Origin of the sequence: Borreliella americana (assembly GCF_032595795.2) — a bacterium.
Classification (GTDB): domain Bacteria; phylum Spirochaetota; class Spirochaetia; order Borreliales; family Borreliaceae; genus Borreliella; species Borreliella americana.
The window spans coordinates 807399-903926 of sequence record NZ_CP132449.1; the positions used below are offsets into that span (position 1 = coordinate 807399).

Sequence of the window (96528 nt, forward strand, 5' to 3'; positions counted from 1 at the left end):
TTTCTAATGTTAATTAGAAGCTCGTTTAAAAATATTTTAAAGCTTGCATCATCTTTTATAAAGTCGATTTCTTCAAGATTAAATATAGATTTTTTTTCTTTTATTATATTTAAAATTTTTGTCAATTCTTTTTTTATTTTTTTACTTTCTTCTTTGTAAAATGAGGCGAAATACTCCTCAATTGTTATATCTTTATTTATTAGAAAGCTTTCTTTAAATATTTGAATTTCTAAGCTTCTTTCTGGTTTTGTGAAATTGTAAATTCTAAGTCTTGAAAGTATTGTTTTTGGTATTTTGTTTTTATTTCTTGCTGCTAAGATAAAGTAAATATTTAAAGGAGGTTCTTCTAGTATTTTTAAAAGTGAGTTGTGCACGTTAAATGATAAATTTTCGATTTCGTTTATGTAGATTACCTTTGGTTTTTCTTTTTCAGAAAAAATCCAAGTCTGAATTTTTTTTACATCATAAACAGTAATAATATGATTTAATTCTTTGTTTATATTTTCTATATTTTTTATAAGTTCATTTTTTATGTTTTCATTGTATTCTTTTTTATAATAAACAGAATTAATGTAGTTGATATTTTTCTCTATTTTTTTTAAATTTTTTTCATTACTGAAATAACATTTGGTAAAAATTACAGTTTTAATATATTCTAGGTATTGATTTGCTATCTTTTGTGAATTTGTAAAAAGATGTGCTCTTGCTTCTACTGTGTCAAGATTTGCAAAAATAAGGAAATTAGGGTTTGTTAAGTTTTTTACGTTTAATATTTTTTTTGCAAGTTCAATTGCGCTAGTCTTTTTTGATGAAAATTTTTCTCCTAGTAAAAGAATCGCATTTGGCAATGTTTTTTGATCATATTCGTTTATTATATCTTTAGCAATCTTTGGAAGCATTGTCATTTTTGGTCCTTTATTTTGTTTTTGAAATTTTAAAGAGATAGTTTATTCCAGGATTTAAATAATCAAGTAGTTTGCTTTCTTTTAGGAAATATTCAGGTTTAAATATTTGTTGTGAATGTATTATGTAAACCACGATTGCAATTATTCCAAAAGCTTCAAGTAGACCAAGCACCAAGCCCAGCATTCTATTAAAGAATAATAATTTAAGTTGACTTATTATTGATTCTATTAATGATTGTAGGATTAAAAATCCTATATGTATTAGCAGAAAAAATACAAGTAGTGCTTGAATATAGGATAGTTCAATAATAGGTTCAACCAGTTTTCTAAACTCTTCAGTTTTTTTATAAAGCAGTAGTATTAAAACAAAAACCTCAGCAAATCCACTAATTTCTTTAATAAATCCTCTTAAAAATCCTCTAAATCCTAAAGATGTAAAAACTATGATTATTAGTATGTCTACTATTCCTGTTATTTTTACAGGATCATTTGTTATCATTTAGATTTTGTCTCCTTAATATCTTTTATTAGTAATTTGGCTATTAAAGTTGAAGAATTATTATTGTTGAATTTTTTGATATTTTCTTTGAGTGATTCAATTTTTTTTCTATCTTTTAAAGTTTCTTTTATAATTTTTAAAATATTTATATTTACAATTTCATCTTCATCTATATAAATGCAAGCATTTTGATTTTTTAGTAATTTTGCATTTTTAATTTGATCTCCTCTAGAGCCTTTTTTAAATGGAATCAAAATTACACATGTTTTAGCATTTGCAAATTCTTTTATTGCTCCAGCTCCAGCTCTGCTTATTATTATATTGGAAAATTTAACTATGCTTGCCATTTCTTCTGCGTTAAAAAATTGTCTTCTTAGGTAATTGTCTTCTCTAATATCATTTAAGTTTTTTCCCGATTGATGGATGAAGTAGATTTCAACATCCTTTTTAATACAGAGTGCAAGATTGTTTAAAGTATTAGCCCCAAGAGATCCTCCAAGTATACTAACAATTGGTTTGTTAGTGTTGTGAGTTAGTTGTTTGATGATTTTGGGATTTGGATTTAAAAATTCTTTTCTTATGGGAGATCCTGTGTAGACAATGTTTTTATGGTTTTTGAAGTATTTTTCACTTTCTTTAAAGCTTATGTGTATTTTGTTTGCAAATTTAGAGTTAATTTTTGTTGCAAGTCCGGGGTCTAAATCCATTTCATGGGTTATTCTTTTGATTTTTAGCAGGCTAGATGCAATAATTGTAGGAGTTGAAACAAATCCTCCAGTTGAATAGATAATACGAGGTTTATATTTGTGTAAAATGTAGAAGCTTTTTATTATTCCAAGTATTACTTTAAAAAAGTCAGTAAAGTTTTGAAAAGAAAAATAGCGTCTAAGTTTTCCACATGGAACCGAAATAAATTTAATATTATTTTCTTCTTTTATTAATTTTTCTTCTATGGAATTTTTTTTGCCTATCCAAAAAAATTCAATTTCATTGTCAAATTCTTTTAATGCCTGTATTATAGATATTCCTGGAAATACGTGCCCCCCAGTCCCCCCTCCTGTAAAAAATATTATTTTTTTATTTGACATATGCTTGTTTACTCATAAAAATAATAAAGCGCTCGCTTTTTAATAGATTTTTTCTACATTTTATTCTAGTAATATATTGCAATTCAAATATTTTCTTTTTACTAAAAATCGATTCAATTTTTAAAATTGAATTTAATTTTAAAAATTAAAATGTATTTTTTAAAAAATTTTCAATCCGAACTCCTTCTTTTTTTAAAGCATTTTCTTTAATTGAATCTTTTATTATTAAGTGAATAGCTTTTGTTGTTTTTTCTAAGGCCTGCTCTATTTCGAATTTTTCCAAATATCCTATAAGTAAGCTAGTAAATAAGTCCCCTGTTCCACTGAAATTTTGTTCTAATTTTTCTAAAAAAAATTCTGAGTATTCTTTGTTTTTAGGGTTGTAACAAATGTTTCCCAAAAGATCTCCTTTTTTAACGCTTGTAACAACTACTATTCCTTTTATATCAAGATTTAATATTGCTTTTATGATATCATCTTTGTTGTTAAGTTGTGAGCTTTTGCTTAGCATTTTAAGTTCTGTGATATTGGGTGTTATTATGTTTGCGTACTTTATGATTTTTTTAAATCCATCAATTATTTTATTATCAAATATAGGGTAAATTATTCCATCGTCAGCAAACACAGGGTCAATTACGGTTTTTTCAAATTTTATTAATTTAATTATTTTTTCTATTGTTATTTGTTGTTTTTCACTTCCCAAAAATCCGGTATATAGTATGTCAAAGTGTTCATTTTGCTCTTTCCATATATTGATAAATTTTTCCAGATAATCGGTTAAATCCACTATTTCAAATTTTTTATAAGCTGTGGAAGCAGAAAGTACGGCTGTCACAAAAGGACAAACTTGCATATTAAACGAAGATATTACTGGTATGCACATTGTAAGAGATGTTCTTCCCATGCTTGAAATATCATGCATTGCTAAAATTCTTTTCATTATTTTTCCCCTCATGCTGGTTTTTATAATTTTCTATTCTTGAATTTGCATCAATTTCAATTGGACTTGCTCCATATTTTAAATACATATTAAATCCAAGTCCCGCAATCATTGCTCCATTATCTGTGCAAAGGTCAAGAGGAGGGTAGTAGGTTTGTATTTTAAGCTTATTTATTTTTTCTCTTAAATATAAATTGCTTGCAACACCGCCAGCTATTACCAATTTGTTGATTTGAGTATCTTTTATTGCTCTTTTGAGTGGGATGATTAGATTTTCAAAGGCAGCTTTTTGGAAGCTTGCAGCTATATTATTTTTTGTTGTTGGATTATCTTTGCTTTTGAATTTTTCGAGTTGGTGTATGCAAGCTGTTTTTAGTCCAGAGTATGAAAAATCATACCAGTTTTCTTTTTTTTTAAAGGTGGTAACTGGAAATTGAAATGTATTTTCATCACCATTTTTAGATATTTGTTCGATGTTTGGACCTCCCGGAAATCCCATGTCATAATGTTTTGCTACTTTATCAAAAGCCTCTCCACAGGCATCATCTAGAGTTCTTCCAAGTATTTCAACATCATCGAAATTTTTTTGTTTAGCAATTAATGTATGTCCGCCGCTTAATAATAATGATATAAATGGATATTCTATTTTTGAGTGCATTAAAGGGGCATAAAGATGACCTAAGATGTGATCAATGCAAATAATAGGTTTTTTTAATGCAATTGCTAGACCTTTGGCAAAGTTTAATCCAACTATTAAAGACCCAATAAGCCCTGGTCTAGATGTTACAGCTATTAAGTCAATTTCAGATATTTTAGTATTTGCCTTTTTGAGTGCTTTTATACAAACAGACATAATAGTTTCGGCATGAAGTCTTGAAGCAATCTCAGGCACTATTCCGTAATATTTTTTGTGTTCGGTTTGATTTAATTTTATATTGCTTAAAATATGAATTCCATTTTCTACTACAGCTATGCAACAGTCGTCACAAGAAGTTTCTATTCCAAGCACTTTCATCTGATTGTTTCCTCGTAAAGATTTAATAAGTTGTCAAATTCGAATTCCTGGTTTAAATTAGGCCCTTCTTTTTTAAGGACTTTTAGAGTATTTTTAGACCAAATGTGTCCGATTACTTTTACCACTCCGTTTTTTCTGGCGATATTTTTTGCTTTTTCAAGCTCCTTGATTACGGACCCTTCTGTATCTTTGCTATCAAGAAATACGTCTCTTTTTTCTACTTTAACCCCAATTTCTTTACCTATTATTTCCGGTATGCCTCCTGCAATAGTTACGCTATCGAAAAAATACCTGTCAATCTCTTTAAGCTTTTCTAAAATAATTTTCATCAAATCTTTATTTGAAGTGATTAAACTTCCCATATGGTTATTCATTATTTTTGCATCAGGATACTTTTTAAATGCTTTTTCGATTTTTTTCTGTATTTCTTCTTTTTTATCTTTTATGCTTATATGAAATTTTTCTATTGAATTTCTATGTTTTGATTGCATTGGGAAATGTATTATTACTGTTTTGTTAGCATTTTTTAGTTTTTTGTATAAACTCATTGATTTTGGTAAAAATGGAATAATAGCATAATTTATTTTAAGATTAAGTTTTATAAATTGTTCTAACATAAATTCATCATAACCCACGTCGTCGATGATTAAGTAAAACTTGGGTTTGCTTTTGGCTTTTTGATCTTCTTTGTTGTTTGTTATTATTAAGCTTTCTTTTTGCATTTCTTCAAACCTATTTTTAAGTGAGACATTCGCAACTTTTGAATTGTTGTTAAAATGGAAAAAACTTGCAAATGCCTGCGCTATTGCAATAGCAATAGAAATTATAATAAAAATTACAATAATAAACTTGTTTTTTTTAATATAAAATATAAACATTCATGACCACTGACTTAAAAGTAGACCAGAACACGTCATGAATGTCAATGTTAATTTATCTCTTCTTTTAGTTTTTTAAGAACCCTTTTTTCAATCTGTCTTACAGTTTCTGATGATATTCCAAGTTCTGTTGAAATGTCTTTTAAGGTGCTTTTTTTTGGACTATTGTCTAGGTTATATCTTTTTTTGATTATATATCTTTCCTTTTCATTTAATTTTGTTTCAAGTATATAATTCAAATGTTTTAAAGTTGAATCTTGTTCAAGGGTAATTTCAGGATTAAAAGAATTATCCTCGTATAGATTCAATAGTGTTGAATTCTCAGACCCCTCTATTTCTTTGTCCAGGGAATATTCTTTTTCAAGATAGGGAATGATTTTTATATACTGGGCAGGAGATAGGTTAAATCTTTTCATTATTTCTTCTTTTTTGGGCGATTTTTCTTCTTCTGTTAAATATTTATTTATTTGTAGTATTAGATTTTCTTTTCTGTATGGGACTTTTACCAACCTAGTTTTAGTGTTTAGTGCTCTTTGTAGTGATTGCTTAATCCAAAATGATGCATAAGTTGAGAATTTGGTATTTTTATTTGGGTCATATTTTTCAGCAGCCCTTATTAATCCTAAGTTACCTTCTTGAATTAAGTCTTCAATTTTTAGCCCTTTGCCCGCATATCTTTTTATTATTTTTAAAACAAGTCGCAAATTTGCATTTATCATCTTGTTTTTGGCTTTTGCATTGCCTCTTTGTATTTGTCCCGCAAGTTTAATCTCTTCTTCGTGAGTAATTAGCTTATGTTCTCTTACCGATTTTAAATATATGTTTAAATCCTCATTACTAAATATATTCATAGTATTATATTTTCTCCCCTTTCTTGAATATTGTGATTAAATTTTTACTACTTAACTTTCATGCAAAAATTGTGCCAATTTAGTTTAAAGTTATTTTTAAATTAAATTGGATATAATTTTGATGATGGGAGGTGTTTTTAGAATTATTTACTTTTTTGTAATTGATTGTAAATTAAATCTGCAAGTCCAAAACTTTGAGTTTGTGCTATTTGTTTGGCTCTTTGTTCGCAAAGCATGTCTTCAAAAATTTCTTCTACCTGCCCTCCGTTTAGTAAATTTTGATCTTTGTTAAGAGTTTTTTTCATGCTTTCAAACATTTGCTTGATAAACATAGCTTCAAATTCTAAAGAAGCTTTTCGAAGTTCTTCATTCTCTTGAAAGGATTTTTTTATTTCCAAAGAATTTTTTAAATTATTTATTTTATGTATTTGATTTTTAAATTTTAGATTTTGTGAATTAATTTTAGTTTCCATCAATTTCCTCCAAAATAATTTCTCCATTTAATTTATTTATTTTTTTAGCAGCTTGAATTATTTGAATTAATTCTTTATTGCTAAGATTGTTCGAATTTTTTAATATAAATTCATTTACTTTCATTGAGTTTACTTGAATTGTTGTTTTATTATTTTTATTTAAAATGTTTTGGTCGTCTTTTTCAATGGAAAATGTAAACGTTCCTATTTTTGCATTTTCACTTGCCAGGATAATACCATTTTTTTTGTCTATTAATATTTTAGGGTTTGTTTCTATTTTAATATTTTCAATCTCTTCTAATAAGCTTATGTTTTTTGCTTCTATTTCTATTGTGCTGTCTGATTTAATTTTATTGTTGATTTTTTTAGAGGTCAATATTTTATGAATTCTATTTATTAATGTATAATTTCCTTTTTTAAGAGTTATATTATAACTGTGGTTAATATTTTGATTCTCATTTATTATTACACTATCTAGAGTATATCCGGATCCTTTTAATTTACTATTGGTTTTGATAATTCCTGATGCAATTGCTATTATTTCTCCCTCTTTATTTTTAAGATTTGTTTGTAAAAGTATTCCATTTGTTAAATCTTTTGAGTCTAGTATTGGTGCAATGTAAGCTTTGTGTTTTGAACCTTTGATTGTATTGCCTGTTACCCGGAGGCTAACATTTGCCAGTGCAATATTTTTACTTTCTATATTATTAGAGTCTATTTCATTTATTGTATTGCTTTCTTCTAAAATTTTAATTATAAGGTCTTTTTGTTTTGTAGAGTCCCCTTTTCCAGCGAGCCCTACTACTATTCCAATACCTGTTAAAAAATTTGTATTTGTGGGATAAATATCCGCAATTTCTTTTAATTTTACTCTTTCAGACAGGCTATTGTTAAATAATTGCTCTGTTTTTAGTCCTGTTGAATCTTTGTTTGTTTGGGCCAATAGACTTGTTGCAAATGTAATTAACATCAACATTAGTTTGTTCATTTTTTACCTTATTTATTTTATTTCTTTAATACCTATTATTTTATATCAATTATTGCAATTAATTAAGCTTTTTTCGTCAAATTGCTAATTAATCCTTAATTTGTTGAATATTGTCTGTATTAAGGCAAATTAAAATTAATAATAATAATTTTTAGATTGCGTGAGATGAAATGAGATATTATTCTTTTTGCACTTTATTTAATCTTATCTCTTCATTTTTTATTGTGTTGCGTATAACTTTATATTTACTGTTGTTTAATTCATTTAGACTTAAAACATCGTTTATTCCTATTGTGTTAATTTTATACTTAAAGTATATGTTGTGTTCATTAAGGATTTCATTTTTTTTTAGATTTTCTTTTGCGAATACAATTGGCTCGATTATATCAATGTACATATTAATGTAATTATGTCTTTTGTAGCTTTCAAAATTTTTTGCATAATAAACCAGAGTTTTTTGAATTGGAATATTTTTGTACGAGTTGTTGCTTTTTACTTTAAATTTTATTTTTTTGAAAAATTTATCTTCTATGTTTATTTCAGATTCATCAAAGTTAAATTGAAGTATATAGATATTTTCATTTGATAAATTTTTTGTAATATAATAGATCATTTCAAAAATTATTGATTTTTTTGTTAAGTGTGGAGGGATATATATTTTCGATAAACTTTGATTGTTGCATATTTTTGAATACTTTTTTGAAAAGAAATATGCTTTACTAGGAGTAATATTGAAGCACAAATCATGAGTAGCACTTATAATTGGGCTTGTTGCTAAAAATAAAATAAAAATTAATAATCTTTTTTTTATTTTATTGCCTTTTTAAGTTATTTGCAATTCCTAACATATTGTCAGAAGTTTGAATTGCCTTTGAGTTTATTTCATAAGCTCTTTGAGCTACTATCATTGTTACCATTTCTTCAGCAATAGATACATTTGACATTTCAAGTATGCCTTGTCTTAATCTTCCCATGCCCTCACTTCCTGGTATTCCTGCTATTTCTTGACCTGATCCAGCTGTTTCTTTAAATAAATTACTTCCAATAGCACTTAGTCCTGCAGGATTAACAAATCTTGATATTTCAATTTGTCCAAGCTCTATTGGTTCGTTGTTGTTATCAATTTTTACGGACACTATTCCTTGCTCAGATATTGTAATTGAGTTTTGGATATATTCTTCTGGGAAAAATATATTAGGTAATACCTTGTATCCCTGGCTTGTTACAAGCTCTCGATTAGAATCTATTTTAAATGATCCGTCTCTAGTATATGCATAAGTTCCATCGGGTAGAAGAATTTTATAAAATCCATCTCCTTCAATAGCAACATCAGTGAGTAAATTAGTTGATTGCATTTTTCCTTGTTCAAATATTCTCTGAGTTGCAGCAATTTTTGTTCCGTGACCAACTTGATTCCCAAGCGGTCTTAAAGTATTTTCAGTTGCGGGGGTTCCTGCTCTGTATTGGGTCTGATAAATCAAATCTTCAAATTCTGCTCTTATTTTTTTGAATCCTGTAGTATTTACATTTGAAAGATTGTTGGCAATTGTATCTACATTGTATTGTTGGGCAGTCATTCCGCTTGCTGCTGTCCATAACGCTCTCATCATAAAATATGCTCCTTAATATTTTCCAATTTCATTTATTAATTTTCCCAAGAGGCTGTCTTCAGTTTGTATTGTTTTTTGATTAGCTTCATAAGCTCTGTTAATTTCAATCATTAAAACCATTTCTTTAACAGCATTAACATTGGAAGCCTCAAGTGTTTCTGTTTCTATTTTAGGCCTTAATGATACATCAATTTCTTGCGCTTTACCAGATGTTTTTGTATCTATCCATAAAGAATTTCCCTGTTTTTTGAGGAATCTGGGATTTTCAAAATTTACAATTCTAATGGTATCAAGCAGCTCATAATTTTCCCAAGAATTTTCATATTCACTAATAAGTCTTTTGGGGTCTGATTCAAAGCTTGAATTGTGAAAAATTTGTCCCTGAGGCGTTATTTTAAAATTATTTTTTTTAAGATATATATATCCCTTTTCTCCTAGAACAGGAAATCCGCTTTTTGTAACAAGGATTCCTTCTTTTCCAATAGTAAAAGAACCGTTTCTTGTGTATCTTTCTCCATCTGAAGTTTGTATTACGAAAAATCCTTGATCTGTGAGCGCTAAATCTAATGGATTGCCAGTAGTTTTTAATGGACCTTGTTCAAATACTGTGTATATTTCATTTTCTTCAACCCCTGTTCCTAGTTTGCCTACAACTGGAGCTGTTTCAAGATGCCCTTTGGGAAATTTATAAAGCCCATCATCATTTAGTCTTCTTATTAACATTTCTGGAAATGCTTTTTGAATGGACAAATCTTTTTTGTATCCAATAAGATCTATGTTTGCCAAATTATTTGATACTGTGTCAAGCTTTCGCCTTTCTGCCATCATTCCACTGGCAGCTGTATAAATTCCTTTTACCACGGTTAAATCCTTCAAGACAATTAACTTTATTAATATTAGCATTAATTGTCCCATATAACAATTAATTTACCCATTGTGTTTTTGTTTAATTTTATATTTTTTTGTCCGGGTTTTTATCTTAATAATTAAAATTATAAAATAAGTTGTATAATGATCTTTGTGGCTAATTTTTAAATTAGCCACCTTAAATTAGTATTAGTAATTTAAAAAAGAGCCATAATTTAGGATTATTTAGTTTTAAGGAGGATTGATGATTAGAGTTTTTTTAAAGTTTTTTCTTTTTTTTTGTTTTTCAATACTTTTATTTGCAAATTCAGAAGATTCAAATGAAAAAGAAATTGTGAATAAGGGTGAAAGCCCTGGTTTTGAAAATGAAGTTTTAGGGTATTGGGTTGGCTATAATGATGTGAGTAACATAAAAAATTCTATTATTTATGTTTATAAATATAATGGAGAAGTTTATGGCCGAATTTTAACTATAATAAAAGATGGCAAAAAGTATGATGCTAAAAATCCTTCAGGAGACACTGTAGTTGGGTTTGAAAATCTTGCAATAGAGGGGCTTGATTTTATGTGGGGCCTTAAGTATTCTTCTTCTTCTAAAAAGTGGGATAGAGGCAAAATAATAGATCCTAAAAACGGTAAAATTTATAATTCTGAGATGAGCGTTGATAGTAAAACCGGGAATCTTATTACCAAGGGAAAAGTTTGGATTTTTGGCAGAAGCAAAATTTGGACAAGAGCTAAAGATGATGAAATACCAAAAGTAGACTTACATAATCTTGTTCCAGAGCCCCCTGTAAAAAAATAAATTGGGCTTTTGGTTTTGCTATTTTGAAAAAATTTATAAACATATAGATGGGATAAGTAGGTTATGAAAAATAAGACAGAGTATTTTGATCAATTTATTTCAAAAATACCCAATTTTCCTAAAAAGGGTGTTCTTTTTTATGATATTACTAGTGTGTTGCTAAAACCCGAGGTTTATAGTTCATTAATAAATGAGATATATTCTTTTTATAATTTAAAAAAGATTGATTGCATTGCGGTTGTTGAGTCCAGGGGGTATTTGATAGGTGCTCCTTTATCTTTAAAAATGCAACTTCCTCTTGTTTTAATTCGAAAAGAGGGCAAATTACCCAGAGAGGTTTTTAGTGAAGAGTATGAGCTTGAATATGGTTTTGGAAGAATAGAGGTGCATAAAGATGATGTTAGGGCATATTCCAATATTCTTTTAATAGATGATATATTAGCTACCGGCGGAACTTTAAAGTCGTCTGCGGTTTTGCTAGAGAGAGCCGGGGGAAAGGTTAAGGATATTTTTTGTTTTATTGAGCTTTGTGGTATTAATGGTAGACAAAGTCTTGAAAGTTATGAAGTTAATTCCCTTGTAAGGTATAATTAATTTAATGCTTGACTTTTCTTTTTTATTAAATTTACAATGTTTAGTTGAGGTAATATATGTATGCACTGGTAGAAATAAATGGCAAGCAATATAAGGCTATTGAGGGTGAATTTTTAAAAATAGATAAAATTTCTCCTATTGAAAAAGATAAGTTGGAATTTAATAGTGTTTTGCTTATTAATAAAGGTGGAGAGATTAAAATAGGAAAGCCGTATGTTGTAAATTCTTTTATTAGATGTACCTATAAAGAAGATAAAAAGGATAAAAAGGTTGTTTCTTACAGATACAGAAGAAGAAAATCAAGTGAGAGAAAAGTTGGACACAGGCAAACCTATTCTTATATTTTGGTTGATGAAATAGTTTTTTAAGTAATTGATTAATGTTTTAATAAAAGTAAAAGACGATGTAATCATTTATCTTTCAGCCAATGGTCATGCTATAAGTAAAAATAATGTTAACGTTGTCTGTTCTTCTTTTTCTTTTATTTTGAGAACCTTTTTTAGCGTTCTTGATCTTGAGGGTGAGATTTTTGTTGTGAAAAATTCAAAAAGAGGTTATTTAGAATTTAAGTCCCTTTTTAAGGATTTGAGCAAAGAAAGTCTTTTTTATTATAGTAGGTTTTTAATTAGAGGAATAAATGATTTATGTTTTGAGTATCCTGATGATATTAAATTAGTTTTGGAGGAAAATTAATGGCAACAAGTAAAAGTGGTGGTAGTTCAAAAAATGGACGAGATTCTATATCTAAGCGACTTGGAGTTAAAAGAAGTGGCGGTCAGTTTGTTAAAGCCGGAGAAATAATTGTTAGACAAAGAGGTACAAAATTCCATAAGGGTAAAAACGTTGGTCTTGGAAGAGATTATACAATATTTGCGCTTTCATCTGGTAAGGTGGAGTTTAAAACTTTAAGGGGACGAAAATATGTAAGTATTGTTTAGCTTTAATTGAAAAATTGGAGAAAGTTTGTACAACTTTAAAGACTCTGTAAATATAACGATAGTTTCGGGCAATGGTGGTTCTGGGTGTGTTTCTTTTTTAAGAGAAAAGTTTAATGCAAAAGGCGGTCCAGATGGCGGAAACGGTGGGAGTGGCGGGAGTGTAATTTTCAAAGTGAGAGAAAATCTTAGCACTTTATCTTTTTATAAAAATGGTCATGTTCTTTGTGCCGAAAATGGTAAAGCTGGAATGGGTTTTAAAAAAAGTGGTGCTAATGGTAAAGATTTAATTCTTTTTGTTCCCCCAAATACAGAAGTTTATAATGAAAATGATGGAACTCTTTTGTATAGGCTTAAAAATTTAAATGACGAATTTGTTGTTTTAAAAGGTGGCAGAGGAGGTCTTGGCAATTGGAATTTTAAAACTTCAGTTAGAAGGGTTCCAAGGTTTGCTCAACCTGGAGAAGCGGGTAATAGTTTAAACGTGCGCCTTGAACTTTTTTTGGTGGCGGATATTGGACTTGTTGGTTTACCTAATGCTGGTAAGTCTTCTCTTCTTAATAGAATAACTTCGGCAAAATCTAGGGTAGCAAATTATCCTTTTACAACAAAGATTCCTCATCTTGGCATGCTGAGGTGCTCTTATTCTGATTTAATTATTGCAGATATCCCGGGAATAATTAAAGGTGCTAGCTTTGGAGTAGGACTTGGGACTAAATTTTTAAAACATATTGCTAAAACTAAAATTTTAGCGTTGATTATTGATGTTTCTGAAGCAAATTTTTTGGAATCATACAGTATTCTTTTAAATGAATTGAAATCTTATAGCCACAAGCTTTTTAATAAAAAAAAAATTATTATTGCCAACAAACTTGATTTGGATGGTTCTGAGAAAAATTTTGATTGCTTGCAAAAAACCTTAGAAAAAGAAAAGGTTATTGGCATCTCTATTTATGAGAATAGAGGAATTGATGAACTTATTAAAGAATTTTTTATTTTGGCTAAAACTTTTTAATAAAATTAATTTTTATTGTGATATTTTTTATTTTTAAGGCTTGGTTTTTGAATATCAGATTTGATTTAGGAAAGAAATCGTGAGAATTGCAATATTAGGAGGCACTTATAATCCAGTGCATATTGGACATATTTTTTTGGCTAAAGAAATAGAGTATTTATTAAATATTGACAAGGTAATATTTATTCCTACTTGCAATCCAGTTCATAAATTGATTGATGAGGATGTTAGTATTAACAATAGAATAGATATGCTCAAGCTTGCATTAGAGAATGAAGATAAAATGTTCATAGATGATTGTGACATAATAAATGGCGGTATAACTTATACTGTTGATACTATTTCTTGTGTTAAAAAAAAATACAAAAACGCTAAACTTTTTTTAGTTATTGGTGATGATCTTTTTCAAAATTTTGATTCATGGAAAGATCCCCAAAGCATTGTAAGCTCTGTTGATCTTGTTGTTGCTCACAGAATCTACAAAGAGAGACTTAAAAGTTTTTTTAAGCATATTTATATAGATAATAAAATAATACCGATTTCCTCATCAGAGATTAGAAATAGAATTGCAAATGGATTTCCAGTTAGCTATTTATTGCCTTTTGGTGTGTTAAAATACATTAAAGACAATAATTTGTATGTTAAAAAGGTAAATGTTTGAGAAAGGATTTATTTTTTTTATTTTTAATTGTTCTAATAATATCAAGTGTAGTAATTTTTTTTATTAGAAGCTCAAAAAAAGAGTTGGTTTACTTCGAGCTTAATACAAAGAGCAATATTAGTTTTTTGTTCCTAATAGAAGATCTTAACAAAAACCTTGTAAGTATGCAAGAAATTTTTATTAATATGAAAACAGGAAATATTGGATTTTTAGATATTCCGATTCATACTGGATATGAAGATTTAAAAGGGAATATATCTTGGTTTAAAGATCTTTATAAAAAAAATTCTTTTAATAAATTTTTATCTAAAATTTATACACAATTATCTCATGAATCAGATTATTATATTCGTTTTCAAAAAGAAAATTTTGTTAAACTTATTGATTATTTAGGGGGAGTTAGACTTCTTGTTAAAAACCCAGTAAAAGTTTACAGTTTTGAGGATTCTATTTTAATACCCTCTGGTACTTCTAATTTTGATGGTGATAAAGCGTATGATTATTTGAGATATTTTAATGATGTTAATCAGTTTGAAGAGAGAATTGAATTTTTTAAAGAGTTTTTTAAAAGACTTCTTTTTCAAATTTCAGATTTTGGCATTGAAAATGATAATTTTTTTAAAATATATTCCATGTTAGATACTAACCTTTCAGAGGTTGTTTTTAAATATATTGTTAAAAATTATAAAATAAATAATGATAAAATTATTTCTATTAATATTAAAGGACAAGAAGAGATTTTTAAGGATAATGATAATAATTTGATAAAGGTAGTTTTTCCTTATTATGGGGGCGCTATTTTAAAAGAATCGGTGGATAAATTAAACAAAGAACTTGTTAATGAAGGCGCAGAAGAGATAGTAAAGATTGTTGTTTTAAATGGAACAAAAGTTGTTGGGCTTGCAAAAAAAACAGCAAATATTTTTAATTCTTTAAAATTTAAAGTTTTAAAATTTGGTAATGCAGATAAAAATTCTTATAAAAATACCCTGATTATAAATAATTCGGATAATTTAGAAATGGCTGTTAGGGTTGGAGAAGCAATTAAAACCTCAAATATTAAGCCAATTTCTGAAGTTCAAACTAAAAGATTGTTAGAGCTTGATAATCTTGATATTAATCCTGATGTAATAGTTATTTTAGGAGATGATTTTGATGGAAGATATGTTAAAAGTAAATGATATTAATGATTTATGTAAAATAATAAGTGATTTTAATGGAATTGATGTTATAGGTATTAATGTTAGCGATGTTTGCAATTGGACTGATTTTTTTATAATAGCTACTTTTGTATCATTTAAGCAAATGGAAGCTTTATATGTTGATAAAATAATTAAATTTTTTAAAGAAAAAAAAATTAATCTTAATGTTCAAGGAAAAGGTTTGGTTTATGACTGGACTGTTGTTTCTGGTTCAAATTTGGTAATTCATTTAATGAGTGAAAAATCTAGGGAATACTATGAGCTTGAAAAAATATGGTCCAAAGGAATCATTATTTATCCTTAATTGCTTAGTTTAATTAAAATTAATTAAAAAAACTAAAAATATCATAAAAATATGTTTACAAAAAATAGAAAATATTTTAGATTTAAGTTATGTACTTTTTGCGGGCTTATAAGTGGATATTACAGACATAAGGATTAAGAAAGTTGATAGTAAAAATTCGGGTTCTAAATTATTAGCATATGTTGCAGTTACTTTTGATAACTGTTTGGTTCTTCACAATATTAGAGTTATTAAAGGTCAAAAGGGAGTATTTATTGCTATGCCCAACAGAAGAACTAGAGTCGGCGAATATAAAGACATTGTACATCCTATTAGTCAAGATTTTAGAAAAGCTTTGCAAACTTCTATTTTTAAGGAATATATAAGAGAAAATCCAGCCGATTTTGAACTTGAATTAGATTTTTAGATAATTGTTGACAAAGCTCGTTGTATCTTGTATGCTTGTCAATTGTAAGTATTAATAAGGTATTTGGGACGTCGACAAGTGGTAAGTCAACTGGTTTTGGTCCAGTCATTCGAGGGTTCGAATCCTTCCGTCCCAGTATTTTACATTAGGAGTTTTTTGGTGGAAAATAGCAGGATTTTAAGTTGCCAATATAGATCAAGTTTTGGATCTTCTAATGCTCGCAGGATAAGAGCTAAGTGTGAAATACCGGCGGTTGTTTACGGTCAAGGCAATGATGTTTCACACTTAAGAATTAAGAGTAGTGAGTTTAATAAGAAATTTGCAAAATTTACGGATAATACTGTCTTAATATTAGATGATGGCAAGCTTGAAAGATGCGTTTTTGTTAAAGATGTTGCAGAAAATATTGCCAGCAAGCTTATTTATCATATTGATTTTTACGAAGTAGATAGGAATGTTGAGCTTGAAAAATATGTTCCTATTAAGCTTATTGGAGCTTCTATTGGGGTTAAAGAGGGTGGAATTTTGACTGTTTTAAAAGAGCGGGTTAGGGTAAGGTCTTTGCCCTTGGATTTGCCAGAATTTATAGAGCTTGATTTAACTCCTGTTAATAAAGGGGATAGCGTTCTTCTTAAAGATCTTGTGTTGCCTTATAATGTTGGGCTTGCAGAAAATGACGAGAATTTGGAAGTTGTTATTATAAAGTGATTTTATGGGGTTATTGATACTTGGATTAGGAAACCCTGGATTGGAATTTTCTTTAACCAGGCATAATGTTGGTTTTTCTCTTTTAGATAAAATTGTTTCTAAAAATGGCCTTTTTTTAAAAAGAAAAAAAAAATATGAATATTCAGAATTAAAAATGATTTCTGGAAGAGTAATTTTGGTTAAGCCATTGACCTATATGAATCTAAGTGGGTCTTTATTTCCTTCAATATTTTCAGATTTTTATATGTGTATAAATAATTTATTAGTGGTTCTTGATAATGTTGATCTTCCTTTGGGAAAATGTAGGCTTAAAGAGCGAGGTGGTGTGTCTACTCATAATGGTCTTAGGTCAATTTCAAGTGTTCTTGGAAGCTCTAATTATAGTAGACTTTATATTGGGGTTGGAAGCAACGTTATATGCGATATAAAGAGGTTTGTTCTTTCTAGATTTTGTAAGGATGAAATAGATAGGCTTGAAAAATTGTATGATTTTTTAAGCGATGAGCTTATTGATATTAGCAAATCAAATTTTAAAAATAAGGTTCAAAAAATCAATTCTAGTAATTTTTAATGCATTTTTTAGACGATAATATACAAATTAAAATAGATAAGTTTTATAAAAAAAATTCTTTAAATAAAAATCGGGTTATTGTTGCTTTTTCCGGTGGGGCTGATTCTACAGCTTTACTATTGAATTTAAAATATTACTTAAGCAATAATGTTGTTGCATTTTATTTTGCTCATTTTATTAGATCTGATAATGAACAAAATCAAGAGATAGAACATGTAAAGGGGTTTTGCGATCTTTACAATGTTGCTTTACAAATTAAAAAATGTGATATAGATATAAAAAGTGAATCAGCTAGGTTGGGAGTATCTATTGAAGAGCTTGCAAGGGAATACAGATATACTGCCTTAGAAAATGCTCTTAAAGAAAATAGTGCAGATTATATTGCGCTTGCTCATAATGAAAACGATCAAATTGAAACAATAATTATGAGATTTTTTCAAGGATCTTTTTTGGATGGTCTTTCAGGCATTCCTAGTGTCAATAGAAACATTATTAGACCCTTACTTGAGGTTTCAAGACTAGAAATTGAAAATTTTTTATCTTTGAATAATATTGGATTTTTCGTTGATAGTACAAATGCTCAAAATTTATATCTAAGAAATAGAGTTAGAAATAATTTACTACCCGCTATAAAAGAGGTTTTTAAAGGATATGAAAAATGTATTAAAAGAATATCTGAATTTTCAAAGGAATTTGTGGATTATTTTGAAAAAGATGAGTTTTTCCCTGTTGAGAAAGGCAAATATTATTATTCTTTTAACTTGAAAACTTTTTTAGATTTTCCTAAGTATTTGGTGTTTAGATTGATTTTTAAAATTTTAAATTCAGAAGGAATTGCAGCTAAAATTTCCTATAAAGCTCTTAATGAAGCGTTTAAAGTAGAAATTAATAGAAAGAAAAATAATGTTTTGCTAAAAACCAATGATTTTTTTTTAGAAAAAAGGCATAATAAAATTAATTTGATTTTTAAAAGAGATGAAAAATTTTACAAACCTTTTGATTTTATTTTGGAAGTTGGCAAATGGCATAGTTTATCTTTAGGTAAGATTTTGTTAAAATATTTAGAGTGTAATGTAGATTCTGTATCAAGATTAAAATGTTGTTCTTATGAGTTTAGGTATAAATTTTTTAAGGATAGATTGAAAGCAAAAAAATTTTTTTCTAAGTTTATAAGGTGTAATCCAATTTATTTAGTGTTGTTAGCATTAGATAACAGATTAATTGGAATTATTGATTTAAATACTTTAAACTTAGTATGGAGTGAAAAAAGCATTCTTAAAAAAATTAGTATATCTTTGATTGGAGGGCTTTTAAAGGAATGAATGGCAATAATAATATGAATAATAATGGAAAATCTAATAACAAAAAGAAGAATAAAAATTGGATTTTAGGGCTTGTTGTTGTTTTTCTAATTTCAGCAATATTTATGTCATATTTTATAAGGGGGGGAGAAAGCTATAAAAATGTTCCTTACAGCACTTTTCAGAGTTATTTAGACAATGGTCTAGTTGAGTCTGTAGTAATAATTGATAAAAATTTGATTCAATTTGTTGTCAAGGGTTCTAACTTTGCAAAGTCTTATTTTTCTACCAGTATTCCCTATCTTGATATAAATCTACTTTCAGAACTAAAAAGTAAAAAAGTTGAGCTTAGCTCAGGGAAAAGTCAAGCTTCTCTGATTGGTGTGTTATTACAAACTTTGCCATGGATTTTATTTTTTATTTTCTTTTTCTTTATATTTCGTCAAACTCAAGGTGGTGGTGGAAAGGTTTTTACATTTGGAAAAAGTAATGCTCAAAAGTATGAAGCTGGAAAGAATAAAATCACCTTTAAAGATGTAGCTGGTCAAGAAGAGGTTAAGCAGGAGCTTCGCGAAGTTGTTGAATTTCTTAAAAATCCAAAAAAATTTGAAAAAATAGGTGCAAAAATTCCCAAAGGAGTGCTTTTAGTTGGCTCTCCGGGTACTGGCAAAACTTTGCTTGCCAAAGCCGTTGCCGGTGAAGCTGGAGTTAGTTTTTTTCATATGTCAGGCTCAGATTTTGTTGAAATGTTTGTTGGGGTTGGAGCAAGTCGTGTTAGAGATTTATTTGATAATGCTAGAAAAAATTCTCCATGTATTATTTTTATTGATGAGCTTGATGCTGTTGGTCGAAGTCGTGGCGCAGGGCTTGGCGGTGGTCATGATGAAAGAGAACAAACTCTTAATCAGCTGTTGGTTGAAATGGATGGATTTGGAACACATACCAATGTAATTGTTATGGCTGCTACAAATCGTCCAGATGTTCTTGACTCTGCTTTGCTTAGGCCCGGACGATTTGACAGACAAGTAACAGTTTCTTTGCCTGATATTAAGGAAAGAGAGGCAATATTAAATATTCATTCTGCAAAAACAAAGCTTTCAAAAGATATTAATTTACAAGTAATAGCAAGAGCTACTCCTGGAGCTAGTGGTGCTGATCTTGCAAATTTAATTAATGAAGGAGCCTTAATAGCCGCAAGGAATAATCAGGATGAAATTTTAATGAAGGATATGGAAGAAGCCAGAGATAAAATATTGATGGGGGTTGCAAAAAAATCCATGACTATTACTGATAGGCAAAAGCTTGAGACGGCTTATCATGAGGCAGGCCATGCCTTGCTTCACTACTATCTTGAACATGCTGATCCACTTCACAAGGTTACCATTATTCCAAGGGGCAGGGCACTTGGTGTTGCATTTTCTCTTCCAAGGGAAGATAGGCTTTCAATAAATAAGCACCAAATTCTTGATAAAATAAAGATATGTTATGGTGGTTATGCTAGTGAGCAAATAAATTTAGGTGTTACAACAGCGGGTGTTCAAAATGATTTAATGCAAGCTACTAGTTTGGCTAAAAAAATGGTTACAGAGTGGGGAATGGGTGAAGAAGTTGGTCCAATATTTTTAGTAGATGATGAAGCACCCATTTTTCTTCCAAAAGAGTTTTCAAAGGCTAAGGCTTATTCTGAGAACACTGCCGATAAAGTTGACAGAGAGGTGAAAAGAATACTTGAAGAATGCTTAAAAGAGGCATCAGATATCCTTGTAAAGCATAAGGATCAACTTGTTAAGCTTGCAAAAGAACTTGTTTTAAAAGAAACTTTGACAGACAAAGAAGTAAGAGAGCTTTTAGGTTTTGAAGCTAATAAAGATGAATACAATTTATTTTTATCAGATTCTTCAGACTCTAATGCAAAAGGAGTAAAGGAGGAAGATATAAAAGGTTAGGTAAGTGTTTATGTTTTATTTAAAGATGGGTTTCATTCTTTTTATTTCTATAAACCTATATGCAATTTCAGTCAAAGAAGATGAAGATATTTCAAGTATTCTTTTCAATGAGTCTAAAAATTTTTCCAATTTACAAAAAGGAAATGATTTAATTTATGGATCTCTTGATTTCAATTTGCTAGCTTCAGATGCTCTTTATGAGCTTTCATTAAAAGAGGATGTTGCTTTAACGGATAAAATTTATTTATTAAAAGAAGCAATTAATATTAATAAATTTAAAGTAACAACTCTTAAAGAAGTATACGCTTATTATTTTTCGTTGCTTTTAAGACAAAATGAAAATAAGAGTATGTATGAAGAAATTATTACTTTGTATGGAAACTTGAATGAAGAATTGCAAATAGATAAAGATTTGATCTGTATGAGGCTTGAAGCTTCTGGAAGACTTGAAAGCTTTGGAGATGATTTTAAAAAAATTTTATTTAAAGCTTTTTCTTTATATGGTAATGATTTTTTATTTTTTAAGTGGTTTTTAAAAGAAGATAGATTTTTTTTTAGCATTTTTAATACTATTAGATCAAAAGAAAGTTTTTTCTTTACAACTGAAAACATTAATTATATATTTAGAAATTCAAATTTTAATTATGACAATTCTGTTTCTTTGTTTTCTTTTCTTAAGAGCAAAATTAAAGAATATAATGGAATTCACGGCATTTATTTTTTAAAATACAAACTTTTAGAACCCGCCGAAGCTTATAAGGTTTTTAAAAAATTTCCACCTGAGACAATAAATGAATATAAAATGTTTTATGATCTTTTAGAGGATCCCGACATGAAGAGGAAATTTTTAGAAGATTATAAAAGTTTGTCAGGAATTTATTGCATTGATAATAAAAATAATGTTGCCATACTTAAAGATGGAGTTTTAGTAGGTATTTTTTCAGGAATAGTAGATTTTGACAACAAATTTAGTTTAAATAGCAAATATTTTAATAAAATTTATTTTAAAGATAAGTCCCTAGTTTATTATGAGAATAGTTTGCTTGGTTATAAAATAAATTATTCTGTTTACCCGTATGTTGATATGATTGAGGTTCAATATCCTGACAAAAGAGATGTTTATACGTTTGCTTTGCATACTTTTAAGTGTAATCTTTTTAATAATTTGGGCTACAATTTTAATAGTCTTGGGATAAGGGAGTTGTTCTTGATTGATATTAAAGATTTTTTCATGCCAAATGCTTTAAATTTATTTTTTGAAAAAACTTCTGTTTTAGATATTAGATCAAGCTTGATAAGTAAAAAAAAATATTTTGGATCTAATTTGGTAGAAATTAAAAATTATGTGATTGGAAGTTTGGTTTCAATTTATAGAAAAGTTAATGGTTCTAAAAAATTTAATTATATTGAAATTTATGAGAAGAATAAACTAAAAATAAAGAAAGCTTTGTTAGATGATGATGGTTTTGAAAATTATTGTTCTTTTGAATAATAACTTGAATAAAAATTTAATAAAATATTAAATTATCAATTTTTAGGCTTTTTAATTTTAATGGTTTTTGTTATTTTTATTTATGTAATTGAATTTTAATTTACTTTGGGGAGGATTTTTGGGTTTTTGTTTAGACTTTGCTAATAAAGAAGATACTAAATTATCAAATGGCATTGTTTCTATTAGTCATTTTGATTTTAAAGTAAAAATAAACTTAATTCTTGTAGTTGGACCTATGGGAAGTGGAAAAACAGAATATGCTGCAAAAATTTATAAAGATTCGCTTGTTGTAAGAAAAAAATCTTTCAAGGTATTGGGTAATATTATTAAAGGAAATAGAAGCAGGGTTAATGTATTTTTTATTAGAAATTTTCTCGACAAGAGGAGATTTCAAGATTATCCAGAAAACGTAATACCATATAGAGGTGGCGGAAAAGATAAAATTGATGAGATTGGTTTTGCTAGCAACTCTTTTGATATTGAAAATTTAATAGCTTCTAATCCTAGTTGTGGTACTTTTATTATTGATGAAGCATGTTTTTATGATGAACGTTTAATTTTTGTTTTAAATAAAATTTCATTAAATGAGAATATTTTATTTATATTGCCTACGCTGCTTTATAATTTTAGAAAAGAATCTTTTAATGATACTGCTAAACTTTTGGTAGAATATTCAGACAAGATTTATAAGCTTGGTGCTTATTGTGGGCACATTGATTGCATGGAAGAATCTTTTTTTTCGTATAGGTATTATTTTTACAACAATAAAGAAATTCCAGCCCCTTATTTTGATCCTTTGCTTATTGTTGGTGGCGATGAAGAGATTGAATCTGCTATTTACCCAAATTATTCTACAAGATGTTCAATGCACCATTATCTTGTAGGCAAGGAATATTTTTTTTCGTTTTTAAAGCCATTTGCTTTGCTATATTCACAAGGAGATAAAAAATTTCTTGAAAATGAAATTGTAGCGTTAAACACCAATGTTGAAAATTCTAATTTTGCAAATTCTTTAGATAGTGAAAAAGCATGTGAATTTAGAGCTGAAATTTTAAGAAATATTTTAGAACTGCCTTTTTTAGCAGAAAGAGCCCTAATAACTCTTTTCTCAGAATATAGTATTTTGAGTAAGGATAATTTTAAAGACCTTGTTTTTAAGTTTTCTTTAAATAGGGATTATATAAATAAAATTTTTTTTTCCAAAGAGGGCAAAGAGTTTTTTTAATAATAGTTTGGCCTTTGTTCAAAAAATTCTTTAGTTTCTTCAATTCTTAGTAGTTCTTTTTTAATAATATCATAGTAATTAAGCTCTTTAAGAGAAATTTTATGATATTCATCTTCCCAGCTTGTTATTCCATCGTTTTCTAGTTTAACAAATTTGTAATTTTCAAGTTTTTTGTGATACTTTAGTGCTTCATTATAGTAATTAATAGCCAATTTATATAATTTTTTTGATTTTTCTAGATTGGAAATAATTCCATTTTTTTCTGGAGTTTTGAAAAAATATAAATTTCTTGTGTCGAATAAATCTCCTAAATGTAAGTTTTGCTTAACTAAAAGCAAGTTTACATGCATTTTGAAAAGCAGTTTATATTTTTCCCACTGCTTTTTAGTTTCTATTTTAGTTAGTGAGTATTTTGGATTTCCAAATGGGTATTTTAAGGCTTTTTGAAGAAAAAATATATTTTTTTTATAGTTTTCAGAGTTTTTTTTTATTTGAGTGCTAAAGATGACATACCATTGTTCTGCATAATAAAATTTGGACGATGCATTTATCTTTGCAACTGATGCTAAAAGAAATAAAATAATTAAATTTATTTGAAAGGTGACATTTTTAAAAATATAATTAATCATATGATAATTATATTAGAATTTTATTAGATTAAAAATTTTTTTTGCGTTTTTGTCCAAATTATCTTTTATTGAATTGTCAATATAAATTACATTAATTTTTTTTTCCAGTTTTTTGAATATTTTCAAATATTTTAGAGCAATTTGTTCAAAAGTTTGATATTTTTCAAGTTCAAAAAGATCACTTTGTGTTCTATTGTTTTGTATTCTTTCATAGGCTATGTTTGGAGCTGTTTCAATAAAGAATACTTTTTCAGGTAATGGAAAATTTTTATTTAATTCATATCCTAGTTTTCCTTGATAGGCAATTGATGAGAATAAGTAGCGATCAGTTATTATTTTTGTCGATTTTGTTTTTAAAATTTCTAGTATTCCATCTTTTTTATATAAATGATCATGTCGATCTGCAGCATAAAGATATGCAAATGTTGATTCTTTTAAAGGATTTTCAAAATTCATTAATTGTTTTCTTATCATTTCTCCAATTATTCCGCTTGATGGTTCTTTTGTAAAATAATACTTTGATTCATCGTTGCAAAGAGCTTTCAATTTATTGGCGATGCTTGTTTTCCCGCTTCCATCAATTCCTTCTATGCAATAAAAATTTTTTAATATTTTAATCACAAATATTTTTCTCTTCCTTTCTTTTGATGTCAATAATTAGGTTATCGATAATTATTATATAATAATAATTATCGATAGAGTGTATGAATTTATTGTTTTTGAGAAATAAGACTTTTTTATTATGGATTTTACCATTTTTTATTTTTGTTTTAATAATTTTTTCCATTAATACATTTGTTCAAGTTCAAATTTATTCTGCAAAGTTTTTTGCTATAAAATATCTTGAATCAAAATTTGGCTTTAGGATTAAATATGATAAAATTTCACCGTATTTCTTATCATCAATCAAGATAGACGGTTTAGAGTTAAGCTTAGATGGAAAAGATAAAATATTAATAGATATCGTTAGGGTAGATTTGAATCTGTTTAAATTAATTTTAGGTGATGAAAATATTATTTTAAATGTTTATGTTAAAGGGAGTAATTTTAATTTTGATATAAACAACTTTAGTTTATTATCTGGCAATTTAAATCCTAGCAATGTTTATCCTGACAATGAAAATGTAATTTTAAATAAAATTTTAAACTATCTTTATAGATTAAATATTAATTTAGAAAATATTAATATTAATATTAGGCTTAATAATGATAGTTGGTTAAATTTTAAAGTTAAAAATTTTTCTTTAAGTACCGTAGATGAAGATTTTTTATTTAGCTCTGTAGTTGATTTTAGTGCTGTTAAGAATTTAGAAATTAATTTAACGCCTGAAATAGTTGATGATGGAATTTTGGATTCAACTTTCTATTTTGAGGGGAAATTCAAAAAAGGCTTTGAGGATGGTTATATTAATTTTAGTTTTTTTGAATTTAAAACAAGTTATTTTTCTTTACTTGAGCAAGGGTTTCAAATAAATTATTCAAAAGGAAATTTAAAAATTTTTAATTTACGAAGAGAGAATTTTGATTTTAATTTAAGTTATGACAAGGCCAATGGTTTTGTTCGATTAGATGCTTTATTTTTCAATATTAATCTTTTAGATTGGATTAAGCTGAACAAAGGCTTTGAAATTTATAAAGATTATTTTGATATCACTTTAAATGGGCAATTGGCATTTTCTTATGATTTTAAGGACAAAGATTTAAGATATGCAGGAATAATAGATTCATCTTTAAATGTAGATACCATAGGTAAAGAAATTCAAGGCTTGCAGCTTGAAATTAAGGGAGATGATAGAATTGTAAGCGTTAAGAATGCTTTTTTAAAGCTTAAAAGGGGGGTTGTAAATTATAAAGGTTATTATTCTTTAAAAGATTTGCTTCCAATAGGACGTCTTAATTTTAAGTCTGCAAAAATTTTAAACTTTAACGACCTAAATGGATATTTGGATTTTAATAAAGATAAAGATAAAGATAAAGATATTTTTTCGGTTAAGTCTAATAATTTTAGCCTTGGAAATCTTGGTTTTCAAAATTTAAGTTTAAAAACTTATTTTTTAAAGGATAAAGTTTTTGTTGACTATTTGATTTATTTAGAAAATAAAAACTCTCAAATTTCTTTAAAAGGAGATCTTAATGATGAAGAATTTTCTTTAAGTTTAGGCATTAAAGAATTTCCTTTACTTTTTTTAAAGGAAGTTATTCCTAGTTCTCACTTGATAAATTTTTTTCCTAAGACTTTATTTTCAGGTAAATATTTAAATTTGGTTTCTGATTTTAATTTTAATAAATTTGATTATCATAAAAATAAATTAAAAAAATTCAATTTCATGGTATTTTCGAAGTTAAACAATTTCAAATTTGTGCTTGATGCTAGTGGAGAAAAAAATTTTTACAAATCAAACAATTTTGATTTGCATTATAATGATCACAATTTGAATTCCAATTTATTTGTTAAACTATTTGAAGGTGGATTTAATATTAGCACGAATTTTTCTTATTTGAACAAAGTTTATCCTTTGCATTTTAATATTAATCTTAAAGATAGGTTTATTGTTGCCGAATCTCCTCTTGGTATTAAATTAAATTTTAATTATTTTGATTCCAAAACAGTTTATACCCTTAACGTTAATGATTTTAGAGTTTATAATAAAACTTCTGATCTTTTAATAAATATAAATTTTAATGGGAGCTATTTAGGCTTTAATGAAGATTTGAAATTTAAAATAGACGAGTTTAATATAATAAAAGCTTCTAAAATACCTGCCTATAATTTCAATTTTGGCTTTAAGGGCTTATATGAATATGATAAATTGTACATTTCTGATGTTAAACTTGTAAACAAACTTTCAAATTTGCAAGGATATGGACAATTTAATTTAAAAGATAATTTTAATGGAAGTTTAAATCTATTTTCTAGCTTAAATTCAGAACGATATTTTTTAGGGATTAATTCCGATGAATATGGAAGTTATTTTTTGCTTAAATTTCAAGACTTAGATTTTAATAATTTTAATTTTTTATCCCTTTTAGAAGGAAAGATTAATGGTAATTTTTTGCTAAATTTTAAAAAGAATGATTTTAAAAATTATTCTTTGAGTGGATATCTTGAGGCAGATAAATTAACGTTATTGGGCGTTCCCGTTCAGTTTTCTATGAATTTGGGATTATTGGACAATAAGCTTAACATATATGACATAAAAGCCAAGCGCAATAAAAAAGAATTTCTTACTGGAAGCCTAAGATATGATCTAATCAGTTCTATAGGTGTATCTAATATGGTTTTCAATAGTGACTTGCTTTCTTATAAGTTTAATGCAAATTTTAGAAATTTCCAAAGTGGAGTTGAAGAGCAATTTGGAGTTTTGAAAAACAAAACAGAGGGCGAATTTTTATTTAGAGATATTAAATATAAAGATGAATTTTTATCCAATCTTACTATTGAATTTAGTAATGATTTTGAAAAATTTAATATGACTTCAATTGATTATGACCTTATTAATGTTTTATACCATTATGGAAGTGGAGAATATAGCTTTATATTAAAAGATTATTTGCCTCTTAGTTTTAATTCGTCAGGCAAAATAATTAAAAATAAAATTCTTGGGAATGTTAGAGATATTAAATTTGATTCAAAAATAATCACCAAAGATTTTTTGGATTCACATTCTTTATTTAATGTTGACAATCATTTTATTCTTTACGATGTTGTTTTAAATGGTGAATTTGATATTGATGGGGATTTGTATAATCCCAATATTAGTGGAAGTTTAAATATTCAAAAAGGATCAATTAGTACCGAGTATTTAAGAGCTTCTAGAAAATTTGGTGGTGATAGGGCTTTGGAAATATTTGATATGCCAGTTGAAATTCAGGATAATAAAATCATTTTTAGCAATGAGTTTAACCTAGATCGATATTCTAAGATTTTTGTTTTTACTAGTTTAAATTTAAATTTTTTAAGTGATACTATTATTGATTATTACAAAATAGATATTAATGTAACTGGTAGAACGGGAGCTCCTATTAAATTTGACAAAATTGCCTTAAGCTTTACAGGCTATGCTTTAGGCGATTTTTCAATTGAAGGAAATGCTGATGAAATTATGTTTAAAGGCGTTTTAAATATTTCAAATGCTTGGGTTTATTCTCTTGAAAGTTCTGTGGTTGATTTATTAATAAATCCTTTCAAGCGAGCAAAAAGATTGCAAATCGTTGATATTAATCTTCTAGATTTTGATATTTTAACTGATCTTGAGATAAATTTTGACAGCGGCGTTACTTTTCATTGGCCAGATAGTAATATTTCTTTTTTACAAGCTACTATTTCAAGAGGGGATAAACTTGTAATAAAATCTGACACAAAAACAGACGATTTTATTATTAAGGGGGATTTAAATATTGCAAGTGGTTTTGTTAATTATAATAATAAAAAATTTGTCTTTAAAAGTGGTTCTTATATATCCTTTAATGAGAGTAGAGCTAAATTTGATCCATGGATAAAAGCGGAGGCTACAAATACTATTAAGGATAGAAATGATAAACTGCTTGTTACAATAAGTATTGATAGTCCTTTAAGTTTATGGAAAATTGAGTTTATGTCTTATCCTTCTAGAAATGAGCAGGAAATTAAATATTTGCTTTCAGGCTCAACAATAGAGGGGACTGAGGGAGGATTGCGATCGGCAGGAACTAATGCTGCTGAAATGGCAATTGGAATAGTGAGTGACATTGCTCTTGATTTTTTAATTCAACCCATTGAAGATTATATGCGTTCTGTATTAAACTTAGACTTGTTGAGTATAAAGACAGATATATTGAAGAATTCTATTAATAATAATTTTTTCAAAATCGGGAATCCTACTTTTGTTGATGTTCTTGACAATACAAGTGTTAAGGTAGGTAAATATCTTGTTGAAGGCGTTTTTATTAGTGGGGGTTTTGGTTTTTTGAAAGAACAAATGTCTCCTTTTTCAAAAGATTTAAATTTTGTTGTCAATTTGGGTATTGAGTTTGATTCTCCATTTTTTTTGGTTAATTATGAGTTTGATTACAATTTTATGAAAAAAGGTTTAGATGGAATAGGAAATAATATAGGCATTTCTTGGAAATTTAAATATTAAATTGTTAAGAGGTTAAGATGGGTTCAATTAGAGGTTTGTTTTTTGTAAGTTTTTTAATATTTTTTGTTGTTTTTAGTTTTGGTCAAGTTGAAAATTACAAAGGAAAGATAATAAAGGGTGTTAATTTTGAAGGACTTAAGAATAAGAAGGAGAGAGATTTTATTAATATTTTAAAACCTTACATTGGCATGGCATATTCTAATGAAATTTTTGATAAATTGCAAATTGATCTTTATTCTCTTGATTATTTTTCTGGGCTTATTAAGCCTATATTTAAAATGGATGGTGATGATCTTTTTATTACATTTATTGTAAAAGAAAAATCTTTAGTTAATTCTGTTGTTTTTTTTGATAGCAGTAGAGTTTTTTGGAATAGTGAACTTATTGAAAAGGTGAATATTAAAACCAATGAGCCTTTAAATCTTGCGAGTGTTAATAAAGGCATTGACAAGCTTGAAGAGATGTATAAAGACATGGGATATCTTGAGGTTTCTGCAAATTTTGAAATCAAAGAAGAAGGAAATTTAGTTGATATTATTTTTAATATAGTAGCTGGACCTAAATATGTTGTTAAAGGAATTGACTTTGAAGGAAATTTAAGCTTTAAAAGTAGCACTTTGAGAAAATCTTTAGCATCAAGAGTAGTGTCTCTTTTCTCGGATGGCAAATATTTAAAAAGTAATGTTGATAAGGATAAGCGTCAACTGGAGTCTTTTTATAAAAATAATGGATATATTGATGTTAAGATTATCAATAGTACTGTTGATATTAAAGATTCTCCTAAAGATTCTAAAAGGCCAGAAAAGGAAGTTTTTTTGAAATATTTTCTTTCAGAAGGCAATGTTTTTAGATTTGGAAAGCTTGAAATTTCTGGTAATTCAGTTTTTACTTTGGAAGAATTAAAAAGTTTTATTACCTTTAGTGAAGGTGATATTTTTAATGATTCTAAATTTGAGCAGGATTTTGGAAAAATTAAGGAAAGTTATTTTAAGGAAGGATATATTTTTACAGAAATTATTTCTTCACAAAAGATAAGAGGAAAATTTGTTGATTTGTTAATTAAAATTACAGAAAAGGATAAAGCTCATATTGAGTCTATTAATGTTTTTAAAAATAAAAATACAGCTTCACATGTAATACTTAGAGAGATTCCTCTTCAAGAGGGAGATGTTTTTAGTTTGGACAAGTTTAAGATGGGTATGGCAAACTTACAGCAGCTTGGCTATTTTTCAAATGTAATTCCTGATATTGTTCCAGGCAATACAGAAGGGCTTATGAAAATAAATTTAAACATTGAGGAGCGAGCAACAAGTAATTTTGGATTTGGTATGAATTTTGGAGGCAATTCAAATTCTTCGTTTCCATTCTCAGTATTTGGGCAGTGGGAGCTTTCTAATTTTTTAGGCGAAGGCTACTATTTTGCCGCAAGACTAAATTTATCTTTTTTAGAGCAAAGTCTTAGTTTGACATTTAGAGATAATTGGTTTTTTCAGAAAAGATGGACCGTTGGTGGATTTATAGATTTTTCACACTCTGTTAATACTGCTTATCAGGATATTAATGGGCCTATTTTTTCTGGCAAAAGGGAAGTTCCCGATCCATTTACAAGCTGGGAAGAATATCGAGATGCTAAAAGCTTTTCTGATTTTAATTCTATGAATTATTCTTTGCTTAAACTTGGTTTTGGAGCGTTTACCGGGTATACTTTTTCTAATTATCTTGGCAAGCAAACCCTTCTTGGTACTTTGCAAACTGCTTTAAAATATGTTTTTTATGATAATGAGGTCAACAGACCTTCAAATTATTATTTAAGAGATAATTACAAAACTTTTAGATTTGAAAATTCTCTTAGTTTGAGTGCGGCTTGGGATACAAGAAATTCTACCTCTTTATCTAATAATGGATTTTTACTTAAGCAACAGTTTGATTTTTTTGGTGGATTTTTATTTGGTCAGAGCCATTTTATTAAATCTTCTACAACCTTTGAGAGATATTTTTCTCTTTTAGGATATGAGGATGTGTTTACTCCTTATTTTGATATTATTTTAACCTTAAGAAGTGTCTATTCTAATATATTGCCTCCTCTTGGTAATGGTTTTGAAATTGAAATTCAACCCCATCACCATATAATTCTTAGTGAAAATTTTATGCAGGCTAGAGGTTGGGGGATTTTGAAAAATATTTACAGTTCTTTTGTAAATACTGTTCAGATATCAATTCCTTTGTTAAAAAATATTTTAGTTTGGGATGCTTTTTTTATAGATTTTGCTTCCTATTCTTTAGAAGGGCAAGAAAATTCTTTGTTTAGACCTTTTAGTAGTTTTGCTTTTAGCTGGGGAACTGGAATTAGAAGTCTTTTGCCTCAATTGCCGCTGTCTTTTGTAATAGCTTATCCTTTTTATTTTGACAATGATAAAGCCAAAAGTTATTACAAATATTATTCTGGATTTAAATTTTTCTTAGGGATTGAGATGAGATATTGATTAATGCTATGAAGAAATTTGTGTTTTTTTTGATTTTACCATTGTTTTTTTTATTTTCTTTTAATGTTTTTGCGATAGATGTTATTAAAATAGGAATTGTTGATTTTGATAGAATTGTGATTGAAGTTTTAAATCCTCAATTGAAAGCTAATCTTGATCAAATAAAAAATCGATATCAAGAGCAAATAAATGCGTTAAATTTAGAGCTTAAGAATTTAAGGGATATGTATGATAAATCTATTGCTGATAATGATTTAGATAATGCAAGATCTTTTGGAAATCAATATAATTTGAAAGTTGATGAGCTAAAGAGAGTGTCTAGTTTGGCAAAGAATAATTTAGAACAGCAGAGATTGGCCAATATTAATAGTTTGAATAATAATAGTGAATCTCTAAGCAAAATACTTCGTGCTATTCAATATGTTGCAGAAATTAATGGATTTTCTTTGATTATGAAGAAAAATAATCCATATATCCTTTACCACAACAGCACTGTTGATATAACAGACGATGTTGTTAAGCACCTTTTAGAAAAAAATAATAAAAATCCTTAAGGGCTTTTCCTTTCAAAATATTACGTTCTTTTTTAAAATCTTCAATTTTGCTTCAAAATAAGTTTAAATCTAGCTTAAGCAAAAAATATTGTTTATTGTGAAAAGTTTTTTGCAAATTTTTTAAAATTAATTAAATTTAAAACAGTAGCTTTTTAATATTAGATAGCTTTTGATTGTATAAAATATTGCTTTTACGGTCTTTTAATCATTTTATATTCTTCCTTTTTAATTGAATTATATTTATTTTATAATATCAATTGTAATTCAATATTATTTAGGAAGCATATGGAAAAAAATGTTACCCCAATGATGAGGCAGTATTTAGATATCAAAAAAAAATATAAAGATGCTATTCTTTTTTTCAGAGTAGGAAGTTTTTATGAAATGTTTTTTGATGATGCAATTGAGGCAAGTAAGCTTCTTAATTTAACATTGACAAAAAGAGAAAATGTTCCAATGTGTGGGGTGCCTTATCACACCAGTAAAGAATATATAAGGAAATTAATTTTATTTGACAAAAAGGTTGCAATTTGTGAACAAGCGTCTAATTCTACTTCTGGAGGGCCTTTAGAAAGAGAGGTTGTTGAAGTAATAACCCCAGGCGTTATTATTGATGAAGATTTTTTAAATGATGATGTTAATAACTATTTAGTTGCTATTAGTGATTATAAAAATTATTATTCATTTTCTTATATAGATTTATCTACTTCTAGTCTTGGGATAATGTTTTATGAGAATGGGTTTTTTGAAAAACTTAAAAGGGATCTTGAGAAATACTCTCCTAAAGAGATAATAGTTTCTGAAAATTTTTATTATGAATACTCAGAGAAGCTTAACCTTAGTAGGTTTTTAATCAACAGAGTTCCCACTTGGCATCTTGATAAGGATATTGCAATAAAAACAATAAAGGAGCATTTTAACATACTTGGATTGAGTTCTCTTGGATTTGATGAGGAAAAGCCCTATTACATTTCAATTTTTCTTATTATAAATCATATAAAAAATAATTTAAAAAATTTATTAAGTAATATTGATAAAATAGATATTAATAATGATTCTTCGTACATGTTTCTTGATGACGTAACTCAAGTTAATCTTGAACTTGTAAAAAATAACAATGATTTTTCTTCTCAATATTCATTATATTCTGTGTTAAATGATTGCAAAACTGCAATGGGGAAGAGACTTTTAAGAGAATTTATTTTAAATCCAATTTTAAATATTTCTGAGATTAATACCAGACTAGATCATGTCGAGTTTTTTTGCAAAAATATTAGCTTAACTGTGACTTTAAGAGAAATTTTTATTAATATATGGGATATTGAAAGAATAATATCTAGGATTCAAATGAAAAGGTATATTAAAAAAGATTTTTTATTTATTGAAAAAGCCCTTTCTGTATTTTTTACGGTAAAAAAGTTATTTAACAAGCATAATTTTGATTATTGGAATTTTGATAAGTTTGAAGAAGATAGTATTTCTAAAGTTTATTTTTTAATAAATAGTGCAATTTCAAGCGCACCTGATGAGCTTATTAAAAGAGGTTATGATTTAAAGCTTGATGGCTTAAAAGATTTAAAGATTAATGCAAATAAATATATTGATCAATATCTTGAATCAGAGAGATTGCTTAGCAAGATCAATAACCTAAAGATTAGAAAAACTAATAATAGGGGATTATTTTTTGAAGTTACAAAAAGTAATTATGCCCAAGTTCCATCACATTTTATGGAAAGCCAAGCTTTAAATTCTTCAAAAAGATATAAAACAGAAAAACTTATTTCTCTTGAAGCAGATATTAATAATGCTGAAGACAATGTGGTTGCTTTTGAACAGGAAATTTTTGATGAAATAGCATCAAATGTTGTTAAACATAATAAAGTTCTTAAAAAGGTTGCAGAATTTTTTGCATATATTGATTTAATTGTTAACTTTGGTTATTTGGCAAAAAAAAATGAATACAAAAGGCCTTTATTGACGTCCAGTAAAGAAATTTTTCTTGACAAATCTCGGCATCCTGTTGTTGAGCACTACATTAAAAACACTGAAATCTTTACTGAAAATTTTGTAAGGATTAATAAAGAAAAGTATTTTTGTTTAATTACTGGACCTAATATGGCAGGTAAATCAACTTATTTGCGCCAGGTAGCTTTAATTACTTTAATGGCACACATAGGTTCTTTTGTGCCAGCCTCTAAAGCTGTAATAGGAATTACAGATAAAATTTTTTGCAGAATTGGAGCAAGTGATAACATTGCCAAAGGCGAATCTACTTTTTTAGTTGAAATGAATGAAACAGCTAATATTTTAAGGAATGCAACAGAAAAGAGTTTAATAATTATGGATGAGGTTGGAAGAGGTACTAGTACTAATGATGGGCTTGCTATTGCTTATTCTATTATAGAATATATTTTAGAGTATATTAAAGCTAGAAGTTTGTTTGCCACACATTTTCATGAATTGTCGTCTATTAATCATAAAGCTTTTATTAATCTTTCAATGAAAATTGAAAAGCAAGGCAACGATCTTGTTTTCTTAAGAGAAGTTGAAGAAAAACCATCACTTAATTCTTATGGAATTTATGTTGCTCGTATAGCAGGACTTCCTTTAAGAGTGATAGATAGAGCTAATGTTATTCTAGAAACTTTGCTGGGCCGAGAGGGTAGTTCTTGTTTAGAGTTTCTTCCCCATGTTTCTTCTGATGGTAATAATAAAGAGATCTTGAAAAATGATGCTGAGATTCATATTAAATTGAATGAGTATTTGGAATTAAAAAATTTTATTTCTAACATAGATATTAATAATATTACCCCTTTTCAATCAATTGAGCTTTTAAATCAAATTGTTTTAAAGGTTGTTTCTCAGTCTAGTTAGCATGAGTTATTTAAATGCTCTAAAGAGTATATTTTTACCTTTTTGTATTTTTTGTGAAAAAAGATATGTATCTTCTAATGCTCTTTGTGACCAATGTAAGCCACTTTTTAATTTTAAAATTAAATTTGATGAAAATTTGATTTATTTTTTTGAATATAAAGAACATTACAAATCTTTAATTTTGTCTTATAAGAGGGATGCTCAAAAGTCAATTGGCAGATTTTTAGCAAGTGGAATTGCTGAATGTTTAAATAATATTGATTTTGATCAAATAGTAACCGTTCCTTGTAGTTTTAAAAGAAAATTATTTTATGGTTTTGATCATATGGAATATATTGGTATTTTATTAAGCCGTTTTGGTTTTAATTATATAAATATTTTTTCAAGAAAGTATGGAAAAAGTCAGAAGTTAATGAAAGGCAATCTCAGATTTAAAAATCTTGAAAATAAAATTAAATTAAGATCAAAATATAAAAATTTTCAGTTTAAAAAGATTGTTTTGCTTGATGATATTGTTACTACAGGAGCATCTATGTGTATTTGTGAGGATCTTATTATGCAATTGGGAGCTTATAAGGTTATAAAGCTTTCTTTGGCTAGATCTTATAATTTGGTTTAATGTTGACATTATTTTTGCTAAGTGTTAATCTTGACATAAGGTTTAGTTTATGTATTTAATAAGGTTCTTTTAAAGAACCTTATTATTTTTAGGAATACAGTTGATTAAATATTTTGATAAAAATAATGAAGTTTTTAATTTGATAAAAGATTTAACAGGGCGGTTAAATGTTGAGATATTGGAAATTAATATCTTTAGAAATAAAAATAATGGAAAAATTCAAATAGTTCTTTATAGTAAAGATTTTTCCTTAGGTGTTGATTTGTTGACCGATTTGCATAAAATGATTTTATTAATTTTAGAAGCAAATCTTAAATATGGTTTTACTTTAGAACTTTCTACTCCAGGAATAGATAGAAAAATAAAAAGTGACAGAGAGTTTAAAATTTTTGAAGGTAAAAAGATTAAGTTGATGCTAGATAATGAATTTGAAGAAGGTTTTATATTAAAGTCAAAGCCAAAAAGTTTTATTTTTAAAACAGATAGCAAAGAAGTAAATGTTTTTTATAGTGATATTAAGAAGGCCAGATTAGTTTAAGGAGGAATTTTGGATGATAAAGGGCACGGGGCATATGATTGTAAATATTGCAAATGATCGTGGCATGAGTATAGATTCTATTAGAAAAACAATTAAAGAATCGGTATTAATAGCTTATAAGAAGTATTTTGGAAGCAATGAGAATGCTTTTATCAAGTTTGATGATGATACTGGAGATTTGTCTGTTTATGCAAAAAAGAAAATTGTAAAAGAGGTAAAAGATTCTTTGCTTGAAATATTAGAAAAAGATATCTCAAAGGAAAATATTGTAGAAGGTGGTTATGCTTACATTGAAATTAATCCTAAAGTTTTTGATAGGCTTTCTATTCAGGTTGCCAAACAAAGAACCAAAAATGACTTGCAAGGAATTGAGGATAATGAGATTTTATCAGAATTTAAAAGCAAGTTGAATAAGGTTGTTATTGGATACGTTCAACAAAATAGAAATGGTGATCTTTATGTTAATCTTGGCAATACGGATGGTATCATTCCCAAAAAGTATCAGTCGCCAAGAGAAGTTTATAACCTTAATGATAAGATTAGAGTTTTAGTTTATAGTGTCAAAAAGGGAAAAAATGGTATTGAAGTTATTCTTTCTAGAACCCATCCAAAGTTTATTGAAGAGCTTTTGGCGCTTGAGATTCCAGAAATCGAAGAGGGTATTATTAAGATTCATAAAATAGTTCGTGATCCTGGTTATAGAATCAAAGTTGCAGTTTATTCTGAAAAAGAAGAGATTGATCCTGTTGGTCCTTGTATAGGGCAAAAAGGGGTCAGAATTCAATCTATAATTAAGGAGCTTGAAGGAGAAAAAATCGATATTATCCCTTATAGTAAAGATATTAAAGAATTTATAAAGGATTCTTTGACTCCTTCTAAGATAGAACATGTTTATATTCTTGACGAGGATTTACATAAAGCTTTAGTAGTTGTTAGCGATGACCAACTTTCTCTTGCTATAGGTAAAATGGGTCAAAATGTTAGACTTGCCAATAGACTTCTTGACTGGGCTATTGATGTTAAAACTAGTAGTCAATTTGCAGAAATGAAAGCTAATTCAGAGTTTAAGCAAGAAACGCTTGAAATGTTTGATAAAGTTATGCAGGATGTTGTTGAAGAGGAGCAATTTGAAGAGATCAGTAAAATAAGTGATCTTAAATTACTCGATTCTTCTGTGATTTCTAATTTATCAAAAGAGGGACTTGATGATATTAATAATTTTTTACAAGCAGATGAGGGGGTGCTTTTTAATCTTGGTGTAAGTTATGAAAAACAAGAAGAAATTAACAAAATATTAAAAGAGGGGATGATAATAATTTCTAATGACAATGATGAGTCTATGGAAAAGGTAGAAGAAGAGCTTCTTTGTCCTGAATGTGGTGTTGTTATTAATGAAAATATGACCTCCTGTCCGGGTTGTAAAATAGGGCTTAGTTTTGAGTTTGAGGAGGAGTAGGTTTGTCGAAAAATATTGATGATATTAAAAATGAAGATGGCAAAAAAATTAAGATTATTAAGTTAAAAAAGAAGGTGGTAAAAATTGTAACACACAATGATTTAAACGGTAAAAATGATTCAAATGGTTCTGTTGATTTGCATAAACACAGCAGCAAAGCTGAATATTCTCAAAACAGAGACAGCAGAACTGGTGGATATTCACAAAGCAGAGACAACAGAACTGGTGGATATTCACAAAACAGAGACAGCAGAACTGGTGGATATTCACAAAGCAGAGACAACAGAACTGGTGGATATTCACAAAACAGAGACAGCAGAACTGGTGGATATTCACAAAGCAGAGACAACAGAACTGGTGGATATTCACAAAACAGAGACAACAGAACTGGTGGATATTCACAAAACAGAGACAACAGGGGGGCTGGTGGATATTCACAAAACAGAGACAACTCAGCTTCTCAATATCAAGGTTTGGCAAAGAGAACATATGTTGCCAAAAATAATCCTCAAAATAAATATACTACTACTTCTATGTCTTTTAGAAGAGTTATAAAAACCAAAATTCCTGTTGTTGGCAGCACACCTTCAGCAGATTCTGAGAATAGTAAAGAGTTAAATCGTAAACTTGGTGAGAAAAAAAAACAGCAACAAGAGAGTCAAAAAAGCTATAAGAGAAAAAAAGCAGAAACTGAGAGCAAAACAATTGAGCAAAAAGTTTTTGAACAACTTCAAAAAAAGAAAAGAGAAAATTTAGCTAACCCTATTCCAAAGTCAATTGACATTATGGGTAGCATTACTGTTTCTGATCTTGCAAGAAAGATGAATTTAAAATCCTCTGATTTGATTGCTAAATTAATGGCTTTGGGTGTAATGGTGACTATTAATGAAAAAATAGATTCTGATACGGCAACTATTTTAGTTGAAGAGTATGGTTCAAAAGTTAATGTTGTCTCTATTTATGATGAAACGGTTATAGAAGAAGAAGTGGAGGATCAAAGTAAAAGAGTTGAAAAGCCCCCTGTTATTACAATAATGGGTCATGTTGATCATGGCAAGACTAAACTACTTTCTGTACTTCAAAATATAGATATAAATCAAACAGAGTCTGGTGGCATTACTCAACATATTGGAGCTTATACTATTGTTTATAATGATCGAGAAATAACATTTTTAGATACTCCTGGCCATGAAGCTTTTACTATGATGAGAAGTCGTGGGGCTCAGGTTACAGACATTGTTGTTCTTGTTGTGTCAGCAATTGATGGTGTTATGCCTCAAACTATTGAGGCCATCAATCATGCAAAAGAAGCAAATGTTCCAATTATTGTTGCCATAAATAAGATTGATTTGCCAGATTCAAATCCCGATAAGATTAAACATCAGCTTTCAGAATACGGTTTAGTATCTGAGGATTGGGGGGGAGACACTATTTTTGTGCTGATTTCTGCTCTTAAAAAGATAGGAATTTCTGAACTTCTTGATATGATTCTTTTACAGTCAGATATGATGTTGCTAAAGGCAAATCCATCTAAAAGAGCTATTGGAAAAGTACTTGATGCCAAGATTGATTTGGGGCGAGGAATAGTTTGTTCTGTTATTATTGAGGATGGAACTCTTTATGTGGGAGATTCTTTTGTGGGCGGAGCGTGTTATGGTAAAGTTAAGGCATTAATTAGCGACAAGGGTATTTCTGTTAAGAGCGTTGGGCCTGCTAAAGCCATTAGTGTTTTGGGATTTTCTTCAATGCCTCAGGCTGGGGACCCTTTTCAAGTAACCAAAACTGAAAAAGAAGCAAAATTGATCAGCTCCAAAAGACAAGATCTTAAAAAATATGAATCTTCCAAAAATGTAAAAAAAGTTACCATGTTAAACCTTTATGATTCAATCAAAGAAGGAACGCTTAAAGAGCTTAAAATAATTTTAAAAGCAGATGTTCAAGGATCAGTCGAAGCGTTAAAGAATTCTCTTGAAAAATTAACAAACGATGAAGTTCGAGTAAGAGTTGTGCATTCATCAGCAGGAGTAATAACTGAAACAGATATTAGTTTTGCTTCAGCAAGCGATGCTATTGTTATTGGATTTCATGTAAGGCCTACTGCAAAAGCTCAGGTGCTAGCAGATCAGGAAAAAGTTGAGATTAGAAAGTATAATGTTATTTATGATGCTATAAATGATGTTAAGTCAGTTCTTGAGGGAATGCTTGAACCAGATGTTGAGCAGCAGTTTATTGGTTTTGCTGAAGTAAGAGCTGTAATAAATGTTCCTAAAATTGGGGTAATAGCCGGTTGTTATGTTTCTCGAGGACTAATAAAGCGAGATGCGATTACTAATGTAATGAGAGATGGTTTGCAGATTCATTCCGGCAAAATTTCATCTTTAAAGCGATTTAAAGATGATGTTAAAGAAGTTGCTGAACAATATGAGTGTGGTGTTGTGATTGATAATTATGCTAATATTAAAGAAGGAGATATAATTGAAGCATTTGAGATAAAAAAGGTGAAAAAGTCTTTTAAAACTTAGTATTGTTTTATTTATATGTGTTTATGTATAAGAATATTAAAAAGTTTAAGCTTGAAAGTTTTATTGCTCAAGAAATTGGCAATTTAATAGTAAGCGGGGGGATTAAAGATCCCAGAATTCATTCATTTTTAACCGTGGTTAAAGTAGAATTTTCAAAAGATTTAATAAATGCTAGGGTGTTTGTGGGCTCTATCAAGGAGGGCGCTTCTTTGGATAATGCAGTTAAAGCTTTAAATAATGCTAAGGGATTCATCCAAAGTCAAATTATTAAGCGAATTAAAGTTAGAAGTACTCCTAAATTATTATTTGTTAAGGATGATTCTCTTTCTAAGTCATTTTATGTTAATAAGTTAATTGAAGGATTAAATACTACAAGAGAGAATTAAATTTGGAAAATGGATTCCTTTTAATTAATAAAGAACAAGGTAAAACCTCTTTTGAAACTCTTTTTCCTGTAAAAAAATATTTTAATACAAATCGTGTTGGGCATGCTGGTACACTTGATAAATTTGCAAGTGGAATTTTGATTGGTCTTGTAGGAAAATATACAAAGCTTTCAAGTTATTTTACTTCTTTAGATAAAGAGTATGTAGCAGAATTTAGATTTGGATTAGAAACAGATACCCTTGATCCAAATGGAAGAATAGTGAATAAAACCGATCATATTCCTAATTTAGAGGATATAGATTTAAAGCTTAAAGATTTTGTAGGAGATATTTATCAAAGTCCTCCCAAATTTTCTTCTGTTCATATTGATGGCAGCAGAGCCTATAAACTTGCTTTGAATGGAAAGTTTTTTGAAATTAAAAAACGAAGAGTAACTGTTTATAATATTCAAAGATTAAGTTATGATTTTACTTCTTCTTTACTTGGTTTGAAAATTAGCTGCTCAAAGGGTACTTATATTAGGAGTATTGCAAGAGATTTAGCCTATTCTCTAAACTCTTGTGCGTATGTTAGCAGTTTAAAAAGAACCAAAGTAGGTATGTTTAGATTAAAAGATTCAACATTGTGTGAAAATTTAAGTAAAGCCCCCTTAATTAGTCTAGAATCTTTAAAAAATTTTGAAAAGGTTTACATTGATTCTAATAAGATAAATTTTGTTAAAAATGGCGTTTATTTTGAAATTAAAATCAATATTAATGAATTTAAGATTTTAAAATCCAGAGAAGAAAAAGTATTAGCAGTAATTCAAGGGGTGGGTTTGAATAAATATAAGTATGTTATTATATTTTAATTATAAATATGTTATGACATTTTAATTTTATATTTGTTTTTTTAAACAATTTAATAATTTATTATTAAAAATAACCTGAAAAGGGTAAATTGCTTTTGTTATTTTTAAGAAAAAATATTATAATCTATCGTAGTAGTTATTTTAAATTATAGCAAGAGGTTTGTTAGAGCTTTGCTATAATGGTATAGGAGTTGCTTTATGATAGATAAAAAGCAAAAGCAAAAAATAGTTTCTGAATTTGGAAAAAATGAAAGCGATACTGGTTCTGTTGGGGTTCAGATTGCACTTATTACAGGTAGAATAAAGTATTTAACTGAACATTTAAAGATAAATAAAAAAGATCATAGTTCAAAAAGAGGCTTGTTGAAGTTGGTAGGGCAAAGACGAAGTTTGTTGCGGTATTACCAGAAAAAAGATTTAGAAGCTTATAGGATGTTGATATCTAAACTTGGTCTTAGAAAATAAAAAGAGGTTGTGAATTTTGAGGAAAATATTAAAGTTGAAAATAGGCAGAGACGAGTTGGTGTTTGAGACCGGATTTATGGCTAAACAGGCTAATGGATCAGTTCTTGCAACTTATGGGGGATCTTCGGTTCTTGCAACTGTTTGTTGTTCGAGTAATGTGAGAGAAGATTTAGATTTTGTTCCGCTTTCTGTTGAATATAATGAGAAATACTATGCAGCTGGTAAAATTCCAGGAGGATTTATCAAAAGAGAAGGAAAGCCAAAGGATAAGGAAATACTTGTTTCCAGGTTAATAGATAGGCCAATGAGGCCTCTTTTTGATAAAAGATTTGGTCGAGAAATTCAAGTAATTCCTACGACCTTAGCTACAGATCAGCTCAATCCGCCTGATATTGTTGGAATGAATGCTGCTTTTACGGCGGTTTTTTTGTCAGACATTCCGTTTAACGGTCCAATTGCAGCTGTTAGAATGGTTTATTTGAATGGTAAGTTTATAGTAAACCCTTCATTTGAAGAGATTCATGATTCTGATCTTGATATTGTTGTTGCCGGAAGTTTAAATGGAATTACTATGGTAGAAGGTGGTGCTAATGAGGTTAGTGAGGATATTTTGCTCTCAGCAATAGACGGTGCGCATGAATATATTAAACAAATTTGCAATGCTCAAAAAGAATTTTTAGATATTGTAGGTAAAAAAGAAAAACTTCCTTTAGCTTTTGAAGAAAAAATATTTGAATTTAAAGATGAGCTTAGAGATTTTGTTTATGATGATCTTAAAGAAGCTTGCTTTGTTAAGGGAAAGCTTAATAGAGATAAAGCGATAACTTTTCTGCGAAATAAATCTTATGAGCATTTTTCTTCTCTTGAGAAGTTAACTGATAGTAATGAGTCTCTTTTTCATAAAGCTTTTGATGATTTTGAGAAGGAAATTGTTAGAAGTTCTATTCTTAACGACAATATTAGAACAGATGGCAGAACTCCCAGTGAGATAAGAGATATTATTTCAGAAGTTGATATTTTAAGTAGGACGCATGGATCTGCACTTTTTACAAGGGGAGAAACGCAAGCTTTAGCGGTAACTACTCTTGGTACAAGCATTGATGAGCAAATAATGGATGATATTGATGGCGATAAGCGCCTTAATTTTATGCTCCATTATAATTTTCCTCCATTTTCAGTTGGTGAAACCGGTAGACTTATGACCGGCAGGCGCGAGATTGGGCATGGTCATTTAGCTCAAAGAGCTTTAGAATCAATGGTTCCTGGAAAAAATGATTTTCCTTATACTATTAGAGTAGTTTCTGAAGTTTTAGAGTCTAACGGATCTTCTTCAATGGCTACTGTTTGTGCTGGTAGCATGTCTTTAATGTCAGCGGGGGTTCCTGTTAAAGGGCAAGTTGCAGGAATAGCCATGGGGCTTATTAGCGAAGGGGATAAATATGTGGTTTTAAGTGATATTCTTGGAGAAGAGGATCATTTAGGTGATATGGACTTCAAAGTGGCTGGTACAAAAAATGGAATTACTGGATTTCAAATGGATATTAAGATTGAAAATGTTACCAAAGATTTAATGAGGGATGCTCTTGAGCAGGCAAGAATAGGTAGAATACATATATTATCTATTATGAATACTGTAATTTCTAATTCAAGAGTTGGCATATCTAAGTATGCTCCCAAAATTGTTCAACTTCAAATTGACATTGATAAGATATCTCTTGTGATAGGATCTACTGGAAAAACCGTTAAGGCTATAACAGATGAGTTTGAAGTTAAGGTTCAAATTGAACAGAATGGGAAAATCATTCTTTTCGGGGATGATGATTTTAAGATGCAAAAGGCCAAAGAAAGAATAGAGAGTATTGTAAGAGAACCAAAGGTAGGCGAAATTTATGAAGGAATTGTTAAAAAGATTAATAGCTTTGGGGCCTTTATTGAACTTACTCCTGCAAAGGAAGGATTTTTAAGTACTCGTTTAAAACCTAGAGACAGTAAGTATGGTTCTGGAAGATTTGGGAATAGTAATAGATATTCTAGATTTGGTAGTGGTGGAGATAATATAAGAGGTAATGCGGGGTTAGCTCGTCCTCCAAAATTAGAAGAAGGTCAGCGAATTAAGGTTAAAATAATTGATATAGACAAATTTGGAAAAATTGATCTTGAAATTGTTAGAGATAAAGATTATTAAGATAATAATGAAATTTGTTTTGAATAATTTATTTAAAGGTTGTCTTATATATTTTGTCTTGTTTTTTTCCTGCCTTACTACAAATAAATCTATTCAAGATTCTCATATTAGTGATATTGTAGAGAATAAAAAAGAATCAGTTATTATTGATGATAATAACGATGCTTTTGAGAGTGAATTTAAAAGAGACTATTTGATAGGATTAAAAGATAATGAATCTTTTTTTCTTAGTGATGCTTTTTTAAAAGAAAATAATTTTTATTTTAAAAAAGCCAGAGTAAGTTATGCTAAAAAAAATATTGGCTTGACAAATTATTATTTGAATAAAATAGTAGCCAATGGGGATAAGCACAGCAGGGAATTGCTAGCTAAGGCAAATTTGTTTTTTGGATATGTAAATTATGAGAATGGTTTTTATGATCTTTCCGAATATAATTTTGATTTATTTTTAAAAGACTATAAGTATTCTCATGCTAGTTTAAGATCAGCTGAATTGAAATATCTTGCTAGAGAAAAATTGGATGCAATTTCTGTATTTAAAGAGATTAATGAATTTTCTATCTCAGGTTATGATAAAGAGATTTATGATTTTTTGAGTAATAAACTTGGGGTAAGCCATTTAAACTTAGAGTCTTTAGGATTTCTTGACAATAGTGTTTTTGATACATTTGTCTTTAATGATGATATATTTGTAACTAATATATTGGGAGGGCTTTTAAGATATAATATTAAAAAAAATGATTGTAGAGTTTATCTTAAGGATAAAAAAAGCATTTTTTTAAATGGCATTAGGGGTTTTGCGGATTATAATGGAACAATTTATATTGGTGGTAAAAATGTTGTTTATTATATAGATGATGTTGATGGGGACTTGAAGCAAATAAGTGTTCCCAGTAATGCTGATTTTAGTAATGTACAAGTTTTGCTCGGTGTTAAAAATGGAATATTTGTTGGTACTCTAAATTCTGGGCTATGGTTTTATGACTTAAAAAATTGGAAAAATGTACCTCTTGGATCCAGTAAAATTTCTTCACTCTGCTTTGATAGTTTAAAAAATTTATTGATGGTTGGAACAGTTGACAAGGCTATTTATAGTATTAATGTAGATAATTTGAAAAAGATCGAACATTTAGATTTTTTTAGCAAGAGTGATAATGAAAAAAATATTAATTTTATAAAAAAATATAAAGATAGTTATTTTGTCGGAACATATGGCGGGGGTCTTTTTGAATTAGATTTAAATAAAAATAGTTATAAAAAGCATATTATTGCCAATAATATTGATGTTAATTATTTTATGGATATGGAGATTAAAGATAAAAAGTTATTGTTTGCAACCTTTGATCATGGATTATTGATTTATGATTCTGAAAATGACAATTGGGATTATTTTGGACCCAATAATGGACTTCTTAATTTGAATTTAATAAAAGTTTCTAGATTTGAAAATTATGTCATATTGGGCACTCTTAATAACGGTTTGGTTTTTGTAGATGAAAATATTAAAAAACAGTTATGAGTCTTACATAATTACTGAATTTTTTAAATATTTTTTAATTACTTTTTTATTTTTCTTTTTCGTATTCTTTATAAATCAAATTTTATTCTTTATGAGAATACTTCTTCAAAATTATGTTCCCTTTTTGAAGGCTTTTATTTTTATTATATATTCTCTTCCTATGGTTATTGCGCTTTCTCCCCCTTTTGCTTCTTTGATTTCAGTAATTCTTACTATTCATAAATTCAAGCTTCACAATGAAATTTTAGCTTTTCGTTCAATTGGCATATCAATTTTTGATTTACTTGTCCCATTTTTTAAATTGGGAATAGTTATTGTTTTTATATCTTTTATATCTAATGATATTTTACTTCCACTTGGATCTATTGGTAGGTTAAAAATTTTTAATGAAATAAAAGAAGAAGTTCCCCATTTGGTATTAAAGCCTTATTCAAGCAAGCAATATGGAGATTTGATTTTTGTTTCTGGTGAGAAATCGGAAAATGGTTATAAAAATGTAACTTTTTTTGATAACACTGGGCTTAAGGGTTTTGATAGAATATTTATGGCAAAAAATCTTGATATTAGAAAAGAAAATTTTCAAGTATATTTTATTTTAAATGATGTTATATCTATTGCTTTAACAGACAGTGAGAGTGGATTTTATGATTATTTTTATGCAGATAAGATGAAATATTCAATCGATCAGGTTACATTTAGTGATAGTTTTTTATTAAATTATGTAACTCCTTCTCAAATGAGCATGAGGGATGTTATACAATTAATTAAAAAGCAAAATAATTTAATTGCAGATTCAAATATAAAAAATAATCTAGAAGGAGACTTTTTAAGTTTAAATTTTTCAAATCTTTATTTAAATTATTTATACAATCAAAACTATTATATGGATGAATCTTATGTTTTTGAAAATTTAAACTATATGTATAATTTAAATTTAAATTTCAAACCCTATCAAGATAGAAGCATGAAGCAAAATTTGGCTCTGTTTAATCTTGAATTTTATCAAAAAATTAGTTTACCACTTTCAGTTTTATTTTTTATTTTTTTAGCTTTTTCAATGGGAATGTATTCTAATAGAAAATATTCCATTATTCTTGAACTTGTAATTTCAATTATTGTTTGTGTTTTTTATTGGGTAATGTTTATTGGTGGAAAAGTTTATACTGTGCAGTATGCACCAAATCCTATTATTGTTACTATTTTGCCCAATTTAATTTTAATTATTGCAGGAGCAATTCTCTTTTTGAGATTGTTAAAAAAATGAAAATAGATAAGCTTTTTGTAAAAAGCATCATTCTTACTTTTTTGTCCATGAACTTACTTTTCATGATTTTAATTATGCTTGGTGATTTGTTTGTTAATCTTCTTAATTATCTTGAAAAGAATATTGGCCTTAAAGATATTCTTTATATTTATTATTTATATTTGCCAAAGGCATTCTCAGATGGGGTGGCTTTATCTTTTCTTTTTGCTATTTCGAATCTTATTGGCAATCTTTCTATGAGAAATGAAATAATAGGTCTTTTTAGTTGTGGAGTTCCACTTACCAGGATATTAAAACCAATCATTTTAATTAGTATATTTATTTCAGTTAGTCTTTTCTTTTTTGATAATTATTTAGTAATAGACACTATAGCAAAAAGAGATCTTCTTATTAAGAATAGCATTGGCAATAGTGGATCTGGTGATAAAACCATAATAATAAGAGATCTTGCTAGAGAAATTTATAATATTAAATCTTATGATATTGATGAGAATACTTTTTCTAATTTGATGATTATAATTAAAGACAGCAAAGATGAATTTCAAACAAGGTATGATATAAATAAAGCCGAATGGAAAGATAATAAATGGAAGCTTTATGGTATTAGAGAGTTTGTTAGGGTTGATAAAAAAATTAAAGAGAATGCCTACGATGTTCTTGATGGGACAGGAATTATTAAGCTGGCGCCCGATTACATAAGAACCGTAATGCTCTCATCAAAGGCATTAAATTTTACTAAACTTATAAATTGGATAAGTTTTCTCAAAGCCGAACGTTTAAATTATTCTGATGCATTGTTTGATTTGTTAAATAGGATATTCTTTTCATTTAGATTGATTCTTCTCAGCTTTACTGTTGGGTTTATTGCTCTTGCTCTTAAAAAAAATATTTTTATACTCAGCTTATTAAATAGCATTGCTTTTGCTGTTGTTTATGTTATTTCCATTGTGATTTTTAATTTTTTAGCGGATCTTGGTTATTTACACATATATATAGCAAGCTCTTTTACAACTATATTTTTTTTGATTATCAATTTTTTTGTTTATAGGATTGTTAGGAAATAATATATATAATAATTATTTGAGATATTTATATGTTTAGTGTAATTAAGAATGACAAATATTCTAATGCGAGGGTTGGATTTCTAAATCTTCCTCATGGTCGAGTAGATACTCCTTGTTTTATGCCGGTTGGTACTTTGGGAGCAATGAAAGGATTGAAACATACTGTCCTTGAGAAGTTGGAATGTAATTTGATGCTTGCAAATACTTATCATTTATATTTAAGACCGGGGATTAAAACTATTGAAAAATATGGTGGTCTTCATAATTTTACAACTTGGAATAAAAATTTTTTAACTGATTCGGGTGGATTTCAGGTATTTTCTCTTTCTGATCTGAGAAAAATTGATCTAAAAGGTGTACATTTTAAATCTCATCTAGATGGATCATATCATTACTTTACTCCTGAGGGAGTATTTGCTATGCAAGAAATTTTTGGCAGTGATATTGTTATGCCACTTGACATTTGCAGTTCTTACGGGATTGATTATAATGAAGCCAATTTATATACAAATATTACAACTAATTGGGCTAGCAGAACATTCAAATCTTATAAAAACAGAAAAGAGGGATATAACGGTCTTTTATTTTTAATAACTCAAGGAAATTTTTTTAAAGATTTAAGGAAAAGAAGCATCAATGATATATTAGAATTAGACAGTCCAGGTATTGCCATCGGAGGCATTTCTGTTGGAGAACCGAGAGAGAAATATTTAGAAATTCTTGAATATAGTTCTTTGTTGATACCAAAAGAAAAACCAAGGTATGTAATGGGTATTGGTACTCCCCATTACATACTTGATGCCATATATTACGGTATTGATATTTTTGATTGCGTTAATCCCGCAAGAATTGCTAGGCATGGGTCTCTTTTGACAGATAATGGGGTAATGCGTATTGGTAGAAAGGAGTATAAGGATGATACTTCTAGTGTAGAGAAAAATTGCGGTTGTACTTTATGTACAAGGTATTCAAGAGGATATTTAAGACATTTGATGAAATCAAAAGAGCTTTTTGGAATAGTTTTGGCAAGTGAGCATAATATTTACTATATGTTTCGATTGATTTCCAAGATCAGAACCGCAATTCTAAATGATAATTTTTTAAACTTTAGAACTTCATATTTAAAAAAGTATGAAGAGGGAAATTTCGATGAATAAATATGTTGTTTCTACAATTTTGGTCATGATTTCCACTTTTTTTTCAAGAATAATGGGCTTTGCAAAGATAAAGATTTTCTCTTATTATTTTGGTGCAAATCTTGATGCCGATATTTTTAACTATGTTTTCAATATTCCTAATAATTTGCGCAAAATTCTTTCAGAGGGTGCAATGACTTCGGCTTTTTTACCTGAATTTACACATGAAAAAAACAAATCGCACGAAAAAGCCGTTTCTTTTTTCAGAACTGTCATAACCTTTAACATTATTTCCATTGGGTTAATTGTGTTAGTTATGATTATTTTTGCAAAGCCTATTATGTATTTTATATCTTATTATAGGGGCGAAAACTTAATTTTTGCAAGTTCTGTATTTAGTTATTTGGTATTATATATTTTGCTAATAAGCCTATCATCAATCTTCGTATCTGTTCTAAATTCGTATAGAATTTTTTTCATTCCTTCATTTTCGCCTATTATGCTTTCTTTTGGAATAATATTGAGTATATTCTTATTTTATGGCCGTTTTGGAATATATAGTGCTGTTATTGGCGTAATTTTTGGGGGGTTTTTACAATTTTTGATTCCTTTTGCAAATTGCCTTATGATTGGTTTTACCTTGAAACCAATATTTTATTTTAGAGAAAAAGTATTTTTAAATTTTTTAACCAGGTGGTTTCGCATGATTTTTGGATTTTCCATTTCAATTGTTACTCAGCAGATTTCATTTGCATTAGCATCTACTCTTGAGATAGGAAGTGTTTCTATTCTTAGTAATGCTGTAGTTTATTATCAGCTTCCTGTAGGAATTTTTTATATTTCTATTGCAACAGTAATTTTCCCTAAAATGGCAGAGCATGCTGCTTTGGATAATAATATAAAATTAAATGCCCTTTTAGTAGATGGAATTAAAATTTTATTGTTAATTTTTATTCCAGTATCTTTTTTAATGTTTATTTGGTCTGATTATATTTTGAATTTATTTCTTATGGGGGGCAAGTTTTCTATTTATGATACTCAAAAAACAGCGGGTGTTTTGAAATGTTTTCTTTTAGGTTTACTTTTTTATTCAATGTTTAGTTTCTTTCAAAAATATTATTTTTCTATTCGTGATGCAAAAACACCATTTTATTTGAGTGTTTTATTTTCTATTCTTGATGTTGCACTTTCTGTTTTTGGTATTAATTATTATGGTTTGAATGCTTTAGCATTAGCCCAATCTATTTCTTTTATGATTTGTGTAATTGTTTTCTATTTTATAATATTAAAAAGCGGGGTTAAAATTGATTTAATTGAAATTTTATTTGTTCTTTTAAAGTCAATTATTACACTTTTTCCTTTATATGCAATTTATTTCTTTTTTGAAAAGTTTAAGTGGGATGTGGGGTTTAGTCTTAAAAATCTTTATTTTTTAATTGCGGCTGGAATTGTTAGCATTTTTATTTTGTTTATTTGTTATTCTGTTTTAGGAATAAATAAGCTTTTTAGGTATATTAGGAGGGATGCTTTATGAAATACTTTTATTTTTTATTTTTTTTACTTATTTTTAATGTATATGCTCAAAATGTTAATCCTCCAACTCTTCCCAGTCCTCCTTTGTTGCCCAAAATTACAGAAAATAAACTTGTTGAGAAGAAAAATTTTTCTAAGGGAGAGAATTTTTCTAATGTTGGTTTAGATGGTAAGTATGTTAACGATACAATTCTTTATGGGCTTGATAGTCAAGTTACAAGCATTATAAAAGCTCTTAAAAAATCAAGCGATAGTCAATATAATTTTTCTCTTAAAAAAAGACTTGAGAAAACTTTTAATGCTGAGATTAAAAAGGAAATACTTGAATTGTTTATTTCTCTTAAGTATTCAGGGGGCATTGATACAGCAAATTATATTCTTGAAAATTATGAGAGCAAAAGATATTCAACTGCTTTATTTGGCTTGGCGATTTCATATCTTAAGGAGTTTGACGATAAAGAAAAATTAAAAAAAACTCTTATTGACATTCTTGAAAATAAAGAAGGTAATGTGGTATCTATTGCAGCTTATTATTTAGGAGAGCTTAATTCTCTTGAGTATTCTAAAAATATGATGGAAGTTTTTGAAAAATATTCTGGAAATGATGGAGCTAGAAGAGAAATACTTATTGCTCTTGGAAAAATCGCTGCTATTGATTATAAGGATAGAATTTATGAAATTTCGCTAGATAATTACGAGGGTCCATCAATTAAGGCTGCCGCAATCGAAGCGTTATCATATCTTGCTCCAGATAAAGTAACTTCAAATGCTGATTTATATCTTCAGAGTAATAACAATAATTTAAATGTTAAATTAGCTATTATTGCTTCTTTATCTAAAGATCCTTCTTTAAAGTCCAAAGAGATTTTACAAGGATTTTTAAGAGATTTTGATGATAATATTAGATTTAAAGCTATTAATGCAATCAAAGGACACAAGGACTCTTCAGCAAAGGATATTTTGATTTACAAACTTAAAAGCGATCCATCTCTTAAAGTTAGAGAGGCTTCTGCTAAGGCTTTAATTGATATGGATCTTGGGGATATTGAGATAAAAAACATTATGTTTGATTTTAAGATTGAAAATAATTTTAAAATTTCAATGTTTAGTTACCTTTTGGATAAAGATTCTTTAAAAGCATTGTCAATTGCTTTAGAAATTGTTAATAAAGAAAATGTTAATAAACCCTCAAATGTTTTAAGAGGCATTGCTTCAATGCTGGCTGGTAAAAAGGGTAATTTTGATAATTTTTATTCTAAAATCATTGACAGCAAAAATGTAGATTTAAGACATTTTGCATTAAAAGGAGCCGTTTATAATAAATCTTCATCGCTTTCTGATAAGCTTAAAACAATTAAAAGTGAAACGAACTCCGAATATATTAAAATGCTTTTAAAAGATTATTGATTATTAATAAACCATTAGCATATTAGTATAAAATTTTTAAAATTTCTTTAGCTATTTCTGATTTTTCCATTTCTGGCAATTCTTTTGTCCTTTGTTTATTTATTATATAAACCTTGTTTAAGTTTGAACCAAAATATTTAAGTTCATTTGCAATGATAAAGTTTAAGTTTTTCTTTTTTAATTTTTCTTTAGCTTTTTGAATTAAATTTTTAGAATTCTCAGCGCAAAATCCAATAACAATTTGGTTTTTAAGCTTATTGTGTCCTATGTGTTTGATTATGTCGGGATTTTTTACCAATTTTATATATAATCTGTTGGTTTTGTTTTTTTTAATTTTACTATTGAAAATGCGTTTGGGTTTAAAATCGGCAACAGCTGCAGCTCCAATTATTATTTCAAATTTATTATATATTTTGAGAGCTTCCTTGTACATTTCCATTGCGGTTTTTATTTTTATAATATTGACCCCTTCAGGCTCATTTTCATTGGTTGGTCCTGTAATAATTGTAACATGAGCTCCTAGTTTGACAGCCTCTTTTGCTAAGCAAAACCCCATTTTTCCCGTCGATGTATTTGAAAAATAGCGGATTGGGTCTATTAATTCTTCAGTTCTGGATGCTGTTATAAGTATTTTTTTGTTTTTTAGGTAATCTTTTTGATTAAATTCATTCAATATTATTTTTATAATTTCATCTTCATTTTTAAGGCGCCCCAAAGCATTTGATGAGCAAGCCAAAAATCCTTTATCAGGCTCAATGAATTTATAATTATAAGCTTTAAGCTTTTTTATATTTTCTTTTAAAATAGGGTTTGAATACATTATATTATTCATTGCTATTGCAAAATAAGTAGGGGCTGTGCTTGCAGCTATTATTGTAGTTAATGCATCATCGGCAATTCCTGATGCAATTTTAGATATTGTGTTGTAAGTAGCAGGAATAATAAGAATTAGATGTGCCCATTTTGCAATTTTTATATGCTCAACCTCATTGTGATCTAAATCCCATAAATTAGTAATTATTTTGTTCTTAGAAATGGTTTCTAGAGTTAATGGAGCAATAAATTTGGTTGCATTTTGTGTCATTACAACTTTAACTTTGTATCCTAATTTAACTAAACTAGAAACTATGTAAACTGACTTGTAAGAGGCTATTCCTCCACATATACCAATTAATATATGTTTGTTTTTATTCATATGATATATATTATATAATATACGTTATATTTGGATTTATAAATTTTAATGTTCTTTTGTTAAGGTTGCTTTAAATGAGAAATAGGATTTTATACTCGGTATTATTGTATGTTTTTATGTTTGTATTGTGGTTTTGTTTTGCCTATTTTATTGACACATCGGCTACTATATTTAATATTCCTTTGTGGTTTTTTTGCTCAGGAATTTTATTCCCCAGTATAAATTTTTTTTTGGTTTGTTTTCTTGTTTTAGTGATTAGTAAAACTTGATACATTATTGATAATTTTTTTATTTTAAATTTCTTTAAAAAAAAGAAATATAGGTAGGTTTTTGTTATTAAATAAATATTTTCTTGCAAATCGAAATATTAATTTTATTGTTATGGCCTTGTTATTTGCTTCTAGTTATATTAGCGCTAGTAGTTTTATTTCTGGTCCTTCTGCTGTTTATAAGTATGGGTTATCTTTTATATTATTAGCTACCATACAAATTCCTACAACTTTAATTGTTTTTATTATTGTTGGTCAGAAATTAAATTGCGAATCAAAAAAAATTAATGCAATTAATGTTATTGATTATATTAGGTATAGATATGAAAGTGATTTTTTGGCGTTAATGAGCGGATTTGTATTGATTTTTTTTTCAATGTTTTTGATTTCTGCCCAATTAATAGGTGGTGCTAAGCTTATAGAAGTTTTTTGGGGTATTGATTATGTAGTTGGTCTTTTGTTTTTTGCCTTATTGGTTTTTATTTATGTATTTTTTGGTGGTTTTAAGGCAGTAGCTTATACGGATTTGATTCAAGGATTTTTAATGCTAGTTTCATCCGTTATTTTGTTTTCCAAGATGCTAGATTTGGGGGGAGGTATTAATAATTTATTCAAAACAGCAACGTCTAGCTTAGATAAAAGCCTTTTACTTCCTTCAAATGTTGATCTAAAGCCACAATATATAATTTCTTTTTGGATATTAATAGGAATAGGAATATTGGGGCAACCTCAGATTATTAATAATTTTATAGCATTTAAAGACGAGAATGCTATAAAATTTTCTCTTCCCATTTCTACTTTTATTATCAGCTTTTTAATTGTTTTAATGCATTTAATAGGGTTTTTTGCCATTATTCTTTTTCCAGATTTAAATCAAAATGATAAAGTTGTTTTAAATGTGGCTTTAAAAGTATTAAGTCCTTTTTATTGTTTTATGTTTTTTATGGGTCTTTTATCTGCAATAATGTCTACAGTAGATTCAAATTTACTCCTAATGACGTCTGTTTTAATAAAGTCAATATTTATTTATAAAAAGGATTTGAAAGAAGATGTAAAGGTTGGCAGAGTAATAATGATTTCTAATATTTTTTTTATTTTAATAATACTTATATTTTCTCTATTTCCTCCCAATTTTTTATTCTTCGTTAATATTTTTGCTTTTGGAGCTTTGGAAGTTTCATTTTTCCCTATTATTGTTTTTGGGCTTTATTTAAATTTTGTAAGCAAAATAGCTGCTTTTGCTTCTATGTTTTTGGGCTTAATATTTTATTTGTCCATTTTATTTTTTAGTGTAAATATTTGGTTTTTTCACCCCGTTTTTCCATCATTTTTTGTTTCTATATTTACATTTTTAATAGTTAATTTTTTTTGTAAAAAAAATAGTAAAGTTTGTTAGGGATATTTTTTGCGTTTTGATAAGTATATTGTTTTAGAAGTACTTTCCAATGATAATGGCAAGCGACTAGATTCAATTTTAATTAAAATTTTAAATTTATCTAAAGCTTTGATAATAAAACATATTAGAAAGGGTGATATTAGGCTAAATGGTCTAAAAGCAGATTTTGCATGTAGAGTTTGCAAAGGCGATAAAATTTATTTGTATAAATCTTTAGCCCAAAGTTTGAACTTGACCACTGATGAATGCTTTAAAGGCAATATTGATTTTCAATATATTAAAAAAAGAATAATTTATGAAGACAGCGATTTGCTTGTTTTGGATAAGCAAAGAGGCATTTTAGTTCATGGAGGTAAAAATTCTCTTGATTTTTTAGTGAATGCTTATCTTTTAAGTCAAAATTTAAGATCTCTAAGCTTTAAGCCTTCGGCAGTTCATAGGCTTGACAGAAATACCTCTGGTATTATTATTTTTGCAAAAAATATAAATACTGCAAGAAAGCTGAGTGCGGCATTTAGTGGTGGATCTATAATTAAAAAATATTTTGCAATCCTTTTGGGCGAGGTTAAATCAACTGTTGTTTATAAAAATCATTTATTTAGAAATAAAAGGTTGAAAAAAACTTTTGTTTTAGAGGATAAAGAGGATATTAATGCAATTACAAAGGTTAATCCAATATTGTCTTCCAAAAGAGCCACTCTTTCCGAGATTGTTATTGAAACAGGCTTTACCCATCAAATAAGGTCTCAGTGTTCCTTTAACAATCATCCTTTAATTAATGACAAGAAATACTGTGATAAATTCAAGAAAAGCGATTACTTTTTACATGCTTTTTTGGTAAAATTTAATGGGGCATTTTTTAAAAAGAATGAATTTTACTCTAAGCCTAGTTTAGAATTTTTAAAGCAAGTAAAAGATATTTTTAATGTCTATGAATTTTCAGAGTTTTTCAAGTGATTTTTTTTTAAAAAAAATATTAAGCAAGGTTAAAAACTTTGCAACTAGCATTAAGCATAAATTTGTTAGAGTTAAGGTATATGCATTAGTAGGATCTGCTGGAACTGGTAAGAGCTTTAGATCGCATTTGGTAGCAGATAAATATTCAATACCTTTAATCATTGATGATGGTGTTTTAATTAAAAACATGAAAATTATTGCTGGAAGTTCTGCTAAGTTTGAAGATAATGTTTTTAAGGCGGTAAGGCGATCTGTATTTGAAGATGATGCTCATTGTAGAGAGATGCTTGAGGTGCTTGCAAAAGAGGAATTTAATAAAATATTAATATTAGGAACAAGTCTTAAAATGATAGATAAAATAATTTCAAGACTTTTGTTGCCAAATGTTTTTAAGACTATTTACATAACAGATGTTTCAACCAGACAGGAAATAGAAAAAGCAAGGATTTCAAGGCAAATGGGGGAGCATGTTGTGCCAGCAGCTGCTTTTGAAATAACGTCTATTAGACCCAATTTGCTATTAAACTCAATTAAAGTTTTTTTTAAAAGCGGATGGTTTTTTGCTAGGAAGAAAAATTATATTCGATCTGTTGTAAGGCCCCATTTTCATGAAGAAGGTGTTTTATCTATTTCTAAGAGAGCTGTAAGGCAAATTATTGAACATTGTGTTTCTGAGTATGATAGAAGTTATATTGTTTATGATCTTAAAATCAAAAAAGATGGAAACAATTACCTTTTTAAGCTGTTTTTAAACATTCCTCTTGGAAATAACTTGCTTAATAATACAGAAATGCTTAGAACCTATATTATTACGAACGTACTTAAGTATACAATAATTAATATATTATCTATTGATATAGTTATACATAAATTTTATGACAAAAAAGATTATTTAGAAGAGAGCTATGAAGGTTGATTTTGACGATTTGAATAATATTTTTTTTGTAGGAATAAAAGGAAGTGGGGCTTGTTCTCTGGCTTGTTTTTTAAATTCAAAAGGGTATTGTGTAGAGGGGGTAGATGTTTCTGATAAATTTTATACCGATGAAATTTTAAGTAACAATAAAATATCTTATTATGAGAATATTTACGAGTTTTCATTAAAAGAGCTTGATAGGCCTTTTGATTTAATAGTATATTCTTCAGCCTATGATAAGGATAGCTTGCGAGTTTTACTTGAGGCAAAAGAGTTAAATATACCTATTTTATCTTGTCCTGAGGTTCTTGGCGAGCTTTCTAGAAAGTACTATAGCATTGGAATTGCAGGCTCTCATGGCAAAACTACCACTACGGCATTTTTAGGCATTCTTTTTGACAAATTAGGGTTAAATCCCAATGTTATTGTGGGATCAAGTGTTAAAGATTTTAAAGGTAATTCTGCAATAGCAGGTATTAGTAATATTTTTATTGTTGAGACTTGTGAGTATAAAAAACATTTTTTGAATTTTAGCCCCAATTTGCTTATTTTAACTAATGTTGACTACGAACATGTTGATTTTTTTAAAAATTATGAGGCTCTTGAAGACGCTTTTTTACAGTATATTAATAATTTGAAGAAAAATGGAATATTAATAATTAATTCTGATGATAATAATTTGCTTAAAATTAAAAAGCAAATCAACAGAAAAGATATAAGTATTTTTAGCTATGGATCTGGAGATTTATCTGATTTTCAAATAAGTAATATTTCAGTTAAAAGTGAATATTTTTGTTTTTCTTTTTTAGGCTTGTTAAACGTTGAGCTTAAGACAGTTTTATTTCATAATGTATTAAATTTTTCAGCGGCACTTTTGGCTTTAAATCTTTTTTTAGAAAGTAATGGAAAATCAATTGTTGATTTTGAAGAAACAGTAAAGAGAATTGCAAAAAATTATAGTGGTATAAAAAGAAGGGTTGAAGTTGTTAAAGAGGAAAATGGAGTGATTTACATGGACGATTATGCTCATCATCCTAGGGAAATTAAAAATACACTTTTTGGTATTAAAAATTTTTATAAGAACAAACGTATAATTTTGGATTTTATGCCCCACACCTTTACAAGAACAAAGGAATTTTTTACTGATTTTGTTGAAGTTCTAAGTGCTGCTGATATATTAATTTTGCACAATATATATCTTTCAAATAGAGAAAATTTTAATCCAGATGAACTTTCTGTTAGATTGTTTTTAAATATTAAAAAAATAAATAAAAATACTTATTTTTTTAAAGATGTTAAAGACTCTATTAATTTTATAAAAAATTTATTAATATCGGGAGACTTATTTATTACAATGGGCGCTGGAAATAATTTTATTTTACATGATTTTCTGTAAGGGTGTTTATAGTGAAAAGCATGACGGGATTTTTTTATTTGGAAAAGATAATTGGTAACTATATGTTTAGTGTTAATTTAAAATCCTATAATGGAAAGTTTTTAGAATTTAAATTTAGGTTGCCAGAAATTTTTTCTGGTTATGATCTTGATATAAGAAATTTGATTTCAAAATATATTAGCAGAGGCAATGTTTTTTTAAATGTAGGATATAAAGAATTGGTTCCTCGTGTGAATTTTACAGTTAATCCTAATTATATTGAGGCTATTTCTAGACTTAGAGATTCTTTGGCAAATACCAATCTTAATATTAAAAATGAGCTAAGTTTGGGCGATTTTTTATCATTAAAGGGAGCTTTGATAATTGATGAGGATGGTGAACATCAAGAAGAGATTTATGGTTTGTTCAAGGGTGTTTTAGAAGAGGCCTTATTAAATTACAATAATGGAAGAAGTTTTGAAGGAGAAAATACTAAGTCAGACATAGTGTCAACCCTTGTGTTAATAGAGCGAGATCTTAAAATTGTTAAAGATGCTTGCAGTGATATAAATGTCAGATTATTTGCAAGCATTAAAGAAAATATTTCTAAATTAATGGATGAATTTAGAGATTTAAATATTGCAGAAGAGGCAGCTAAAATGGCAATTCGTCTGGACATCAATGAAGAGATCATGCGCTTAGATTCTCATATAGAAACTTTTTATAAAAATCTTGAATATGAGATATGTGGCAAAGTTCTTGAATTTATTTCTCAAGAAATGCACAGAGAAATAACAACCATGAGTAATAAGGCGGTTGATCTTGATATTAAGAATTTGATTTTAAATATGAAGTTAAATTTAGAAAAAATAAAAGAGCAAATAAGGAATGTTGAATGAAAATAGCGCTTTCTGGTAAGAGTGGTTGTGGCAATACTACTGTAAGCGGGATGATTGCCAAACATTACGGTCTTGAATTTATTAATTATACTTTTCATGATATTGCAAGAGAGCATAATATTCCTTTTTCAGAGTTTTATGAAAAAGAGATAATAGGAAGAAATGATTATTATTGGGATAGATATCTTGATAATAGATTGTCTGTGCTTTCTAAAAAGAATAATACAGTGCTTGCATCTCGTCTTGCTATTTGGATTTCTAAGAGTGCTGATTTAAAAATATATCTTTATGCTAAAATGGAAGTTAGAGCTGAGAGAATAATGACTAGAGAGGGAGGCATGTATTCTGATGTTTTAAGCAGTACTTTTAGTAGAGATGAAAATGATAAAAAAAGATATTTAGCTATTTACAATATAGATATTGATGATTATTCTTCAGAGACCGATTTAGTGATTGATGTTACAAATATTAACCCAAATGAGGTTTTTGAATTAATTAGAGATGAAATTGATAAAAGAAACTTGAAAAAAATTAGCTAAACTTATTAATATGTTAGTGTATAGGAGATTTAAATGACTAAAGTGCCTTTAAAAAAAATACAAGATTTTGATGGAAATTTTTATGAACTTGTTGTTGCAACTATAATGCGTACAGAGCAAATCATAGACAATATTTCTTTAGCAGAACATGCTATTTTTGATGATAAAATATTAGGACAAGCTTTTAATGACGTTTTAACTGGTAAATTTAGCTATTCAATTGAAGGAAGATAGAATAGTTTTTATTTTTGGCCCTACAGCTGTGGGCAAAAGCAATATTTTGTTTCATTTTCCAAAAAATAAAGCAGAAATTATTAATGTTGACTCTATTCAAGTGTATAAAGAGTTTAATATAGCTTCTTCAAAGCCAAGTAAAAATTTAATGAAACATATAAAGCATCATTTAGTAGATTTTTTAGATCCTGAAAAGGAATATACTATTGGAATTTTTTACGAACAGGCTTTAAAAATAGTAAAAGAAATAAGACAGAAAAAAAAAATTCCCATATTTGTAGGAGGTACCGCTTTTTATTTTAAGCATTTAAAGGATGGATTTCCTTCAACACCTTTGGTTACTTCTGAAATAAGAATTTATGTAAACAATCTTTTAGAGCTTAAGGGCAAATCTTATCTTTTAAAAGAATTAAAAAATGTAGATCCCATCAGATTTAATATGTTAAATAAGAATGATATTTATCGCATTAAAAGATCGCTTGAGGTTTATTATCAAACAGGAATTCCTATTAGCCAATTTCAAAAAAAACAAAATAGCGAATTTAAAAATATTGTGGCTATAGGCCTTAATAGATCTTTTGAGGATTTGAAAACTAGAATATCAATAAGAATTAATGAAATGCTCAATAGTGGATTACTTGTTGAGATTAAAGGTTTATTTAGTAAGGGTTACAATGAAAATACTCCAGCTTTTAAAGGGATAGGATATAATGAGTTTTTATTATGGAAAAGTAGACCTTGGTATGGTTTAAATGATATAATAAGTTTAATAAACAAAAATTCGTTTTTATATGCAAAAAGGCAAATGACCTTTTTTGCCAAAATTTCTGATGTTTTATGGCTTCATCCAGAGGATGATTTAGATGACATTTTGAATTTAATTTTTAAGGTTGATAAGGAGATTTAGGGAGTGCCTTGCGGAAGAAAAAGAAAATTAAAAAAAATTTCTACCCATAAAAGGAAGAAAAAAAGAAGAAAAAATAGACATAAGAAAAAAAATAAGTAATTGTATTGATCGGACTTTTGTCCGGTTATGCAGTAAAGCTATTTAGAATATTCAATTATTAGATTATTGACTATATTTATGTCTTTGCTAAAGATGTATCTTTTAGTTCCCCTGTAGTTGACTAGGATCCAATTTCCTTCAATTCCATAGCGCTCTGTTTTTTCTAGTGTTTTTTCAATTTTTACTACTTCATCTTTTCTGAGTAGAATTGCGTAATCATAATCCAATTCGCTATTTTTCTTAGTGCTTTTACTAAGAAAAGCATAATCTTTTATTATTATGCCCATTTTATTGCTAAAACCAAGAATACTGCTTTTGGGCAAATTTAATTTTTGAATGAGAGGAATTTTATTATTTTTATTGCAAGCCAAAAGAATTAAGGATATTAAATATAATGTTTTTGTATTCATAATTTCCTTGATTTTTTATATACTACTTTAGTGTGTTACTATAATAATATAGTATTTTTTAGAATTTTTAAGGATTGTTAATGAAGAAATATCTTTTTTTTATTTTATTTCTCATCTCTTCTAATAATTTAATTGTTTCTTATCCACTTTCTTTTGGTGGAGGTTTTTCTTATCAATTTACTAATTATACTGATAAAACAGGCGCCAATAAATTTGCTTCAAATTTTACTAGAGTAGATCATGGGGTTAATTTAAATTTGTTTTTTGATGCAAATTATGTACTTTTTGAAATGTCTTACAAAGAGGCTTTTGTTATGACTCATAATGGAAGATATTTCTCGCTTGGGCTTTATGGAACATATCCAATGGTTTTCAAAGAGCAGGTTAAAATGCTTTTTCCATTGATTGGGTTTAAATATGCTTTTGATTTGGGCTCTAATAACTTCAATCTCTTTTTTTTAAGTATGGGGCTTGCTGCTGATCTTTTTATTCCCGATCTTGATGGCTTATATATTAGGCCTTTGTTTATGCTTTCTATTTCTCCATTTTCTAATTATAAAAATTTTTCTGGGTTAACGACTGAGATTATGCTTGGATTTAATATTGGTTGGAGATTTTTCAATTAGGAAGTTTTATTCCTAAATGAAATGGGACAGATCTTTCCTGTCCAAAGATGTTTGCAGTAAAGTTTAATTTGTAAGGGGCGTTATTTGATTTTACAACAAGGGTGCTTGAACCTCCTCCATCTAGATTAATGGCATTAGTCATACCATATCTTAATGCAAAATCAATAGCTTCATTAAGAGAAGCTCCTTTGCTATTATTGACACCTCTTCCTTCTATTGTAACAAGGAATAAATGTTTATTATTTTTATCAGTTCCTATTATTGTTCTTGGGTGCTTTGTTTCTTTGAAATTTTTTTTATACTTTCCGTTTTTGATTAAAACAAAAAATCCGCTAAATCCATAATCACAGTTTTCTATTTCGTCTTCTTTGGGATTTAATATAATTTTATTGTGTTTTATTACAATCTCTCCGTAATTATTTATTTGTTTTGAAATCATTTTTTTATTATATATGTATAGTCCTTTTGGGAAAAACATGTTTTGTTTAACTTCGTATGGACTTGTGTTAATTGCAATGTCAACATTATTAGAAATTAAGAAATGGCTTGTTGTTTGGCCTTTGAAGAAGTAATTATTTAGCTTTTTGTCGTAAATAGGTTTTGATATGGTAAATTTTAGATCTTTATTTTCAATTTTTACTAGAACATAATTGCTGTTTATGAAATTATCTCTAATAATCTTGTATTTGGCTTTTTTGGTGATTGATTTGGACAGCATTAGTCCTGATGAAATGCTTAAAATCAATACTAGCAGTGTTAATATTTTTTTATTCATTTCTTTTTATTTTATAAGAATAAATGCTTTTGGGATAGTTTGTTAGTATAAGGTTTTTAATTTTAGTGGCTAATTTTTCATTTTTAAATTTTATAAGACTAAATATTTGATAAATTATTTTGACATCTATATTTTTTTCGTTATTTAAAATTTTTTTAATTTCTTCTTCATTAATATTATCTTCATTTATTCTTAATTTTAGCGAAATGATTTCGTTTTTTATTTTTTTATTTTTGATCTTTTTTGGGTTTATTTTGTTTAAAAAAGTATTAGCTTCTTTATATTTTTTTATTTTTAGATAGTATTTTGTAATTAGTAGATAATATTTTTCTAAGTCAAAATGTTTAATTTTATTTATTGTTTCTAATTCTTTTGACAGGTTATTAGTTAAATCATAAAGCATATGTAGCTTTATTAAATTTTCTATATTTTCTTTATCATTGCTCTGTAATTCCAAAGGAGAAATTACTAAAAATAATAAAACATAAAAAAAGGATAGCCAGTTCATAATTTATTATAAACTTTGTTTTTAGAATAATGAAAATAATTTAAAATTATTGTTAGCATTGCTGTTAACTTTGAATAACATTTGATTATTATCTTTTCTATTGATTATTATCTTTTCCATTATAACAAGGCTTTTAAGGTTTAGTTTTTAAAAAAAGTAATTTAATTTTTTATAAACTTTATTTATTAATTTTTTTATAGAATGTAACTTTTGTATGTATTCTTTGTTTTCTATAAGGCTTTTTATGCTTTCCATAGATTCTTCTATTGCCATTGTGAAATTTTGTTTGGGTTTTAGTCTAAAATTTCCAGAATAATCTGTTTCCAATGATAAAAAAAGAGCATTTTTTTTAGGGGGCGAGCTTATAAATTGCATTGTACACTCTAAAAGATTTTTCATTTTTTCAGGTTCGTTAATGTTTACATTCTTTGTTTCATATTTTTTTATACAATGCCAATCTTTTCCCATGTTTTTGACTATTTCTATAGTTTCTAAAAATTTTTTGTTGTTAAAAACGGTTATATTTTTATGCATCAATTGTATTTTATTTTTTTTCAAATCTTCATTATTTTGATTGTTTAGTTCGTTTTTAAAAATCATTTCTTTTAGCGATTCTAGGTTGATTTTTATTACATAAATGTTATTTTTGTATTCCGCTTTGAAAATTTTTTTCCCTATTTTGATTTCATTGATAATTTTTGTCTGCCTGGTATTTGTTATTTGTTTCTCTTTGCTAGATATGTCTTTATGTTTAAACTCTTCATTAAGGATAATATCATCAATCCATTCTTTTTTTAAGACCCCAATAGATCTTGCATACATTTTTGTAGTTTCTATAATTTCTCCTGCAACAAAATATTTTACAGAATCTGTACTAATAAGTGATCCGGGATGAATTATTACGTTTTGAGCTTTGATGGTTTTATATTTCTTTTTTGAAGTTTTAAAGCAAATATAATCTCTCATTCCTCTCATTATTGATTTTAAATATCCTTCGTTGTCAAAAACACCTTTTTGTATTATTGGTATATTTAATTTGCTAATAATGTTTTCAAGTTGCATTTGCACATTTGCTATCTCTTCGAGTCCTTGTAGATCTAAATAATTTTCCTTTGTGAAAGCTTCTTTATTTGGAGCTTTTTTAAAATCTTCAAAGATATTAACAAATCCAATTAAATCTCCCATTGGATTTTTATATTTTAAGTGAGCTTGTCTGGCTTCCATTTCTTCATTTTGGGGTAGTAGAAAAATTCCACTTGTGGATAAAAATGATAAACCTATTGTGGTTTGATAGATTGCTTGTGGGTAATTTATCATTGCTTCGACTAATGCTCTTGAATGTGCTGGTATTAATGGGAATAGTATCATATATTTCCCAATTTCTGTAAGTTCGTTTTTATTGTTTATAGCATCCAGAGATTTTAATATTTTGCTTGCAGTTTGAATCGAATGTGTTGATGGTTTTGATATAAAGTCAAAGTGGGTAAAATCCCTAATTCCAATATCTGCCATTCTCAGTACTACTTCAGATAGGTCTGTTCTATATATTTCTTCTTTTTGATAATCTTCTCTTAATTGATAATCTTCTCTTTTGTAAAGTCTGTAGCAAGTTCCTTTTGAAAGTCTTCCTGCTCGACCAGCTCTTTGAGTTGCTGATGATTTTGAAATTGGAACTTCCTGGAGTGAATAAGTATGAGTTTTTGTTTGGAATTTATTTGTTTTAACTTTTCCACTATCTATTACTATTTTTATATTTTCAACTGTGATTGAAGTTTCTGCTATGTTTGTTGACACTATTATTTTTCTTTTATTTTTAGGCGTGGTCATGAATATTTGCTCTTGAGCTTCTTTAGGCATTCTACCGTATAAAGGAAATATTATTAAATTTTTTTTTGAGTTTAATTCTTGTAATTCTTTTATAGTTTCTTTTATTTCTTTCTCTCCAGATAAAAATATAAGAATATCCCCTGCTTTTTTTTCTTTTATTACGTTGAAGACAATTTCTTTTATTTTTAATATCATTCCTTTTGATGTGTTTAAAAGAGGAGGATTGTATATTATTTGTACTGGGTAAGTGATGGTTTCAATACTAACAACCGGTGCATTATTAAAATATTTTGAAAATATTTTTGTGTTTATCGTAGCAGACGAAATTATGATTTTAAAATCATCCCTTTTCCTTGAAATGTCTTTAATAAGACCCAATATAAAATCAATGTTTAAACTTCTTTCGTGTGCTTCGTCTATTATTATTACATCATATTCATAAAGCAGTGTATCTTTTTTTAGTTCTTGCAGAAGTACTCCATCAGTCATTAATTTGATCTTGGTTTTTGGGCTTGTAATTTCTTCAAATCTTATCTTATAGCCAACTTCTTCTCCAACATTTACGCCAATATGCTTGGCAATATATTCAGCTATTGATATTGTAGCTATTCTTCTTGGTTGAGTTACTCCAATTTTTCCTAATTTTGCAAAACCCGCTTCATATATTATTCTTGGTAGTTGGGTAGTTTTCCCACTTCCTGTTGGACTTTCTACAATTAAAACATTATGTTTTTTTAGGACCTTAATTAATTCGTCTTTGTATTTATAAATTGGGAGTTTGAAATCATTCATATTTATAACAAGCTGAATACATATTTCTCATTTATTTCGTCAAGATTAATGTTATCAGGTAAATCAATTTTCTTTCTTTTAATTTTAGCATAAAATTTATCGTTTTTTTTGTAAATATATATTTTGTTGCCGATTTTGTTTTTAGAAAATGTGATTATTTTAACGATTATACCCACTTTATTGGCTCTTTCGTTAAGTAAGCTGATGGCCTTGTCTAGTGTTATGTCATATGCTTTTAAATCTTTTTTTAGCGAGCAAGCAATACTTCCGCTCTCAGTTTTAATATAATCCCCAAAAACACCAGTTGCAGCAATGATTTGTTCATTAGTTTGAGGATGTTTGCCGATTGGTTTTGGCAGTGAGAGCAATTTTAAAGCAAGTTCTAATGTTATGTTTTCAGGGTCAATTTTTTTAGTTGATGCTTTTTTTGCTTTTATTATTTTTAATTTTTTAGGTTTTCCTTTTTTTGTATATTCTTGAGGAGCATAGGTGTCTTCTCCCAGTTGAACAATGTTTCCATAAATTGTATTTTTAAAGATTACATTAAGCCCTGTTAAAGGATCAACCCCAAGTATATTGGGTTTTAACTCTTTTTCATTTATTATTTTTTCTATTTCATCTTTTTTGTACAAATTTTCTAACGGAGTTTTTGTATTAATTGAGTAATTATGACCTTTGAATATCAAATAAGGTCCATATTTACCAATGTTTATTGTGTAATTAATGTTATTATTAATGCTATTATTATTTTTATTTTCTATGTTTTGACTTTCAATAACAGTTCTAAATTCAGAGGAATCAATTTTAGGCTCTAGTTGCATTACTGTATCTTTTAGTCCTTTTTTTCCATTATAAAATTTACTTAGATATTTTATTTTATCTAGCTTTCCTATTGCTATTTTGTCTAATTTTTCTTCCATGTTAGAGGTGAAATTTAGTTCAATTAGTACTGGAAAATATTTCTCAAGAAGATTTATTACAGCAGCTCCTTTTATAGTTGGCATTAATGTATTGTTAAGTTTGAATGCATATTCTCTTTCTAAAAGTGTTGATATAATTGTCGCATAGGTCGAAGGACGACCTATGCCTTCTTTTTCCATTTTTTGCACAAGAGACGCTTCTGTGTATCTAAATGGGGCTTTTGTTTCGTGCTCGCTTGTTTTCATTTTAACTATGGAAAATATATCTCCCTTTTTAATTAAGTCAAAATTTATGTTAAGATATTCATCTTTTTCTTTAGTATGTTTAAGAAATCCATCAAAAATTATTTTTGTAAAACTTGATCTAAAAATTAAGTTTTTATATTTAAAAGTCAGTTTTATATTTTCTTTTATTGCATCTTTCATTCCAGAAATAATGGTTCTATCCCATATTATTTTGTAAATTTCTTTAGCGGTTTTGCTTTCTATTTCTATGGTTTCATTTGGAATAAACATTTCAGAAGGCCTTATTGCCTCATGTGCATTTTGAGCCATTTTTTCTTTTTCATAAATTCTATCTTTTTCCTCTACATAATCTTTTCCATATTTATTTTTTATTATTTTTGTGATTTTATCTTTTGCGATTTTAGCAATATTATGAGAGTCTGTTCTCATATAGGTAATGTATCCGTGTTCGTAAAGTTTTTGAGCGTGTTGCATGATTTGCTTTGTTCCAATTTTAAGGAGCTTGTTTATTTCTTGTTGAAGTGTAGAGGTAGTAAATGGCTTTGGGGGAGGCATTTTTATTTTTTTAGTTTCTATTGAAATTAATTCAATTTTTTGTCCATTTTTTAATTCTTTTTCAAGCTCGGTCATTAAATCTTGGGTTATTATTATTGTTTTGGTGATATTTTTAAGTTTTCCAGTTTCATTTACAAAGTCTTTGCCCTCTGCTATATTTTTACCTTCAATTTCTTCTAATTTTGTTTCAAGCAACAAGTCTTTTTTTTCGTGTTTACATTGAAGTAAAATTGAATAATAATTTGCCTTTTTGAAATTTATTCTAGTTTTTTCTTTTTCTATTAATAATTTTAATCCAACAGATTGTACTCGCCCAGCAGAAAGCCCATAAGCTACTTTTTTCCAAAGTAGCGGAGAGATTGTATACCCGTATAGTCGGTCTAATATTCTTCGAGCTTCCCCAGCATTAACAAGGTTCATGTCTATATTTCTAGTATTTTTTAGTGATTCAATTATTGCGGTTTCTGTGATTTCATGAAATATCATCCGTTTATAGTTTTTGATTTTTAATACTTCTTTTAAGTGAAATGCTATAGTTTCTCCTTCTCTGTCTTGGTCGGTTGCAAGATATATTTCATTTATTGTTTTTACTAGTTTTTTTAGTTTTGATACAATTGGTTTTTTATTGCTGGGAATAATGTAAATTGGATTGAATCCATTGTTATAATCTATGGAAATATTTGCCCATTCGTATTTTTTATATTCTTTGGGGATTTCTTTTGCATTGTTTGGTAGATCTACGATATGTCCCATGCATGCTTCTACTAGAAATGATTCATCGAGAAACTTTTTTATTGTTTTGGCTTTTGTTGGCGATTCAACTATTATCAATTTTTTATTTTGCATAAATTCCCTATGTTTATATATTGTATTATAATATATAAATATAATTTAAGAATTAAAAAAAGTGAGAGTATTTTGTGAGCAATTATAAAATTCTGCATACTTCAGATTGGCACATAGGAAAAAAAATTGAAAATTTTTCAATACTTAATGAGCAGAAAGATTTTCTATCTTTTCTTTTAGAATTTATTAAAAAAGAAAAGATAGATCTTCTACTTGTTGCTGGGGATGTTTATGATTCCAAAAGACCTGGGTTTGAAGAGCAAAGATTAGTAAATAATTTTTTTTATGAGCTTTCTTTTACTTCTTGTAAATGGTGTGTGGTTATTTCTGGAAATCATGACAAAAAGGATTATTTGAGTATAAATAAAAAACTTCTCTCACGGTTTAATTTTTTTCTAATAACAGAATATGATTCTGATGAGCAAATAGTTTTATTAAAGGATAATGAAAATCTTAAGTTTATTGTTGTTTGTCTTCCACATATAAATGAAAGGCTTATTTTAGGCCAAAATTTTGACAATATTTTGAGATTAGAAGATCAGTCTTCCAGTAAGTTATTTCTTGAAAATTTAGAAAATGCCTACAGAGAGAAGATATCAAATTTATCTAATTTTTTAGAAAACAATTATAAAGGAATTCCCAAGATATTAATGGCGCATTCTTTTTTTGGCAGCAGTAAAAAGATTGACACCTTGGGAGGTAGTTATATTATCCCTTTTAATGTTTTTGGAAGTAGTTTTTCTTATGTTGCTCTTGGACATATTCATAAATTCATGAAACTAAGAGATAATATTGTTTATTCAGGATCTCCTATGCAATATTCATTTAATGAGACTTGCGATAAATACATAAATGTTTTGCATTTTAATAACAATGAATTAATTTTGCAAGAAGCATTTTCGGTGCCGATTTTCAATAAATTAATCTTTGTTAAAGGTTCTTTGAATAAAGTTCTTGATTTTTTGTCTAATTTTAAAAAAGAAGATTCTTTTACTATTTATTTGAAAATTGAACTTAATGAGGCAGTTGATACTAGCGCTGAGGAGGCTATTTATGATTTAGCAAGGCTTAATTTTATGAATTTAGTTTCTATTTCCTATTCTTTATCCTCAGGCCAGGATTTGCAAGACGATTCCAACTTTATTGACGAGCTTGAGGTGCTTGAAATGGATGAAAAATATTTTTTTGAGAAAAAGTTGAGGCGAGATTTTGAGAACGGCGTTATTAGGGATGTCAAATTTAAGGAAGAAGAGCTTATTTCTCTTTTTAATGAGGTTTTAACTAACGGATATTTGGGTGAATATGAGGATAAATAAACTCATATTTAAAAATATTGCTTCTTATAAAGGCGAGCATGAGTTAAATTTTGATACACTTCTTTTAAGACAATCAGGTATTTTTTTAATTTCTGGCAATACTGGATCAGGCAAAAGCACCATTTTAGATTGCATAACTTTGGCGTTATATGCTCGTGTTTACAGACTTGGAAAAAAAATTGTAGATATTATATCAAAAGGCGAAACTAGCGCTTATGTTAAATTAACGTTTACTATTTCTGGGAAGGTTTATGAATCTTTTGTTGAGCTTAATGTAAAAAATATAGAAACTCCTAAAAGCATGTTGCTTAATTGTTTTTTTGATAATAGGATTATTGAGGGTCGAACCGATGTTTTAGAGCATATTAAAAGTCTTTGTCGATTAGACTTTAACCAATTTTGTCAAACTGTAATTTTACCACAAGGCAATTTTCAAGAATTTTTAACTTCAACTCCCAAAGAAAAAGCTGCAATAATTGATAATATTTTTAATTTAAAAAAATATGATAATTTAGAATTTTATTTAAAAAGTGACTTTGAGCGCACAAAGTTTAATATAGATAAATTGTTGAATTCTGAATCTTATGAAAAATCAATTCTTGATTATGATGAGAGTGAGTATAAATCTCTTAAGAATTATTTAGATTTAGTTGATATTGATCGATTAGAAATTGATCTTGAAAATATTAGAAGGGCTATTTCTTTGTGTAATCAGGCAATATCATCTAATGAGAGATATTTGGATTTGGAAATTGAAATGTCTTCTTTAAAGGATCAATTATCTTCTCAGATTGAATATCTAAATTCTCTAGAGCAGGATCATTCCCTTCAAAAGAAATTAAAAGAAAATTTGGATTTGGATCGAAAAATTTATTTATGTTCAGATTTTTGGACTTTGAAAAATCTAGTTTCTATGCAAGGTGAATTGTTTAATGATATCAGATTGCTTGATTTAGAACTTTCAAAAGTGATGAGTAATTTAAAAGAAATCAAAGATTTGGATAGCAATAATTTTAATTTTAATTATGTTAAGGAACTTTATAACAAAAATTGTAATCTTTTTAACTTAAAACTTGTTAAGAATGATTATCAAAGCTTGCTTTTAAGGAAAAATAATCTTGAGGATAAAAAAAAAGAATTATTAATATCTCAGAGTAAAAAAAATGATGAGATTAAAAGCATTTCTTCTGAGAAATCTAATTTTGATTTTGACAAATATGTTTACTATGAAGCATTGAAATTGTTTCAAACTTTTAATGATGAGTTAATTTCAAAATATAGAGATAGGTTAGAATTTTTATTGAAATCTAATGACAAGGAAGATTTTAATAAAAATAAGGAAAAAAATATTATTAAGATTGACTTGTATAAAGAGTTGTTAAAATATCTTGATGATAAAAATTTTTCTATTGAAAATGATAAAGAAAAGTTAAAATATATTGAAGCTGAATATAAAAATTATCAGCATAAAGATAAATTATCGGTTTGCAGTTTGAAAGAGCTTTACGCTTTAAATTCAAAACTTCATTTGATACAAAATCAAATTGATGAGCTTAAATATCAGCTATCTTGCAGACAAGAAGAAATCTCTAAACAAGAGATTAATGCTTTGGAGTTTAAAAAGAATAATGCTGAGATTTTAAAATTGATTGGAAAAAATTTATTTGACAAATACATAAATTATTTTGACAGAAAAAAAATTTTAGCATTTGAAAATAAATTAGAAAAGCTTGAGCAATTTAAGGTTAGGAAAAAAGCGTTAAAAATTGAAATTTCTTTGAAAAATAAAAATTTTGATCAAAATCTTTTAAAGATTAAGGATTTATTATTAAAACTTAATTTAAATTTAAGTTTTAGTGATTATTCTTCTTTGGAAAGGGAATTTAATGTTGTTTTGGCTAAGCAGAAAAGTGTAGAAAATGAATGGAATATACTTCTTTTAAATCTTAAAAATTTAGAAGATTTAAAAATTAAAACTGAAACACAAATTAAATTTATAAAGGAATCTATATTGACTTTAAAAGCGAGATTAAATGAAGAGCAAAATAGTTTTATTAATATAATTTCAAATTTAAAAAATGTTTTTTTTAGTTCATTTTCTTTTGAATCAGAAACTGCCTTGGAGCAAATCAATAAGAATAGTCTATATTTCTTGCAAAAATTTAGTTTATCAATTAGCTCTAAGCTTGAATTTTTATCCAGAGATATCGAAAAGTATAAAATCAAGCTTTTAAATTTTCAAACTCTTCAAAAAAAGATTAATCAACAAAAAGTTAATTTAGATTCGATAAGAGTTGAATTAAATCTTGCTAAAGAAAGGAGAGATAAGTTAGATGTTTTAAGGAAGGTGATTATTAGATCTTCTGGATTGAAATATTATGTTCAAACTTTTTTGATTAATGATATTTTAAGACTGGCAAATGAAAAGTATTTAAGGTGGATTTTCCCCGATTTTGAGCTTAAAACAAATAATGAGAGCAAAGAATTTGATTTTTTAATTGAAGATAAAAAAGATGTTAATAAAATAAGAACGGTAAAAACTTTGTCTGGGGGTGAGAAATTTCTTGTGTCATTAGCTTTGTCATTAGCTTTGTCTGATAAAATAAGGGATAGTGATTTAAAAATTGAAGCTTTTTTTCTAGATGAAGGTTTTGGCAATCTTGATGAAGATACTTTGGCTCAAGTTATGCCTAAGCTTTCTAAGTTTCAAATGATGACTGGACGACAAATTGGCATAATTTCTCATGTTTCTTATTTGAAGGAGATGATTAAGGCACAAATAGTTATAAACAAGATTTCTAAAATTTCTTATATTGCTATGGAAAATTTATGATCATTTATGTACAATTAGGCTTTGAGGATAAATATGAAACATTATTTAGCGATTGATATTGGAGGGACTGATACTAAATATTCGCTTTCAGATTCAAGTGGTGTTTTTTTTGATAAAAATGAAATAAGCACAGGCGCTACTTCTGATGAACAAGTAAATATTTTAGTTAATATTATTAATTCTTACAAAGAATCAAGTGATATAGCAGGAGTTGCAATTTGTATTCCTGGGTTTGTTGATCCTAAAGGAAATGTTCTTAGGGTAAATGCTATTTCTGGATTTGTTAATTATCCTTTAAAAGAGCGATTAGAATCTTTAACCGGAGTAAGTATAGAGATTGAAAATGATGCTAATTGTGTAGCCTTAGCAGAAAAATTTAAGGGCAATGCTATTGATTCTAATGATTTTATTGCCATGACTCTTGGTACAGGAATTGGTGCTGGAATTTTTGCAAATGGCAAGCTTTTAAGAGGAAGTTCTTTTATGTCCGGAGAGGTTGGATTTATGATTACTAGAGGTATTAGCAATAATATTCCTTTTAATTGTAGATGGGAATCCATTGCGTCTGTTTCGGCTTTAAGAAAAAGAGTTGCCATGCGATTAGGGAAACCTTTAAAAGAAATTTCAGGAGAATTTGTTTTTGATCTAGCTGAGAATGGGAATATTCATGCCAAAAATGAAGTTGATAGATTTTTTGAGAATTTATCATTTGGTATTTTTAATTTAACTTTTATTTTAAATCCTGAAAAAATTTTGATCGGAGGAGGAATAAGCGCAAGGCCTGATTTAATAGATAGAATATATGAAAAATTAGAAAATTTGTGGTCTTTAGAAATGGCTTTTGATAATAATAATAATATGAAAAATCTTATAACACTTGAGCCCACTAAATTTAATAATGAATCTGGTAAAATTGGAGCTTTGTATCATTATTTTACTTGCAAAAAGCAAGACAATACTTCATTTTAGGGGAGTGATAAAAATTTTAGGTTTAAATACTCGAAGCCAGCCTTTCTATAAGGCTTTTAAAACTAGATTTTTGAATATTAAATTCTATTTCTACTGTGTTTTGGTCTTTTATTGTGCTTTTTATATGGCTTGATATTGTGAGATTAGTCATGTTTGCTAATACGGTTGGAATTAGCTTTTTTGACAATATTTTTAGTATTGGTGGGTTATTTGTTTTGATCAAGGATTTGAAAATATATTCGTCTTGATTTAAGCTGTTTATAGACAAAGTTCCACTGCTAAAGGGGATTAAATTTTTGCTGCCTACTATTTGATTTGGGAGCAATAATGCTGAATCTTGAAACCAGAAAAACATTTCATTTTTTTCTATTTCTCTAATATATTTTTTTGTTAGTATATTATTGTCCTTTACGGGTTTGTCTTTTTGGGTTATTGTAATGCTGGTTCTAGCTTTGTTTGGAATAATGTATATATTTGAATTTTTAAGTTTCCATTTTGGATTTGTTAGTATATTGCCTATTGATTCTGTATTTCTATTTTTATGAATTCCCCAAAAAATATCTTTTGGGAAATTACCCATTATTAATAGAGCGAAGTCGTTATTTTCTTTTTTATAGCTAAAATATAAATCGCTTATAAATCCGAGAAAGGATTTATATTTAGGACTTAAGGAGTTATAAATAGACCTATTTTTAATTAAATTTACATGGGCGTATAAATTTGCGTCAGGTAAAAGTTCCATTAAGGAATTTAGATTTTGTTTTGGAGGATTGTAAGGCAGACTGGCGCATCCCACCATGAGGCATGAAATGGTAATTATTTTTGTTAATGTTTTCAACATTTTTCAATTCCTATTAGTGTAAATATGTCATCGGCAAGGTTTATTTTTTTTTCTATCTTACTTTTGTTTAATATGATATTTAAGGCTAAAGTTTCAGTTTTAATGTATTTTTCAAATTTATTTAGCATTTCTTGCAAAGTTTCATTATTTTCTATATATAAATTTATTCTATCGCTAACATCAAATTTTTTTTCTTTTCTTAAATTTTGTATTTGTCTTACAAATTCTCTTGTAAGCCCTTCCAAATACAACTCTTTAGTGATTAGTGAGTCTATTCCTATTGTAATGGATTCTTCATTTATTACTTTTAAATTTTCTTTTTCTTCTCTTTCCAATATTATATCATTTAATGACAAATAATGCTTTGCATTGGTTATTTTTATTTCATATGATGTTCCATTTATTATTTTTATTATGTCTTCATTTTTTAGCTTGCTAATTTCAGCAGATACCGCTTTCATATCTTTTCCAAGCTTTTTTCCAAGTTCTTTAAAGTTTGCTTTTGCTTTGTAAGTTATAAGTTCCTCTTCGTTAGCTTTTATTTTCATTTCTTTTGCATTTATTTCATCTAATATTATTTCTTGCATTTCTATTAGCATATTTTGTTCATTTTGATTTTTTGTGACAATATATATCGTACTAATAGGCATTCGTATTTTTATATTGTGCGATGATCTGAGTGATCTTGCCATTGAAGTTATTTTTCTTGCAAGATTTATTTTCTCTTCAATTGTTTTGTTAATGAAATTTTCATTTGCTTTTGGATAATCGTTAAGGTGTATTGATTGTTTATCTTCATCGGTTTTTAAATTTTGATAAATCTCTTCTGTTATAAATGGAATAAAGGGTGCAAGTAAAATCATTAAAGTTTTGATTGTATAATATAATGTTTCGTAGGCATCATTTTTGTCTTTATCGTTTTCTGATTTCCAAAATCTTCGCCTTGATCTTCTTATGTACCAATTATTTAATTTATCTATAAATTCAAGTAAAGATTCTATTGACTTTGTTAGATTGTATTTATCTATTTCTGCATTTAGTATTTTTTTTAGGCTTTCAAGTTCGCTTATGATCCATTTGTCAAGGGTATTGTTTTTAACTAGATTGAGACTTTTGGGAGGTTTAAATTTATCAATTATTGCATAAGTTGTGAAAAATGAATAAGCGTTCCAAATAGGTATTATTATATTTTTAAGAACGTCTCTTACTCCATTGTCGCTATATTTTAAATCATCAGCTTTAACTACAGGGCTCATTATTAAATAGAGTCTTAAAGCATCAGCTCCAAAGGTGTTTATTACTTGCATTGGATCTGTATAATTTTTAAAGGATTTTGACATTTTTCTTCCGTCGCTTGAAAGCACAAGTCCATTTACAATGACGTTTTTGAATGCTGTATTTTCAAAAAGAGCAGTTCCCAGAATTGTAAGAGTATAAAACCATCCCCTTGTTTGATCTAGACCCTCTGCAATAAAGTCAGCAGGAAATATATTTTTAAAATTATTTTCATTTGTGAATGGATAGTGGTTGCTTGCGTAAGGCATTGCTCCAGATTCAAACCAACAATCAAGAACTTCGCTTGTTCTGATAAATGTGCCACCGTCTTTGCTTGGCCAGGTTATTTTATCTATTTGGTCTTTGTGTAAATCTTCGACTTTTTGACCGGATAGGTCTTCAAGCTCTTTTTTTGATCCAATGCAAATTTTTTTTCCTGTTTTTGAGCATATCCAAATTGGAATTGGATTTCCCCAAAATCTGTTTCTGCTTATTGCCCAATCTTTTGCATTTTCTAACCATTTTCCAAATCTTCCTTTTTTTAAATGGGCTGGCATCCAATTAATTTTTTCATTTGCCTCTAAGAGTTTGGTTTTTATTTTTTCTACATTTACAAACCACGAGCTTATTGGTCTATAAATAATTGGACAGTTTGTTCTATAGCAAAATGGATACCTGTGTAGATAATTTTCTCTTTTGAATAAAAAATTGCGTAATTTCAGGTTTTCTATTATTTTTTTATCAGCATCTTTTACAAAAACTCCTTTAAAATCTTTTACCTGATTTGTAAATTTACATTCAGCATCTAAGGGGTCTATTATATCGACATTTGTGTGTTTTTTAAGTATTCTGTAGTCTTCTTCTCCAAAAGGAGCAAGATGAACGATTCCTGTTCCATCGTCAGTTGTAACATAATCGGCTGTGTGTACTTTGAAAGCCCCTTTATATTTTTGTTCTAAAAAGTAGTTAAAAATAGGTTCATATTCTATGCCTTCAAGCCTGCTTCCTTTGAATTTTTCTATAATAGTATATGAATTTTCATCATCATAATAACTCTTAAGTCTTTTTGATCCAAGTATTAAAATATCCTCTTTTTTTTTGTCAAAAATTTTAGAATATTCTATCTCTTGTCCTACTGCAATTCCAAGGTTTGAGGGCAATGTCCAAGGGGTGGTTGTCCATACTAGTAAGTATTCGTTTTTATCTTTGATTTTAAATTTTATTGTTAATGATGGGTCATTGACTTCTTTGTATTCTCCAAGATTCACTTCGAAATTTGAAAGTGGAGTTGCAAGCTTTGGGGAATAGGGGAGTACATAGTAACTTTCGTAGATTAAACCTTTGTTATAAAGATTTTTAAATACCCACCACACAGATTCCATGAAGCTTGTATCCATAGTTTTGTAGCCTTTTTCAAAATCTACCCATCTTCCAAGTCTCAATATTATATTTTTCCATTCTTTTGTATATCTGAGTACTATTTTTTTACATTCTTTGTTAAAATTTTCAATGCCATAATTTTCTATTTCGTATTTTCCAGAAATTCCCAATTTTTTTTCTACTTCGTATTCAACAGGTAGTCCATGAGTATCCCATCCAAAATTTCTTTTAACATATTTGCCTTGCATTGTTTGATATCTTGGAATTATGTCTTTTATTGTGTTTGGAACAAAATGGCCAAAATGAGGAAGTCCTGTTGCAAAAGGCGGTCCGTCATAAAATGTGAATTCTTCACATCCTTCTCTTTGTTTTATTGATTTTTCAAAAATTTTGTTTTCATTCCAAAATTTTAATATTTTTTCTTCTATTTTGGGAAAATTTGCATTGTTTTCTACTTTTTTAAACATATTATAATTCCTCTTTATTCTATTATTATTTTTTCTTTTTCTAAATAAATCATTATTTTATTTATGTTTTGATTTTCAGCTATTTTGGTGATAATATTTTCTTCTATTTTTTCCTTTATTGCAGCAATTACGCTTCTTGCTCCTGAATTTTTTTTATAGTATTTTGTGGTTATGAATTTGTCAACATCTTTTTTTATTTCTATTTCGATTCCTTTGGAGTAAAATTTTGTTTTAAGTGTGTTTAAGTAGTTTTTGCAAATTTCTTCTACATTCTCCTTTGTAAGGACATTTAGGATAATTTTTTTTTGAATTCTGTCTAAAAGGAATAACTTAAATCTTTTTTCAAGATCTTGTTTTATTTCTTCTTTAAAGTTTTTTGTTTCTAAGCTTTTTTGTTGATTTTTGTTGAATCCAATATTTTTTTCTCCAAGAAGCATTCTAGATCCAATGTTTGTAGTCATTATTATAATTGTGTTTTTAAATAATATTTTATCTTCTTTGCTATCAATAAGTTCTCCATTTTCAAGCATTCGACTTATTAGGTTTAATATAGAGTTGTGGGCATTTTCAATGTTTTCAAACAATATTAAAGTTTCAAATGAATGCTTTAATTTATTTGTCAGAATGCCCCCATCAGAGTAACCTACGTATCCTGGATTTGTGCCAATTAATTTTGAAATAGAGTTTTCCTCTTTGTAGTCTGACATATCTAGTCTTAATACTGAATTTTGATCCTTGATAATTTTTTTAGATATTTCATCAGTCAAAGCAGTTTTTCCACAGCCACTTGATCCTATTAACAATATTGAGGTTAAAGGTTTAGAATCATCATTAAGTCCAAGTTTGATTTTAATAATTTCTTTAATAAGTTCGTTTACTGCATGTTTTTGTCCGATTACTTTTTTATTTATTTCGCTTTCTACTTCTTTTAATTCTAAAATTTCTTCTTTAGTGTTATTTGCCGTTTTAATAGATAATATTTCATTTATTGCTTTTTGTATATCCTCTGATGTTATGATATTGTCTTTTGCAAGCTCTTCCTTTTTAATTGCGCCGGCGATGTCTATTATATCTATTGCTTTATCTGGGAATCTTTTATTTATTAGATATTTGGATGAAAGTTTTACTATATTTAAAAGCGCACTTTTTTCATAGATTACCCCATGATAGTCTTCAAAATTTTTTGCAATATTTTCGATTATTTTTAGTGTATCTTTTTCATCAGGCTCTCTTACAGTAATTATTTGGAATCTTCTTGCGAATGCTTTATCTTTTAAAATATATTTTCTATATTCATTGTAGGTGGTTGCTCCAATAATTTGTATTTCCGCTCTAGAAAGTGATGGTTTTAGTATGTTTGATGCATCAAGAGCTCCCTCAGAGTTTCCAGCCCCTATTAGGGTGTGTATTTCGTCAATAAATATGATTGTGTTTTTATTTTTTTCGATATACTTAATTATATTATTTAAACGGTCTTCAAACTCGCCTCTATATTTTGTTCCCGATACCAAGTTTGAAACCTTAAGCATTAAAATTGTTTTGTCTTGTAGTTTGCTACTTATTTTTTTTTGTACTATCCTTGATGCAAGGCCTTCAACTATTGCTGTTTTCCCCACCCCAGGTTCGCCTAGTAGCATTGCACTGTTTTTGTTTCTTCTCAAGAGTATATTTGCAAGAGTTTTGATCTCTGCTTCTCTTCCAATCAAAGGGTCTAATTTTTTGTCTTTTGCAAGTGCTGTTAAATTTTTGACATACTTTTCAATTTCAAAGTGTTCATTTTCAAGTCGTATTTCTTCGTCAAATTCTTTGTAGGTTTCAATTAATCTTATTTTATTTTTTTCCATGTATTCTAATATATTTTGATCTTTAAAGTTGAATCTAGATTTACTTAGTTTGTGCTTTTTGAGAAGTTTTTTATTTTTTAATATTTGATAAAAAATTTCTTTTACCCCTATTAAAGGTTTAGATTTAAACTCCTTTTTAGCTTTTTTTATGAGAGTAAAGATTTCTTTATTGATTTTTGGAATAATTATCTCGTTTTTTTCTATTAAAATTTTCTCTAGTTTGTCTATTTCACATATAGCTTCTTGTTTAATGTTTTTTAGAGTTTTGATATCTATAAATTTTATTTCAGATTTTTTGGGAGTAGTAATTATAGACATTAATAAGTGCCAAATTGAAACTTCTTTATTTTTATTTTTTCTTGCAATTTCTTTTGAGTCTATTTCTACCAAATTTATTAAATTTTCTGTTATGTTAATATTTGTTTATCTCCATCTTTATTGCATTTATTATACCAAATATTTTATGTTTTTCCTTATACTCTAGTTTTACAGATATGTAAAATTTAATTTTTGGCTCTGTTCCAGAGGGTCTTACAATTATTATAATTTCGTTTTCAAGTATAAATTTTATTGCGTTTATAGGATGTTTATATTCTTTAATTTCTGAAATTTCATTTTTAAAATTAATCTTTTTAAGAGTTTGATAGTCTAATTTTTCAATTATTTTAATTCCCGCAAATTGTACTTTTTGTTCTTTTCTTAGTTTTAGCATTAACTTTTCTCTTTGAATTTCCCCATTGACCCCTTCAAAGTTTTTTTCTATATTAAATTCTTCATAGTATCCAAATTCTTTGTATATCTTTTCAAGATAATCTTTAATTGTTTGTTGTTTGCCTTTTAATTCAAGCACTAAAGAGCAAATTCCTTTTATGGCTGAAAATGCATCTTTATCTCTAACCTCTCTTCCTATTAGATATCCATGACTTTCTTCGCATGCAAAGGCAAATTTTTTATTTGGTTCATTTTTTTCCATTTCATTAATTAAGTTTCCTATCCATTTAAATCCTGTGTAAGTTCTAAAAATTTGAGAATCATATTTTTTTGCAATTTTTTCTAGCATTGGTGTTGTTACAAATGATGATATTACAAAGGTATTTTTAGGATTTATTTCTTTTGAGAGTATATAGTGCATTAAAATGCATGATATTTGATTTCCGTTTAAGAATATCCATTCGTTTTGATCTTTAAATGCAATTCCTATTCTGTCAGCATCTGGATCTGTTGCAAGGGCAATGTCACAATCTTCTTTTTTTGCAAGCTCTATTACTTTAAACATTGATGTTTTTTTTTCCGGATTAGGATAATTTATTGTTGGAAATTCAGGGTTTGGTAGTATTTCGCTTTTTTCTAAAAAAAGCTGTATTTTACTATTTGCAAATAGTTTTTTTATTATGGTCCCGCCGGTACCATGTAATGCCGTGTAGGCTATTTTTAAGTTTGTTTCTTCGCTGTCTTTTTCAAAATTAGGGAATTCTTTGTTTATTGTTTTCACATACTCGTCGTCTATCTCATTGTCAAGTTCTTTGATGATCCCTTTTTCAATGCCTTCTTTTATGGTAATTGTATTTGTTATATTTTTTATATTTTTAATTTCATTAGTTATTAGTTTGTCATGAGGTGGTATTATTTGAATTCCACCTTTCCAATATGCTTTATATCCATTATATTCTCTTGAATTATGACTTGCTGTTATCATAACACCAACATCACAATCAAATTTTCTTATTGTATAAGATAGTTGGGGGGAGGGTCTTAAGCTTTTATATATATATGTTGCAAAATTATTTGAGGCAAAAATTTGAGCAGCATTATAAGCGAATTCTTTTGAAAAATATCTTGAATCATAGCTTATTGCAACTTTGGGGTTTTTATTTATTTTAAGTACATAATTGCATATTCCTTGGCTTATTTTTTTTACGTTATGTGTGTTCATGTAGCATGTTCCAGCTCCAATGATTCCCCTTATTCCAGCAGTGCCAAATTCTAGATCTTTGTAAAATCTATTTAGAATTTCTGTTGAATTATTTGTTTTTTGAATTTTTATTGCTTCTTCTTTGAAATACATATCTTCTTCAAGAAGAATGTAATTTTTTAATTTTCTTTGAGCTTCGATTTTTTGCATCAATATTTCCTTTTATATTTTATTTTATTAAACAAAGATTAATTAAATTATATTGATTTATAATGAATTATATACTTGATATAGAATTTATTATCATATAATTTATAAGAATGTGTATTAAATTTTGGTCGTTAAATTAATGCTAGATTTTTTTTTGAAGTCAGAATATCTTCCTGCTGGTGATCAGCCTAAAGCAATAAAAGAGATTGAAAATTCTATTTTGCTGGGGAATAAGTATCAAACTTTAAAGGGTGTTACAGGCAGTGGAAAGACTTTTACAATTGCAAATATAATCAAAGATCTAAACAGACCCGCCTTAGTTGTCAGTCACAACAAAACATTGGCAGCACAACTTTATAGAGAGTTTAAGGATTTTTTCCCAAATAATGCTGTTGAATATTTTGTTTCTTATTATGACTATTATCAGCCGGAGTCTTATGTGCCTTCAAAAGATTTATTTATCGAAAAAGAAGCCACTATTAATACTGAGATAGAAATTAAGCGGATAAGAACGGTAACGTCTCTTGCTAAAAGACGAGATGTAATTGTTGTTGCAACTGTATCTTCAATTTATGCTCTTGGATCTCCAGATTTTTTTAAAAAATCAGCACGAGAATTTTTTGTAGGTCAAAAGATTTCTATTAAAGAAATTTCAGATATTTTTGTAGAGCTTTATTATGAGAGAACTTTAATGACTCTAGAAAGAGATAAATTTTCGATCAAGGGAGATATTGTTGAAATTTGGCCTAGCAGTGAGCATGGAGAGTTTGCTTATCGAATTTGTTTAGATTTTGATGAGATTGTTGAAATATATAGGGTTAGTTCATTTTCTAAGAAGAATTTAGGAGCTACAAATAGCTTTACTCTTTTTGCTAAATCTTATTTTGTCATTCCTTATAAAAACGTATTAGAAGCTATACCTAAAATATCTCATGATTTAAGTCTTCAATGTCAATATTTTAAAGATAACGGCAAACTTGTAGAAGCCGAGAGACTCAAGCAAAGAGTAGAGTATGATTTGGAAATGCTTAGAGAAACAGGGTTTTGTTCGGGCATTGAAAATTATTCTAAATATTTGAGTGGAAGTACAATGGAAAGACCTTATTGTCTTTTTGATTTTTTCCCGAAAGATTATCTATTATTTGTAGATGAATCTCATGTTACATTGCCCCAATTTAGGGGAATGTATAATGGAGATCATTCTAGAAAATTGAATCTTGTTAATTTTGGGTTTAGACTGCCCGCAGCGCTTGAAAACAGACCCCTTAAATATGATGAATTTGATGCATTAATTAATCAGGTTGTGTTTGTATCTGCAACCCCGGGTGTTGAAGAGAATGAGAAAAGTAGTGTGGTTGTTGATCAAATAATTCGCCCTACAGGCCTTGTTGATCCTGAAATTATCACTAGGCACTCTGATGGGCAAATGGAAGATCTTTACAGTGAAATTCAAAAAAGAGTAGCCCTTAAGGAACGGGTTTTAATTACTACTTTGACAAAAAAAATGTCTGAAGATTTGACTGAATATTTAGTAAGTCTTGGTGTAAAGGCAAAATATTTGCATTCAGAGCTTGACACTCTTGAGAGAGTGGAAGTTATTTCGCTTCTTAGAAAATCTGAAATTGATGTTATTGTTGGCATTAACTTGCTTAGAGAGGGCTTGGATATTCCAGAAGTATCTCTTGTTGCAATATTAGATGCTGATAAAGTGGGGTTTTTAAGATCTACTACTTCATTAATACAAACAATTGGTAGGGCTGCTAGAAATTCTAATGGACTTGTAATAATGTATTACGACAAAATTAGTGTAGCTATGCAAGAGGCAATTGAGGAAACTAATAGAAGGCGTCAAATTCAGATTGATTATAATAAAAAAAATAATATTACTCCCAAGACAATTGTTAAAAAGATTCAAAATATTTTAGAAAAAGAACTTAATAATAAAAATAAAAATGCTGGCTATGATTTTGAAAAAATTATTTCAGACAAGAGATTGTCTAAAAAAAAGCTTATTGATAAGCTTAAATTTGAGCTAGAAGAGGCTGTTAATGATGAGAGATTTGAAGATGCAATTGTTTTAAGAGATAAAATAAAAGAGCTTGGTAGCAAAATTAATGTAGCTCGTAATAATAAAAAAGTAGAGGTGTAATTTTTGGAAAAAAGTTTGAAAAAAAAAATTATTGTTAGAGGAGCAAAAGAGCATAATTTAAAAAATATTGATGTAGATATTCCAAAAGATGGTTTAATTGTAATATCTGGCAAGAGTGGCTCTGGTAAGTCCTCTTTGGCTTTTGATACTATTTTTGCAGAAGGACAAAGAAGGTATATGGAGTCTGTTTCAGCTTATGCAAGGCAGTTTTTGGGTGTGATGAAAAAACCCAATGTTGATTATATAGATGGACTTTCTCCTTCTATAGCTATTGAGCAGAGAACAATAAGCAATAATCCCCGTTCTACTGTTGGAACAATTACTGAGATTTATGATTATTATAGGCTAATATTTGCGAAAATAGGTAAAGCGTATTGTCCAAATGATGGTAGATTAATAGAAGAGCAATCTTTAGATAAAATAGTTAATACTATTTTAAGTTATTCCGAGGGATCTAAGGTTGTACTTTTTGCACCAGTTGTAAGGGGCTCTAAAGGCGTTCATAAAAAAGTTTTAGAAAAAATATTAAATCAAGGTTTTAATAGAGTTAGAATAAATTCCGAAGATTATTTAATAGAAGATGCACTTAATTTAAATTTACATAAAAATAAAAAACATACCATTGAAATTATAGTTGATAGGATTAGGCTGAGTAATAATGTTAGAGTTAGACTTGCAGAATCTATTGAGACCTCTCTTGCTGTTTCTAATGGATATTTAAGAGTAGAAATTGATAATGATTTGGAAAAAATAGATAAACTATTTACAGAGCACAATAGTTGTCCTTTGTGTGGATTTTCACTCCCTCTTATAGAACCAAGACTTTTTTCATTTAATAGTCCATTTGGTGCTTGTAGTGAGTGTTCTGGTCTTGGCGTTACGCTTGAGTTTGATTTTGAGAGCATTTGTCCTGATACTAATCTTTCTTTTAATGATGATGCTTTTCTTACGTTTAAGACAAGTTCGTCTTGGTCTGTAGCTATTTTTAAAGGACTTGCCAAGCATTATAATTTTGACTTAAATACTCCTATAAAAGACATTCCAGACAAAGTTCTTAAACAGATTTTATACGGCTCAAATGAAAAAATAGATTTTATTTACCAGTCCAAAGAAATGGAAGCAAAGGAGCTAGATGGAGGATTTCATTATTCTAAAACATTTGAAGGACTTTTGCCTCTTTTAAAAAGGCGATATCTTACAACAGAATCAGAGAGTACTAAAATTTTTTATGAAAATTTGATGTCTAAAAAAATATGTAATTCATGTAAAGGAAAACGCTTAAGCGTTGGAGCTTTAACTGTTAAAATCAATGGAAAAGACATTCAAGATCTTACTAATTTGTCCGTATTTGATTCTTATATATTTTTTGAAAACTTGCAGCTTGATGTGGTGGATGAAAAAATATCTAAAGAAATTTTAAAAGAAATTAAAAGTAGGCTTAAATTTTTAATTGATGTTGGTCTTTCTTATTTATATTTAAATAGAATATCAGGCAGCTTATCTGGTGGTGAGGCACAGCGTATTAGGCTTGCTACTCAAATAGGATCAGCACTTTCGGGTGTTATTTATGTTCTTGATGAGCCAAGTATTGGTCTTCATCAAAGAGATAATGAAAAATTAATCTCTACTCTTGTTAATCTTAAAAATCTTGGCAATACTGTAATTGTTGTTGAGCATGATGAGCAAACTTTGCGTACTGCAGACTATATTATCGATATGGGGCCCGGTGCTGGCATTCTTGGAGGGGAAATAGTTGCAAAGGGAGCTTTAATTGATATTTTAAATAGCAAAAATAGCTTAACCGGTCAATATCTTAGTGGCAAGTTTAAAATAGATGTTCCAAGCTCTAGAAGAAAGGCAGATAAGGGAGAAATTTTACTTTTAGGTTCTAACAAAAATAATCTTAAAAATATAGATGTAAGTATCCCTTTGGGAGTTTTTACCGTAATAACAGGTGTTTCTGGTAGTGGAAAAAGTACTTTACTCAACGAAGTGTTATATCCAGCTCTTGATAGTAGATTAAAGCTTAATGAAAAGTATTGTGATGGTTTTAAAGATATTTTTGGGTACGAAAAAATCGATAAAATTATTCAAATAAATCAAAAACCAATAGGAAGAACTTCAAGATCAAACCCAGCGACTTATGTTGGATTTTTTACAGAAATTAGGGAGCTTTTTGCTAAACTTCCAGATGCAAAGTCAAGAGGTTTTAAAGCTGGTAGATTTTCTTTTAATGTTAAAGGTGGAAGATGTGAGAAATGTCAAGGAGATGGGTATCTTAATATTCAAATGCATTTTTTACCAGATGTTTTTGTTCCTTGTGATTTGTGCAAGGGTAAAAAATTCAATGAAGAAACTTTAGAAGTTAGATACAAAGGAAAAAATATACACGATGTTTTAGAGATGAGCGTGTTTGAAGCGAGTAAATTTTTTGAAAATGTCCCCAAAATTAGTCATTATTTAAAATTTTTAATTGAAGTTGGGCTTGAATACATTAAATTAGGACAATCTGCAACAACTTTATCAGGAGGGGAAGCACAACGTATTAAGTTAGCTTTTGAGTTAAGTAAAAAAAGTACGGGTAAAACCTTTTATATTATTGATGAACCAACAACCGGACTGCATTTTGATGACATAAAGAAGTTGTTAGAGGTTTTACAGCGGCTAGTTTCCAATGGTAATACAGTTGTACTCATAGAGCATAATTTAGATGTAATTAAGCAGGCAGATTATATAATAGATTTGGGTCCCGATGGTGGGTTGGCAGGGGGTAATATCGTTGTTTCCGGTGTCCCCGAAGAGGTTGCAAAATGCGAGAATTCCTATACAGGAATGTTTTTAAAAAATATTTTATAGTATTTTTAATTTTTTTAACATTTTCTAATGCAATTTTTGCTCAGACTGTAAATGATGATAATTCTAAAAAAAGGGATAAGCTAACCCTAAGTCAAAAATCTTATTTAAGAGAACTTGAACTTTCAACCGATGAGGATTTAAAAAAATGGGCCTTAAAAGAGGGCCTAAAAGAAATAGATGTTTCAAAGATACGAGAATTGCTTTTAAAAAAGTTTGGAATAGACCCTGAGCTTTTTGTTAAAGGAAAAGGACTTGCCGGATCTGGTAGATATAAAATAATAATTGAAACTACAGATAATCTTGAAAATTTCACTTATGGACTTACTAAGGATGAAAGTATTATTTTTGAAGGAAGAGTTAATATCTTGGTTGAAGATATTAAAGAAAATAAAAAGCACAATATTAAAGGTGACAGAATAGTCCTTAATAAGAGCTCTAAAAAACTTTATTCTATTGGAAATGTTGAATATATTCTTGACATGGATACCAATGAAAAGCTTTATTTTTATGGTAATGAATTTTTTGTCGATTTTGATTCTCAAAATTTTTTATTAAAAGATGGCATTCTTCAAAAAAAAATGCAAAAAAATCAAATAGACCATATTCTTTCTTTTGGAGGAAAAGTTTTAAAAAAGATAGACAACGATGTTACCATTTTGGAACAAGCTTTTGCAACAACTAGTAAAATTCCAGAACCTTACTATTCAATTAAGGCTTCTAAAATATGGGTATTGCCCTCAGGAGATTTTGGGTTTTTAAATGCCATATTTTACATGGGAAGAGTTCCGGTATTTTATATTCCTTTTTTTTTCAGACCGGGAGATAGTTTATTTTTTAATCCATCTTTAGGTCTAAATCCACGAAAAGGTCTTTCTGTTTTTAATACTATTTATCTTTTTGGTAATAAATCCTCAAATGAAGATTCTTCTTTTTTGGATTTTGATTTCAATTCTGTTTATAATTCAGGTAAACAACCTTATATAAGAAATGGATATTTAACTTATTTTTTTGCAGAAAATTTAGCACCCAGTGTTAGTAAAGATTATGTTAAGTTGATTTTTGACATTTATGCTAATCTGGGATTTTATTCTGGAATTGATTTTAATTTAAATAATACTTTGGGGCATTTTAAAACTTTGGAAGGAAATTTTGGATTAGGTTTTACTAGGAATGTGTATAGTTACGATGGAGGATATTATCCTTTTGATAATAGGGCCTTAAAACAATCTCTTTTTAGTTTTTCCAATCTTAACAAAGGAGATGTATTTGGGTTTGAAGTTCCTTTTAGATATTTGCTTAAATTTAAAACAGAATTTCTTTTAAGTGATGCACTTTTTTCGGTTGTTTTAGAGCACTATTCTGACCCGTATGTTAATGTTGATTTTAGAGATAGGATAGAAAGTGCTACATTTTTTTCTCTTTTAAATTTAGATAAAGATTCAGTTAAAGAGCAAACCAGCATTAGCACTTTTGATTGGAATTTGTCTTCTTTTTATAAGCGAACATTTAATGACGGTTCAATTTTAGATTATAAATTAAATAATTTGGGCTTAAATTTTAAATTGTCAGGCTATGAAAATCTTTATGTTAAATCTCCTTTGGAAAAGCCAAAAGAGACTAATGATCCTACAAGAAAATGGTTTTATTTGGAGAGAATTTATGCTCCATATATTGATTTAAATTTTCAAAAAGATCTTTACAATAATCAGTGGACTTTTTCAACTGATACTAAAGAAATGATAATGCGCCCCGAAATTAAAAATCTAGAAGATAAAGATAATGATAAAAAGAGCGTGAAGGAAAAAAATACTAAAAAAACAACAAAATTAACCAAGGATTTGTATATTCCTCCAGAACCAATTACTTTAAAAAATATTGATCAATCCGATTCTTTTTTTATTAGGTTTGGCATTAATCCTTATTTAAGAAATAATGTTTTTTTTGATAATTATGGCATAACAAGTCCAAAAGACTTTAATTATCAAATAAAAAATTATTTATTTGATATAAAAAATAAAACAGATATAAAAATTCATGCTGATTTCTATAATCGTTTAATTACTTTTGAAAATTTATTATATCTTAATACTATTGAGTATAATCCTTTAAACAAAGATTTTAAGGTTGAGGATAAAGATAAAAAAAGTGAGCACTCTATTATTAATCAAATAAATTTAAACTTGCTTCCTTTTATTAGATATCCTTTATTTTCTAGAAGTACTTTAAATTTTGAAAATAAGGCTACTTTATATTCATTTAATAAAAAATATGATTCTAATGCAAAATCTTTGGTCAATAAGAATAGTAGTATTTTTTTATCTGATCCAGAAACTTTTTATCAAAGTTTAACAGCTTCTTTAATTTATGATTATGATTATTTTACTACCGAGCTTTCAGGCGAATTAAAAAATAGTTTTGAAGATATTAAGGCTTCTTCCGAGCTTAAACTTTCTTTAGATTTTCCCTATTTATTACAAGAAGCTGGGATTGGAATTAAATATTATAAAAAGTTTAAAGAAAATGCTATGAAAAATCCTGGAATTTCTTCTGTTCAAAATCCTTTGGAGCCCCAAAAACCAGCATCGCCTTATAAAAATTTGGAAATGTCTCCTGCTTTGTATTATAAAATTGAGCCGAGATATTTGGATTATTTTAAATTTAGTTTTTTAGCTGCTTATGATCCTTTGATAAATAGAGTTTCCGAGCTTTCTTTTAAGCTTAATGTTTTTGATTTTCAATTTTTGTTTGCTATGAAAGACGACTTTGAATATAATTATGATCCTTTAAAAGGAGATTTTTCTAAGATTGGTACTACAACCAAACTTGTTCCATATTCTTTAGATTTTAGTTACAAGAAGGAGTTGTACGTTTTAACTTTTTTTGACAATAAGCTTTCTTTTACCTTAGGAGTAGATGTTGGCTGGAAAATAAATTTGCAGAAATTTACTGATAATGAACTTCGATCTGCACTGACTTTGAAGTTTAAATATACAGAATTTTTAGAAATTTATTTTTCCACTTTATCTATTAATACTAAGACTTTTAAATATTTTAAAGGGTATATGGATCAAATTGGCCTTGAGCCTGTTAATGTCTTTGTTGATTTATCAAAATCTTTCAATTTCTTTAATTCTCAAGACAGAAAAGATTCACTTTTTAAAATTAAAAAATTTTCATCAGGCTTTAAATTCAATTTTTATGATTGGAAATTTGTTGGAGAATATAATTTAGAACCAGATTTATTAAGGGGATCTGATGGGATTTATTCTCCTATTTGGAGAAATAATTTTACAATTTATATTTCTTGGAACTTTTTTGCTCCTATAAAAGCGTCATTTGAAAACAACAAAGATACAAACTACGAGCTTATTATTAATAGAAAAACAAAAAAATAATAATGATTTTCATTTATTAGTAATATTAATTTTTGTAGTTCTTGTTATTAAAACATTTATTGTTTTTTTTGCTTCAATTCCTACTTTTGTTATGTTGAGCTTAAAAATAGACGGATATTTAATAGTTGAGCTTAAGTTATTGCTATTATTTTTGTTTTTATAATGAATTTTTAGCGGATATACTTTAAATTTAAATGAAGTTTTAGGGCCAATAAAAAACTCTCTATATTTATTTGTATACTTTGTTTCATTGTTTATTGCAAGATCTTCTTTTTTTAAGACGATCTTATCGTTGTTAAGGCTAGTGTTTTTCCAATTTATTTTTACTATGTCTAAGCTATTGTTTGTAATTTGAATATAAATATATTCATTTGTAGCTTTAATTACGTCTATGCTAATGTATTTAGAGGGAGATTCTAAAACTTTAAAATCAGTTTCATAATCATGGTTTATTTTTATTGTTGTACAACAATAAAAATAAACCATTGAAATCAGAAATATTGTTTTTATGTATTTTTTGACAATATTTCTACTTAGTTTTATGAAAACCAAGATCTGCAATATTTTCATTTCCTGGTATAAAAGAAATTTTTCCACCTTGTTCTTCAAATTTTTTCCTTAATTCAGTTGTCTTTTTGATTAAATTAATAGTAATTTGCGTTAAATTTTTGCTATTATAGATTCCTTTTGACCAATAGTCAATTATTAATTTACTGTCGCCAAATATGTTTGTTATATTTTCTTTTAATGATATTTTGAGAGCTGTATATAGGGCAAGCAGTTCTCCAAAATTATTGCTAATCCCTTGAAAATTTTTGACATAATAATTTCCATATTCATTAATTAGGGATTTATCTAAGATTTTGTCCAATATTGAAATTCTTTTTTCGTTTACAACTCTAATTTCTACGCCCTTTCCTCTTCCTGTTCCAGAATCAAAATATATTCCAATTGGGTGATGATGAATTTTGTTCTCATTATTAAATAGCCAATTTTGAGCTTGTTCTATTGTTTTGAAACTTTTTATTTTATTGTTTTTTCCTTTAATGGTAGTTTTGCATTCTTCCCAGGATTTGAAAATAATTTTTTCATTACTATTAATCAAAATACAGGCATAATATTTGTTCATATATAGTATTAATTTCCTGAGCACCAGAGATTTGTAATATTGCAAGCTCTTCCAAAAATTTTTTCTTTCGATTTTTTTAATTCTATTGCATCTACAATTTCTTTATTGTAGCCAATGAATTTTTCTTTTAAGGTCGGTTTAATAAGCCTTTTTGGAAGCACGCTTGGAAGTATTCCTGTAATCGTATAAGACATGTAAAAATTGTAAGCCGCTGCATTTATTTCTCCAGGAGTAATTATTCCCGAAATTTCGTAATTTCTTGATACATTAAGTCCTGCTATTTTATATATTCTGTCAACCACTAAAGAACAATAGGTTTTGTTGTGAATTTCTTCAAGATTAAATGAATCTGTCCATAAATTAGAAGATATTAAGGGAACCATATATCCAAAGTTATTGTCAATATATCTACTTCTTCCGAAATTAATAGCTTTTTGAATTGTTCTTGTGTCTGTTATTGGTGAGAATATTTTTAATATTCTTGATTGTACATATGTTGAAAGCTTTTCGTATCCTGAACCCTGAGTAGATGCTGTATCGAATTTGATTTGATTGCTTGTAATTATTGATTTTATATCAAAGCTATCAATTCCATTGAATGCAATTTTTTTAGTAGCCTCATATTTTTCTTCATCAAATATTCCCACATGTTGCCAAAAATAAAAAAACTCTGTCCAATCTATTTTAGGCTTTATTAATATTATGTCGCCATTTGATAAAATAGATCTTAAATTTTTAGGAGTTATTTCAATGCCTGTATTTGGGTCTATTATTTTTGGTATTATATCGTATTTATTGTTATTATCGGAGTCAGCAGTTGATCTTTTACTTCTTCTGGGCGATTGCTTTGAATAATACAGTTCATTGTGAAGATCTGAAATTTTTTGTTTTTCAATTATTGTTTTTATTTTACTGTTTTCAACTTTTAAAAAGCGCATAAATTGTTCAAAATATTTTTTATCTTTTATTTTTAATAATTGATTTGCTATTATGTGCGGTGCAATATATTCTTTTCCATCTATTATTTCTTTTGTTATTGAGTTTATATTTTCTTGAGGAAAGAATGAATTGATGTGGCTTAATTGTATATATCCCAAATTTTTATCATGAAATGTTTGCTCAATTAAGTTTAAAATTTCTTTTTCTAGATGCATTTGCAATTCTATTAGTTCTGTTAAATTTTTATTATCTGAATTTGTATGAGTAAAATTTGTTTTTTTTTCAAAAGCAGTATCAATCTTAATTGTTAGATTTCCATTGACGCTGCTTTGATCTATAAACTTTATCCATTCGGTTTCACTATTTAGATAGTTTTTATAAGCATTTAGATAGTTTTTTATTTCTTCAAGTTTTTGCGGGCTTATTTTGATTTTTGCTGCTGTTTGTTTTATTAAAAAAGAATTATCGTTGTTGTTTAAAATTTCTTGGACACTGGATATTGGTATTCGATATTCTACATTAGAAGGATTTTGTATTAAAGAGCTTTCTAGTGGTGTTTTTTGTGTTAATATGATTTCTGATGCGCTTAAATTTTTTGACTTATTATCTGCAATTAAGGCACAAGAGAATAATAAAGTGTGTGTAGTTAATATCAATAATATTAATCTATTAATTTTCTTCATGAGTAGTATTTTAGCATAATTTTTTATTAATGTTTTTGATGCAAAGTTTTTAGAACTTATTTTTTTGTTTTTGCAATTTTTTTTACATTTATATAATATTTTTAACATTATTAAAAATAATTGATTTTTTTAATATAAATCATAGTATTTTAATTTTTTTTAAAAATAGTTGATATTTTTTAATATAAACTATAGTATTTTAATATATGACAATTTTCATAAAGGGGGAAATCGATGGAAGAAGAATATTTAAATCCAATAAATATATTTTCGGAAATAGGTCGTTTGAAAAAAGTTTTGCTTCATAGGCCAGGAGAAGAATTGGAAAATTTGACACCCTTGATTATGAAAAATTTTTTATTTGATGATATTCCTTATCTTAAAGTTGCAAGACAAGAGCATGAAGTTTTTGTAGATATTTTAAAAGATAATTCAGTTGAAATTGAGTATGTTGAGGATCTTGTTAGCGAGGTTCTTAATTCTTCTGTAGCGCTCAAAGATAAATTTATATCTCAATTTATTCTGGAAGCAGAAATAAAAACCGATGACACAATTAATATTTTAAAAGATTATTTTTCTAATTTAACTGTTGATAATATGGTTTCTAAAATGATTTCAGGTGTTGTAAGAGAAGAGCTCAAGGATTTTTCATCTTCTCTTGATGATTTGGTTAATGGCTCAAGTCTTTTTATTATTGATCCTATGCCCAATGTTTTATTTACCAGAGATCCTTTTGCTAGTATTGGCAATGGAATTACAATAAATAAAATGTATACCAAGGTTAGATGCAGAGAGACAATATTTGCAGAGTATATTTTTAAATACCATTCCATTTACAAAGAAAATGTTCCAATTTGGTTTAATAGATGGGAAGAAACTTCTTTGGAAGGTGGTGATGAGTTTGTTTTAAATAAAGATCTTTTGGTTGTTGGAATTTCGGAAAGAACAGAAGCAGAATCTGTAGAAAAACTAGCTGCCAGTCTTTTTGAAAATAAGGCCTCATTTAACACAATTTTGGCTTTTAAAATTCCAAAAAATAGAGCTTATATGCACTTAGACACAGTTTTTACTCAAATTGATTATAGTGTTTTTACAAGTTTTACAAGTGATGATATGTATTTCTCAATTTATGTTTTAACTTATAATTCAAATTCTAATAAAATTAATATTAAAGAAGAAAAAGCCAAGCTCAAAGACGTTTTGAGTTTTTATCTAGGCAGGAAGATTGACATAATAAAATGTGCAGGTGGAGACTTAATACATGGTGCAAGAGAACAATGGAATGATGGTGCTAATATTTTGGCGATAGCTCCAGGAGAAGTAATTACTTATTCTAGAAATCATGTAACCAATAAGTTGTTTGAAGAAAATGGTATTAAAGTTCATAGAATTCCGTCTAGCGAGCTTTCAAGGGGGCGTGGTGGGCCAAGATGTATGTCTATGCCTTTAGTAAGAGAGGATATTTAAATTTAAGCATGAGTAAATGAGTTTTTGAAAACTTGATTGCAAAGGTTGGTGATTGATGTATAATCTACGAAATAAGAGCTTTTTAAATCTTTTAGATTTTACAAGCAAAGATATTGAATATTTACTTGATTTATCGATTAATTTAAAAAAGTCAAAATATGCAGGAATTGAAGTGCAGAAACTTAAAGGTAAAAATATAGTTATAATTTTCGAGAAAGATTCAACAAGGACTCGTTGTGCTTTTGAGATTGCAGCTTACGATCAGGGAGCAAATATTACTTATTTGGGATCTCAGGGCAATCAAATAGGCTTAAAAGAGTCTATGATAGATACCGCCAGAGTTTTGGGGCGCATGTATGATGCCATTGGGTTTAGGGGATTTTCCCAGCAGACCGTTGAATGTTTGGCAAATTATTCCAATGTTCCTGTTTACAATGGATTGACAGATATTTCTCATCCAACCCAAATACTAGCCGATTTAATGACAATAAAAGAGCATAAGGGGAATTTAAAAGGGATTAAAATAGTGTTTTGTGGCGACGGTAGGTGTAATGTTGCTAATTCTTTATTAAAAGGCTGTGCTATTATGGGGCTTGATTTTAGAATTTTTGCTCCCAAGGAGCTTTTCCCAGACCCCGATTTGACGATTAAGGCTAGGTCTTTAGCCCTAGAGAGTGGGGGTAAAATTACAATTACAGATTCTAAAGAAGAAGCTGTTAAATGTGTTGATGTTGTGTATACAGATGTGTGGGTGTCTATGGGGGAGAGTAATTGGGAAGATAAAATAAATCTTTTAAAGCCTTATCAGGTTAATAAAGAGATAATGAGCATGGCAAAAGATGATGCAATATTTATGCATTGCTTGCCCGCTTTTCATAACTTAGATACCGAGATTGGTAAGGATATTTTTGATAAATACGGGCTTGATGGAATTGAGGTTACAGAAGAAATTTTTGAAAGTAAAAACTCAGTTGTTTTTGATGTGGCTGAAAATAGAGTGCATACCATTAAAGCTGTTATGGTATCAACTTTAGGATAACGGTATTTTTATATGATTATATGAAATTAAATTTATAAATTATTTAGGAGGAATGTTATGATCAGAATGCCAAGTAGTTTTACAATAATATTTTCTTTAATTGTATTTGTTACCATTTTAACGTATGTGATTCCTGCTGGTAAGTTTGATAAAGAATTTAAGCAAATGGGTGATGGGTCTAAAAGGGAAATAATTGTTGCTGGAACTTATCAATATGTAGATCGAGCTCCTAGGGGATTTTTACATCCCATTATGACTATTTTAACTGCAATGTCAAAGGGTATGGAACATGCGGTCGAGGTTATTGTTTTTGTTTTAATTGTTGGAGGTGCTTATGGAATTATTATGAAAACTGGAGCAATAGATGCAGGAATTTATTTTTTAATTAAGAAGTTAGGGCACAAAGATAAATTGATTATTCCTTTGTTAATGTTTATTTTTTCAATTGGTGGAACTGTAACTGGGATGAGTGAGGAGACCCTTCCTTTTTATTTTGTTATGATTCCCTTGATAGTTGCTTTGGGTTATGATAATCTTGTTGGGGCGGCTATTATTGCTTTAGGAGCTGGGGTGGGGACGATGGCTTCTACTGTAAATCCATTTGCGACAGGAATTGCATCTGCAATAGCTTCTATTAGCTTGCAGGATGGATTTTATTTTAGAATTGCTCTTTATTTTGTATCAGTATTAGTTGCTATAATCTATGTTTGTGTTTATGCGTCTAAAATTAAAAAAGATCCCTCAAAATCGCTTGTGTATTCTCAGAAAAATGAACATTATCAATATTTTGTTAAAAAAGACGGACTTTCTACTGGAGATAATGCTCAGAATACTCTTGATTTTACTTTTGCTCATAAATTAGTTTTACTTTTGTTTGGATTTATGATATTGATTTTAATCTTTAGCATTGTTAATCTTGGTTGGTGGATGCAAGAAATGACAATGTTGTATCTTGGAGTTGCGATTATAGCGGCCTTTATTTGTAGATTGGGTGAAGCTGAAATGTGGGATGCGTTTGTGAAAGGCTCTGAAAGTTTGCTAACGGCCGCTCTTGTTATTGGACTTGCTAGAGGTGTTATGATAGTATGTGATGATGGGTTGATTACTGATACTATGTTAAATGCTGCTACTAATTTTTTATATAATCTTCCAAGACCCCTTTTTATTGTTTTGAATGAAATTATTCAAATATTTATAGGATTTGTTGTTCCATCTTCATCAGGTCATGCCAGTCTAACTATGCCAATAATGGCTCCACTTGCTGATTTTTTATCAATTCCAAGATCTTCGGTTGTTATTGCCATGCAAACTTCATCTGGACTTGTTAATTTAATAACACCTACCAGCGGAGTTATAATGGCAGTATTAGGAATATCTAGATTAAGTTATGGTACATGGTTTAAGTTTGTTTTACCATTATTTATTATTGAGTTTTTTATTTCAATTTTAGTTATTATAGCCAATATTTATTTAAGTTTTTAATTTTTTAATTGTGATAAGTTTTTAATTTTTTAATTGTGAATTCTCTTTTTATTATTTTTTAATTGTGAATTCTCTTTTTATTATTTTTTAATTGTGAATTCTCTTTTTATTGATTGATTGCGGCAAGTATAGTTTTTTGTATTAATTAAACTAAAAACTAATAAACT

Annotated in this window: 80 protein-coding genes and 1 tRNA gene (1 of these 81 cut by a window edge); 54 read left to right on the forward strand and 27 right to left on the reverse strand. The window is 28.0% G+C overall.

What is annotated here, in order from left to right; genetic code table 11:
- From QIA00_RS03860 to flgF, 12 genes are all read right to left on the reverse strand, one after another.
- A protein-coding gene (locus tag QIA00_RS03860) for a hypothetical protein (RefSeq protein WP_316257560.1) crosses the window boundary here: on the reverse strand, positions 1-905 show its 5' portion. It extends 142 nt beyond the left edge of the window; only the first 905 of its 1047 coding nucleotides appear in the window; its start codon is at positions 903-905; the stop codon falls past the left edge of the window.
- 10 nt (positions 906-915) lie between these two features.
- Complete coding sequence (locus QIA00_RS03865) at positions 916-1404, reverse strand: CvpA family protein (RefSeq protein WP_231014468.1); 489 nt, start codon at positions 1402-1404, stop codon at positions 916-918.
- A complete protein-coding gene (gene murG / locus QIA00_RS03870) occupies positions 1401-2492 on the reverse strand; it encodes an undecaprenyldiphospho-muramoylpentapeptide beta-N-acetylglucosaminyltransferase (RefSeq protein ID WP_316257562.1) in 1092 nt (363 codons plus the stop codon). The genes QIA00_RS03865 and murG overlap by 4 nt, the downstream gene beginning before the upstream one ends.
- Before the next feature lie 145 nt (positions 2493-2637).
- A complete protein-coding gene (locus QIA00_RS03875; RefSeq protein ID WP_316257563.1) occupies positions 2638-3432 on the reverse strand; it encodes a PfkB family carbohydrate kinase in 795 nt (264 codons plus the stop codon).
- On the reverse strand, positions 3407-4447 hold the full coding sequence (gene tsaD, locus QIA00_RS03880; RefSeq protein WP_316257564.1) for a tRNA (adenosine(37)-N6)-threonylcarbamoyltransferase complex transferase subunit TsaD: 1041 nt from the start codon (positions 4445-4447) through the stop codon (positions 3407-3409). The genes QIA00_RS03875 and tsaD overlap by 26 nt, the downstream gene beginning before the upstream one ends.
- Complete coding sequence (locus tag QIA00_RS03885) at positions 4444-5325, reverse strand: divergent polysaccharide deacetylase family protein (RefSeq protein WP_316257566.1); 882 nt, start codon at positions 5323-5325, stop codon at positions 4444-4446. Before QIA00_RS03885 ends, tsaD begins: the two co-directional genes overlap by 4 nt.
- 50 nt (positions 5326-5375) lie before the next feature.
- Positions 5376-6176 carry an RNA polymerase sigma factor RpoS gene (rpoS, locus tag QIA00_RS03890; RefSeq protein ID WP_002557358.1) on the reverse strand — a complete coding sequence of 267 codons (801 nt, stop codon included), beginning with the start codon at positions 6174-6176 and terminating at the stop codon, positions 5376-5378.
- A gap of 143 nt (positions 6177-6319) precedes the next feature.
- Positions 6320-6649, reverse strand: coding sequence for a rod-binding protein (locus tag QIA00_RS03895; RefSeq protein WP_316257567.1), 330 nt, complete (start codon positions 6647-6649; stop codon positions 6320-6322).
- Positions 6639-7637, reverse strand: coding sequence for a flagellar basal body P-ring protein FlgI (locus QIA00_RS03900; protein WP_316257569.1), 999 nt, complete (start codon positions 7635-7637; stop codon positions 6639-6641). Before QIA00_RS03900 ends, QIA00_RS03895 begins: the two co-directional genes overlap by 11 nt.
- A 178-nt stretch (positions 7638-7815) precedes the next feature.
- Positions 7816-8250 carry a hypothetical protein gene (locus QIA00_RS03905; protein WP_316257570.1) on the reverse strand — a complete coding sequence of 145 codons (435 nt, stop codon included), beginning with the start codon at positions 8248-8250 and terminating at the stop codon, positions 7816-7818.
- 199 nt (positions 8251-8449) lie between these two features.
- Positions 8450-9247, reverse strand: coding sequence for a flagellar basal-body rod protein FlgG (flgG, locus tag QIA00_RS03910; RefSeq protein WP_316257571.1), 798 nt, complete (start codon positions 9245-9247; stop codon positions 8450-8452).
- Between the two features lie 12 nt (positions 9248-9259).
- Positions 9260-10108 (reverse strand): flagellar basal-body rod protein FlgF, encoded by an 849-nt coding sequence (gene flgF / locus QIA00_RS03915; RefSeq protein ID WP_316257667.1) that lies wholly within the window; start codon positions 10106-10108, stop codon positions 9260-9262.
- 250 nt (positions 10109-10358) lie between these two features.
- Between flgF and QIA00_RS03920 the strand changes: the two genes are divergently transcribed.
- The 17 genes from QIA00_RS03920 to QIA00_RS04000 all read left to right on the forward strand — a co-directional run bounded on the left by QIA00_RS03920 (position 10359) and on the right by QIA00_RS04000 (position 23279).
- Entirely contained in the window at positions 10359-10919 is a 561-nt protein-coding gene (locus QIA00_RS03920) for a DUF2147 domain-containing protein (RefSeq protein WP_316257572.1), read from the forward strand.
- 63 nt (positions 10920-10982) lie between these two features.
- The gene (locus tag QIA00_RS03925) at positions 10983-11513 is read left to right on the forward strand and encodes an adenine phosphoribosyltransferase (protein WP_316257573.1); all 531 of its coding nucleotides are present in this window, start codon (positions 10983-10985) and stop codon (positions 11511-11513) included.
- Between the two features lie 56 nt (positions 11514-11569).
- Positions 11570-11881, forward strand: coding sequence for a 50S ribosomal protein L21 (gene rplU / locus QIA00_RS03930; RefSeq protein WP_316257574.1), 312 nt, complete (start codon positions 11570-11572; stop codon positions 11879-11881).
- Positions 11882-11885: 4 nt separating this feature from the next.
- Entirely contained in the window at positions 11886-12206 is a 321-nt protein-coding gene (locus tag QIA00_RS03935; protein WP_316257575.1) for a ribosomal-processing cysteine protease Prp, read from the forward strand.
- Positions 12206-12451, forward strand: coding sequence for a 50S ribosomal protein L27 (rpmA, locus tag QIA00_RS03940; RefSeq protein WP_231014454.1), 246 nt, complete (start codon positions 12206-12208; stop codon positions 12449-12451). Before QIA00_RS03935 ends, rpmA begins: the two co-directional genes overlap by 1 nt.
- A gap of 25 nt (positions 12452-12476) precedes the next feature.
- The gene (obgE, locus tag QIA00_RS03945; protein ID WP_316257577.1) at positions 12477-13463 is read left to right on the forward strand and encodes a GTPase ObgE; all 987 of its coding nucleotides are present in this window, start codon (positions 12477-12479) and stop codon (positions 13461-13463) included.
- Between the two features lie 79 nt (positions 13464-13542).
- Positions 13543-14124, forward strand: coding sequence for a nicotinate (nicotinamide) nucleotide adenylyltransferase (gene nadD / locus QIA00_RS03950; RefSeq protein WP_316257579.1), 582 nt, complete (start codon positions 13543-13545; stop codon positions 14122-14124).
- Positions 14121-15305, forward strand: a complete 1185-nt coding sequence (locus QIA00_RS03955; protein ID WP_316257581.1) for an LCP family protein — start codon at positions 14121-14123, stop codon at positions 15303-15305. Before nadD ends, QIA00_RS03955 begins: the two co-directional genes overlap by 4 nt.
- Positions 15280-15630, forward strand: coding sequence for a ribosome silencing factor (gene rsfS / locus QIA00_RS03960; protein WP_231014450.1), 351 nt, complete (start codon positions 15280-15282; stop codon positions 15628-15630). The genes QIA00_RS03955 and rsfS overlap by 26 nt, the downstream gene beginning before the upstream one ends.
- 112 nt (positions 15631-15742) lie before the next feature.
- On the forward strand, positions 15743-16036 hold the full coding sequence (gene spoVG, locus QIA00_RS03965; protein ID WP_316257583.1) for a DNA-binding protein SpoVG: 294 nt from the start codon (positions 15743-15745) through the stop codon (positions 16034-16036).
- Positions 16037-16100: 64 nt separating this feature from the next.
- Positions 16101-16172 (forward strand) — tRNA-Gln (locus tag QIA00_RS03970).
- Between the two features lie 23 nt (positions 16173-16195).
- A complete protein-coding gene (locus QIA00_RS03975; RefSeq protein WP_316257585.1) occupies positions 16196-16744 on the forward strand; it encodes a 50S ribosomal protein L25/general stress protein Ctc in 549 nt (182 codons plus the stop codon).
- 4 nt (positions 16745-16748) lie between these two features.
- A complete protein-coding gene (pth, locus tag QIA00_RS03980; protein ID WP_316257586.1) occupies positions 16749-17315 on the forward strand; it encodes an aminoacyl-tRNA hydrolase in 567 nt (188 codons plus the stop codon).
- Positions 17315-18637: a tRNA lysidine(34) synthetase TilS gene (gene tilS / locus QIA00_RS03985; protein ID WP_316257587.1), complete on the forward strand. Its 1323-nt coding sequence runs from the start codon at positions 17315-17317 to the stop codon at positions 18635-18637. The genes pth and tilS overlap by 1 nt, the downstream gene beginning before the upstream one ends.
- Positions 18634-20562 (forward strand): ATP-dependent zinc metalloprotease FtsH, encoded by a 1929-nt coding sequence (gene ftsH / locus QIA00_RS03990; RefSeq protein ID WP_316257588.1) that lies wholly within the window; start codon positions 18634-18636, stop codon positions 20560-20562. Before tilS ends, ftsH begins: the two co-directional genes overlap by 4 nt.
- A 10-nt stretch (positions 20563-20572) precedes the next feature.
- The gene (locus QIA00_RS03995) at positions 20573-22054 is read left to right on the forward strand and encodes a hypothetical protein (RefSeq protein WP_316257589.1); all 1482 of its coding nucleotides are present in this window, start codon (positions 20573-20575) and stop codon (positions 22052-22054) included.
- Between the two features lie 118 nt (positions 22055-22172).
- Positions 22173-23279: a thymidine kinase gene (locus QIA00_RS04000; protein ID WP_316257590.1), complete on the forward strand. Its 1107-nt coding sequence runs from the start codon at positions 22173-22175 to the stop codon at positions 23277-23279.
- On the opposite strand, the gene QIA00_RS04005 is transcribed toward QIA00_RS04000, so the two are convergent.
- Both QIA00_RS04005 and tmk read right to left on the reverse strand, forming a co-directional pair.
- Positions 23276-23908 carry a hypothetical protein gene (locus QIA00_RS04005; protein WP_316257591.1) on the reverse strand — a complete coding sequence of 211 codons (633 nt, stop codon included), beginning with the start codon at positions 23906-23908 and terminating at the stop codon, positions 23276-23278. The genes QIA00_RS04000 and QIA00_RS04005 overlap by 4 nt on opposite strands.
- A gap of 12 nt (positions 23909-23920) precedes the next feature.
- A complete protein-coding gene (gene tmk / locus QIA00_RS04010; protein ID WP_316257592.1) occupies positions 23921-24529 on the reverse strand; it encodes a dTMP kinase in 609 nt (202 codons plus the stop codon).
- An 83-nt stretch (positions 24530-24612) separates the two neighbouring features.
- On the opposite strand from tmk, the gene QIA00_RS04015 reads away from it, so the two are divergent.
- The 18 genes from QIA00_RS04015 to QIA00_RS04100 all read left to right on the forward strand — a co-directional run bounded on the left by QIA00_RS04015 (position 24613) and on the right by QIA00_RS04100 (position 51884).
- Positions 24613-29028 (forward strand): translocation/assembly module TamB domain-containing protein, encoded by a 4416-nt coding sequence (locus QIA00_RS04015; RefSeq protein WP_316257593.1) that lies wholly within the window; start codon positions 24613-24615, stop codon positions 29026-29028.
- 17 nt (positions 29029-29045) lie between these two features.
- A complete protein-coding gene (gene bamA, locus QIA00_RS04020) occupies positions 29046-31511 on the forward strand; it encodes an outer membrane protein assembly factor BamA (protein ID WP_316257595.1) in 2466 nt (821 codons plus the stop codon).
- Between the two features lie 20 nt (positions 31512-31531).
- On the forward strand, positions 31532-32065 hold the full coding sequence (locus QIA00_RS04025; protein WP_316257668.1) for an OmpH family outer membrane protein: 534 nt from the start codon (positions 31532-31534) through the stop codon (positions 32063-32065).
- Positions 32066-32350: 285 nt separating this feature from the next.
- Entirely contained in the window at positions 32351-34939 is a 2589-nt protein-coding gene (gene mutS / locus QIA00_RS04030) for a DNA mismatch repair protein MutS (protein WP_316257596.1), read from the forward strand.
- A gap of 1 nt (position 34940) precedes the next feature.
- Positions 34941-35558 carry a ComF family protein gene (locus QIA00_RS04035; protein WP_316257597.1) on the forward strand — a complete coding sequence of 206 codons (618 nt, stop codon included), beginning with the start codon at positions 34941-34943 and terminating at the stop codon, positions 35556-35558.
- A 100-nt stretch (positions 35559-35658) separates the two neighbouring features.
- Positions 35659-36096: a ribosome maturation factor RimP gene (gene rimP, locus QIA00_RS04040; RefSeq protein WP_316257598.1), complete on the forward strand. Its 438-nt coding sequence runs from the start codon at positions 35659-35661 to the stop codon at positions 36094-36096.
- A 13-nt stretch (positions 36097-36109) separates the two neighbouring features.
- Positions 36110-37552 carry a transcription termination factor NusA gene (nusA, locus tag QIA00_RS04045; RefSeq protein WP_316257599.1) on the forward strand — a complete coding sequence of 481 codons (1443 nt, stop codon included), beginning with the start codon at positions 36110-36112 and terminating at the stop codon, positions 37550-37552.
- A gap of 2 nt (positions 37553-37554) precedes the next feature.
- The gene (infB, locus tag QIA00_RS04050; RefSeq protein ID WP_316257601.1) at positions 37555-40074 is read left to right on the forward strand and encodes a translation initiation factor IF-2; all 2520 of its coding nucleotides are present in this window, start codon (positions 37555-37557) and stop codon (positions 40072-40074) included.
- A gap of 23 nt (positions 40075-40097) precedes the next feature.
- Entirely contained in the window at positions 40098-40460 is a 363-nt protein-coding gene (gene rbfA, locus QIA00_RS04055) for a 30S ribosome-binding factor RbfA (protein WP_316257602.1), read from the forward strand.
- A 2-nt stretch (positions 40461-40462) separates the two neighbouring features.
- The gene (gene truB, locus QIA00_RS04060) at positions 40463-41311 is read left to right on the forward strand and encodes a tRNA pseudouridine(55) synthase TruB (RefSeq protein ID WP_316257603.1); all 849 of its coding nucleotides are present in this window, start codon (positions 40463-40465) and stop codon (positions 41309-41311) included.
- Between the two features lie 198 nt (positions 41312-41509).
- Entirely contained in the window at positions 41510-41776 is a 267-nt protein-coding gene (gene rpsO / locus QIA00_RS04065) for a 30S ribosomal protein S15 (RefSeq protein WP_002557393.1), read from the forward strand.
- Between the two features lie 16 nt (positions 41777-41792).
- Complete coding sequence (gene pnp, locus QIA00_RS04070; protein WP_316257604.1) at positions 41793-43961, forward strand: polyribonucleotide nucleotidyltransferase; 2169 nt, start codon at positions 41793-41795, stop codon at positions 43959-43961.
- Between the two features lie 7 nt (positions 43962-43968).
- Entirely contained in the window at positions 43969-45480 is a 1512-nt protein-coding gene (locus tag QIA00_RS04075) for a ligand-binding sensor domain-containing protein (RefSeq protein ID WP_316257605.1), read from the forward strand.
- A complete protein-coding gene (locus tag QIA00_RS04080) occupies positions 45455-46744 on the forward strand; it encodes an LptF/LptG family permease (RefSeq protein WP_316257607.1) in 1290 nt (429 codons plus the stop codon). The genes QIA00_RS04075 and QIA00_RS04080 overlap by 26 nt, the downstream gene beginning before the upstream one ends.
- On the forward strand, positions 46741-47808 hold the full coding sequence (locus QIA00_RS04085; protein ID WP_316257608.1) for an LptF/LptG family permease: 1068 nt from the start codon (positions 46741-46743) through the stop codon (positions 47806-47808). Before QIA00_RS04080 ends, QIA00_RS04085 begins: the two co-directional genes overlap by 4 nt.
- Positions 47809-47837: 29 nt before the next feature.
- Positions 47838-48965: a tRNA guanosine(34) transglycosylase Tgt gene (gene tgt, locus QIA00_RS04090; protein ID WP_316257609.1), complete on the forward strand. Its 1128-nt coding sequence runs from the start codon at positions 47838-47840 to the stop codon at positions 48963-48965.
- On the forward strand, positions 48958-50478 hold the full coding sequence (gene murJ / locus QIA00_RS04095; RefSeq protein WP_316257611.1) for a murein biosynthesis integral membrane protein MurJ: 1521 nt from the start codon (positions 48958-48960) through the stop codon (positions 50476-50478). The genes tgt and murJ overlap by 8 nt, the downstream gene beginning before the upstream one ends.
- Positions 50475-51884: a HEAT repeat domain-containing protein gene (locus QIA00_RS04100; protein WP_316257613.1), complete on the forward strand. Its 1410-nt coding sequence runs from the start codon at positions 50475-50477 to the stop codon at positions 51882-51884. The genes murJ and QIA00_RS04100 overlap by 4 nt, the downstream gene beginning before the upstream one ends.
- A 22-nt stretch (positions 51885-51906) precedes the next feature.
- Here the strand turns inward: QIA00_RS04100 and coaBC are convergent, their stop codons facing one another.
- On the reverse strand, positions 51907-53079 hold the full coding sequence (gene coaBC, locus QIA00_RS04105) for a bifunctional phosphopantothenoylcysteine decarboxylase/phosphopantothenate--cysteine ligase CoaBC (RefSeq protein ID WP_316257614.1): 1173 nt from the start codon (positions 53077-53079) through the stop codon (positions 51907-51909).
- 116 nt (positions 53080-53195) lie between these two features.
- Between coaBC and QIA00_RS04110 the strand changes: the two genes are divergently transcribed.
- The 9 genes from QIA00_RS04110 to miaA are packed head-to-tail and all read left to right on the forward strand — an operon-like array spanning position 53196 to position 60571.
- Positions 53196-53348, forward strand: coding sequence for a YhdT family protein (locus tag QIA00_RS04110; protein WP_231014707.1), 153 nt, complete (start codon positions 53196-53198; stop codon positions 53346-53348).
- 49 nt (positions 53349-53397) lie between these two features.
- Positions 53398-54744 (forward strand): sodium/pantothenate symporter, encoded by a 1347-nt coding sequence (gene panF / locus QIA00_RS04115; RefSeq protein WP_421114409.1) that lies wholly within the window; start codon positions 53398-53400, stop codon positions 54742-54744.
- 9 nt (positions 54745-54753) lie between these two features.
- Complete coding sequence (locus QIA00_RS04120; protein WP_316257617.1) at positions 54754-55701, forward strand: pseudouridine synthase family protein; 948 nt, start codon at positions 54754-54756, stop codon at positions 55699-55701.
- Positions 55670-56617: a hypothetical protein gene (locus QIA00_RS04125; protein WP_316257618.1), complete on the forward strand. Its 948-nt coding sequence runs from the start codon at positions 55670-55672 to the stop codon at positions 56615-56617. The genes QIA00_RS04120 and QIA00_RS04125 overlap by 32 nt, the downstream gene beginning before the upstream one ends.
- Positions 56607-58013, forward strand: coding sequence for a UDP-N-acetylmuramate--L-alanine ligase (gene murC / locus QIA00_RS04130; RefSeq protein ID WP_316257619.1), 1407 nt, complete (start codon positions 56607-56609; stop codon positions 58011-58013). The genes QIA00_RS04125 and murC overlap by 11 nt, the downstream gene beginning before the upstream one ends.
- Before the next feature lie 11 nt (positions 58014-58024).
- A complete protein-coding gene (locus tag QIA00_RS04135) occupies positions 58025-58891 on the forward strand; it encodes a YicC/YloC family endoribonuclease (protein WP_316257620.1) in 867 nt (288 codons plus the stop codon).
- Complete coding sequence (gene cmk / locus QIA00_RS04140) at positions 58888-59430, forward strand: (d)CMP kinase (protein WP_301427550.1); 543 nt, start codon at positions 58888-58890, stop codon at positions 59428-59430. Before QIA00_RS04135 ends, cmk begins: the two co-directional genes overlap by 4 nt.
- A 33-nt stretch (positions 59431-59463) precedes the next feature.
- Positions 59464-59664: a DNA-directed RNA polymerase subunit omega gene (locus QIA00_RS04145; RefSeq protein ID WP_231014610.1), complete on the forward strand. Its 201-nt coding sequence runs from the start codon at positions 59464-59466 to the stop codon at positions 59662-59664.
- Entirely contained in the window at positions 59651-60571 is a 921-nt protein-coding gene (miaA, locus tag QIA00_RS04150) for a tRNA (adenosine(37)-N6)-dimethylallyltransferase MiaA (RefSeq protein WP_316257621.1), read from the forward strand. Before QIA00_RS04145 ends, miaA begins: the two co-directional genes overlap by 14 nt.
- A gap of 137 nt (positions 60572-60708) precedes the next feature.
- Here the strand turns inward: miaA and QIA00_RS04155 are convergent, their stop codons facing one another.
- The gene (locus QIA00_RS04155) at positions 60709-61080 is read right to left on the reverse strand and encodes a hypothetical protein (protein WP_316257622.1); all 372 of its coding nucleotides are present in this window, start codon (positions 61078-61080) and stop codon (positions 60709-60711) included.
- An 80-nt stretch (positions 61081-61160) separates the two neighbouring features.
- Between QIA00_RS04155 and QIA00_RS04160 the strand changes: the two genes are divergently transcribed.
- Positions 61161-61706 carry a hypothetical protein gene (locus tag QIA00_RS04160; protein ID WP_316257624.1) on the forward strand — a complete coding sequence of 182 codons (546 nt, stop codon included), beginning with the start codon at positions 61161-61163 and terminating at the stop codon, positions 61704-61706.
- Here QIA00_RS04160 and QIA00_RS04165 read toward each other — a convergent pair.
- From QIA00_RS04165 to topA, 4 genes are all read right to left on the reverse strand, one after another.
- Positions 61699-62481: a phosphodiester glycosidase family protein gene (locus tag QIA00_RS04165; RefSeq protein ID WP_301427554.1), complete on the reverse strand. Its 783-nt coding sequence runs from the start codon at positions 62479-62481 to the stop codon at positions 61699-61701. The genes QIA00_RS04160 and QIA00_RS04165 overlap by 8 nt on opposite strands.
- Positions 62474-62989 (reverse strand): hypothetical protein, encoded by a 516-nt coding sequence (locus QIA00_RS04170; RefSeq protein WP_301427555.1) that lies wholly within the window; start codon positions 62987-62989, stop codon positions 62474-62476. The genes QIA00_RS04165 and QIA00_RS04170 overlap by 8 nt, the downstream gene beginning before the upstream one ends.
- A gap of 147 nt (positions 62990-63136) precedes the next feature.
- Positions 63137-65608: an ATP-dependent RNA helicase gene (locus QIA00_RS04175; RefSeq protein WP_316257625.1), complete on the reverse strand. Its 2472-nt coding sequence runs from the start codon at positions 65606-65608 to the stop codon at positions 63137-63139.
- A 2-nt stretch (positions 65609-65610) separates the two neighbouring features.
- Positions 65611-68175: a type I DNA topoisomerase gene (gene topA, locus QIA00_RS04180; RefSeq protein WP_316257626.1), complete on the reverse strand. Its 2565-nt coding sequence runs from the start codon at positions 68173-68175 to the stop codon at positions 65611-65613.
- 74 nt (positions 68176-68249) lie between these two features.
- Between topA and QIA00_RS04185 the strand changes: the two genes are divergently transcribed.
- Genes QIA00_RS04185 through QIA00_RS04195 form a run of 3 tightly spaced genes read left to right on the forward strand, consistent with a single transcriptional unit; the run spans position 68250 to position 73293 of the window.
- The gene (locus QIA00_RS04185) at positions 68250-69491 is read left to right on the forward strand and encodes an exonuclease SbcCD subunit D (RefSeq protein WP_316257627.1); all 1242 of its coding nucleotides are present in this window, start codon (positions 68250-68252) and stop codon (positions 69489-69491) included.
- The gene (locus QIA00_RS04190) at positions 69478-72324 is read left to right on the forward strand and encodes an AAA family ATPase (protein WP_316257629.1); all 2847 of its coding nucleotides are present in this window, start codon (positions 69478-69480) and stop codon (positions 72322-72324) included. Before QIA00_RS04185 ends, QIA00_RS04190 begins: the two co-directional genes overlap by 14 nt.
- 33 nt (positions 72325-72357) lie before the next feature.
- Positions 72358-73293, forward strand: a complete 936-nt coding sequence (locus QIA00_RS04195; RefSeq protein WP_316257630.1) for an ROK family protein — start codon at positions 72358-72360, stop codon at positions 73291-73293.
- Between the two features lie 22 nt (positions 73294-73315).
- On the opposite strand, the gene QIA00_RS04200 is transcribed toward QIA00_RS04195, so the two are convergent.
- From QIA00_RS04200 to QIA00_RS04215, 4 genes are read right to left on the reverse strand one after another with little or no spacing between them, the layout of a single operon-like run.
- A complete protein-coding gene (locus tag QIA00_RS04200) occupies positions 73316-74134 on the reverse strand; it encodes a hypothetical protein (protein ID WP_316257631.1) in 819 nt (272 codons plus the stop codon).
- On the reverse strand, positions 74128-77256 hold the full coding sequence (gene ileS / locus QIA00_RS04205) for an isoleucine--tRNA ligase (RefSeq protein ID WP_316257632.1): 3129 nt from the start codon (positions 77254-77256) through the stop codon (positions 74128-74130). The genes QIA00_RS04200 and ileS overlap by 7 nt, the downstream gene beginning before the upstream one ends.
- Positions 77257-77270: 14 nt before the next feature.
- The gene (locus tag QIA00_RS04210) at positions 77271-79490 is read right to left on the reverse strand and encodes an AAA family ATPase (RefSeq protein WP_316257633.1); all 2220 of its coding nucleotides are present in this window, start codon (positions 79488-79490) and stop codon (positions 77271-77273) included.
- Between the two features lie 22 nt (positions 79491-79512).
- Positions 79513-81222, reverse strand: a complete 1710-nt coding sequence (locus tag QIA00_RS04215; protein WP_316257634.1) for a phospho-sugar mutase — start codon at positions 81220-81222, stop codon at positions 79513-79515.
- A 139-nt stretch (positions 81223-81361) separates the two neighbouring features.
- On the opposite strand from QIA00_RS04215, the gene uvrB reads away from it, so the two are divergent.
- Genes uvrB through QIA00_RS04230 form a run of 3 tightly spaced genes read left to right on the forward strand, consistent with a single transcriptional unit; the run spans position 81362 to position 89622 of the window.
- Positions 81362-83371 (forward strand): excinuclease ABC subunit UvrB, encoded by a 2010-nt coding sequence (gene uvrB / locus QIA00_RS04220; RefSeq protein ID WP_316257635.1) that lies wholly within the window; start codon positions 81362-81364, stop codon positions 83369-83371.
- Between the two features lie 3 nt (positions 83372-83374).
- Complete coding sequence (gene uvrA / locus QIA00_RS04225; protein ID WP_316257636.1) at positions 83375-86227, forward strand: excinuclease ABC subunit UvrA; 2853 nt, start codon at positions 83375-83377, stop codon at positions 86225-86227.
- Entirely contained in the window at positions 86182-89622 is a 3441-nt protein-coding gene (locus tag QIA00_RS04230) for an LPS-assembly protein LptD (protein WP_316257637.1), read from the forward strand. Before uvrA ends, QIA00_RS04230 begins: the two co-directional genes overlap by 46 nt.
- 9 nt (positions 89623-89631) lie before the next feature.
- On the opposite strand, the gene QIA00_RS04235 is transcribed toward QIA00_RS04230, so the two are convergent.
- Genes QIA00_RS04235 through QIA00_RS04245 form a run of 3 tightly spaced genes read right to left on the reverse strand, consistent with a single transcriptional unit; the run spans position 89632 to position 92373 of the window.
- Complete coding sequence (locus tag QIA00_RS04235; protein ID WP_316257638.1) at positions 89632-90183, reverse strand: hypothetical protein; 552 nt, start codon at positions 90181-90183, stop codon at positions 89632-89634.
- Entirely contained in the window at positions 90152-90751 is a 600-nt protein-coding gene (locus tag QIA00_RS04240; RefSeq protein WP_316257639.1) for a ribonuclease H1 domain-containing protein, read from the reverse strand. Before QIA00_RS04240 ends, QIA00_RS04235 begins: the two co-directional genes overlap by 32 nt.
- An 8-nt stretch (positions 90752-90759) precedes the next feature.
- Entirely contained in the window at positions 90760-92373 is a 1614-nt protein-coding gene (locus QIA00_RS04245) for a hypothetical protein (RefSeq protein WP_316257669.1), read from the reverse strand.
- Positions 92374-92607: 234 nt separating this feature from the next.
- Between QIA00_RS04245 and arcA the strand changes: the two genes are divergently transcribed.
- Genes arcA through QIA00_RS04260 form a run of 3 tightly spaced genes read left to right on the forward strand, consistent with a single transcriptional unit; the run spans position 92608 to position 96361 of the window.
- Positions 92608-93840 carry an arginine deiminase gene (gene arcA, locus QIA00_RS04250; RefSeq protein ID WP_316257640.1) on the forward strand — a complete coding sequence of 411 codons (1233 nt, stop codon included), beginning with the start codon at positions 92608-92610 and terminating at the stop codon, positions 93838-93840.
- A 55-nt stretch (positions 93841-93895) separates the two neighbouring features.
- Positions 93896-94879: an ornithine carbamoyltransferase gene (argF, locus tag QIA00_RS04255; protein ID WP_316257641.1), complete on the forward strand. Its 984-nt coding sequence runs from the start codon at positions 93896-93898 to the stop codon at positions 94877-94879.
- Positions 94880-94936: 57 nt separating this feature from the next.
- Entirely contained in the window at positions 94937-96361 is a 1425-nt protein-coding gene (locus QIA00_RS04260) for a YfcC family protein (protein WP_316257642.1), read from the forward strand.
- Positions 96362-96528: the final 167 nt, after the last annotated feature.

Excerpts from the sequence above, each read along its gene's own strand:
- QIA00_RS03865 (WP_231014468.1), bottom strand. The coding sequence starts at position 1,404 with ATGATAACAAATGATCCTGTAAAAATAACAGGAATAGTAGACATACTA.
- murG (WP_316257562.1), bottom strand. The coding sequence starts at position 2,492 with ATGTCAAATAAAAAAATAATATTTTTTACAGGAGGGGGGACTGGGGGG.
- QIA00_RS03875 (WP_316257563.1), bottom strand. The coding sequence starts at position 3,432 with ATGAAAAGAATTTTAGCAATGCATGATATTTCAAGCATGGGAAGAACA.
- tsaD (WP_316257564.1), bottom strand. The coding sequence starts at position 4,447 with ATGAAAGTGCTTGGAATAGAAACTTCTTGTGACGACTGTTGCATAGCT.
- QIA00_RS03885 (WP_316257566.1), bottom strand. The coding sequence starts at position 5,325 with ATGTTTATATTTTATATTAAAAAAAACAAGTTTATTATTGTAATTTTT.
- rpoS (WP_002557358.1), bottom strand. The coding sequence starts at position 6,176 with ATGAATATATTTAGTAATGAGGATTTAAACATATATTTAAAATCGGTA.
- QIA00_RS03895 (WP_316257567.1), bottom strand. The coding sequence starts at position 6,649 with ATGGAAACTAAAATTAATTCACAAAATCTAAAATTTAAAAATCAAATA.
- QIA00_RS03900 (WP_316257569.1), bottom strand. The coding sequence starts at position 7,637 with ATGAACAAACTAATGTTGATGTTAATTACATTTGCAACAAGTCTATTG.
- QIA00_RS03905 (WP_316257570.1), bottom strand. The coding sequence starts at position 8,250 with ATGATCTATTATATTACAAAAAATTTATCAAATGAAAATATCTATATA.
- flgG (WP_316257571.1), bottom strand. The coding sequence starts at position 9,247 with ATGATGAGAGCGTTATGGACAGCAGCAAGCGGAATGACTGCCCAACAA.
- QIA00_RS03920 (WP_316257572.1), top strand. The coding sequence starts at position 10,359 with ATGATTAGAGTTTTTTTAAAGTTTTTTCTTTTTTTTTGTTTTTCAATA.
- QIA00_RS03925 (WP_316257573.1), top strand. The coding sequence starts at position 10,983 with ATGAAAAATAAGACAGAGTATTTTGATCAATTTATTTCAAAAATACCC.
- rplU (WP_316257574.1), top strand. The coding sequence starts at position 11,570 with ATGTATGCACTGGTAGAAATAAATGGCAAGCAATATAAGGCTATTGAG.
- rpmA (WP_231014454.1), top strand. The coding sequence starts at position 12,206 with ATGGCAACAAGTAAAAGTGGTGGTAGTTCAAAAAATGGACGAGATTCT.
- rsfS (WP_231014450.1), top strand. The coding sequence starts at position 15,280 with ATGGAAGATATGTTAAAAGTAAATGATATTAATGATTTATGTAAAATA.
- pth (WP_316257586.1), top strand. The coding sequence starts at position 16,749 with ATGGGGTTATTGATACTTGGATTAGGAAACCCTGGATTGGAATTTTCT.
- tilS (WP_316257587.1), top strand. The coding sequence starts at position 17,315 with ATGCATTTTTTAGACGATAATATACAAATTAAAATAGATAAGTTTTAT.
- ftsH (WP_316257588.1), top strand. The coding sequence starts at position 18,634 with ATGAATGGCAATAATAATATGAATAATAATGGAAAATCTAATAACAAA.
- QIA00_RS03995 (WP_316257589.1), top strand. The coding sequence starts at position 20,573 with ATGTTTTATTTAAAGATGGGTTTCATTCTTTTTATTTCTATAAACCTA.
- QIA00_RS04005 (WP_316257591.1), bottom strand. The coding sequence starts at position 23,908 with ATGATTAATTATATTTTTAAAAATGTCACCTTTCAAATAAATTTAATT.
- QIA00_RS04015 (WP_316257593.1), top strand. The coding sequence starts at position 24,613 with ATGAATTTATTGTTTTTGAGAAATAAGACTTTTTTATTATGGATTTTA.
- bamA (WP_316257595.1), top strand. The coding sequence starts at position 29,046 with ATGGGTTCAATTAGAGGTTTGTTTTTTGTAAGTTTTTTAATATTTTTT.
- mutS (WP_316257596.1), top strand. The coding sequence starts at position 32,351 with ATGGAAAAAAATGTTACCCCAATGATGAGGCAGTATTTAGATATCAAA.
- QIA00_RS04035 (WP_316257597.1), top strand. The coding sequence starts at position 34,941 with ATGAGTTATTTAAATGCTCTAAAGAGTATATTTTTACCTTTTTGTATT.
- nusA (WP_316257599.1), top strand. The coding sequence starts at position 36,110 with ATGATAAAGGGCACGGGGCATATGATTGTAAATATTGCAAATGATCGT.
- rbfA (WP_316257602.1), top strand. The coding sequence starts at position 40,098 with ATGTATAAGAATATTAAAAAGTTTAAGCTTGAAAGTTTTATTGCTCAA.
- rpsO (WP_002557393.1), top strand. The coding sequence starts at position 41,510 with ATGATAGATAAAAAGCAAAAGCAAAAAATAGTTTCTGAATTTGGAAAA.
- QIA00_RS04075 (WP_316257605.1), top strand. The coding sequence starts at position 43,969 with ATGAAATTTGTTTTGAATAATTTATTTAAAGGTTGTCTTATATATTTT.
- QIA00_RS04080 (WP_316257607.1), top strand. The coding sequence starts at position 45,455 with ATGAAAATATTAAAAAACAGTTATGAGTCTTACATAATTACTGAATTT.
- QIA00_RS04085 (WP_316257608.1), top strand. The coding sequence starts at position 46,741 with ATGAAAATAGATAAGCTTTTTGTAAAAAGCATCATTCTTACTTTTTTG.
- tgt (WP_316257609.1), top strand. The coding sequence starts at position 47,838 with ATGTTTAGTGTAATTAAGAATGACAAATATTCTAATGCGAGGGTTGGA.
- murJ (WP_316257611.1), top strand. The coding sequence starts at position 48,958 with ATGAATAAATATGTTGTTTCTACAATTTTGGTCATGATTTCCACTTTT.
- QIA00_RS04100 (WP_316257613.1), top strand. The coding sequence starts at position 50,475 with ATGAAATACTTTTATTTTTTATTTTTTTTACTTATTTTTAATGTATAT.
- coaBC (WP_316257614.1), bottom strand. The coding sequence starts at position 53,079 with ATGAATAAAAACAAACATATATTAATTGGTATATGTGGAGGAATAGCC.
- QIA00_RS04110 (WP_231014707.1), top strand. The coding sequence starts at position 53,196 with ATGTTTGTATTGTGGTTTTGTTTTGCCTATTTTATTGACACATCGGCT.
- QIA00_RS04125 (WP_316257618.1), top strand. The coding sequence starts at position 55,670 with ATGTCTATGAATTTTCAGAGTTTTTCAAGTGATTTTTTTTTAAAAAAA.
- murC (WP_316257619.1), top strand. The coding sequence starts at position 56,607 with ATGAAGGTTGATTTTGACGATTTGAATAATATTTTTTTTGTAGGAATA.
- cmk (WP_301427550.1), top strand. The coding sequence starts at position 58,888 with ATGAAAATAGCGCTTTCTGGTAAGAGTGGTTGTGGCAATACTACTGTA.
- QIA00_RS04145 (WP_231014610.1), top strand. The coding sequence starts at position 59,464 with ATGACTAAAGTGCCTTTAAAAAAAATACAAGATTTTGATGGAAATTTT.
- QIA00_RS04155 (WP_316257622.1), bottom strand. The coding sequence starts at position 61,080 with ATGAATACAAAAACATTATATTTAATATCCTTAATTCTTTTGGCTTGC.
- QIA00_RS04160 (WP_316257624.1), top strand. The coding sequence starts at position 61,161 with ATGAAGAAATATCTTTTTTTTATTTTATTTCTCATCTCTTCTAATAAT.
- QIA00_RS04165 (WP_301427554.1), bottom strand. The coding sequence starts at position 62,481 with ATGAATAAAAAAATATTAACACTGCTAGTATTGATTTTAAGCATTTCA.
- QIA00_RS04170 (WP_301427555.1), bottom strand. The coding sequence starts at position 62,989 with ATGAACTGGCTATCCTTTTTTTATGTTTTATTATTTTTAGTAATTTCT.
- QIA00_RS04175 (WP_316257625.1), bottom strand. The coding sequence starts at position 65,608 with ATGAATGATTTCAAACTCCCAATTTATAAATACAAAGACGAATTAATT.
- topA (WP_316257626.1), bottom strand. The coding sequence starts at position 68,175 with ATGCAAAATAAAAAATTGATAATAGTTGAATCGCCAACAAAAGCCAAA.
- QIA00_RS04190 (WP_316257629.1), top strand. The coding sequence starts at position 69,478 with ATGAGGATAAATAAACTCATATTTAAAAATATTGCTTCTTATAAAGGC.
- QIA00_RS04195 (WP_316257630.1), top strand. The coding sequence starts at position 72,358 with ATGAAACATTATTTAGCGATTGATATTGGAGGGACTGATACTAAATAT.
- QIA00_RS04200 (WP_316257631.1), bottom strand. The coding sequence starts at position 74,134 with ATGTTGAAAACATTAACAAAAATAATTACCATTTCATGCCTCATGGTG.
- ileS (WP_316257632.1), bottom strand. The coding sequence starts at position 77,256 with ATGTTTAAAAAAGTAGAAAACAATGCAAATTTTCCCAAAATAGAAGAA.
- QIA00_RS04215 (WP_316257634.1), bottom strand. The coding sequence starts at position 81,222 with ATGCAAAAAATCGAAGCTCAAAGAAAATTAAAAAATTACATTCTTCTT.
- uvrB (WP_316257635.1), top strand. The coding sequence starts at position 81,362 with ATGCTAGATTTTTTTTTGAAGTCAGAATATCTTCCTGCTGGTGATCAG.
- QIA00_RS04230 (WP_316257637.1), top strand. The coding sequence starts at position 86,182 with ATGCGAGAATTCCTATACAGGAATGTTTTTAAAAAATATTTTATAGTA.
- QIA00_RS04240 (WP_316257639.1), bottom strand. The coding sequence starts at position 90,751 with ATGAACAAATATTATGCCTGTATTTTGATTAATAGTAATGAAAAAATT.
- QIA00_RS04245 (WP_316257669.1), bottom strand. The coding sequence starts at position 92,373 with ATGAAGAAAATTAATAGATTAATATTATTGATATTAACTACACACACT.
- arcA (WP_316257640.1), top strand. The coding sequence starts at position 92,608 with ATGGAAGAAGAATATTTAAATCCAATAAATATATTTTCGGAAATAGGT.
- argF (WP_316257641.1), top strand. The coding sequence starts at position 93,896 with ATGTATAATCTACGAAATAAGAGCTTTTTAAATCTTTTAGATTTTACA.
- QIA00_RS04260 (WP_316257642.1), top strand. The coding sequence starts at position 94,937 with ATGATCAGAATGCCAAGTAGTTTTACAATAATATTTTCTTTAATTGTA.